Annotated in this window: 106 protein-coding genes and 1 pseudogene (2 of these 107 only partly in view); 59 read left to right on the forward strand and 48 right to left on the reverse strand. The window is 65.1% G+C overall.

Features of this window, described 5'->3' with window-relative positions:
* The 4 genes from AAFG07_RS41370 to AAFG07_RS41385 all read right to left on the reverse strand — a co-directional run.
* Positions 1-16, reverse strand: partial view of a multidrug efflux RND transporter permease subunit gene (locus AAFG07_RS41370; protein ID WP_342725280.1) — the 5' end (the start) only. 3,131 nt of this gene lie to the left of the window's left edge; only the first 16 of its 3,147 coding nucleotides appear in the window; the start codon lies at positions 14-16; the stop codon falls past the left edge of the window.
* A complete protein-coding gene (locus AAFG07_RS41375; protein ID WP_342729397.1) occupies positions 13-1,230 on the reverse strand; it encodes an efflux RND transporter periplasmic adaptor subunit in 1,218 nt (405 codons plus the stop codon). Before AAFG07_RS41375 ends, AAFG07_RS41370 begins: the two co-directional genes overlap by 4 nt.
* Before the next feature lie 380 nt (positions 1,231-1,610).
* On the reverse strand, positions 1,611-2,744 hold the full coding sequence (locus tag AAFG07_RS41380; protein ID WP_342725281.1) for a hypothetical protein: 1,134 nt from the start codon (positions 2,742-2,744) through the stop codon (positions 1,611-1,613).
* Positions 2,745-3,013: 269 nt separating this feature from the next.
* A complete protein-coding gene (locus AAFG07_RS41385; RefSeq protein WP_342725282.1) occupies positions 3,014-3,175 on the reverse strand; it encodes a hypothetical protein in 162 nt (53 codons plus the stop codon).
* A gap of 313 nt (positions 3,176-3,488) precedes the next feature.
* On the opposite strand from AAFG07_RS41385, the gene AAFG07_RS41390 reads away from it, so the two are divergent.
* The 4 genes from AAFG07_RS41390 to AAFG07_RS41405 all read left to right on the forward strand — a co-directional run bounded on the left by AAFG07_RS41390 (position 3,489) and on the right by AAFG07_RS41405 (position 6,342).
* Complete coding sequence (locus AAFG07_RS41390) at positions 3,489-4,601, forward strand: helix-turn-helix transcriptional regulator (protein ID WP_342725283.1); 1,113 nt, start codon at positions 3,489-3,491, stop codon at positions 4,599-4,601.
* 257 nt (positions 4,602-4,858) lie between these two features.
* Positions 4,859-5,164, forward strand: a complete 306-nt coding sequence (locus AAFG07_RS41395) for a hypothetical protein (RefSeq protein ID WP_223971777.1) — start codon at positions 4,859-4,861, stop codon at positions 5,162-5,164.
* Between the two features lie 13 nt (positions 5,165-5,177).
* Positions 5,178-5,819: a glutathione S-transferase gene (locus AAFG07_RS41400; RefSeq protein ID WP_342725284.1), complete on the forward strand. Its 642-nt coding sequence runs from the start codon at positions 5,178-5,180 to the stop codon at positions 5,817-5,819.
* A gap of 7 nt (positions 5,820-5,826) precedes the next feature.
* Positions 5,827-6,342: a DUF1697 domain-containing protein gene (locus tag AAFG07_RS41405; protein WP_342725285.1), complete on the forward strand. Its 516-nt coding sequence runs from the start codon at positions 5,827-5,829 to the stop codon at positions 6,340-6,342.
* A gap of 159 nt (positions 6,343-6,501) precedes the next feature.
* Here the strand turns inward: AAFG07_RS41405 and AAFG07_RS41410 are convergent, their stop codons facing one another.
* The 14 genes and pseudogenes from AAFG07_RS41410 to AAFG07_RS41475 form a co-directional block, all read right to left on the reverse strand.
* Positions 6,502-7,740, reverse strand: coding sequence for a threonine ammonia-lyase (locus AAFG07_RS41410; RefSeq protein WP_342725286.1), 1,239 nt, complete (start codon positions 7,738-7,740; stop codon positions 6,502-6,504).
* 66 nt (positions 7,741-7,806) lie between these two features.
* Positions 7,807-7,956, reverse strand: a complete 150-nt coding sequence (locus AAFG07_RS41415; RefSeq protein WP_176534740.1) for a hypothetical protein — start codon at positions 7,954-7,956, stop codon at positions 7,807-7,809.
* A gap of 89 nt (positions 7,957-8,045) precedes the next feature.
* On the reverse strand, positions 8,046-8,201 hold the full coding sequence (locus AAFG07_RS41420) for a response regulator (protein ID WP_224943765.1): 156 nt from the start codon (positions 8,199-8,201) through the stop codon (positions 8,046-8,048).
* Between the two features lie 54 nt (positions 8,202-8,255).
* Positions 8,256-8,666, reverse strand: a complete 411-nt coding sequence (locus AAFG07_RS41425; RefSeq protein ID WP_342725287.1) for an aminoacyl-tRNA deacylase — start codon at positions 8,664-8,666, stop codon at positions 8,256-8,258.
* 123 nt (positions 8,667-8,789) lie between these two features.
* On the reverse strand, positions 8,790-10,316 hold the full coding sequence (gene bchE, locus AAFG07_RS41430) for a magnesium-protoporphyrin IX monomethyl ester anaerobic oxidative cyclase (RefSeq protein WP_342725288.1): 1,527 nt from the start codon (positions 10,314-10,316) through the stop codon (positions 8,790-8,792).
* 112 nt (positions 10,317-10,428) lie between these two features.
* Positions 10,429-11,169, reverse strand: a complete 741-nt coding sequence (locus tag AAFG07_RS41435; protein ID WP_342725289.1) for a di-trans,poly-cis-decaprenylcistransferase — start codon at positions 11,167-11,169, stop codon at positions 10,429-10,431.
* 29 nt (positions 11,170-11,198) lie between these two features.
* Positions 11,199-11,579, reverse strand: a complete 381-nt coding sequence (locus tag AAFG07_RS41440; RefSeq protein ID WP_342725290.1) for a transcriptional regulator — start codon at positions 11,577-11,579, stop codon at positions 11,199-11,201.
* Positions 11,566-12,183: a hypothetical protein gene (locus AAFG07_RS41445; protein WP_173640000.1), complete on the reverse strand. Its 618-nt coding sequence runs from the start codon at positions 12,181-12,183 to the stop codon at positions 11,566-11,568. The genes AAFG07_RS41440 and AAFG07_RS41445 overlap by 14 nt, the downstream gene beginning before the upstream one ends.
* A gap of 128 nt (positions 12,184-12,311) precedes the next feature.
* A complete protein-coding gene (locus tag AAFG07_RS41450; RefSeq protein WP_342725291.1) occupies positions 12,312-12,671 on the reverse strand; it encodes a DUF1428 domain-containing protein in 360 nt (119 codons plus the stop codon).
* A 172-nt stretch (positions 12,672-12,843) separates the two neighbouring features.
* Positions 12,844-13,581 carry a thioredoxin family protein gene (locus AAFG07_RS41455; RefSeq protein ID WP_092120510.1) on the reverse strand — a complete coding sequence of 246 codons (738 nt, stop codon included), beginning with the start codon at positions 13,579-13,581 and terminating at the stop codon, positions 12,844-12,846.
* An 18-nt stretch (positions 13,582-13,599) separates the two neighbouring features.
* A pseudogene (locus tag AAFG07_RS41460) lies at positions 13,600-13,962 on the reverse strand (SRPBCC domain-containing protein); the annotation flags it as partial.
* Positions 13,947-14,414, reverse strand: coding sequence for a metalloregulator ArsR/SmtB family transcription factor (locus AAFG07_RS41465; protein WP_342725292.1), 468 nt, complete (start codon positions 14,412-14,414; stop codon positions 13,947-13,949). The gene AAFG07_RS41465 and the pseudogene AAFG07_RS41460, both read right to left, overlap by 16 nt.
* Before the next feature lie 134 nt (positions 14,415-14,548).
* Positions 14,549-14,833: a DUF3551 domain-containing protein gene (locus tag AAFG07_RS41470; RefSeq protein ID WP_342725293.1), complete on the reverse strand. Its 285-nt coding sequence runs from the start codon at positions 14,831-14,833 to the stop codon at positions 14,549-14,551.
* A gap of 186 nt (positions 14,834-15,019) precedes the next feature.
* Positions 15,020-15,991: a tripartite tricarboxylate transporter substrate binding protein gene (locus tag AAFG07_RS41475; protein ID WP_097671232.1), complete on the reverse strand. Its 972-nt coding sequence runs from the start codon at positions 15,989-15,991 to the stop codon at positions 15,020-15,022.
* A gap of 200 nt (positions 15,992-16,191) precedes the next feature.
* On the opposite strand from AAFG07_RS41475, the gene AAFG07_RS41480 reads away from it, so the two are divergent.
* Positions 16,192-16,611, forward strand: coding sequence for a VOC family protein (locus AAFG07_RS41480; RefSeq protein WP_342725294.1), 420 nt, complete (start codon positions 16,192-16,194; stop codon positions 16,609-16,611).
* Between the two features lie 195 nt (positions 16,612-16,806).
* Positions 16,807-18,387, forward strand: coding sequence for an AMP-binding protein (locus AAFG07_RS41485; RefSeq protein ID WP_342725295.1), 1,581 nt, complete (start codon positions 16,807-16,809; stop codon positions 18,385-18,387).
* A 126-nt stretch (positions 18,388-18,513) separates the two neighbouring features.
* Here the strand turns inward: AAFG07_RS41485 and AAFG07_RS41490 are convergent, their stop codons facing one another.
* The 4 genes from AAFG07_RS41490 to AAFG07_RS41505 all read right to left on the reverse strand — a co-directional run bounded on the left by AAFG07_RS41490 (position 18,514) and on the right by AAFG07_RS41505 (position 24,174).
* Positions 18,514-19,803 (reverse strand): cytochrome P450, encoded by a 1,290-nt coding sequence (locus tag AAFG07_RS41490; RefSeq protein ID WP_342725296.1) that lies wholly within the window; start codon positions 19,801-19,803, stop codon positions 18,514-18,516.
* A 204-nt stretch (positions 19,804-20,007) separates the two neighbouring features.
* Positions 20,008-21,105 carry an HD domain-containing phosphohydrolase gene (locus tag AAFG07_RS41495; protein WP_342725297.1) on the reverse strand — a complete coding sequence of 366 codons (1,098 nt, stop codon included), beginning with the start codon at positions 21,103-21,105 and terminating at the stop codon, positions 20,008-20,010.
* 295 nt (positions 21,106-21,400) lie between these two features.
* Complete coding sequence (locus AAFG07_RS41500; protein ID WP_342725298.1) at positions 21,401-23,686, reverse strand: molybdopterin cofactor-binding domain-containing protein; 2,286 nt, start codon at positions 23,684-23,686, stop codon at positions 21,401-21,403.
* The gene (locus AAFG07_RS41505) at positions 23,683-24,174 is read right to left on the reverse strand and encodes a (2Fe-2S)-binding protein (RefSeq protein WP_176534725.1); all 492 of its coding nucleotides are present in this window, start codon (positions 24,172-24,174) and stop codon (positions 23,683-23,685) included. The genes AAFG07_RS41500 and AAFG07_RS41505 overlap by 4 nt, the downstream gene beginning before the upstream one ends.
* 287 nt (positions 24,175-24,461) lie before the next feature.
* On the opposite strand from AAFG07_RS41505, the gene AAFG07_RS41510 reads away from it, so the two are divergent.
* The 3 genes from AAFG07_RS41510 to AAFG07_RS41520 are packed head-to-tail and all read left to right on the forward strand — an operon-like array spanning position 24,462 to position 26,308.
* Positions 24,462-25,250, forward strand: a complete 789-nt coding sequence (locus AAFG07_RS41510; protein ID WP_342725299.1) for an alpha/beta fold hydrolase — start codon at positions 24,462-24,464, stop codon at positions 25,248-25,250.
* Positions 25,247-25,588, forward strand: a complete 342-nt coding sequence (locus tag AAFG07_RS41515) for a hypothetical protein (protein ID WP_342725301.1) — start codon at positions 25,247-25,249, stop codon at positions 25,586-25,588. The genes AAFG07_RS41510 and AAFG07_RS41515 overlap by 4 nt, the downstream gene beginning before the upstream one ends.
* Before the next feature lie 48 nt (positions 25,589-25,636).
* On the forward strand, positions 25,637-26,308 hold the full coding sequence (locus tag AAFG07_RS41520) for a dienelactone hydrolase family protein (protein ID WP_342725302.1): 672 nt from the start codon (positions 25,637-25,639) through the stop codon (positions 26,306-26,308).
* Positions 26,309-26,402: 94 nt separating this feature from the next.
* Here the strand turns inward: AAFG07_RS41520 and AAFG07_RS41525 are convergent, their stop codons facing one another.
* From AAFG07_RS41525 to AAFG07_RS41535, 3 genes are all read right to left on the reverse strand, one after another.
* On the reverse strand, positions 26,403-27,152 hold the full coding sequence (locus AAFG07_RS41525) for a polysaccharide biosynthesis/export family protein (RefSeq protein ID WP_342725303.1): 750 nt from the start codon (positions 27,150-27,152) through the stop codon (positions 26,403-26,405).
* Between the two features lie 127 nt (positions 27,153-27,279).
* Complete coding sequence (gene msrA / locus AAFG07_RS41530) at positions 27,280-27,936, reverse strand: peptide-methionine (S)-S-oxide reductase MsrA (protein WP_092120552.1); 657 nt, start codon at positions 27,934-27,936, stop codon at positions 27,280-27,282.
* A 140-nt stretch (positions 27,937-28,076) separates the two neighbouring features.
* Positions 28,077-28,394: a hypothetical protein gene (locus tag AAFG07_RS41535; protein WP_092120555.1), complete on the reverse strand. Its 318-nt coding sequence runs from the start codon at positions 28,392-28,394 to the stop codon at positions 28,077-28,079.
* A 359-nt stretch (positions 28,395-28,753) separates the two neighbouring features.
* On the opposite strand from AAFG07_RS41535, the gene rpsT reads away from it, so the two are divergent.
* The 9 genes from rpsT (at position 28,754) to AAFG07_RS41580 (ending at position 41,069) form a co-directional block, all read left to right on the forward strand.
* The gene (gene rpsT, locus AAFG07_RS41540; RefSeq protein ID WP_212312332.1) at positions 28,754-29,020 is read left to right on the forward strand and encodes a 30S ribosomal protein S20; all 267 of its coding nucleotides are present in this window, start codon (positions 28,754-28,756) and stop codon (positions 29,018-29,020) included.
* Between the two features lie 1,239 nt (positions 29,021-30,259).
* A complete protein-coding gene (gene dnaA, locus AAFG07_RS41545) occupies positions 30,260-31,690 on the forward strand; it encodes a chromosomal replication initiator protein DnaA (protein WP_342725304.1) in 1,431 nt (476 codons plus the stop codon).
* Between the two features lie 280 nt (positions 31,691-31,970).
* A complete protein-coding gene (gene dnaN / locus AAFG07_RS41550) occupies positions 31,971-33,089 on the forward strand; it encodes a DNA polymerase III subunit beta (protein ID WP_074126563.1) in 1,119 nt (372 codons plus the stop codon).
* 50 nt (positions 33,090-33,139) lie between these two features.
* Positions 33,140-33,427 (forward strand): GIY-YIG nuclease family protein, encoded by a 288-nt coding sequence (locus AAFG07_RS41555; protein WP_212057902.1) that lies wholly within the window; start codon positions 33,140-33,142, stop codon positions 33,425-33,427.
* Between the two features lie 47 nt (positions 33,428-33,474).
* Positions 33,475-34,611 carry a DNA replication/repair protein RecF gene (recF, locus tag AAFG07_RS41560; protein WP_342725305.1) on the forward strand — a complete coding sequence of 379 codons (1,137 nt, stop codon included), beginning with the start codon at positions 33,475-33,477 and terminating at the stop codon, positions 34,609-34,611.
* A gap of 229 nt (positions 34,612-34,840) precedes the next feature.
* Positions 34,841-37,276, forward strand: coding sequence for a DNA topoisomerase (ATP-hydrolyzing) subunit B (gene gyrB, locus AAFG07_RS41565; RefSeq protein ID WP_342725306.1), 2,436 nt, complete (start codon positions 34,841-34,843; stop codon positions 37,274-37,276).
* Positions 37,277-37,501: 225 nt separating this feature from the next.
* Positions 37,502-38,794 carry a UDP-N-acetylglucosamine 1-carboxyvinyltransferase gene (murA, locus tag AAFG07_RS41570; RefSeq protein ID WP_342725307.1) on the forward strand — a complete coding sequence of 431 codons (1,293 nt, stop codon included), beginning with the start codon at positions 37,502-37,504 and terminating at the stop codon, positions 38,792-38,794.
* Between the two features lie 150 nt (positions 38,795-38,944).
* Positions 38,945-40,363, forward strand: coding sequence for an MATE family efflux transporter (locus AAFG07_RS41575; RefSeq protein WP_342725308.1), 1,419 nt, complete (start codon positions 38,945-38,947; stop codon positions 40,361-40,363).
* 49 nt (positions 40,364-40,412) lie between these two features.
* Positions 40,413-41,069, forward strand: coding sequence for a DsbA family protein (locus AAFG07_RS41580; RefSeq protein ID WP_342725309.1), 657 nt, complete (start codon positions 40,413-40,415; stop codon positions 41,067-41,069).
* 7 nt (positions 41,070-41,076) lie between these two features.
* Here the strand turns inward: AAFG07_RS41580 and AAFG07_RS41585 are convergent, their stop codons facing one another.
* On the reverse strand, positions 41,077-42,216 hold the full coding sequence (locus AAFG07_RS41585; RefSeq protein ID WP_342725310.1) for an FUSC family protein: 1,140 nt from the start codon (positions 42,214-42,216) through the stop codon (positions 41,077-41,079).
* 147 nt (positions 42,217-42,363) lie between these two features.
* On the opposite strand from AAFG07_RS41585, the gene AAFG07_RS41590 reads away from it, so the two are divergent.
* Positions 42,364-43,734 (forward strand): MmgE/PrpD family protein, encoded by a 1,371-nt coding sequence (locus AAFG07_RS41590; RefSeq protein ID WP_342725311.1) that lies wholly within the window; start codon positions 42,364-42,366, stop codon positions 43,732-43,734.
* Between the two features lie 479 nt (positions 43,735-44,213).
* Here the strand turns inward: AAFG07_RS41590 and AAFG07_RS41595 are convergent, their stop codons facing one another.
* From AAFG07_RS41595 to AAFG07_RS41610, 4 genes are all read right to left on the reverse strand, one after another.
* Positions 44,214-44,504 (reverse strand): DUF1330 domain-containing protein, encoded by a 291-nt coding sequence (locus AAFG07_RS41595; RefSeq protein ID WP_342729398.1) that lies wholly within the window; start codon positions 44,502-44,504, stop codon positions 44,214-44,216.
* Between the two features lie 127 nt (positions 44,505-44,631).
* Complete coding sequence (locus tag AAFG07_RS41600; RefSeq protein WP_342725312.1) at positions 44,632-46,059, reverse strand: serine hydrolase; 1,428 nt, start codon at positions 46,057-46,059, stop codon at positions 44,632-44,634.
* Between the two features lie 322 nt (positions 46,060-46,381).
* A complete protein-coding gene (locus tag AAFG07_RS41605) occupies positions 46,382-47,434 on the reverse strand; it encodes a helix-turn-helix domain-containing protein (RefSeq protein ID WP_342725313.1) in 1,053 nt (350 codons plus the stop codon).
* Between the two features lie 63 nt (positions 47,435-47,497).
* Positions 47,498-48,073, reverse strand: coding sequence for a GNAT family N-acetyltransferase (locus AAFG07_RS41610; protein ID WP_342725314.1), 576 nt, complete (start codon positions 48,071-48,073; stop codon positions 47,498-47,500).
* Positions 48,074-48,324: 251 nt separating this feature from the next.
* Between AAFG07_RS41610 and AAFG07_RS41615 the strand changes: the two genes are divergently transcribed.
* The 6 genes from AAFG07_RS41615 (at position 48,325) to AAFG07_RS41640 (ending at position 55,900) form a co-directional block, all read left to right on the forward strand.
* A complete protein-coding gene (locus AAFG07_RS41615; RefSeq protein WP_342725315.1) occupies positions 48,325-49,242 on the forward strand; it encodes a pirin family protein in 918 nt (305 codons plus the stop codon).
* A gap of 98 nt (positions 49,243-49,340) precedes the next feature.
* The gene (locus AAFG07_RS41620; protein ID WP_342725316.1) at positions 49,341-50,255 is read left to right on the forward strand and encodes a phosphoribosylaminoimidazolesuccinocarboxamide synthase; all 915 of its coding nucleotides are present in this window, start codon (positions 49,341-49,343) and stop codon (positions 50,253-50,255) included.
* Between the two features lie 264 nt (positions 50,256-50,519).
* On the forward strand, positions 50,520-51,560 hold the full coding sequence (locus tag AAFG07_RS41625) for an alcohol dehydrogenase catalytic domain-containing protein (protein WP_342725317.1): 1,041 nt from the start codon (positions 50,520-50,522) through the stop codon (positions 51,558-51,560).
* A gap of 47 nt (positions 51,561-51,607) precedes the next feature.
* Positions 51,608-52,414 carry a crotonase/enoyl-CoA hydratase family protein gene (locus tag AAFG07_RS41630; protein ID WP_342725318.1) on the forward strand — a complete coding sequence of 269 codons (807 nt, stop codon included), beginning with the start codon at positions 51,608-51,610 and terminating at the stop codon, positions 52,412-52,414.
* Between the two features lie 69 nt (positions 52,415-52,483).
* On the forward strand, positions 52,484-53,530 hold the full coding sequence (locus AAFG07_RS41635; protein WP_342725319.1) for an alpha/beta fold hydrolase: 1,047 nt from the start codon (positions 52,484-52,486) through the stop codon (positions 53,528-53,530).
* A gap of 216 nt (positions 53,531-53,746) precedes the next feature.
* On the forward strand, positions 53,747-55,900 hold the full coding sequence (locus tag AAFG07_RS41640; protein ID WP_342725321.1) for a SulP family inorganic anion transporter: 2,154 nt from the start codon (positions 53,747-53,749) through the stop codon (positions 55,898-55,900).
* Positions 55,901-56,088: 188 nt separating this feature from the next.
* Here AAFG07_RS41640 and AAFG07_RS41645 read toward each other — a convergent pair whose 3' ends face one another.
* Both AAFG07_RS41645 and AAFG07_RS41650 read right to left on the reverse strand, forming a co-directional pair.
* On the reverse strand, positions 56,089-57,459 hold the full coding sequence (locus AAFG07_RS41645) for an FAD-dependent oxidoreductase (RefSeq protein ID WP_342725322.1): 1,371 nt from the start codon (positions 57,457-57,459) through the stop codon (positions 56,089-56,091).
* Positions 57,460-57,519: 60 nt separating this feature from the next.
* Positions 57,520-58,221, reverse strand: coding sequence for a GntR family transcriptional regulator (locus AAFG07_RS41650; RefSeq protein ID WP_342725323.1), 702 nt, complete (start codon positions 58,219-58,221; stop codon positions 57,520-57,522).
* Positions 58,222-58,365: 144 nt separating this feature from the next.
* Between AAFG07_RS41650 and AAFG07_RS41655 the strand changes: the two genes are divergently transcribed.
* Positions 58,366-59,265: an amino acid ABC transporter substrate-binding protein gene (locus tag AAFG07_RS41655; RefSeq protein ID WP_342725324.1), complete on the forward strand. Its 900-nt coding sequence runs from the start codon at positions 58,366-58,368 to the stop codon at positions 59,263-59,265.
* 162 nt (positions 59,266-59,427) lie between these two features.
* On the opposite strand, the gene AAFG07_RS41660 is transcribed toward AAFG07_RS41655, so the two are convergent.
* The 3 genes from AAFG07_RS41660 to AAFG07_RS41670 all read right to left on the reverse strand — a co-directional run bounded on the left by AAFG07_RS41660 (position 59,428) and on the right by AAFG07_RS41670 (position 64,164).
* Positions 59,428-61,422: a TonB-dependent siderophore receptor gene (locus AAFG07_RS41660; RefSeq protein ID WP_342729399.1), complete on the reverse strand. Its 1,995-nt coding sequence runs from the start codon at positions 61,420-61,422 to the stop codon at positions 59,428-59,430.
* 687 nt (positions 61,423-62,109) lie between these two features.
* Entirely contained in the window at positions 62,110-63,606 is a 1,497-nt protein-coding gene (locus AAFG07_RS41665; protein WP_342725325.1) for an NAD-dependent succinate-semialdehyde dehydrogenase, read from the reverse strand.
* A gap of 234 nt (positions 63,607-63,840) precedes the next feature.
* Positions 63,841-64,164, reverse strand: coding sequence for a hypothetical protein (locus tag AAFG07_RS41670; RefSeq protein ID WP_342725326.1), 324 nt, complete (start codon positions 64,162-64,164; stop codon positions 63,841-63,843).
* Between the two features lie 347 nt (positions 64,165-64,511).
* On the opposite strand from AAFG07_RS41670, the gene AAFG07_RS41675 reads away from it, so the two are divergent.
* The gene (locus tag AAFG07_RS41675) at positions 64,512-65,705 is read left to right on the forward strand and encodes a serine hydrolase domain-containing protein (RefSeq protein WP_342725327.1); all 1,194 of its coding nucleotides are present in this window, start codon (positions 64,512-64,514) and stop codon (positions 65,703-65,705) included.
* A gap of 266 nt (positions 65,706-65,971) precedes the next feature.
* The gene (locus AAFG07_RS41680; protein ID WP_342725328.1) at positions 65,972-67,672 is read left to right on the forward strand and encodes an AMP-binding protein; all 1,701 of its coding nucleotides are present in this window, start codon (positions 65,972-65,974) and stop codon (positions 67,670-67,672) included.
* Between the two features lie 136 nt (positions 67,673-67,808).
* Here AAFG07_RS41680 and AAFG07_RS41685 read toward each other — a convergent pair whose 3' ends face one another.
* Entirely contained in the window at positions 67,809-68,810 is a 1,002-nt protein-coding gene (locus AAFG07_RS41685) for an adenosine kinase (RefSeq protein ID WP_342725329.1), read from the reverse strand.
* A 234-nt stretch (positions 68,811-69,044) separates the two neighbouring features.
* Here AAFG07_RS41685 and murJ point away from each other — a divergent pair, with 234 nt between their 5' ends.
* The 16 genes from murJ (at position 69,045) to AAFG07_RS41765 (ending at position 84,306) form a co-directional block, all read left to right on the forward strand.
* On the forward strand, positions 69,045-70,583 hold the full coding sequence (murJ, locus tag AAFG07_RS41690) for a murein biosynthesis integral membrane protein MurJ (protein ID WP_342725330.1): 1,539 nt from the start codon (positions 69,045-69,047) through the stop codon (positions 70,581-70,583).
* A gap of 65 nt (positions 70,584-70,648) precedes the next feature.
* The gene (gene trpS / locus AAFG07_RS41695) at positions 70,649-71,701 is read left to right on the forward strand and encodes a tryptophan--tRNA ligase (protein ID WP_342725331.1); all 1,053 of its coding nucleotides are present in this window, start codon (positions 70,649-70,651) and stop codon (positions 71,699-71,701) included.
* 140 nt (positions 71,702-71,841) lie between these two features.
* The gene (locus AAFG07_RS41700) at positions 71,842-72,336 is read left to right on the forward strand and encodes a universal stress protein (RefSeq protein ID WP_342725332.1); all 495 of its coding nucleotides are present in this window, start codon (positions 71,842-71,844) and stop codon (positions 72,334-72,336) included.
* A gap of 144 nt (positions 72,337-72,480) precedes the next feature.
* Complete coding sequence (locus AAFG07_RS41705; protein WP_092120642.1) at positions 72,481-73,050, forward strand: NifU family protein; 570 nt, start codon at positions 72,481-72,483, stop codon at positions 73,048-73,050.
* A gap of 88 nt (positions 73,051-73,138) precedes the next feature.
* The gene (gene tsaB, locus AAFG07_RS41710; RefSeq protein WP_342725333.1) at positions 73,139-73,834 is read left to right on the forward strand and encodes a tRNA (adenosine(37)-N6)-threonylcarbamoyltransferase complex dimerization subunit type 1 TsaB; all 696 of its coding nucleotides are present in this window, start codon (positions 73,139-73,141) and stop codon (positions 73,832-73,834) included.
* On the forward strand, positions 73,831-74,316 hold the full coding sequence (gene rimI, locus AAFG07_RS41715; protein WP_342725334.1) for a ribosomal protein S18-alanine N-acetyltransferase: 486 nt from the start codon (positions 73,831-73,833) through the stop codon (positions 74,314-74,316). The genes tsaB and rimI overlap by 4 nt, the downstream gene beginning before the upstream one ends.
* Positions 74,317-74,381: 65 nt before the next feature.
* Complete coding sequence (locus AAFG07_RS41720) at positions 74,382-74,834, forward strand: Fur family transcriptional regulator (RefSeq protein WP_092120651.1); 453 nt, start codon at positions 74,382-74,384, stop codon at positions 74,832-74,834.
* A gap of 5 nt (positions 74,835-74,839) precedes the next feature.
* The gene (locus AAFG07_RS41725) at positions 74,840-75,520 is read left to right on the forward strand and encodes an HAD family hydrolase (protein ID WP_342725335.1); all 681 of its coding nucleotides are present in this window, start codon (positions 74,840-74,842) and stop codon (positions 75,518-75,520) included.
* Between the two features lie 185 nt (positions 75,521-75,705).
* On the forward strand, positions 75,706-77,094 hold the full coding sequence (miaB, locus tag AAFG07_RS41730) for a tRNA (N6-isopentenyl adenosine(37)-C2)-methylthiotransferase MiaB (RefSeq protein ID WP_342725336.1): 1,389 nt from the start codon (positions 75,706-75,708) through the stop codon (positions 77,092-77,094).
* A gap of 5 nt (positions 77,095-77,099) precedes the next feature.
* Positions 77,100-78,170 carry a PhoH family protein gene (locus tag AAFG07_RS41735; RefSeq protein WP_342725337.1) on the forward strand — a complete coding sequence of 357 codons (1,071 nt, stop codon included), beginning with the start codon at positions 77,100-77,102 and terminating at the stop codon, positions 78,168-78,170.
* A gap of 68 nt (positions 78,171-78,238) precedes the next feature.
* Complete coding sequence (gene ybeY, locus AAFG07_RS41740; protein ID WP_342725338.1) at positions 78,239-78,736, forward strand: rRNA maturation RNase YbeY; 498 nt, start codon at positions 78,239-78,241, stop codon at positions 78,734-78,736.
* Between the two features lies 1 nt (position 78,737).
* Positions 78,738-79,850, forward strand: a complete 1,113-nt coding sequence (locus tag AAFG07_RS41745; protein ID WP_171947917.1) for a hemolysin family protein — start codon at positions 78,738-78,740, stop codon at positions 79,848-79,850.
* A complete protein-coding gene (lnt, locus tag AAFG07_RS41750; protein ID WP_342725339.1) occupies positions 79,847-81,460 on the forward strand; it encodes an apolipoprotein N-acyltransferase in 1,614 nt (537 codons plus the stop codon). The genes AAFG07_RS41745 and lnt overlap by 4 nt, the downstream gene beginning before the upstream one ends.
* Before the next feature lie 262 nt (positions 81,461-81,722).
* Positions 81,723-82,139, forward strand: coding sequence for a helix-turn-helix transcriptional regulator (locus AAFG07_RS41755; protein WP_021082652.1), 417 nt, complete (start codon positions 81,723-81,725; stop codon positions 82,137-82,139).
* Positions 82,140-82,444: 305 nt separating this feature from the next.
* Positions 82,445-83,569: a M20 family metallopeptidase gene (locus AAFG07_RS41760; protein ID WP_342725340.1), complete on the forward strand. Its 1,125-nt coding sequence runs from the start codon at positions 82,445-82,447 to the stop codon at positions 83,567-83,569.
* Positions 83,566-84,306, forward strand: a complete 741-nt coding sequence (locus tag AAFG07_RS41765; protein ID WP_342725341.1) for a tRNA (guanine(46)-N(7))-methyltransferase TrmB — start codon at positions 83,566-83,568, stop codon at positions 84,304-84,306. Before AAFG07_RS41760 ends, AAFG07_RS41765 begins: the two co-directional genes overlap by 4 nt.
* 86 nt (positions 84,307-84,392) lie before the next feature.
* Here AAFG07_RS41765 and AAFG07_RS41770 read toward each other — a convergent pair whose 3' ends face one another.
* Positions 84,393-85,265, reverse strand: a complete 873-nt coding sequence (locus AAFG07_RS41770) for a phytanoyl-CoA dioxygenase family protein (RefSeq protein ID WP_342725342.1) — start codon at positions 85,263-85,265, stop codon at positions 84,393-84,395.
* Between the two features lie 213 nt (positions 85,266-85,478).
* Positions 85,479-86,549 (reverse strand): DUF2336 domain-containing protein, encoded by a 1,071-nt coding sequence (locus tag AAFG07_RS41775; RefSeq protein ID WP_342725343.1) that lies wholly within the window; start codon positions 86,547-86,549, stop codon positions 85,479-85,481.
* 347 nt (positions 86,550-86,896) lie between these two features.
* Between AAFG07_RS41775 and rimP the strand changes: the two genes are divergently transcribed.
* The 11 genes from rimP (at position 86,897) to AAFG07_RS41830 (ending at position 99,369) form a co-directional block, all read left to right on the forward strand.
* Entirely contained in the window at positions 86,897-87,673 is a 777-nt protein-coding gene (rimP, locus tag AAFG07_RS41780) for a ribosome maturation factor RimP (protein ID WP_342725344.1), read from the forward strand.
* 3 nt (positions 87,674-87,676) lie between these two features.
* The gene (gene nusA / locus AAFG07_RS41785; RefSeq protein WP_342725345.1) at positions 87,677-89,290 is read left to right on the forward strand and encodes a transcription termination factor NusA; all 1,614 of its coding nucleotides are present in this window, start codon (positions 87,677-87,679) and stop codon (positions 89,288-89,290) included.
* Positions 89,291-89,305: 15 nt separating this feature from the next.
* A complete protein-coding gene (locus AAFG07_RS41790) occupies positions 89,306-89,992 on the forward strand; it encodes an RNA-binding protein (RefSeq protein WP_342725346.1) in 687 nt (228 codons plus the stop codon).
* A 107-nt stretch (positions 89,993-90,099) separates the two neighbouring features.
* Complete coding sequence (gene infB, locus AAFG07_RS41795; RefSeq protein ID WP_342725347.1) at positions 90,100-92,802, forward strand: translation initiation factor IF-2; 2,703 nt, start codon at positions 90,100-90,102, stop codon at positions 92,800-92,802.
* 160 nt (positions 92,803-92,962) lie between these two features.
* Positions 92,963-93,373 (forward strand): 30S ribosome-binding factor RbfA, encoded by a 411-nt coding sequence (gene rbfA / locus AAFG07_RS41800; RefSeq protein WP_342725348.1) that lies wholly within the window; start codon positions 92,963-92,965, stop codon positions 93,371-93,373.
* Positions 93,373-94,482 carry a tRNA pseudouridine(55) synthase TruB gene (gene truB, locus AAFG07_RS41805; RefSeq protein WP_342725349.1) on the forward strand — a complete coding sequence of 370 codons (1,110 nt, stop codon included), beginning with the start codon at positions 93,373-93,375 and terminating at the stop codon, positions 94,480-94,482. The genes rbfA and truB overlap by 1 nt, the downstream gene beginning before the upstream one ends.
* 2 nt (positions 94,483-94,484) lie before the next feature.
* The gene (rpsO, locus tag AAFG07_RS41810; RefSeq protein WP_016844725.1) at positions 94,485-94,754 is read left to right on the forward strand and encodes a 30S ribosomal protein S15; all 270 of its coding nucleotides are present in this window, start codon (positions 94,485-94,487) and stop codon (positions 94,752-94,754) included.
* A gap of 316 nt (positions 94,755-95,070) precedes the next feature.
* Positions 95,071-97,227, forward strand: a complete 2,157-nt coding sequence (gene pnp / locus AAFG07_RS41815) for a polyribonucleotide nucleotidyltransferase (protein ID WP_342725350.1) — start codon at positions 95,071-95,073, stop codon at positions 97,225-97,227.
* 208 nt (positions 97,228-97,435) lie between these two features.
* Entirely contained in the window at positions 97,436-98,170 is a 735-nt protein-coding gene (locus tag AAFG07_RS41820) for a superoxide dismutase (protein ID WP_342725351.1), read from the forward strand.
* A 129-nt stretch (positions 98,171-98,299) separates the two neighbouring features.
* Positions 98,300-98,776, forward strand: a complete 477-nt coding sequence (locus AAFG07_RS41825) for a GNAT family N-acetyltransferase (RefSeq protein ID WP_342725352.1) — start codon at positions 98,300-98,302, stop codon at positions 98,774-98,776.
* Positions 98,773-99,369 carry a glutathione S-transferase family protein gene (locus tag AAFG07_RS41830; protein WP_342725353.1) on the forward strand — a complete coding sequence of 199 codons (597 nt, stop codon included), beginning with the start codon at positions 98,773-98,775 and terminating at the stop codon, positions 99,367-99,369. The genes AAFG07_RS41825 and AAFG07_RS41830 overlap by 4 nt, the downstream gene beginning before the upstream one ends.
* A 111-nt stretch (positions 99,370-99,480) precedes the next feature.
* On the opposite strand, the gene fabV is transcribed toward AAFG07_RS41830, so the two are convergent.
* The 3 genes from fabV to fabA form a co-directional block, all read right to left on the reverse strand.
* Positions 99,481-100,653: an enoyl-ACP reductase FabV gene (gene fabV / locus AAFG07_RS41835; protein ID WP_342725354.1), complete on the reverse strand. Its 1,173-nt coding sequence runs from the start codon at positions 100,651-100,653 to the stop codon at positions 99,481-99,483.
* Between the two features lie 78 nt (positions 100,654-100,731).
* A complete protein-coding gene (gene fabB, locus AAFG07_RS41840) occupies positions 100,732-101,955 on the reverse strand; it encodes a beta-ketoacyl-ACP synthase I (protein ID WP_342725355.1) in 1,224 nt (407 codons plus the stop codon).
* 43 nt (positions 101,956-101,998) lie between these two features.
* Positions 101,999-102,520, reverse strand: a complete 522-nt coding sequence (gene fabA, locus AAFG07_RS41845; RefSeq protein ID WP_342725356.1) for a bifunctional 3-hydroxydecanoyl-ACP dehydratase/trans-2-decenoyl-ACP isomerase — start codon at positions 102,518-102,520, stop codon at positions 101,999-102,001.
* Positions 102,521-102,849: 329 nt separating this feature from the next.
* Between fabA and irrA the strand changes: the two genes are divergently transcribed.
* The gene (irrA, locus tag AAFG07_RS41850) at positions 102,850-103,341 is read left to right on the forward strand and encodes an iron response transcriptional regulator IrrA (protein ID WP_163156898.1); all 492 of its coding nucleotides are present in this window, start codon (positions 102,850-102,852) and stop codon (positions 103,339-103,341) included.
* Positions 103,342-103,413: 72 nt separating this feature from the next.
* On the opposite strand, the gene AAFG07_RS41855 is transcribed toward irrA, so the two are convergent.
* Positions 103,414-103,941, reverse strand: coding sequence for an SH3 domain-containing protein (locus tag AAFG07_RS41855; protein ID WP_092126361.1), 528 nt, complete (start codon positions 103,939-103,941; stop codon positions 103,414-103,416).
* Between the two features lie 354 nt (positions 103,942-104,295).
* On the opposite strand from AAFG07_RS41855, the gene AAFG07_RS41860 reads away from it, so the two are divergent.
* The gene (locus AAFG07_RS41860) at positions 104,296-105,300 is read left to right on the forward strand and encodes a D-glycerate dehydrogenase (RefSeq protein ID WP_342725357.1); all 1,005 of its coding nucleotides are present in this window, start codon (positions 104,296-104,298) and stop codon (positions 105,298-105,300) included.
* Between the two features lie 372 nt (positions 105,301-105,672).
* Here the strand turns inward: AAFG07_RS41860 and AAFG07_RS41865 are convergent, their stop codons facing one another.
* Complete coding sequence (locus tag AAFG07_RS41865; protein ID WP_342725358.1) at positions 105,673-106,584, reverse strand: LysR family transcriptional regulator; 912 nt, start codon at positions 106,582-106,584, stop codon at positions 105,673-105,675.
* 120 nt (positions 106,585-106,704) lie between these two features.
* Between AAFG07_RS41865 and AAFG07_RS41870 the strand changes: the two genes are divergently transcribed.
* Positions 106,705-107,712: an aldo/keto reductase gene (locus tag AAFG07_RS41870; RefSeq protein WP_342725359.1), complete on the forward strand. Its 1,008-nt coding sequence runs from the start codon at positions 106,705-106,707 to the stop codon at positions 107,710-107,712.
* Between the two features lie 3 nt (positions 107,713-107,715).
* Here AAFG07_RS41870 and moeB read toward each other — a convergent pair whose 3' ends face one another.
* Positions 107,716-108,516 (reverse strand): molybdopterin-synthase adenylyltransferase MoeB, encoded by an 801-nt coding sequence (gene moeB, locus AAFG07_RS41875; protein ID WP_342725360.1) that lies wholly within the window; start codon positions 108,514-108,516, stop codon positions 107,716-107,718.
* Positions 108,517-108,627: 111 nt separating this feature from the next.
* Between moeB and AAFG07_RS41880 the strand changes: the two genes are divergently transcribed.
* Positions 108,628-110,001: a peptidoglycan-binding protein gene (locus AAFG07_RS41880; protein ID WP_342725361.1), complete on the forward strand. Its 1,374-nt coding sequence runs from the start codon at positions 108,628-108,630 to the stop codon at positions 109,999-110,001.
* A gap of 85 nt (positions 110,002-110,086) precedes the next feature.
* Here AAFG07_RS41880 and AAFG07_RS41885 read toward each other — a convergent pair whose 3' ends face one another.
* From AAFG07_RS41885 to mutM, 4 genes are all read right to left on the reverse strand, one after another.
* Entirely contained in the window at positions 110,087-111,028 is a 942-nt protein-coding gene (locus AAFG07_RS41885) for a transposase (RefSeq protein ID WP_342725362.1), read from the reverse strand.
* A gap of 312 nt (positions 111,029-111,340) precedes the next feature.
* Entirely contained in the window at positions 111,341-113,020 is a 1,680-nt protein-coding gene (gene ggt, locus AAFG07_RS41890; RefSeq protein WP_342729400.1) for a gamma-glutamyltransferase, read from the reverse strand.
* 108 nt (positions 113,021-113,128) lie between these two features.
* On the reverse strand, positions 113,129-113,692 hold the full coding sequence (locus AAFG07_RS41895; protein ID WP_342725363.1) for a GNAT family N-acetyltransferase: 564 nt from the start codon (positions 113,690-113,692) through the stop codon (positions 113,129-113,131).
* Position 113,693: 1 nt separating this feature from the next.
* On the reverse strand, positions 113,694-113,735 hold the 3' end of the coding sequence (gene mutM, locus AAFG07_RS41900) for a bifunctional DNA-formamidopyrimidine glycosylase/DNA-(apurinic or apyrimidinic site) lyase (protein WP_342725364.1). The gene runs 840 nt beyond the window's last position; the window shows 42 of its 882 coding nt (coding positions 841-882); its start codon lies beyond the right edge, outside the window; its stop codon occupies positions 113,694-113,696.

Raw genomic sequence — 113,735 nt, forward strand, 5'->3', positions numbered from 1 at the left:
AGACAGCGGAAATCATGGGTTGTTGCCCGTCGCTTTCGGCGTGCTGCCGGCGCCGCCGTCCGCTGAAACCTTCATGCTCGACTGGATCAGCGCGCTGGCGGGCCCCGGCGCAACCACCTCGCCCGGCCTGACCTTCTGCAATCCCTCGACGATCACCTTATCGCCGAGCGCGATGCCGCTCGTCACCGCGGCAATCGTCGATGTCGATTGGCCAAGCTGGATCCGCTTTTGCTCGGCCTTGTTGTCCGCGCCGACGACATAGACATATTCGCCCTGCTGGTCCGACAGCACCGCCGAACGCGGGATCGCCAGCACCTCGACCGGCTGCACGCCTTCCAGCAGCACGGTCACGAATTCATTGTCGGTCAGTTCGCGGACCGAGCCGCCGGCTGCGACGGAGTTGTATGTCGACGGGTTGGGGATGGTGCCGCGCAAGGAGATGGTGTCGGTGTTCTGCGCGATCGTGTTGTTGACGAAATTCAGCTCGCCGGTCTTCTCGTACAGCCTGCCGTCCGGCAGGCGTACGCGGATGACGACGGCCTTGAAGCCGCCGCGCGTCGCATAGCGGTCGCGCAGATTGAGTGCCTCGCGCACCGGCACGGGGAAAGTGACATACATCGGGTCCTGGCTGACGATCGTCGTCAGGGTTCCCGAGCTCGGCGTCACGACGTTGCCTTCGGTGACCGCGGTGCGGCTGATCCTGCCGTCGATCGGGGAATGGATCAGGGTATAATCGAGATTGATCTGCGACAGGTCGACCTGTGCCTGCGCGGCCTGTATCTGCGCCTCGAGGCTCTGCTGGTTGGCGACTGCGGCGTCGACGCTCGATTGCTGGCCAGCCGGCCCGCCGAGCAGCGCCTTGGCGCGATCGGCCGTCAGCTTGGCGTTGACCAGGGTCGCCTGCAGCTGCGCGACCTGCGCCTTCTTCGATGCAAGGTCGGCCTCGAACGGGCCGCGCTCCAGTTGATAGAGCAGGTCACCGGACTTGACCTCGGCGCCCTCGACGAAGTTCCGCTTTTCCAGGAAGGCCGTGACACGCGCCACCACATTGACGCGGTTGGGGGCCTCGATGCGTCCCAGAAACTCACTGGTCTCGGTCACGGGCCGCTTCACCGCGTCGAACACGCCCACGGCAGGAGGCCCGGGCGGACCCGCCTGCGCATGAGCCGCCGAGATCCCGATGGCCGCCAATCCCGCCGATACGAATAGCCCTGCCAATCTACCGAGCATTCGTTCCGTACCACTCATGCTGTCCCACCCTTCGGCTACCAACAAGCTCTACGAGACGGATATGACGTCGAGTTCCCTCAGACCGAGAAGGTCAGGATAGGCAGATGCATCACAGGAGATCATAACGCGGCCAATCCGACAATCCTGTAACGCGCTCGCCCCGTTTCGTTGATCCCGGCAACGGGCCGCTTGGAGAAACGTCGCGACGCCGCGATGCCGTGGCGATCGCGACCAGGGCCTCCGCCCCGCGGCACGTCGCAGACGCCGAAGGCTCTCATGAATGGGATGCGCGAAAGGGTGACCTGATTGAAGTCAGGCGTGGACGCCTGCAAGACGGAGCAGGCCCGGCGGCGTATCGCAGCGAGGATGGCTGCCGCCTCTCACAACGCGATCGCGTTCTTCAAACGCGACGTCTCCTGATAGGCCGGCGACGCCAGATGGCCGTACAGCCATGGCCTTGCGTGCTTGCCGCTGGCCTCGTGCACGCCGTCGAACACGTCCATGTCGATCAGATGCGGATGGGCCGCTGATGTATAGACGGCCTGCATTTCCGCGAACTTCTCATCCCGGCCGAGCTCGATCGCGTTTGCAGCATCGTGGCTGCCAATCTCGACGAACAGCGGACACGGACAGAGCAGATACGCGAGCTCCGCGCCGGTGTATTTGGCGCGGCTGTTCGCGAAATGAATGTAGGCCGCAAGCTCGATGCCGAGGTTCTTGCTGATCGCGGACGACATCAGGAACTTCTTCTCGTCACGCATATATCCGGAGGCGACGGTCGGCCGCATCCGCCCAGTAGCGGCCTCCAGGTGCAGCGCGAGAAATGCGCCCGAGGACACCCCGTAGACGCCGACATTCAGACCGGACGCGCCGGTCAGCTTCCGGCAGACGGTTTCGCCGGCGTCGATCGATGCACACGACACGTTGTGCGCGGAGACGCCGTGGGATGCCAGCATCGCGGCGATGTTGTTCTGGCTTTCCTGATTTCCGATCTGGACGATGTAGGGACACCACACGACATAGCCGTCCTGGCAAAGCTGCTTGCCGAGTGCGTTCATGTAATCCTTGTCGGCATCATCGAAACATCGCTCCGGCGTGCTCGCCATGCCGTGGCCGAGCAGGATCAACCCCTTGAACAGGCTGTCCGGAATCCCGAGACATCCGCGCACCGGCACGCCGCATTCCAGATCGAACTCGACCTTCACGACCGAGAATCCATCCGCCGTGCCGCGCCAGAGAATCCGGATCTCGTCGCGCGATGGCCGATACAGCCGCCGCTCCCGAAACAGCGAGCGCATCTCCCTTCGAATGTCCGGGCCGGTGGCGACGGCGCGGAGCTTTCCTCGCGTCGCGATATCGAAGAATGACCGGCAGAACGTATCGTAGCCGAGCGCCGGCAGATCGACATTCGCGCACGATCCCTGACAATGAGTCAGCGTCAGCGTGTTGCCGGTGACCGATGAGGGCCCGACCAGCGTCATCAACAATCCGGAAAGCGCCCTGCGGCTGATCATCGGCCCCTCCGCGAGCCGGCGATGGCTCGACTGCATGTCACGGATCGCCGCCTAGCAGGCGCGATAAGTCGCGCGGATACAAATTAAAGGATGTTCATGGTCGAAGGATCACGCGCAGCGTTGTAAGTGTGTGACGCTTACAAGCCTCGCGCCACAGCGATTCATGCCGGATACGTTTCGAGACGCTTCGGAAATATGTCTAACTGTCACGCGGATTCAATTTTGCCACACGCGGCGATGATCGTCAGGTCTTGGTCAAATCTTGATCTTCAAGTCTTGGGCTTGACCTCGGTGAGCTTGGCAGCGGCGGCCTTCGGCGCGTCACCAAAATCGAGCTTCTTCTGGAAGCCGATCTGCACGTTCAGCGCCCAGGGCTGGACCTCGTCGGTCCGCCGGACCTGCCGGATGCTACGATTATCTGCGCGGCTCACGCCAAGCAGGGCGCGACCATCGATCTCGCATTCTGGCGGGTGCCGGAACGGCTGTTTGATGAGCCCGACGAACTCGTCGTCTGGGCGCAGGCCGCACAGGCCGCCGCCCGCCGGGTCGCAGCCAAACGAGCACGGCCCTCCCCGCCCGCGCGAAAATCCCGAACGAGCCCGGCGAAACGCCGCAATTCCTCTTGATGCGCGCTGACGCGCACCGGGAAAGCCCGGACTCGTGGCTTGGGTTGAATTGCTCTACGCAATACTTACGCGGTCGAGGGGTTAATCTGTTGGGCAGCAATATTTCCTGGAATGACCGATGGCGAACGACCTGCACGAGCATCTGATCGACCTGGCCTACGAGGCCGCGGTCATCCCCGAGTTGTGGCCGAACGTGCTGCATCAGGTCGGCGGGATCGCGCGGGCGCGCGGTATCGTGCTGCTGACGGCAGCCCCGCACGACGTCCGCTGGGTCGCGTCCCCCGACATGCACGACGACACGGTTGCCTATGTCGAAGGCGGCTGGCACGAGCGCAACGGACGGTTGCCACGCCTGCTCGCGGCCAACCATGCCGGCTTCCTGCGTGACATCGACCTGTTCGATACGCCCGAGGAGGTGCAGCAGGATTTCCAGATCCGCGAGTTCTTCCGTCCGCGCGGGCTCGGATGGGGTGCCGGCACCGCGATCCCGGTGCCGAGTGGCGACGTGCTGATCTACAGCGTCGAGCGCGAATACCAGCACGGACCGATCGAGCGGGAAGCGATCGAGCAGCTCGACGCGCTGCGCCCGCATCTGGCGCGGGCGGCGCTACTGTCGGCCCGGCTTGGGATGGAGCGCGCCAGGGCGGCAACCGAGTCGCTGGCGATGCTTGGACTACCCGCGGCGGTGCTGCGGCGCGGCGGCCGTCTGATGACGGCCAACACGCTGTTCGACCGCCTGGTGCCCGACGTGATGCAGGATCGCACCGATCGCCTGACGCTGGCGGCAGCTACCGCCGACGCGCTGTTCGCGCAGGCAGTGGCGGCGCTCGATCAGGGGCTCATCGGCGTCGAGGTCCGCTCGGTGCCGATCGCGGCACAAGACGATCGCCCGCCGCTGATCGTGCATCTGGTCCCGATCCAGGGCGCCGCGCGCGATCTGTTCGACCGTGCGCTGGCGATCGTGATCGTGACGCCGGTGGTGCCATCGGAGGTGCCGACCGCGGAGGTGCTGCAAGGCCTGTTCGACCTGACGCCGGCCGAGGCGCGGGTTGCGCGCGGCATCGGCGAAGGACGAACCGTCGAGGCCATCGCCGTCGCATTCGGCATCTCCCGCGAAACCGTGCGTAACCAGCTCAAGGCCGTGCTGGCGAAGACCGGGCTCGGCCGACAGGTGGAATTGGCCAGACTGCTCGCCGGCGCCAAGGTGCCGCCGGGTTCGTCTGTGGACTGAGACTCAAGCTGCGTTCAGACGAGCCTGGAAGAAACCGGCAACACGGTTAACCGCATCGGCAGTCATCGGATCATAGTCCGCGAAATCGAAACCGTGCGCCTTGCCTGGATAGAGAGCGCGCAACCATCCGCCGGGCCGCGCCCTCGGGGGCAACGCTAAGGATCGCATGTTCAAACGGCGCGGGTTGCGCTAGTGATAGCTCCCCTCCTCCCACCGTGCGCCCACCCGGCGTACGTCCAGTCAATGAGTGTATCTGAATGGCCGAAGCCGACCTCGACGCCGTCATCCGGCAAACCGCAAGAGCGCAGACCAAGGCCGTGATGGCGGCTGCCAAGAAGCGCCAGGCCGTCTGGGTCGCGCGCGCCGCCAAGGCCAAGGACAAGGAGACCAAGGCGCGCTTCCGCTTCCTGGCCAAGAGCACGATCCTGAACGCGACCGCGACCGCCAAGCGGTTGCAGAATTCCGCGGAGAACGCCGCCGACGCCTATGCCCGCGCCATGAAGAAGGCGATGGAAGAGCCGCCGCCAGCCAAGAAGCCTGCGAAGAAGAAAGAGGACGCTTAGCTAAGGAGCGCGCATGCTCACCGTTCACCATCTCGGCAAGTCGCAATCGGAGCGGATCGTCTGGCTCTGCGAGGAGCTGGAGATTCCGTACGAGCTTAAGTGCACCACGCGCGATCCGGTCACGATGCTGGCGCCGGCCGACTACAAGGCGCTGCATCCGATCGGCGCCGCGCCCGTCATCACCGACGGCGCCCTGGTGCTGGCCGAATCCGGCGCGGTCGTCGAGTATATCGTCGCCAGGTATGGCAATGGACGGCTGACGCTGACGGCCAATCATCCCGACTTCGCGCAATTCCTGTACTGGTTTCACTTCGCCAACGGCACGCTGCAGGCGCAGATGGGCCGCAGCATGATCCTGAACCGCCTCAACCTCGCGACTGACAATCCGATGCTGGTCGCGACAAGGGCGCGGGTCGACCGGTCGTTCGATCTGATCGAGGCACGGGTGCGCGACGCCACATATCTCGCGGGCGAGGCGTTCACGACGGCCGATATCATGATCGGCTTTTCGCTGACGACGATGCGCTATTTCCTGCCCTACGACCTCGGCCGCTGCCCCAACATCAGGAATTATCTCGGCCGCATCGCCGCGCGCCCGGCCTATCAGCGCGCGATGCAGAAGGGCGATCCGGGCATGGCGCTGCTGCTGACGTGAGATCGTGATGCCGCGTTATGTCGCTCCGCTGCGCGCGGTCAATGTCGGCGGTACCGGCAAGCTGCCGATGACCGAGTTGATGGCGATGTGCCTCGACGCGGGATTTGCCGACGTGCAGACCTATATCGCCAGCGGCAATGTCGTGTTCTCCTCGAAGCTCGGCGCGCCCAAGGTCAAGGCCGCGCTGGAGAAGCGGCTGCACGCCTATGCCGGCAAGCCGGTCGGCGTCGCAGTGCGGAGCGCGGACGAGATCGCCGCGGTGCTGAAGGCCAATCCGTTTCCGAAAGCGCCGCCGAACACGACCGTCGCGATCTTCCTCGACGAGCCGCCGCCCAAGGACGCCCTGAAGGACGTCAAGGGCCAGCAGGACGAGCAGATGCGGCTCGGCAAGCGCGAGATCTATGTTGCCTATGGCAGCGGCATGGGCCGCTCGAAGCTGAAGATCCCCGCCGCCGCCAACGGCACCGCGCGCAACATCAACACGATCGCGAAGCTCGCCGAGCTGGCGGCGGGTGGCGACTGAGCCCAGTCCGAGAACCCAACCCCGTCATCCTGAGGTGCGAGCTCTTGCGAGCCTCGAAGGATGCACGGCCCGGCTGGTGGCCGATTCATCCTTCGAGGCTCGCTCCGCTCGCGCCTCAGGATGACGGCTCAGGCACTCGGTGCGCGAGCGATCTGTCGATTAGCTCTCCCGCACCGCAAATCCTTCGGCACCGAGCCTCGCCAACACCTCTTCCAGATGCGCGCGGTCGCGGGTTTCGATTACGAGCTCGAGCAGCGTCGCCTTGGCCGGCAGGTCGGAGAAGGTGCGCTGATGCGAGACCTCGATGATGTTGGCGCCGGCATCCGCAAGCAGGATCGACACTGCGGCGAGCTGGCCGGGCCGGTCGACGATGTCGAGCGCCAGCTGCGTCAGGCGTCCCTCGCGCGCCAGCTCGCGGGTCAAGACCGAAGCGATCAGCCTGGTGTCGATATTGCCGCCGGTGAGCACGAGGCCGACATTGCGGCCGGCAAAGCGGCCGGGTGCCGCAAGCACCGCCGCGAGGCCGGCGGCGCCGGCACCCTCGACCACCGTCTTCTCGATCGAGATCAGGGTCGCGACCGCGCGCTCGATCTGGTCCTCGCTGACCAGCACGATATCGTCGACGAGGTCGCGGACGATTCTGGTGGTGATCTGCCCGGGCGCCTTGACGGCGATGCCCTCGGCAAGCGTGTCGCCGCGCATCGGCAGCTGCGCGCCTTTGACGGCATTGTACATCGACGGATAGAGCTGGGCCTGCACGCCGACGATCTGCACCGACGGCTTGATCGCCTTCGCGGCGGTGGCGATGCCTGAGATCAGCCCGCCGCCGCCGATCGGCACCACCAGGGTATCGAGCTCCGGCACCGCCGCGAGCATTTCGAGTCCGATCGTGCCCTGTCCGGCAATGATCAGCGGATCGTCATAGGGATGGATCAGGATCAGGCCGCGCTCGGCGGCATGCGCGCTGACGAATGCGAAGCATTCTTCCAGCGTCTGCCCGGTGATGATGACCTCGGCGCCGTGCCGCCTGGTGTTCTCGATCTTCACCATCGGCGTGCCTATCGGCATCACGATGGTGGCGGGAATGCCGAGCCGCTTGGCGTGATAGGCCACGCCCTGGGCGTGATTGCCGGCCGACATCGCGATCACCCCGCGCTTGCGCTCTTCAGGGGACAGCGCCTGCAACCGGTTCAGCGCACCGCGCTCCTTGAAGGTCGAGGTGAACTGCAGGTTCTCGAATTTGAGGAACAGGCGGCAGCCGCAGATCTCGCCCAGCGTGCGGCTCTCGTTGCACGCCGTGACCATGACCGAATCCCGGATCACGTCGGCGGCACGGCGCACGTCGGCAAGCGTGACGTCAGCAGGAGTTACGGCGGTAGTATCGGAAGGATGCGGCATCGGGTTTCGCTTTGGACCGTTTCGTCAGACGGAACCTAGCGTGTTTCGGCGCCGAAAACGACCGCGCTATCGCTCGGTCAATGCCTCTTCCTCCGGCTTGGCCGGCCCGGCCAGCTCGATCTCATCGCATTTGGGGCAAACTAGCGCGGTCCGGAAATGCTTGTCGAGCACAATGGTGCGCGTCCTGCCGCACCGGCAGCGCATCGGCTTGTCCATGGAAGATCGACCCGGGTTCGAGATGCAAGGAAAGCGTGCGCTTAGCTATCCCGGTCCGGTTAACCCAATATGACGTGCCGCCGGAAAAATCAGAAGAAGCCCGCACTGAGATCGAGGCCATAGCTCGCCCTGAGCACCGCGACGAACAGGACCGCGAAGCCGAACAGCAGGACATGCCGGGCGATGCTGCTCCGAAGCGAATTGGCCGGAAACACGCGTGCGATCGATTGAGCCAAAGCAGTCATTTGCGACCTCCAGAGCCACGTCCCGAAGTTAGGTCGCGCGCAGGGCTATGAGGTTCAACGCGGCTCGCGGAACGGCCGGCGGCGCACCGATGTGCTCGGCTCCAGGTTACGCTGTGGCCGCGCCCTGTTCCTGAAGCGGTGACCGACCACGATCAGCTTGCCTTCTTCGCGGATTGCGGCCTCGGCCAATGGCTCAGGCGGCAGATTGTCTTGGGTGACGGCCTCCAGCGCGCGCAGGAACTCACGACCGACCGCTGTGATCTCCCAGCCTTCGGCGTCACGCAGCACGTAGCCATTGCTAAAGATGTCGAGTTCGGGAACCCGCGACGCCAGGCGCTTGATCCGCGCATGCCAATCCTCGCCGCTCGACGAGAGGATAGCGAGGTCGTGCTTGAGTGAATCGAGCGTCGCTCTGCCGCTGACGTGACTGGCCAATTTTTTTAAGATCGCAACCTGTATGCTCAACTCGACGCCTCGACCGCCACGGTTCTTTTTGTTCTGCGCAGCCGATCTGGAAATTATCGCGCTGATGACTCAGGCGTCCAGTCATCAGCGCCAGTTATCCAGAGACGGCATGGCGGTATCGATTTACGCTGCGCGCGATGTGCCGACGCGGCGCTCGGGCCGCTGCGACGACATCGATTCCTCTTCCATATCCTGGGGCGCGCCCCAGAATTCCCGCACCGTCGGCCCGTGCTTCAACCTGCGGGCGCGCAGGAAGCCAAGAATCTCGTGCGGCCAGACCCGGCGTCCCATCTGCGTGTACCAGCGCATCGCATGACGAAGTCCGGCGTCGCGATGCAGCAGCACGCGGAGCAAGGCCTTCGGGCGGCACTGCAGCGCCATCTCGGTGAACTTGAACCAGAGCAGCACGCGCCACGGCGGCATGTGCCGTGTCGCCAGCACCTGATGCTTGTAGTCCCAGAGCCGGCGATCGGTCTGGATGACGCGCCGTTCTGCCGCGAGACGGAAATACGGCGTCCAGCGATGCGGCGTGACGTAGAGCATCTGGATCTGATCGGGATCGTAGGACAACAGCTGACGCAAACCGCGCCAGTGATCGCGATCGGTCTCCTCCTCGAAACCGACCACCCAGGTCGCCATCGACAGGATGCCGTTTTGGCGCATCAGGCGAATGGCCTCGCGATCGATCGTGGTGGTCGCGCCCTTGCGGATCAGCTCCAGCGTCTTCTCGTCGGTGTTCTCCATGCCGAGCAGGAAGCGCTGCCAGCCCGCCTTCTTGTAGAGATGCAGGATGTCGGCATCGCGGACGATGTCGTCGGCGCGGGTCGAGCCGACCAGGATCAAATCGACATTCTCCGCGATCAGGGCCTCGAGAAAAGCCCGCCAAACCTTCTTCGAGACGGTCGGATTCTCGTCGGCGAAATTGATCACCTTGACGTCGTGCTCGCGATGGAGTCGTGCCAGCTCCTGGGCGAAACGCACGGGATCGCGGTGCCGCCATCGCGTCCAGAAGCCGCGTTGGCCGCAATAGTTGCAGAGATGCGGACAGCCGCGCGAGAACTGCACCACGACGGCGCGCAGCCCTCCCCAGTAGCTGTAGCGCGCGTGATCGATCAACTCCCAGCCGACGCGATAGGCATCGAGATCGCGGATGACCGGCGCGGGCTGCGTGGCGCGCGGCCCATCATCGTCGCGGAATGCGATGCCGTCGATGCCGGCAAGATCGCCGCCATATTCCAGCGCCCGCATCAGGCGGCGCGCGGTCTCCTCGCCCTCGCCGCGCACGATCGCGGTGACGTAAGGCTCCTCGCGCAGAATCTCGCGCCAGTGGTAGGTCGGGAACACGCCGCCGTAGACGATCAGCGTCCCGGGCACAGCCCTGACGATCGCCTGCGCCACCTCGGCGATGACGGGATGGCCCGAGGTCGAGCCGGAGTGGCCGAAGAGCACCGCATCCGGCGAAAACCGCGATGCCTCCGCCAGGATGGCGGTCAACGGCATCGGCCCGAACTCGGCATCGAGCAGCCGGACTTCATGTCCGTCGTCGATCAGGGGACCGCCGATCGACAGCAGGCCGAGCGGCGGCAAATGGTCGTCTGGGATCCGGCTGCCGATCGCCGGATGCGGCACGTTGATGAGAAGAATGCGCATGGATGATCGCTCCCGCTTTGGTTGGCGTGATCGTTCGTCCCCGCATCTTGTGGAAGAGAGCCCAACCCCCGGCCGGGCTTTGAGAAGAGAGCAGTTGGCGCGGCTTGACGCGCTAGAGGTTCGGCACCTCCGCCGGTGCAATCGCGGTTAGCCCGCCGAAACGGCGTTCGCGGCCATGGAACGAAGCGAGCGCGTCGGCGAGATCGTCGGCATCGAATTCGGGCCACATCCGCTCGGTGAAATGCAGCTCGGCATAGGCGCCTTCCCAGAGCAGGAAGTCCGACAGCCGCTTCTCGCCCGAGGTGCGGATGATCAGGTCGACGTCGCGCAGGCCGGCCTCGCCGGTGATGAGATCGGCAAAGGCCTCGCGGCTCAGCGGGCCTGCACCGGCCACGCGCGCGGCGGCGTTCAGGATGGCGTCGCGCGCCGAATAGTCGATCGCGATGCGCAGATGCAGCGTGGTGCCGTCGGCGGTCTCGGCCTCGGCGCGCGTGATCGCGGCGGCGATGCCGTCGGGCAGCCGGTCGCGGCGGCCGATCACGGTGAGACGAACGCCGTTGCGCACCAGGGCTGCGATCTCGTTGGCGAGATAGAACCGCAGCAGCCCCATCAGCGCCGTGACTTCGGCCTTCGGGCGGCGCCAATTGTCGCTCGAGAACGCGTAGAGCGTCAGCGTGCCGACGCCCTGGTCCGGTGCGGCCTCGACGATGCGGCGGATCGCCTCGACGCCCGCCTCATGTCCGCGCAGGCGCGACAGGCCGCGCCGTGTCGCCCAGCGGCCGTTGCCGTCCATGATGATGCCGACGTGAAGCCGTCCGGCAACCTCCGGCTTGAGCGCGACGTTACTTTGCATCACAAAGTCTCCGGACAAAAATGGGATGATCAAATCGGCTGGATACCAAGGCGGCCAGACCTGCCTTCGTCCTTGCCGGCGGCGCTGGCCGCGTCGCGCACAAGCTGCTCGAGCACGGCGAGATAATCGAGGAAACGGCGGCGGCCGCTCTTGGTCAAACGGCAGGTGGTGTGCGGGCGATTGCCTTCATAGCCCTTGATGACGTCGACGAGGCCGGCCTCCTGCAGCACCTGCAGATGCCGGCTGAGATTGCCGTCGGTCAGGCCGCAGAGCTGCTTGAGATCGGCGAAGGCGAGCCCCTTCGGATGCGCCATCAGCGAGGTCAGCAGGCCGAGCCGCGCCTTCTCGTGGATGACGCGGTCGAGGCCATCATAGGCGAATGGCGCGGTGGTCAGGTCAGTCTTCGGCATCATTGCCTCCGGAAGCGAAATACAACAGTGCGGCGAGCAGCAACTGGCCGATCGCAAATGGCAGGCCCATGGTCCAGGGCGACAATGCGTGGCTCTGGCTTGCGATCAGCAGCACCGTGAAGCCCGACAGGAAATACCAAGCGCCGCCGAGCGCGATCGTGCGCGGCAGCAGGCGGACCGAGGCGAACACGCCGAGGCTGACCAGCACCTGCCACAGGCCGGGCAGCATCCACAGCGTCTCGGGCGCGAATTTCCATTGCAGGATCGCGAGCAGCACGCCGGCGATCACGGCGGGAACGAACTGCTCGATCGCCTGCTGAACCATCGCATCCGCAAGGCCGGAATGATGCCGCCGCGAGCGCGCCTGCATCTCGATCCAGATCAAGACCGCAGAGAGCAACGCGGCTGCGGCCCAGCCCGCGAGGAACACGATCGGATGATGAGTCGGATCATCGAGCCAGAGATATTGCGCAAGCGCCGTGACCAGCGCGATGCCGCTGGTGGCGGCGACCGTCGCCGGACCGTAGCCGCGGAACGCGGTTCCGGCCGCAATCTGGCTGCGGATCGCGAGAATATCGGCCAACGCCTTGTCGAGGTCGCGCATGATTTTCCCGCACTTTGTAATGCAAAGTATACGGGATCGCCAAGTAAACGCAAGCGGCATCGCCCGGCGTGCCGAGCGCGATGTTTAACGACCGGTTACTGCGCGGATTGCGGCGAAACCGTGCCGCCTCAGACCTTCACCAGACTCGCAAAGCCGCCATAGATCATCCGCTTGACGTCGAACGGCGCCGTCTTCGGATCCATCGACGACGCCAGGCGGGGATCGGCCATCACCTTGGCGTTGATCCTGTCGCGCTGAGCGCGCGACTTGTAGGTGATCCAGGCAAACACGACGGTTTCGCCGGCCTTCAGTTTCACGCTCTGCGGAAACGAGGTCAGCTTGCCCGGCTTGACGTCGTCGGCAACCCATTCGCGATAGTCCAGCGCACCGTGCTCGCGCCAGACCTTGCCGGCCATCTTCGAGAGCTGGGCGTAGGCCCTGAGTTTCTTCTTCGGCACGGCGACGACGAAACCATCGACGTAAGGCATGGGCGTTTCCTGCGGTTCTATTGTCATTCCGGGGCGCGCGAAGCGTGAACCTCAGGCGCGCAACTGCGCGCCGGGGAATCTCGAGATCCCCCGATGCGCAGTTGCGCATCTGTGGTTCGATGCTTCGCATCGCCCCGGGATGACGAACGCCAACGCTGCGCGTCAGCGTTCGTCAGCTGTGACAGCAGGATGCCTGAACCGGCGCCGGTTGGTACTGGTCACGTAGCCGCACCCAATCCATCGGATAGGGCAAGCCCTCCTCGTGGCGGCCGAGCGGCGTCAGGTCGAGATAGTGATAGGCAGCATTCATCATATCGAGGCCGCGCGCGAAGGTCGAGTAAGTGTGGAACACGCTCCCGTTCTCGTCGCGGAAGAACACGCTGATGCCGGGCAGCTCGGGACCATAGAGCGGGGTCGTTCCATAATTGTATTTCGCGTCCCCGGCATCGATCTGCCCTTGCGTGAACGACACACCGTAATCGTAGTTGAAGTCATTGGCGCCCGAGGAGACCCAATCGAAGGTCCAGCCCATCCGTTGCTTGAAGGCCTCGAGCTTGGCCAACGGCGCAAGCGAGATCGCCACCATCGTGGTGTCGCGTGCGGCCAGATGCGGCACCATGCGCTCGAAACCGTCGACCCAGAACGAGCAGCTCTTGCAGGCTGCGTCCCACTCCGGCGCGAACATCACATGCTGCACCACGAGCTGCGGCCTGCCCTTGAAGAGATCGCCGAGCGTCACCTTGCCGTCAGGTCCGTCGAACACATAGTCCTTGTCGACCTTCACCCACGGCAGCTCGCGGCGCTGCCGGCTCAGCGCTTCGCGGGCCTGGGTGAGCTCCTTCTCGCCGGCCATCAATGCCTTGCGGGCTGCGATCCATTCTTCGCGCGAGACGATCTTGTGCTGTTGCATGAGATGCTCCTTTGCAGTTCAGGCGTCGACATATTGCGCGAGATTGCCGAGGAATTCGGTCCAGCCGCGCTGGTGGTTGTCGCGCGCGGTCTCGTCGACGAACTGCGCGTGACGGAAGGTGAGCAATGTGCCGCCGGCGTCGGGCTTGATCGACACGGTCACTTCGGATTCGCGTTCCGGCGTCGAGTGCCAGGCCCAGCTGAACACCAGCTTCTGGTTCGGCACCACTTCGCGATAGATGCCGCCGACCTCGTGATACTCGCCGTTCGAACCGGTGAACTTGATCCGGTAGCGGCCGCCGACACGGACGTCGAGCTCGGCCTGCGTCGTGCCGGGCTTGACCTGGCCCGGGCCGAACCACTGCACTAGGCTTTCCGGTTCGGTCCACGCGGCGTAGACTTTTTCCGGCCGGGCGCGGAGGCGCCGCGTGAGGGTGAGGCTTGGGCGCGCGGCGAGGCCGGCGTCGGCTGCGGCTGCGGATTTAGTTGCCGATTTAACTGCCATGGGTCTTCCTCCACAAAAGCGGCAAGGCGGTCGAGATTGTCGGACCAGAATTGCGCATAGCGATTGAGCCAGTTCATCGCCTGCTCCATCGGCCTCGCGGTGAGCCGGCATGCCACCGTGCGGCCGGTCTTTTCGCGCGCGACCAGGCCGGCATCCGTGAGCACGTCGAGATGCTTCATGATCGCCGGCAACGACATCGCGAATGGCTGCGCCAGCTCGCTCACCGACAGGCTTTCCTGCTCGCCGAGCCGCGCGAGCAGCGCGCGGCGGGTGGGGTCGGAAAGCGCCGCAAAAGTGCGGTCCAGCGTCTCGTCCTGATACTTAACCATAAGGTTTAGTATAGGCGCAAACGGCGCGACGTCAAGCGCGGCCTTTCACGATCGCGTCAGGGATCGGCGCGTCGCTACGCCGGATGGTCGGGACTGCTGGAGGCAGCGAGCGGAAGCGCCCTCACGTCAGACGGCTAGTGCCGGTGATGCCGATGCCGATGCCGGTACGGTCGTGGTTCCGGCTGCAACTGCTGACCAAACAGGAAGCGCGGATTTTCGCCGCAGGCGAGATAGCGTCCGGACACGCTCGCAAGGCACTGATCATAGGTCTGGTAGCCGCATTCGCCGGGATAGCCGAGGCTCGGGCCCTGCGCGCACCATGGGTAATCATAGGGATCGGCCGTCGCGCGATCGATGCTGGCCGCACCGGCGAGCGTGATCGTTCCCAACACAAGCACTGCCAATCGCGATGTGCGCATGATCCAACCCGTTCCGACTCTCAAGATACCGCGATCAATCAAGCGCGGCATATCGGGTTAAGTTCCTGAACGCCATCTCATTCGGCGTCCAGGCCGGTCAATTCTTGGAGCCCAGGTCTTGGCGCCCGGGCGCAAGACAAGTCCGCCGCTTGCGGCCGGACCTGTCCCGGACGTGCAGCCCGAAGCCTATTCGACCTTGAGGCCGGCGAACTCGACCACTTTCTTCCACTTGTCGGTCTCGGCCTTGATGTCGTTGCCGAAGGCGTCCGGCGTCTGGATCAGCGAGTCGCCGCCGAGCTCGACCAGGCGCTTCCTCATGTCGGGCTCGGCGAGCACGGCGTTGATCTCGGTGTTGAGCTTGGCGATCAGTTCCTTCGGCGTGTTCTTCGGCGCGCCCATGCCGAACAGTGCGCTCGCCTCATAACCCTTCACGGTCTCGGCGATCGCCGGCACGTCCGGCAATTGCGAGGAGCGTTCCGTCGTGGTCACGCCGAGCGCGCGCAGCGAACCGGAGCGGATGTGCTGGATGATCGAAGGCATGTTGTCGAAGATCACCTGCACCTGGCCACCGAGCATGTCGGTGATCGCAGGCGCGGCGCCGCGATACGGCACGTGCTGCATCTTGCAGCCGGTCATCGACATGAACATTTCGCCGGAGAGGTGCACCGAGGTGCCGTTGCCGGAAGAGGCCATGTTCACCTTGCCGGGATTGGCCTTCACATACTCGATGAACTCGGCGACGTTCTTCGCCGGCACGTCCTTGTTGACGGTCATCACGTTGGGCACGCGGTTGAAGGACGCGACCGGCGCGACGTCGCGTACGAAGTTGAATTTCAGGTTGGCGTAGAGCGAGGCGTTGATGTAGTTCGCCGGATTGACCAGCAGCACGGTGTAGCCGTCCGGCTCGGCATTGATCGCAGCTTCGGTGCCGATATTGTTGCCGGCGCCCGGCTTGTTCTCGATCACGAACTGCTGGCCGAGCTTCTCCGACAGCCGCTGCCCGATCAGGCGCGCGATGATGTCGGTGGCGCCGCCCGGCGGATAGCCCACGATCCAGCGCACCGGCCGCGCCGGATAGTCGGCAGCCGAAGCGCGGCCGATCGCGAATGTCGAAATCCCCGACCCGATCAGGCCCAGCGCGGCGCGGCGTGAAATCATGAAGTCTCTCCCAATCCCGCAGGGTTTGACCCCTGCCCGTTTCTGTTGCGTTGCGTGCGGCGCGGTTTTAACAAACAATGTCTGAAGCGGCCAGTGCGACACGTGCGACACCGACCGCGACGAAAGGCTAAGCCTCGGCTCTGCATCAGACCCGAAGCGTTGAATTCTTGTTTAAGACTCTGGACCGAAGAGGATCGATCATGTCCGTCAAGGTGAATGGGCTCGACCATCTCGTGATCAACGTCACCGATGTGGTGCGCTCGGTTGCCTGGTACAGCAGGATCCTCGGCATGGAGGTGAAGGTGTTCGACCCCGGCAAGGGCAAGACACCGCGCACCTCGCTGGTGTTCGGCAACCAGAAGATCAATGTGCGGCCGCGCGATGCCGACAAGGTGGACTGGTTCACCGCCGATCATGAAGCGGCCGGCAGCGACGATCTCTGCTTCCTCACCTCGAGCACGCCCGAGGCGGTGGTCGCGCATCTGAAGGCCCATGGCGTCAAGATCGAGGAAGGCCCCGTCGCCAAGCAGGGCGCGCGCGGCACGCTGCGTTCGGTCTATTGCCGCGACCCCGACGGCAGCCTGATCGAGATCTCGTCGTATGAGGACGGCGCGAAGTAGCCCCTCCCCGTCATTGCGAGCGAAGCGAAGCAATCCAGATCTTCCACGCGGCGGAATGGATTGCTTCGTCGCTACGCTCCTCGCAATGACGCGGACAGTCCGCGGCAAATCCCGATTTGCTCTCGGCGCACGCCGATGGCAGAACTGCTCCCAACCAAGATCAATGGCGGCCGGCAAGGCTGCGCGGGAGGACATATGACGACTTCACAGCCAGTGCCTGGCATCGTCGGACCGTTTGCGGGGCTCGACGTGCCATGGCTGCTCAGGATGCGCGCCGAGGTGCGCCGCGATCATCCATTCCTGATCTGGGCGCCGTTCGATGCGCCGGCGCGGCGCTGGAACTACGGCGAATTCCATGAGCGCGTCGGCGCGCTCGCGGCGGGCCTCGCCAGGCGCGGCATCAAGCAGGGCGACTATGTCCTGATCCATCTCGACAACTGCGTCGAGGCGATCATGTCGTGGTTCGCCTGCGTCGAGCTCGGCGCCATCGCCGTCACCACCAACACCCGCTCGGCCGCGGCCGAGATCGACTATTTTGCCGGCCATTGCGGCGCGGTCGCCGCGATCACCCAGCCGGCCTATGCCGAGCTGCTATCAGCCAACTGCAAGGGCCTGCGCTGGATCGCGGTGACCTCGCACGACGCGGGGCAGGCGCCGGCACACGCGCCCGTGCACAGCGACAGCTTTGACGCGCTGTTCGCCGACAGCGCCGACCGGCCGAAGCGCCCGATCGATCCGCTCGCACCGTGCAGCGTGCAATACACTTCCGGCACCACGTCGCGGCCGAAGGCGGTGCTATGGACGCATGCCAACGCGCTGTGGGGCGCCAAGATCAACGCCGCCCATCAGGACCTGCACGCAACGGATGTGCACCAGACCTATCTGCCGCTGTTCCACACCAACGCGCTGGCCTATTCGATGCTGGCGAGCCTGTGGGTCGGCTCGACCTGCGTGATCCAGCCGCGCTTCTCGGCGAGCCGCTTCTGGCCGGTGGCGCTCGAGCACGGCTCGACCTGGACCTCGACAATCCCGTTCTGCATGAAGGCGCTGCTCGAGCACGAGGTTCCGAAGAACCACAGGTTCAGGCTCTGGGGCACGGCCGTGAACGAGCCGCCGGCATTCGCCGTGTTCGGCATCAAGATCATCGGTTGGTGGGGCATGACCGAGACCATCACCCACGGCATCATCGGCGAGGTCGACCAACCGAACCCACCGATGTCGATCGGCCGCGCCGCGCCGGAATACGAAATCCGCATCACCAACGATGATGGCGCGCCGACCGGCGTCGGCGAGACCGGCAACCTGCTGATCAAGGGCATCCCCGGCCTGTCGCTGTTCGCCGAATATCTGCATAACGAGAAGGCGACGCGCGAGAGCTTTGACGAGCACGGCTATTTCATCACCGGCGACCGCGTCACGATGCTGGAGCGCGGCTATCTCAAGTTCGGCGATCGCTCCAAGGACATGCTCAAGGTCGGTGGCGAGAACGTCGCGGCCTCCGAGATCGAGCAGGTGATCGCGGTGGTGCCGGGCGTGCGCGAGGCCGCCGTGGTGGCGAAGAAGCACCCGATGCTGGACGAGGTTCCGGTCGTCTTCATCATCCCGCAAACCGGCGTCGCGGCGCTGCCCGCCGATCTCCACGACAAGGTCATGACCGCATGCCGCTCCGCGCTCGCCGACTTCAAGGTGCCGCGGGAAATCCGCTTCGTCGACGAGATGCCGCGCTCGACGCTGGAGAAGGTTGCGAAGGCGGAGTTGAGGAAGATGCTGGAGTGACGCGGCCCTAGCCGCGTCATTCCGGGGCGCGCATCAGCGCGAACCCGGAATCCCGAGATTCCCCGATGCGCAATTGCGCATCTGAGGTTCGATGCTGCGCATCGCCCCGGAATGACGGGTTGCTGACTAATTCACCTCGAACCGGATCGGCAGCTTCTTCGGGCCACTGACAAAATAGGCCTGCGTCATCTTCACCTCGCCGTCGAGCGACAGCGATTTCAGGTGCGGCAGCAGTTCCTCGAACAGGATGCGCATCTCGAGCTTGGCCAGATACTGGCCGAGGCAGAGATGCGCGCCATAGCCGAACGCGACGTGGCGATTGGGCTTGCGGTCGCTGCGGAAGCGATCGGGATCCTCGAACACGTCCTCGTCGCGATTGCCCGAGGCGTAGCACAGCATCAGCCAGTCGCCCTTCGCGATCTTGCGGCCGCCGAGCTCGGTATCCGCGGTGGCCGAGCGCATGAAATGCTTGACCGGCGTCATCCAGCGGATCGCCTCGTCGACCAGGCCCGGGATCAATGCCGGGTTGGCCTTCACCTTGGCGAATTCCGCGGGGTCCCTGGCCAGCGCCCAGATCGCGCCCGCGGTCGAGGATGAGGTGGTGTCGTGGCCCGCGGTCGCGACGATCATGTAATAGCTGGTCTGATCGTGCTCGGGCATGTAGTCGCCGCCGATCTTCGCGTTGGCGATGACGGTGGCGAGATCGTCGCGCGGGCTCTGGCGGCGATTTTCGGTGATTTTGCGGAAGTAGGCGGAGAAGTCGGCGACGATCGCCTGCAACATCGCCGAGACTTGTTCCGCGCTCAGCGCCTCGCGGACGCGCGCGGTGTCGGGATCCTGCGGTCCGAACAGCTCCTGCGTCAGCTTGAGCATGCGCGGCTCGTCCGCCTCGGGCACGCCGAGGATCTCCATGATGACGTGCAGCGGATAGCCGAGCGCGACGTCCTCGACGAAATCGCAGGCGCCGCCGCGGTCGAGCATGCGCTGCACTGTGGCGCGCGCGATCTCGCGGACGCGGCCTTCGAACTTGCCGAGATTGGCCGGCATGAACCAGCCCTGCGTCAGCGCGCGGTATTTCGGATGGTCGGGCGCATCCATCTGCACCAGAGAGCGCACCAGATTGGGCCCGCCGGTGATCTTGCGCACCCGCTCCTCGAGCGCCTGCGTCGTCAGCGTGGTCGGGCGGTCGGCATTGTGGAACAGATCGTTCTGCCGGCTGATCGCCTGGATATGGGCGTGCTTGGTCACCACCCAGAACGGATCGAAGCGGTCGGGCCGCGCGATCCCGAGCGGGTTGTTGGCGCGCAGCCAGCGATAGCTGTCGTGGATGCGGTCGTCGGCATAGGCGACGGGATCGACGAGGGTTTCCGCGATGTTGGCGGGGATATCGAGATCCCCGTTCGTTGTCGTGTCCATGATCGTCCTCAGCTGCCCAAGCACCGGTCGCGCCGATGATCGCCGAAATCTAGGCGGAGGTAAGGAGGACGACTTGCGTTGAGAGGCTGATCCAGCGCCGTCAGCCGTCATTGCGAGCGAAGCGAAGCAATCCATCGCGCCACAAGCGGAAGCATGGATTGCTCGGTCGCTATCGCTCCTCGCAATGACGACGCGGTGAAAGGCTCAATAATGCCCGAACGCCACCGGGCGGAACGCCTGCAGCAATTGCTGGTCGAGCTTGCCGCCCATCTCCTCCATCATGGAGAACGCCTTGGCGTGGGTGAATTGCAGCCGGTAGGCGCGCTTCTCGACCAAGGCGGCATAGACATCGACGATCGTGGTGACGCGGACGATGTCGCTGATCTGGTTGCCGCTGAGGCCGTTCGGATAGCCGGTGCCGTCGAGGAATTCGTGATGATGCAGGATCACGTCGAGCATTTCCGGCGGGAAGCCGCCCTGCGCCGACAGCGCCTCGTAGCCGCGGCGCGGATGTTCGCGCATCTCGGCCATTTCCTCGACCGTGAAAGCGCCGGGCTTGTCGAGCAGCGCGACCGGAACAAACGCCTTGCCGACATCATGCAGCAGCGCGGCACGGGCGAGCCGGCGCTGGTCGTCGTCGCGCATGCCGAGATGCTGCGCGAACGCCACCGCAAAGCCGGTCACGAACAGACAGTGGCGATAGGTCTCCTGGTGATGGCAGCCGACCGTGGTCAGCCATTCACGCAGCGAGTTGTGCTTGATCGCCTTGAGGATCTTGTTTTCGGCGGCAACGATGTCCTCGAACCTGAGCGGCTCGCCGGCGCGCATCCGCTCGAACATCTTGACCATGACGCCGTGCGCGGCTTCGACGCCGCGATTGAGCGCCTTGCCGCGGTCGGTTTCGTCATAGCCGCTGTTGTCGGGAAACGCGGCGCGGATCCGCTGCAGGATGCCGCGCGCATCGAACGGCCGCGAGATCGTGTCGGTGGCGCCGAGCGCCCACGCCTGCATCGAGGCGTGATGCAACGCATCCGCCAGCACGAACAGCCGCGGCATCTCGCGATAGGCGTCGGCCTGCAGCTTGGCGCGAACCATTTGCACGGCTTCGGGCGAGCGCAGATTGATGTCGACCACGATGCCGGAGAGATCGCGGGCCGGCTGCTCGGGAATATCCGAGGTCGGAACGGTATCGACCTCGCCCACCGAGCGCAGGATGCTGGCGAGTTCGTGGCTCTGATCGCTTCGATCTGACGCCAGCAGCAGGCGGCGCTTCGAAGTCTGGTTATTGGCCAAGGCAGTCATGACATCCCCGTCGCGGTAACGACCGACAGTGGACGCTATCTGACGATGCGTTCCCTCCGGCTTAATGGGGATGCTGAACGGCGGTTAAGCGCAATGGATACAATTTGAGGAACCGCCAAATCCGCCAGCAGAATCAGGCCCGCCGAAAATGCATGGGGGCGGCTGCAGCGCCGGCGAGTCGTGAATTTTTGCAGCGTCAAAGGCGTCGACGCCGCCACCATCCGGCGGACGCTTGGGGCAAAGAAAAACGCCGGAGAGCGGTCAAGCTCTCCGGCGTCTTCATTGGTTCAGGCCGTTACGCCTTCATCGCAGCCTTGACGGCCTCCGCGGTGATCGGGAGGCCGCGGACGCGGGCACCGACCGCGTTGAAGACGGCATTACCGATCGCCGGCGCCACCACCGTCACGGCGGGCTCGCCGACGCCGGTCGCCTTCTCGCCATTGGCGATGACGTTGACCGCGACTTCCGGCAGCTGGCTCATCCGAAGCGGCGTGTAGGTGTCGAAATTGGTCTGCTCGATGCCGCCGTCCTTCAACGTCGCCTTCTCGAACAGCGCCAGTGACATGCCCCACAGCGCCGCGCCCTCGACCTGGGCCCGGATGCCGTCGGGATTCACCTGCGTACCAACGTCGGTCGCAACCGTCAGCTTCTTCACCGTCACCTCGCCCGAGGGGGCGACGGCGACGTGGGCGACGCAGGCGGTCCAGCTCGCCGTGGCGCGCTCCTGCGACGACACGCAGGCAACGCCCATGCCTTCGCCCTTGGGCAGCTTCTTGGTGCCGTAGCCGGCGAGACCCATCGCCGCGAGCAAGGTGTTACGGAGACGCTGCGCGCCGCCGTCGTTCTTGCCCTTGCCGTCGAGCAGCTCGACGCGAAGCAGGGCCGGATCCTTGCCGGTCGCATGCGCGATCTCGTCGACCATGCTTTCGACCGCCCAGAACGTCCAGCCCGGCGCCACCGAACGGAGCTGACCCGACGGGGTGGCGTTGTGCGCCATCTCGTTCTTGATCGCCCGCACATAGTGGTTGGGGACGGTGTAGAAGAAGTCCGAACCGTTCACCGTGAAAGCATCGAGCGGTCCCTTCTTGTCGACCGAAGGCGACAGGAAATCGGGGATGCCCCAACGCTGGGTCGGCCAGGCCGAGACGACATCGTGGCTCAATGCGACGAGCTTGCCGTCGCCGTCCACGCCAGCCTTTACTTTTTGGTAGGTCAGCGGACGCGAGAAATCCATCGTCATGTCGTTTTCGCGCGTGTAGATGACCTTGACCGGCTTGCCGACGGCCTTGGCCGCCTGCACCGCGGGCACCATCATGTCGGCGTCGAGACGCCGGCCGAAGCCGCCGCCCAGCCACATCTGATGCATCACCACGAACTTCGGATCGATCCCGGCGGCGCCGGCGGCGATCGCACCGGAGCGCGTCGCGAACTGGTTGCCGGAATAGATGTGCAGGATGTCGCCCTTGAACTCCGCGGTGGCGTTCATCGGCTCCATCGGCGCGTGGATGTTGATGTTGGTGGTGTATTCCGCCTCGAGCACCTTGGCCGCCGTGCCGAAGGCTGCGTTCGGATCGCCATCCTTGACGAAGAACTCGCCGGAATCGCTGAGCCCCTGAAGCCGCTTGGCCTCGGCGAACAGCGATTCGCTCGACAGTTTGGCGTTCGGGCCGCCATCATAGCTGATCTTCAGCGCTTCGGCCGCCTTCTTCGCCTGTGCATAGGTGTTGGCAACCGCGACGACCCAGCCGGTCGTGGTTGTGGTCTTGTCGTCCAGGGTGACGGCCCTGATGAAGCCCGGTACCTTCTTGGCCGCGCTATCGTCCACCGACTTCACGGTGGCGCCGTACCGGACCGGCGGGGTGACCAGCGCGCCGTAGACCATGCCCGGCAGCATCACGTCGATGCCGTACTTGGCCGTGCCGTTGACCTTCAACGGAATGTCGAGCTGCGGCACCGAGACGCCGATCATGGTGTACTGGTCGGCGGACTTCAGCTTGATCGCCTTCAGATCATCCGCCGTGAAGGTCTTGGTCGCCTTGCCGCTCTTGACCACCTCGGCAAACGACATCGACTTCTTCGACTTCGGATGGCTGATCGTCGACGCACGCACCACCAGCTCGCTGGCCGGCACGCCCATCGAGGCCGCCGCCGCCTCGGTCAATGCGATGCGGCCGGCAGCGCCGGCCCGGCTCATGGCGTCGAAGTTCATCATCGTCGACCAGCTGCCGCCGGTGATCTGCGCGCCCAGCACGGGATCGTTGAACTTCGGATCGTTGGAGGCGAGCTGGACCCGCATGTCCTTCCAGTTCGCGCCGAGCTCTTCGGCCACGATCTGCGCCATCGTCGAGGCCACGTGCTGGCCCATGTCGGCCTTGCCGCAGGTCACGGTGACGAGACCATCGGGCGCGATCGAATACCAGACGCTCGGCTCGAAGTTGGCGGGCGCGGGTGCCGCGAGCGCCTCATCGATGCCGGACGCGGCGTAGCCGAGCACGAGACCGGTTGCAGCGGTGCCGACCAGGAAGGAACGGCGGCTGAGATCGGTCGTCTCGGGAGCGAGGTTTTTCACGTGCTTGTTCATGTGGCCCTCCGCTCGGATCCGGTGGCCGATGCGGTGCGCATGTCGGACGCAGCGCGCATGATCGCCTTCTGGATTCGTGAATAGGTCATGCAACGGCAGAGATTGCCGTCCATATGCGCGACCACTTCTTCCTTCGTCGGATTGGTGTTCTTCGACAGCAGCGCGGCTGCCTGCATGATCTGGCCGGACTGGCAGTAGCCGCATTGCGGCACCTGCTCGGCGACCCAGGCCTTCTGCAAGGGATGTTCGCCCTTGGCGGAGAGGCCTTCGATGGTGGTGATCTTCTTGCCGACGGCGTCGGCGAGCGAGGTCTGGCAGGACCGCACCGCTTCGCCGTTGACGTGAACCGTGCAGGCGCCACAGAGGCCGGCGCCGCAACCGAATTTGGTGCCCGTCATCTGCAATTGCTCGCGGATGACCCAAAGCAGCGGCGTGTCATTGGCCGCCTCGACGGACATATTCCGTCCGTTGATATTGAGATTTGGCATCTCTCTCCCCTTCCGGTGTCGGAAGCCGCTTACGGCGGCAACTCACTGTTGGGTCATGGCTGGCGCCCACCGGGTAAGCGACAGTTGCCGAAACAATGATCCGGTTCCCGGCTGGAGGCAATCCAATTTGGAATTGCTCGAAAGGAATAAATTTCGGAGACTGCTCGTTGTGCGATGCGGCAACGGCATGAAGCTTTTGAAATGCCAGTATTGATGCCGTATCGATCACTCCTACCAAGGTCGGGTGCGCTGCCGGACCCGACATCGACAACAGAAGGAGCCCGTCAATGGCCAAGCTCAACCGCAGCGGCATCGATATCTACTATGAGATTCACGGCAACGGGCCGCCCTTGATCCTCACCCACGGCTACTCATCGACGTCTGCGATGTGGCACGGCCAGATCGAGGCGCTGTCGAAGCGGCACAGGCTGATCCTGTGGGACATGCGCGGGCACGGCCAGTCCGACTATCCCGACAATCCGGATGCTTATAGTGAAGCGACGACGGTCGGCGACATCGCCGCCCTGCTCGATGTTGCCGGCGCCGACAAGGCGATCGTCGGCGGCCTGTCGCTCGGCGGCTACATGTCGCTCGCCTTTCATCGCGCCCATCCGGAGCGGGTGCGCGCGCTCTTGATCATCGACACCGGCCCTGGATTCAAGAAGGACGACGCCCGCGAGGTCTGGAACACGCGCGCCCGCGACACCGGCGACCGCTTCGATCGTGAGGGGCTCGAGGTGCTGAAGTCCTTGAGCGCCGAGCGCGCGTCGGTCACGCATCGCGACGCCAAAGGCCTGGCGCTCGCCGCGCGCGGCATGCTGGCGCAACGCGATGCGCGGGTGATCGAGTCGCTGCCCGGGATCAAGGTCCCGGCGCTGGTTGTGGTCGGGGCCGACGACACGCCGTTCCTGGCGGCGTCCGACTACATGGCGGCGAAGATCCCGGGTGCGCAGAAAGCGGTGATTCCGAACGCCGGCCATGCCGTCAACATCGACCAGCCGCAGGCGTTCATCGCCGCCGTGCTGCCGTTCCTCGATAGCCTTGAAGCCGGCGCGCCGGGAAAGGCCGCCTCATGAAGACGATTGTCGTCGCCTTGTTGCTGACGGCGGCCGCGACAGGAGCGAACGCCCAGAAGCTACGGCCGTTCGCCGACCCGGCCACGCCAACCTTCACCGCGACGCTGTCGAACAACACACCGCTGGTGTTCGGCATGGACGTCGCGGAAGCGCAGCGCGCGCTCGGCACCCCCTTCACCCATGTCAGCGGACGGCCCGGCAATGAGATCTTCCTGACCTTCCGCGACCTCGGCGGCAGCGGGCTGTTTCCGCACCATGATCGTCTCTATCTGCAATTCCGCAAAGGCCGGCTCGCCGGCTGGAAGGGCGACTGGGGCGAGAACTGGATGTGGCGCTAAACCTCATCGATGGGCTTCATGCAACCCCCAACATGACAAGGATGGACCATGGGACAAGACATCAAGCTGAAGGCTTCGGATGGATTTGAACTCGGCGCCTATCGCGCCGATCCCGTCGGCGCGCCGAAGGGCGCGATCGTGGTGATCCAGGAGATCTTTGGCGTCAACCACCACATCCGCTCGGTTTGCGACCGGCTGGCGAAGGAAGGCTATGTCGCGGTTGCGCCGTCGATCTTCGACCGCATCACGCCGAACTTCCAGAGCGGCTACTCCCCCGATGAGGTCGCCGAGGCGCGCAAGTTCGTCGCCAATCCGGACTTTGCCGCGATGCTGCGCGACAGCCAGGCAGCGATCGACGCGGTGAAGTCGGCCGGGCCGGTCGGCATCATCGGCTTCTGCCTCGGTGGCAGCATCGCCTACGCGGCCGCGACCAAGCTGACCGGGCTCTCGGCCGCGATCGGCTACTACGGCGGCGCCGTCGTCCGCTTCGCCGACGACAAGCCGGCCGTGCCGACGCAACTGCATTTCGGCGAGAAGGACGCGGGCATTCCCTTGAGCGATGTCGAGACCATCAAGTCGAAGCGGCCCGAGGTCGAGGTCTTCATCTATCCCGGCGCGCAGCACGGCTTCCATTGCGACGAGCGCGCAAGCTACGACAAGGCGAGCGCCGACGTCGCCTGGCCGCGCAGCATGGAATTTTTCGGAAAGCATCTGCGCTGACCGTCATTGCCGGGCTTGACCCGGCAATCCATCATCTTCGGAAGACTCTTCGTAGATGGATGCGCGGGTCAAGCCCGCGCATGACGAGCGGTGGTCAAAACCAGCGCTCACCGACGAACACCGTATCGCCCGGGCTCATCGGCGTGCCCAGCGGCACCACGAAGCGGCCGGAGCCGGATGCATCGGTATGGGTGAGGGTGACCTGGTCGCGCTTGGCGCGCGGCGAGAAGCCGCCGGCGATCGCGACCGCGCTTTCGACGGTCATGTTCGGCACGTAGGGATACTGGCCGGGAGCCTGGACCTCGCCGAGGATGAAGAACGGCCGGTAGGACTCGATCTCGACCGCAACCGAAGGATCGCGGATGAAGCCGTTGCGCAGCCGTGCCGAGATTTCACCAGCGAGCCCGGCCGGCGTGCGGCCGCGCGCCGGCACCGAGCCGATCAGCGGCATGGTGATCGAGCCGGCGGCGTCGATCGCGTAGGAGTTGGTCAGGCCTTCCTGGCCGTAGACCACGACCCGGAGCTTGTCGCCCGGGCCGAGATGATAGGAGTTGTCGTAACCGGCGGGCCCACCCGGTGCGGCGGCATAAACCACCGGGGCGGCATCCGGCGCGGCATAGCCATAACCAGGAGAAGCACTGGCGAAGGCGGAACGCAGTGCGCTGATCGCACCACCGCCGCCGGCATCGGCAACCGGGGCGGATGTGTAAGCCGGTCCATAGGTGACCGAATCGACACCTTGCGGGCCGACGGCAACCGGACCCGACGTGCTCATGCAGCCAGACAGCGCGAGCGCAGCCACAACGGCAGTGATCGGCAATCGTAACGCGCGTGCAACCGGCACCGGACCTATCCCTCAACGGCGAGACAAGCCCAGTCTTGCACCACTTATGGTTAACAAAAGGTTTTCGAGGACCGAGTGGGGAGCCGGAAAGCCCGCCTCCCGCTCGATCTAGCGCATGACAGAGCAATCAGGCGGTGACGCCGACGCCGATCGGGCAGGACACGCCGGTGCCGCCAAGCCCGCAATAGCCCGCCGGATTCTTGGCGAGGTATTGCTGATGGTAGTCCTCGGCGAAGTAGAACTCGCCGGCCGGTGCCACTTCCGTCGTGATCGCGCCGAGGCCCTTGGCGGCGAGCGCCTTCTGATACATCGCCTGCGACGCATCGGCGGCTTTGTGCTGCGCGTCGCTGAACGTGTAGATCGCAGAACGATACTGCGTGCCGATGTCGTTGCCCTGGCGCATGCCCTGCGTCGGGTTGTGGTTCTCCCAGAACGTCTTCAGGAGCTTCTCGTAGGAGATCTTCTTCGGGTCGAACACGACCAGCACGACCTCGGTGTGGCCGGTGCGTCCCGAGCACACCTCTTCATAGGTCGGGTTCGGCGTGTGGCCGCCGGCATAGCCGACCGCGGTGGTATAGATGCCGTCGCCGAGTTCCCAGAACTTCCGCTCGGCGCCCCAGAAGCAGCCGAGGCCGAACACGGCCTGCTCGAGGCCTTGCGGATAGGGCGGCGTCAATTTGCTGCCATTGACGAAATGCGTGGTCGCGGTCGGGATCGGCGTCGCGCGGCCAGGCAGCGCCTCGGCGGCGCTTGGCAACGCGGTGGTCTTGCGCATGAACAACATGGATACCTCCGGGCGGGACATCGGCCGACGCGGCAACGGCCTGCGGGCCGGCTGTCACCTATATATGTCGTTACGCGGATGTTGGCAGCCCCGTTACTGACGGCAGCGGCCAAGAGAAGCTCGAGAGGGCTGCAGCCAACTCAGTCGCGTGCGTAGCCGATCAACGGCTTGCGCGGCCGGAACAGGATCATCAGCAGGATGCCGGCAATGCCGAGCACCGCGAACACCGGCTGCTCCAGAAGCACGCGGATCACGCCGTTCCAGAGCCAGGGCGCGAAGCGATCCACCCAGGCATGGAACGCCTGCTGGCTCGACTGATGGATATCGTTCCAGAACTGGCCGAATTGGGTGAACCGCAGGCTCTGGTCGGCGACGTAGCGGGCCCCGTCATAGACCATGAAGATGAAACTGCCGGCCAGCAGCAAAAGGCCGATCAGGCGGAAAAAGCCGCGGATCATGCGTCACCCTAACTCCCAGTCGCGCCCCACGCGTCGACAGGCCTTACCGGGCGTCCCCCGGAAATTCAACCACTTCAGCGGCTTATCCGGCCCTCGCGAGGCCGATTTCGGGTCCTTTTTCGGTCCCGAAAGCGTTGACGGTTAAGCCTGCGCCATCTATAAGACCGGCCGATGGCGGCGGGCGCAATCCTGCCGCCGCTGTTCTTTGGACAGTGCCGCATGCGGGGGCAGCATTATGCGCCTTGGCATGGCCGCCTCAAGGACACCTTGGACAAATACATCAGAGTTGAGATTTGAACCGGCCGGTGCGCGCAAGCCCGACCACCGAGCGATCACCGCCGAAGGACAGTTAGAGAACCATGGCCAACACCACCTCCGCCAAGAAGGCGACCCGCAAGATTGCCCGCCGCACCATCGTCAACAAGTCGCGCCGCACGCAGATGCGTGGCGCGGTGCGCACCGTCGAGGAAGCAATCAAGAGCGGCGACCGCGAGGCGGCACTCAAGGCGATGAGCAAGGCCGAGCCCGAACTGATGAAGGCAGCGCAGCGCAACATCATTCACAAGAACCTCGCGAGCCGGAAGGTGTCGCGCCTCGCGCAGAGCATCGCCAAGCTCGCCAAGTGAGCTTGCGGAGTACAGCTCGCCGCGTGAGCTGACCGAAGAACACATTTGTCACGAAGCCCGGCTCGCGCCGGGCTTTTTGTTTTGGTCTCGCATTTTGTCGTGGAAGTTTCGTAGCGCGAGAAGAGTCGGCGTTGCCGCGCAACGAACTGCGTGTCATGTTTCGTCGCGTCCGTAGTTCTACCGGCTCAATATGCTTAACGCGCCGCACTCGCGCACAGATTGTTCTGCGCTAAGCTAGATAGATGGAATAGCGCGCGAATATCTCGCGTTGAAAATCGCGCAGCGGGGTTACCCTGCAAAAGTAATCGCGAAAAATGACGTCTCGCGAATTACTTATGCACATAGCGCTGAACAGCGATTGGAAAAATGACCGGCGCGAGACCAAATGTAAATTTTCTATGAAAAATTTTTGGTATTGCACCGTCGTTTGTGACACGCGTGAATCTGTGCGCTGATTCAAAACCTTGCTTTCGCAACTCAGCGTCGGCAACACCGCAACAGTGGCGAAGAGTCTCGACCCCCGTCGAATCCACGGATTGTCAGAAAATGTGCTTGGTGTATTTATTTCTTGTTCGCGACGCCCACGGCTCTCCAGATCAGCGCGGTTTGAGACCCAGGGGCGGACGTGCAAATCGGCGGCGGTGTGCGCGTTAGCGACGCTTTCCAAGCGAAGCTAGATTGACGGCTCATAGCGATATGAGGACGGTCGACCTGTGTCAAAATATCTCCGGCGGTGTCCCCGACAATTTGGGGGATCGAACAAGAGAGACCAGGGCGTCAGTCGGAATCTGGCAACGGGAACGCGGCGCAAGCGAACGGGTTGACGACGACACGCGGCGGCGAAGCGCCGGGCATTTCGGTGTTCGGTAGCGGCAGTTCGATTTTGAAGACACCAGCAAGCTGACAACTTGCCGCGATACGTCGCGGTGGGAGGGGGAGGACTTATGCCTTACGGTATCATCACTGCAGTCGAACCAACGACAGCCCAAGTGCAGATTTCCTGTGGTGCCGTAATCAACCCCTCGGACGCTGACTCTTACCCGCAGAGAGCGTCGAGTACGCGCTGACCTCGCGGGACGCATCTTCTCCAAACAGCTGACCTGTCGCGTGGCGCATGGCCGCCACACGGGAGAGCTTTGTCCGGAGCAGACCGCGCCCGCTAGAGGTCGCGTCGTGGCAGGATCCCTGCACGGCGCTTTCGCAATCATCATCTCTCAGTTTTGGAAAAGCACGAAGGCAATGACGAACACGGAACAGGATCGCTGGTCGCGGGTAAAAGGACGTTTGCGGACGAGCGTTGGCGAGGACGTCTACACGAGCTGGTTTGCGCGGATGGATCTCGAGAGCGTGCACGATGAGAGCGTGCATCTGTCGGTTCCGACCCGGTTCCTCAAGAGCTGGATCCAGGCGCATTACGCCGAACGCGTGCTCTCCTGCTGGCAGGCCGAGATGCCCGAAGTGCATCGCATCGACCTCACCGTGCGCTCGGCGATCCGCGCGATGGCTCCGGTGAAGGAAGCGGCTGCGCCGGTCGAAGCGCGCCGTGTCGAGCGCAATGACGGCCGTCCCGCGCCTGAACTGCGCTCGTTCGCGACGGCGCCGGTGTCCGCCAGCCATGATGCGCTCGGCGGCTCGCCGCTCGATCCGCGCCTGACCTTTGCAAGCTTCGTCGTCGGCCGTTCCAACACGCTGGCCCATGCGGCTGCGCGCCAGGTCGCGGAAGGTCGCCGCGGCGATCCCGTGATGTTCAACCCGCTCTACATCCATGCCGGCGTCGGCCTCGGCAAGACACACCTGCTGCAGGCCGTGACCTGGGCGGGCAATTCCGGCGGCGAGCGCAAGGTGCTGTATCTCACCGCCGAGAAGTTCATGTACGGCTTCGTCGCGGCGCTGAAGACGCAGACGGCGCTGGCGTTCAAGGAGGCGCTGCGCGGCATCGACGTGCTGGTCATCGACGATCTGCAGTTCCTGCAGGGCAAGTCGACGCAGGCCGAGTTCTGCCACACGCTGAACGCGCTGATCGATGCCGGCCGTCAGGTCGTGATCGCCGCCGACCGTCCGCCGTCCGACCTCGAAAGCCTCGACGACCGCGTGCGCTCGCGGCTCGCCGGTGGCCTGGTGGTCGAGATGGGTTCGCTCGGCGAGGAACTGCGGCTCGGCATCCTGAAGTCGCGCGTCGCCGCGGCCCGCGCCCACCATGCGACCTTCGATGTGCCGGAGGAAGTGCTGGACTATCTGGCGCGCACCATCACCCATAACGGCCGCGACCTCGAAGGCGCGATCAACCGCCTCTTGGCGCACTCCAAGCTCAACAACCAGCCGGTGACGCTGGAGATGGCCGAACGCGAGGTGCGCGACCTGATCCGCCCGCAGGAGCCGAAGCGGATCAAGATCGAGGACATCCAGCGCGTGGTCGCCCGGCAGTACAATGTCAGCCGCTCCGACCTCTTGTCGTCCCGCCGCACCGCCAACGTGGTGCGTCCGCGCCAGGTTGCGATGTATCTGGCCAAGACGCTGACCCTGCGTTCGCTGCCGGAGATCGGCCGGCGCTTCGGCGGCCGCGACCACACCACCGTGTTGCACGCGGTGCGCAAGATTGAGGCACTGGTCGCCAAGGACACGGCGCTGTCAGAGGAAGTCGAATCGCTGAAGCGTCAATTGCAGGAATAAGACTGCAGGAATAAGGCCGCCTCATTTGGCCGGCTCGTTCCATAGCCCTCCCCTTTATCAAGAGGGGAGGGCTAAACTTTTTTCCGGCCCAAAACGTGGGGAACGGGGCCCGTTTCGCGCCCGTATCCCTTGCACCGGCCGCCCATCCGCGCCACCTTGCGGTCCCCCCGTGGGTTTGATCAAATCCGGTATTGATCCGGCTTATCGGGTTTCCAATGCCGCGGTGCTGCCCTGAACGGCCGCCCGGCTTTTCCATCTGAGGGATCTGGCGGGTATTGCAATGAAGGTCACCGTCGAGCGCGCGCAACTCCTGAAATCGCTGGGTCACGTTCACCGCGTGGTCGAGCGCCGCAACACCATCCCGATCCTCGGCAACGTGTTGATCCGCGCCGAGGGCGCCAAATTGTCGCTGAAGGCAACCGACCTCGATCTCGAGGTGACGGAGACCTTGGCCGCCGAGACCGGAACCGCCGGCTCGACCACGGTGCCGGCGCACATGTTCTATGACATCGTCCGCAAGCTGCCCGACGGTTCGCAGATCGTGCTGGAGGCCGACGGCGACCGCTCGGTGCTCGCGGTGCGCGCCGGCCGCTCGCGCTTCACGCTGCAGACCCTGCCCGAGAGCGATTTCCCGGGCCTCGCCGCCGGCGACATGACGCATTCGTTCTCGCTGCCGGCGTCCGACATCAAGCGGCTGATCGACCGTACCCAGTTTGCGATCTCGACCGAAGAGACCCGCTATTACCTCAACGGCATCTATCTGCACGCCGCCGGCAGCGCCAAGGCGGCGACCCTGCGCGGGGTTGCGACCGACGGCCATCGCCTGGCGCAGATCGACCTCGCGCTGCCCAAGGGCGCGACCGGCATGCCCGGCGTGATCGTCCCGCGCAAGACGGTCGGCGAGGTGCAGCGGCTGATCGAGGGCGACGACGCCGAGATCTCGATCGAGCTGTCGGATGGCAAGATCCGCTTCACGCTCGGCAATGTGGTGCTGACCTCGAAGCTGATCGACGGCACCTTCCCGGATTATGGCCGTGTCATTCCGCAGAACAACGACAAGGAACTGGTGGTCGACAAGAAGGATTTCGAGGCCGCCGTCGATCGCGTCTCGACCATTTCCAGCGAACGCGGCCGCGCCGTGAAGCTGGCTTTGTCCGCCGGCAAGCTGGTGCTCTCGGTCACCAACCCGGATTCCGGCAGCGCCACCGAAGAGCTCGAGGTCGAGTACGCCTCCGATGCGCTCGATATCGGCTTCAACTCGCGCTATCTGCTCGACATCGCCGCCCAGATCGAGGGCGAGGTCGCGGTGCTGAAGCTCGCCGATCCCGGCTCGCCGACCCTGGTGCAGGACCGCGACAGCAAGGGCGCGCTCTACGTGCTGATGCCGATGCGGGTGTGACGATTTCCTCTTGTCATGGCCGGGCTTGACCCGGCCATCCATCCAATCAAATGACCTACTGGGTATACATCCTCGCGAGCAAGCCCGGTGGAACTCTCTACGTCGGCGTGACCAATAATCTGGTCCGGCGCGTCTACGAACATCGCGAAGGTCTGGCCGAGGGCTTTACCAAGAAGTACGGCATCAAGACGCTCGTCTACTTCGAGGCGCATGAGACAATCGCTGCCGCGCTTCAGCGCGAGAAGAACATCAAGCACTGGTCTCGCGAGTGGAAGATTGATTTGATCGTCGCCGGCAATCCCGACTGGCGCGACCTATATGATGAAATTGTCCGCTAACGCGGACGATGGATTGCCGGGTCAAGCCCGGCAATGACAGAGTAGACATGACCCCGTCCCGCATTCATCGCCTGTCGCTGACGCATTTCCGCAATTACCGGGCGGCGACGCTGCAGGTCGCGGGCGACATGGTGGTGCTGGTCGGGCCCAACGGCGCCGGCAAGACCAATTGCGTGGAGGCGGTCTCGTTCCTGTCGCCGGGCCGCGGACTGCGTCGCGCGACCTTGGAGGACATCGCCGACAATCAGGGCGACGGCTCCTGGGCGGTCTCGGCCGAAGTCGAGGGCGCGCTCGGCCTCGCCACGCTCGGCACCGGCATCGATCCCCCGGCAGGCGAGGCGAGCAACAACCGGCGCTGCCGCATCGATCGCGAACCGGTGGGGTCCGCGACCGCGTTCGGCGATCATTTGCGTATGGTGTGGCTGACGCCAGCGATGGACGGCCTGTTCATGGGCGCAGCGTCCGAGCGGCGGCGCTTCTTCGACCGCCTGGTGCTGGCGATCGATTCCGAGCACTCCAGCCGGGTCTCGGCGCTGGAGCGCTCGCTGCGCTCGCGCAACCGGCTGCTCGAGGTGCGCAACTACGACGACCATTGGTGTGATGCGATCGAGCGCGAGACCGCGGAGCTTGCGGTCGCGGTCGCCGCATCACGCGGCCAGACCGCCGCCAAGCTCGCCGCGATGCTGCACGAGCGCGGGGCCGCCTCGGCCTTCCCGTCCGCCGAAATCATGCTCGACGGCTGGATGGAGAACGCGCTGCTGCAGGAGCCTGCGACCGCGGTGGAGGACCGCTACCGCGAGATCCTGCGCGCCAGCCGTCCGCGCGACGCCGCCGCCGGGCGCACGCTCGACGGACCGCATCTGACCGATCTGCAGGTGATTTACGCGCCGAAGGGCATGCCGGCGCGCGACGCCTCGACCGGCGAGCAGAAGGCGCTGTTGATCGGGCTGGTGCTGGCGCATGCCACGATGGTCGCGGAGATGACCGGCATCGTGCCGCTGCTGCTGCTCGACGAGGTCGTCGCCCATCTCGATCCCAATAGGCGCAAGGCGCTGTTCGAGGAGCTCGCCAAGCTCGGCGCACAGGTCTGGATGACCGGCGCCGACCCTGCTGCCTTCGTCGATATCGGCCCGACGGGAGAGATTTTCGACGTCGAATCCGGCCGCGCCACACGGCGCGGCTAGGCGCGCGGAATCGGCTCCAAAAGGGGTTCGAATCTGCCTTCGAATCGGGCTTTTCAGAGCCTCCGGAATCGGCCTTTGAGAGCCTTGAAACAGGCCGAAAAAATCCTATTTATTCAATAGTTTGTAGACAGAGACTTTGCGCTAGGCGCAACTGCTCTTTCATGGCACAAATAGCGGAATCAGCGCCTCATTTTGTGCAGCTGATTCGGGACATCCTCGAAGGCCTCACATGACTGAACCTGCCCGGCAGACCCCTGCCGAATCTGAGCATCCCATTCCGGCCGAATATGGTGCGGAATCGATCCGGGTGCTGAAGGGCCTCGACGCCGTCCGCAAGCGGCCCGGCATGTATATCGGCGACACCGACGACGGTTCCGGCCTGCACCACATGGTCTACGAGGTCGTCGACAACGCGATCGACGAGGCGCTGGCGGGCCATGCAAGCCGCGTCCTGGTTACCCTCAACGCCGACAATTCCGTCACCGTGTACGACGACGGCCGCGGCATTCCGGTCGGCATCCACAAGGGCGAAGGCGTCTCGGCGGCCGAGGTCATCATGACCCAGCTGCACGCCGGCGGAAAGTTCGACCAGAACTCCTACAAGGTCTCCGGCGGTCTGCACGGCGTCGGCGTCTCCGTCGTCAACGCGCTGTCCAGCAAGCTGGGCTTGCGAATCTGGCGCGACGACAAGGAGCACTACATCGAATTCGCGCACGGCGATGCCGTGGCGCCCCTCAAGGTGGTCGGCGATGCCCCGGGCAAACGCGGCACCGAGGTCACCTTCCTCGCCTCGCCCGAGACCTTCAAGAACATCGAATATGATTTCGCGACGCTCGAGCACCGGCTGCGCGAGCTCGCCTTCCTCAATTCCGGCGTCCACATCGTGCTGTCCGACATGCGCCACGCGGTCGAGAAGCGCGAGGAGATGCACTATTCCGGCGGCGTCGAGGAATTCGTCAAATATCTCGACCGCAACAAGAAGGCGATCGTGCCGGCGCCGATCATGGTGCGCGCGGAAGCCAACGGCATCGGCGTCGAAGCCGCGCTGTGGTGGAACGACAGCTACCACGAGAACGTGCTGTGCTTCACCAACAACATCCCGCAGCGCGACGGCGGCACCCATCTGGCCGGCTTCCGCGGCGCGCTGACGCGCCAGGTCAACGGCTATGCCGAGGCCAATGCGAAGAAGGAAAAGATCGCGCTGACCGGCGACGATTGCCGCGAAGGCCTCACCGCGGTGCTGTCGGTGAAGGTGCCCGATCCGAAATTCTCGTCGCAGACCAAGGACAAGCTGGTGTCCTCGGAGGTTCGACCGGTGGTCGAGAACGTCCTGAACGAGGCACTGGCGGCCTGGTTCGAGGAGAATCCGAAGGAAGCCAAGGAAATCGTCGGCAAGGTGATCCAGGCCGCCGCAGCCCGCGAGGCTGCGCGCAAGGCGCGCGAGCTGACCCGCAAGAATCCGCTCAGCGTCTCCTCGCTGCCCGGCAAGCTCGCCGACTGCCAGGAGAAGGATCCGGCGAAGTCCGAACTGTTCATCGTCGAGGGCGACTCGGCAGGCGGCAGCGCCAAGCAGGGCCGCAACCGCGAATTCCAGGCGGTGCTGCCGCTGCGCGGCAAGATCCTCAATGTCGAGCGCGTGCGCCCCGACAAGATGCTGTCGTCGGAGCAGATCGGCACGCTGATCACCGCGCTCGGCACCGGCATCAGCGACGATTTCTCGGTCGAGAAGCTGCGCTATCACAAGATCATCGTAATGACCGACGCCGACGTCGACGGCGCCCATATCCGGACGCTGCTGCTGACGTTCTTCTACCGCCAGATGCGCTCGATCATCGATGGCGGCTTTCTCTATATCGCCCAGCCGCCGCTCTATAAGGTCTCGCGCGGCAAGTCCGAGCAGTATCTGAAGGACGAGCGCGCGCTCGAGGATTACCTGATCTCGACCGGGCTCGACGAATGCGTCTTCAAGCCGGCTTCCGGCGAAGACCGCTCGGGCCGTGACCTGCTGTCGCTGGTCGAAGACGCCCGGACGATCCGCTCCGTGCTGCGCAACCTGCACAGCCGCTACAATCGCGCGGTGATCGAGCAGGCCGCGATCGCCGGCGTGCTGACCCCGAGAATCACCAGCGATATCGCGACCGCCAACTCCGCGGCTGATTACATCGCCAAGCGGCTGGACGCGGTTGCCGACGAAGTGGAGCGCGGCTGGATCGGCACGTTCACTGAAGGCCAAGGCTTCCAGTTCGAGCGCACCGTGCGCGGCGTCAAGGAAGTGGCCGTGATCGACGACGCGTTTCTCGGCTCGGCCGATGCACGCAAGCTCGACGAGTATGCGACCAGGCTGCAGGAGATCTACGTGCGGGCGGGCAAGCTCCGGCGCAAGGATGCCGAGCAGACCATTCACGGCCCGATCGACCTGTTCGAGGCCGTGACCGATGCCGCCCGCAAGGGCGTCTCGCTGCAGCGCTACAAAGGTCTCGGCGAGATGAACCCGGAGCAGCTGTGGGAGACCACGCTGGACACTGAGGCGCGCTCGCTGCTCCAGGTGAAGATCAAGGAGGTCGACGAGGCCGACGATATCTTCACCAAGCTGATGGGCGACGTGGTCGAACCGCGCCGCGACTTCATCCAGGAAAACTCGCTCAGCGCCAACATCGACATCTAGGGACCTGCTCCCGGCGGCCAGGCGGACATGCGCTTTCCGACGCGACGGCTCGGCCAAGATGACGTGTCCGTGACCGCGCGCGCCGCACCGTTGCGCGGCTACCTTTCGTGTGGAAGCTGCGCCGGGAGTTGTGTTACGGTGCCGGACAGCCATTGATTCCGTTACGGAATTTCGCGTGGGTAAATTCGAATCCAAGTCTGGATGATGCGTTAGGGGACATTCCGCGTGCCGCCGATCCAATACATCGTCGAAGGCGGCCGCCGCCTTTCGGGCACCATCGAGCCGTCGGGCAACAAGAACTCCGCGCTGCCGATCATCGCAGCTGCCCTGCTCACCGAGCATCCGGTCACGCTGACCAACGTGCCGCGCATTCGCGACACCGAAACGCTGGTCGAGCTGTGCCGCTCGGTCGGCGCCAGCGCCGAATGGACCGAGCGCAACACGCTGCAGATCCATGCCAGGGAGATCCGCGCCGCCGATCTCGATCCGGCTCTGTGCGCGCGGATCCGCGCCTCGATCCTGCTGGCAGGTCCGCTGCTCGCCCGCTGCGGCGAGGTCGCGTTGCCGCCGCCCGGCGGCGACGTGATCGGCCGCCGCCGCCTCGACACGCACTTTTTGGCCTTCGAGCAGCTCGGTGCCACGGTCACCGCAACGCACCGGCTGGAATTCCGCGCCGCGCGCCTGAAGGGCGCCGATGTGTTCCTCGACGAGCCCAGCGTTACCGCGACGGAGAACGCGCTGGTCGCCGCCGTCGCCGCCCGCGGCACCACCTATCTGCGCAACGCGGCCTCCGAGCCGCATGTGCAGGACCTCGCCAATTTCCTGGTCGCGCTTGGCGCGAAGATCGAAGGTATCGGTACCAACACCATTACCGTGCATGGCCAGGCGCCGCTCGGCGGCACGAGCTACGCGATCCAGCCCGACCATATCGAGGTCGGATCGCTGATCGGCCTTGCCGCGGTGACCCGCTCGCCGCTGCGCATCGCGCGCGCCGGCGTCGAGCATTTGCGCTCGATCCGGATGGGCTTTGAACGGCTTGGCATCGTCTGCGGCGTCGAGGGCGACGACCTCGTCGTGCCGTCGAACCAGACCATGAAGATCCAGGACGATTTCGGCGGCCATGTGCCGAAGCTCGAGGACCAGCCCTGGCCCGCCTTCCCGGCGGACCTGATGTCGATCGCGATCGTCACCGCGACGCAGTGCGACGGCGTCATCCTGATGCACGAGAAGATGTTCGAGTCGCGGATGTTCTTCGTCGACAATTTGATCGCGATGGGTGGCCGGATCGTGCTGTGCGACCCGCACCGCGCGATCGTGGCCGGTCCGAGCCGGCTGCGCGGCGCGCCGATGAACTCGCCCGACATCCGCGCCGGTATGGCGATGTTGCTGGCCGCGGTGTGCGCCAACGGCACCTCCACCATCAACAATGCCGACCAGATCGAGCGCGGCTATGAGCGGATCGACGAACGGCTCAACGCGCTCGGCGCCAAGATCAAGCGGATACCAGCGCGATCGTGATCCGGGCATGATCCGGAAAAACGTGAAGCGCTCTTCCGGTCGGACCATGCTCAAACGACAATTTGGGAGGCGATGATCTCTGCGTGAGATCGTCGCGTTTGGGCAGTTTGGCCATCCTTCCGGCCGGTTTGCCGTGCTAAGCGTGCCGTCATGACCTGCATCGACAAGATCGACCCGGCCGCGTCGCGCGCGGCCGTCGTCCCCTCCGGGGCGGCGTTTGCCGTCCCCCGCAAGCTGCTCACGGCCGAGCTCGCCGAAACGCTGAAGCTCGCGGTGCCGCTTGCGCTGACGCAGCTCGGGCAGATCGCGATGATGACGACCGATCTCGCCTTCATCGGTCGGCTCGGCAGCGAGAACGTCGCCGCGGCGGCGCTGGCGCATACCGTGTATTTCGTAAGCTTCACCATCGGCATGGGCATGATGTCGGCGGTCTCGCCGCTGGCCGCGCAGGCGTTCGGTGCCCGCAACCCGCGCGTGATGCGGCGCGCGCTCCGCGTCGGCCTGTGGGCCGGGTTCTTCATGGTGCTGCCGCTGATGGCGCTGCCGTTCCATGGCGAGCGCATCCTGCTCACGCTCGGCCAGACCCAGGCCACCGCGCATCTGGCGCAGCAATATCTGTTCGGTCTCGCCTGGGGCATCCTGCCGGCGCTGTGGTTCATCGCGCTCCGCGGCTTCATGAGCGCGGTGAACCGGCCGGAGCCGGTGCTGTGGATCACACTCGCGGCGATCCCGGCCAATGCGCTGATGGTCTGCCTCCTGCTCTACGGCAAATGGGGCATGCCCGAGCTCGGTATGTTCGGCGCTGGACTTGCGACCACGATCGTCAATCTCGGGACCTTCCTCGCCGGCGCGTGGTTCGCGGCGCGGCGCCGCCCGTTCCGCAAGTACCATGTGTTCAGCCGCGTCTGGCGCATCGACTGGCCGTTGATGGGCAAGCTTGTCGCCGTCGGCGCACCGATCGCGATCGCGTTCCTCCTGGAATACGGCCTGTTCGGCGCGGCCGGCCTGCTGATGGGGCTGATCAGCACCACGGCGCTGGCGGCGCACCAGATCGCGCTGCAGATCGCGGCGATCCTGTTCATGGTGCCGTTCGGCGTCAGCATGGCCGCCACCGTGCGGGTCGGCCAGGCTGTCGGCCGCCGCGACACCGATGCGGTGCAGCGGGCCGGCTTTGTCGCGGTCGCGCTCGCCGGTGTGTTCATGAGCGTCATGACGCTCGCGGTGATCCTGGCGCGCTTCGAGATCGCAGCCCTGTTCCTCGGCGAAGCCTCCGACGCCACCGCGCAGCTCACCGCGATGCTGCTCCTGATCGGCGCGACCTTCTTCATCGCCGACGGCGTGCAGACCACCACCGCCGGCGCGCTGCGCGGGATGAACGATACCCAGGTGCCGCTGCTGTTCGCCACCATCAGCTACTGGCTGATCGGGTTCGCGTCCGCCTACGCGCTCGCCTTCTGGGTCGGGCTCCAGGCGCCCGGCGTCTGGATCGGATTGTCGCTCGGGACTGCGGTCTACGCGACCCTCCTGATCTTGCGTTTCCGCCTGCTGGCACGCAGACTGGTAGGATGAAGGTTGCCGCATGAAGGTTGACGAGGTCACACCGAACGGAGCCTAGCGCATGACCTTGTCGGTCGACCTGTTCTTCTCGTTCCGCAGTCCGTACAGCTATCTGGCGTTGCCGAAGACGCTGAAGATGGTCGCAGACTACGATGTCGCGGTGAATTTGCGACCGGTCTATCCGCTCGCGGTCCGCGTGCCCGGCTTCTTCAAGAAGACCAATCCGCAATTCGCCCGCTATGTCGTGCTCGATTCCAGCCGCGTCGCCAAGCACGAGAACATCCCGTTCCGCTTTCCGCGCCCGGACCCGATCGTGCAGGACATGACGACGCTCGACGTCGCCGCACATCAGCCCTACATCCACCGCCTGACCCGGCTCGGCGCTGCCGCGCAGCTCGAGGGACGGTCGCTTGCCTTCACCTCCGCCATCGGCCGCGTGCTGTGGGACGGCTCGGTGAAGGGCTGGAACGAGGGCGATCATCTGGCGCGAGCGGCTGCTGCCGCAGGCTTCGATCTTGCGGCGATGGATGCGGCAATCGCTGCCGATCCCGATCGCTATGAGGCGGTCATCAAGGGCAACGAGGAGGCGCATGCGGCCTCAGGCCATTGGGGCGTGCCGACCTTCGTTTTCGAGAACGAGCCGTTCTTCGGTCAGGACCGTATCGACCTCCTGATCTGGCGCATGGAGGGCAAGGGCCTGACGCGCCGCACGACATAGCCACGGGTCATGCCGCGCTCTTCTCCGAAGTTTCGGCAACGATCTTTTCGGAAGCATCTTCGTTGGTGCACCAATTGCCGTGGCAGCGCTTGAGGTCGCTCAGATTCTGCCGCATCTGGTCGAGCGAAAATCCGAGCGCGAAGAACCGCTCCATGGCATCGACCGGAAGGCCCCGGGTCAGGCCCTCGCTGCGCACCGCGGCAACCTCCTCGCTATAGGCATGCAGCGCGGCATCGACCGGCGCCATGTCGGCCGGGCCGCTGCCGGCGCGCAGGGCTGTCGCGACCGCCACCATATAAGTCACGATGGCATTGCTGACGTCGGCCAATGGCCGCGCCAGCCTGGCCTGGATATCGGCCGGCAGCGGCACGACACAGGCGCGCCCGATCATCACGACGTCGTGCCGCAGCCGCTGGATGGTCCGCAGCAGCGGACCGGTGTCCGGCCCGGATGACAGATGCATGGTGCGTTCACGCTCGGCCTCGAGGCCGGTCGCGTGCAAATTGGTCACCGCGGTACCGATGCCATCCTGGATCCGGTGCAGTGCGTCGTTGTCGAGCCCGCGCGTCAGACCGGCGAGCAATTCGGCGAACGCCGCCGAGAGCAGTTCCAGCAGCTTCGACGCATTGACCCTGATCTGGCTGACCGCGCGCGACGGCAGCACCAGGAACGAGATCACAAGGCCAGTCAGCGCACCGACCGTGACCTCGAGGACGCGGTCGATCGCTGAGTCCAGCGGATTGGAATGATGCATCGTCGGCAGCAGCAGCACGATCACCGCCGTCACCGTCGCCGAGTTCAGGCTCGGATTGAGCGCGGCGATGAACGCCAGCGGCACGATCGCCAGCACCAGCAGCGCCAGCAGGCTGCCCTCGCCGGAATGCGGGATCAGCACCGCGATCGCGCCGCCATAGATGGCGCCGCCGATGGTGCCGAGCATGTAGTCGCGGGTCGCCTTCAGCGAGCGGCCGACGCTCATCTGGGTCACGATCAGCGAGGTCAGCACCGCCCACAGCGGCAGCATGAGGTGCAGTGCGAGCGCGATGGTATAGGCGGCCACGCCGGCGGATGCGATCCGGACCGCCAGCGCCAGCTGCGTCCTGCGTGTCCAGAGCTGGTCGAACATGCGTTTTGCGAAGGTCCTCATGCACCCTGATCCGCAATCAATGGAAAGGCCCGTGTTACACGACTTGACGTCCAGCGACCGGAAGCATGGCTGCTGCCCGCGGCGGCAAGGTGGCTTGAAAGGCCAAACCCGCCCGCCTACCCTGCGCCGCAAAATTGAGGAAACACGATGGCCCACGAAACCGCAACGCTCGCCGCCTATGTCGCCGACCTGAAATATTCCGACATTCCGCCGGAGGTGCTGGAGCGTGCCAAGGTTTTGACGCTGGATTTCCTGGGCAGCACCATCCGCGCCCGCCGCGATGCGGAATCGACCCCCTCGCTGATGAAGATGCTGGAGGCGCTGGCGCTGGACGGCAAGGGCGAGGCCACGGTGTTCGGCGACACCAAGACCTGGACGCCGGCGGTGGCGGCGCTGCTCAACGGCGCGCTCGGCCATTCGCTCGACTTCGACGACACCCATGCCGATTCCTCGCTGCATCCGAGCGCACCCGTGGTGCCTGCTGCGTTCGCGATCGGCGAGATGGTCGGCGCCTCCGGCCGCGACGTGCTGACCGCGATCGTTGCCGGTTATGAAGTGTGCTGCCGGCTCGGCAACGCGCTCGACCCCACCTCGCATTATGCCAAGGGTTTCCACCCGACCGCGACGGCCGGCACCTATGGCGCTGCTGCTGCGGCGGCAAAACTGTTCGGGCTGTCGAAGGAACAGATCGTCTCCGCCTTCGGCGTCTCCGGTAGCCAGGCCGCGGGCTCGCTGCAGTTCCTGGTCAACGGCGCCTGGAACAAGCGCTACCAGGTCGGCGCCGCTGCGATGAACGGCGTGATCGCCGCGACCCTGGCGCGCAACGACTTCATCGGTTCGAGCGAATCGGTCGAGGGCAAGCATGGCCTTTTGGTCGGCTATACCGATGACGCGCATCCGGACAAGGCGGTCGCGGGCTTGGGCCATACTTATGAGACCCTGAAGATCGGCGTGAAGCCGTATCCGAGCTGCCGCTACACCCATGCCGCGATCGACGCGCTGATCGCGATGCGGCGCGAGCACAATCTGACGCCGGACCAGATCAGGAAGGTCGAGATCGGCCTGCACCGCAACGGCATCACGCTGACCGGCGATGCCGCTACCAAGCGTCACCCGACCTCGGTGGTCGGCGGCCAGTTCTCGATGTTCTTCACCGGCGCGATCGCGCTCGACCAGGGCCATTTCGGCTGGGACGATTACGACCGGCTGGGTGATGCGGCGATCGACGCGCTCGCCGACAAGTTCGACGTGGTGCAGGACGACCGCCTCGAGGTCGGCCGCACCCATCCGTTCGGCGCCCGCGTCTCGATCACCACCGATGACGGCACCCATGAGCGCCTCTATGCCGATCCCTCCGGCGAGCCGACCTCGTTCCCCGATGCACAGGCGATGCAACAGAAGTTCCTGACGCTGGCCCGCCCGGTGCTCGACAAGCGCGCCGACCAGCTCGCGGACGCGATCCTGACGCTGGAGCGGTTCGATCGCGTGGAGAAGGCGACGCAGCTGGGGCGGCAGTAGGGGCGGCCGTGGTCGAGCGCAGGCTGCGCACTACACCCGCCGCTGTCGTCCCTGCGAAAGCAGGGACCCATAACCACAGGGTTGCGTTGTGGGAGTGAGCTACGGCCCCAGCCTCGCGCAACAATGCGCATTCGGGGTAATGGGTCCTGGCTTTCGCCAGGACGACGAGGCGCAATTCAAGATCTCAAGCAGCGCGGTGTCATCACCCGCGAAAGCGGGTGATCCAGTATTCCAGAGACAGCGGCGCTTGAACCGAGAGGCCGCGGCGTACTGGATCGCCCGGTCGAGCCGGGCGATGACAGCTGTATTTGACGGCGCAGCTTCGCATTTTCAGGACATGATTCGTCCGAACTTTTGCTTGCTCACCTCACTGTCATTCCGGGGCTCGCGAAGCGAGAGCCCGGAATCCATCAGGCCGCATCACGCGTGGCAAAATGGATTCCGGGCTCATGCTTCGCATGCCGCGGAATGACGGAGACTTACTCCGCTCCATCAATGATCACAAAATCCCCGTCCGAGTATTTCTGCCGGATTGCTTTCGCGGCCTGATAGTCGGGGCAGGTGTAGCATTCCATCGCGGTGGCGCGATCCCTGAACTCGATGACGAAATTGCGCTGGCGCGTCGCGCCTTCCATCACCTCATAGGAGCCGTTGCGCACGATGAAATTGGCGCCGTATCTGGCGAAGACCGGCATCGCGGCGACGAGGTATTCGGGATAACGGGCTTCATCGTGCACCGTGACGTGCACGATCCAGTAGGCTTTCGGCATGATGGTCTCCGGCTGAGGCGATCTTAAAGAACTGTGGCGCATCTCCTGCGAGATGCGCCACGGCATCAGAAAATTCCGGAGGCCAAGATTCAATTCACGATCGCGCGGGCGGTGTGTGACGTGCCAGTCAATTGCCGCCCGCGAGCCGCGCGCCCGTCGACGTCGCCGTGACGACATCACGGACCAGATCGAACACGCCGTCCGCCTCGAGCGGCATGTTCGGCGAGCGGCCGAGCCGCACGATGACGAGGTGCTGTGACGGCACGATCACGACATATTGCCCGATCGTGCCCTTGGCGAAGAAGGCGTCGCGCGGCCAGCCGTGCTTGACACGGAAGTTGGCGCCAAAGCTCTCGCCGAGATTGGTCCAGAAGCCCGCGCCGATGCCGACCCAGGCGTTCGGCGTCGGCGATGCGGAGTACTTGACCCAGCCTTCGGGCAGGATGCGCTTGTCGCCGGCCATCCCGTCATTGAGGTAGAGCTGGCCGAGACGCGCCCAGTCGCGTGCGCTCGCCATCATCGCGCCCGATCCTTCAGGCGTGCCGGCAACATCGAACTGCATGACCACGTTGTACATACCGAGCGGATCGAACAATTCGCGGCGCGCAAACCGCATCACGTCGGCGGCGTGGCCGCCGGCCGCGTTGCGGATCAGATGCGAGAGGATGATGAAATTGCCGTCGTGATAATTCCACGCCTCACCCGGCGCGGTCTCGAGCGGAATGCTCTCGGCGTACGCGGCCATGTCCGGCTCCATGAACTTCATCCGGTTGACTGGCTCGAGCGCGGAGGCAAGCGAAGCCTGCAGCGAGCTACCGAGCGCGAGGCCTGCGGTGTGGCGCAGCAGTTGATCGACCGTGATCGCGTGGCGCGGATCCTTCGGATCCTGCCAGGCGGCGATCGGCACCGGCCGGTCGACCGCAAGCTTGCCGTCACGCACCAGAACGCCGATCAGGGCCGAGATCACCGATTTGGTCGCGGAGAAGCCGAGTAGCGGCGTCTCGATGCCGATGCCGTCGGCGTAACGCTCGGCGACGATGCGGCCATCCTTCATCACGACGACAGCGCGGGTGTGACGGAACGGCGGCTCCGCCGGCTCGGCAAAGGCGCGGTCGAGCGCGGCCCCAAGCTGCGGGCTTTGTGGTGCGACGAGCGCAGGGCCTGCGATCTCGGGCAGCGATGCGGCTTGCGGCCTCGAGGGCGGCAGCGGGCCATCGGCGAGCACCGCGCCGTGGTCGAGCGTGCAGCCGAACCCCTCGCGATAGACGGCGTGGCTGCGGCCAAGCCCGAACAGCGTCACCGTGACATCCTTGCGATCAAGATCGACCTCGGTGTCCATCGCCCAGGTGATCAGGCCGGCCCCCGGCATCGCATCCGTGGTTTCGGTCAGGTTTCGCCTGGGGTCGAGACCGCTGACGAAGGTCTCCGAGCAGACGACATTCGCAACAAAACCGGTCGCGACCTTGGGCACATCGCGGGCCCGGGCGGCGGACAGCGCCAGCGCACCGCAGGCGGTGGTGGCAATGAGAATGAAGGCGAGCTTTCGACGGGTCACGGGATCCTCCGGCATGGCGCATGGGGCGCGTGGCCGGGATCAGGCCGGAGCGGACGCGCAAGCGCTCGCCGGATTTGGAATCGGGCTGGCCGAGAACTCGGGGCCGCTCGCCGAATCTAAAAATGCGCTGTGATTACAATGGCCTACGACCGAGGCAGCTCTTCCCTTCTCCCCTTGTGGGAGAAGGTGGCGCGGACGCAGTCCGCGACGGATGAGGGGTCTGCCTCCGCGGAGCGAGACCCCTCACCCGGCTTCAATGCTTCCGCATTGAAGCCACCCTCTCCCACAAGGGGAGAGGGTACAGCGGCGCATGCGGCACCAATTACACCGCTTTCAGCTTCCGATACTCCGTCGGCGTCACGCCGGTCGTCGCCTTGAAGGCGCGGTTGAAGGGGCCGAGCGACTGGAAGCCGGCGTCCATCGCGATGGTGATGACGGGAACTGCGGACTGCGAGGGATCAGCGAGCGCGGCCTTGGCCTCCTCGATCCGGTGGTTGTTGAGGAAGACGTTGAAATTGCGGTAGCCGAGCCGCTGGTTGATCAGCCGCCGGAGACGATATTCGGGGATCTTCAGCCGGGTTGCCAGCGTGCCGATGGTGACGTTGTCGTGGCGATAGATGCGCTCATCCGCCATCAGCCGCATCAGGGCATCGACCAGTCTCTGGTCCGCCGCCTCCTCGACCGCGGCCGGCTTCGTCAGCACGACGGCCTCCGCCGGCACCGTGAACAGGTCGGCGCCGTCGACGCGCATCATCGCCCAGGTGATTGCGGCCACGACGGCGGTGAGCACGGCCGCGTTCAGCAAATTGGCCCATTCCACAGTCACGCGGCTGCCGGCATAGGCGATCTGAAGCAGCGCGTTCATGCCGCCGTACAGCGCAGATGCGGCGACGATGAAGACGCGGACACGGCGGCGGCGCTCGACCAGATCTGCCGACCACGATCCGATGGTTTGCGCCACCGCGAGCGCAACGAAGACGAGCGTGAGCGAATTGACCATGATGATCGCGATCTGCGCGTGACCACCGGGCGCAATCCACATGCAATTGACGAAGCTGTAGGCCACGACCGCGGCCCAGATCAGGCCGTGCCACCAGCGCAGTTGAAACGCGTCATCGAACAGCGCGCGCGTGAACAGCCAGAACACCACGATGTCGCCGGTCGAGAGCGCGATCAGTGGCGCATGCCAGTCCGAGACCGGCGGGCCGGCACCCATCGACGCGGCCACCGCATGCGCCGCCGAGCCGAGCGCGAAGGCGACCGCAAGGCGCCCGGCCAGCACCGTGCGGAAATCCGCGAACATCGAGGCCGCAAGCACCAGCAGCAGCGTCACGGTGGCGGCGCGCAGGCACAGTTCGGTCGCGGCAAAGGTCATCGGTCGGTTTGCTTCGGGCTCGAAACGGCAACGACTCGAAGATCGACCGTCACGCCGTCTTTTTCAAGAACCATCGCGCGACCAGCGGCTGCGCTGCGTGACCCAGATATCGATGACATCGCCCTCGAGCTTGCCCGGGCCCTCATTGACAGCACCCAGCCGCCGCGCCACGGCCTGCGAGGCGAAATTGGCGGGATCAATGCAATGGATGATGCGGTCGATGGTGAAGTTCGCGAACACAAAGTCGATCGCGGCGCGTGCCGCCTCCACCGCATAGCCCTTGCCGCGATACTCCCTGGCGATGCCCCAGCCGACCTCGAAGTCCGGCCATTCCGGCGGATAATACGGCCCGACGCGGCCGATGTAGCGAGCGGAAGACCTCTCCTCGACCGCGAACATGCCAAAGCCGTGCAGCGCCCAATGGCCGGAGATGACCGCCGCATTGCGCCAGCCCTTCAGCTCCGAGGTGACCGGCTGATGATCCGGCGTGATGAAGCGCGCCGTCTCGGGATCGGACAGCATCTTCGTGTTGTCCGCGATGTCGGACGCGCGCCACGGCCGCAGGATGAGACGCGACGTCTCGATCACGGGCCCGTCGACCTGCAACAGCTTTGCGCCCGGCTTGATCAGAGAAACCATCACACGCTCCAGTTTCCGGAATTATGCTGCTGTTGTCGAACGCACGCCAGAGCCACACTTTCGTCGTCCCTGCGAAAGCAGGGACCCATAACCACAGGGTTGCGTTGTTGAAGCAAGCCGTGGCCCCAGCGAGCGCAACAATAGACATTTGTGGTTATGGGTCCCGGCTCGCCCTGCGCTTGGCCGGGACGACGGATAGAGTATGATCGCGGCAAAAGAGTATGATCCGGCAAAACTGCAAGGAGTCCGACATGAGCTGGCAGCCCTCGACCGATCCCGAACTCGGCGATCCCAAGACCTGCGACGCGCTGGATCTGATCATCGTGCCGCGCACCCGCGATCTCGGTGACGGCTTCGCGGTGCGCCGCGCGCTGCCGCATGGCAAGCGGCAGATGGTCGGGCCCTTCATCTTCTTCGACCATTTCGGCCCGGTGCAATACCTCGCCGGCAAGGGCATGGATGTGCGGCCGCATCCGCATATCGGGCTCGCTACCGTCACCTATCTGTTCGACGGCAGCATCATGCACCGCGACAGCGAGGGCAACATCCAGGAAATCCAGCCCGGCGCGATGAACTTGATGACCGCGGGGCGCGGCATTGCGCATTCCGAGCGCACCCCCGACGTGCAGCGCCGCGACGGCCAGAAGATGCTCGGTCTGCAAAGCTGGATCGCACTGCCGGAGGCTAAGGAGGAGATCGCGCCGTCGTTCCAGCATTACGGCGCGGGCGATCTGCCGATGATCTCGGAGCGCGACTTCACCGCGCGCGTCATCGCCGGCTCGGCGTTCGGCATCAGCTCGCCGGTCAGCATGGTCTCGCCGTGGTTCTACACCGAAGTGACCGCGCAGGCCGGCACCTCGGTGCCGCTCGACCCCGATCACGAGGAGCGCGCGATCTATCTCGTCGACGGCGAGGTCGAGATCGCGGGCGACCGCCACGAGGGACCGCGGCTGCTGATCTTCCGGCCCGGCGACCGCATCACTGTGAAGACGCTGCGACCGACCCGCATGATGTTTTTGGGCGGCGATGCCCTGGAAGGGCCGCGCCACATCTGGTGGAATTTCGTCTCGTCATCCAAGGAGCGGATCGAGCAGGCCAAGCAGGACTGGAAAACCGGGCGTTTCGTACAGGTTCCGCACGAACACGAGTTCATTCCGCTGCCGGAGTGAGCTATTTCCTGTGTTAGTCTTTGGCGCCCGCACGCCTCGTGCGGGCGCACGTCTTTGAACACCGCGTCTTTGAGAAACGAGCCCGGAAAGACCCCGCCATGACCGCGATGCTCTCCAGCGATTTGCCCCTGCCCCGGATCGGCCGCGGCAAGGTGCGCGATATCTACGCCGTCGGCGACGACCGCGTGCTGCTGCTCACCACCGACCGCATCTCGGCATTCGACGTGGTGATGGCGGAGACCATTCCGATGAAGGGCGCGGTGCTAACCCAGATCAGCGCCTGGTGGTTCCGGCAGCTCGAAGGCACCGTGCCGCATCACATGATCAGCGCCGATGCCGACGAGATCATCCGCGCGGCGCCTGAACTCAAGAACCATCACGCCGACATCCTCGGGCGCGCGATGCTGTGCAAGCGCACCACTGTGTTCCCGATCGAGTGCGTGATCCGCGGTTACATTTCCGGCTCGGCCTGGAAGGAATACGCCGCCGAGGGCACGCTCGCCGGGGAGAAGCTGGCGGCGGGCCTGGTCGAAAGCCAGAAGCTCGAGCCCGCGATCTTCAGCCCGGCGACCAAGGCCGAGGCCGGCCATGACGTGAACATCACGGTTAAGCGGGTGCGCGAGATCCTGGGCGCCGACGTTGCCGCGACGCTCGAGAAGATGGCGCGCGATGTCTACGCATACGGCGAACAGACCAGCCGCGCCCGCGGCATCATCATCGCCGACACCAAGTTCGAATTCGGCCGCGACAAAGACGGCCGCATCATCCTGATCGACGAGGTGATGACGCCGGATTCGTCGCGGTTCTGGGCCGTCGATGCCTACAAGCCCGGCCAGCCGCAGCCGAGCTTCGACAAGCAGCCGCTGCGCGACTATCTCGACGTCGAGCGCCACGCCGGCCGCTGGAACGGCGACGCCCCGCCCCCGCCGCTGCCGGCGAGCGTGGTGGATGCGACCAGCAAGCGGTACCTCGAGGCGTACCGCCGCGTGACGGGGACTGAGCTGAAGGTCTGACCGCACAGTCATTGTGTATCACCGTCACCCTGAGGAGGCCGCAACGCGGCCGTCTCGAAGGGTCGACGGCCCGGCTGGTGGCCGTGCATCCTTCGAGGCTCGCTGCGCTCGCACCTCAGGATGACGGGAGAGGGGCGCTGCGCCTGCATCGACTGATCGTGCGATCACGTTAGGCCAGGTGAATCCCATTCACCCCTGTTGAAGACAAACCTTTTGTCGGCACATCCGACACGCTGCACTCTCCGGCTAAACGGAGAGCTCACGATGCGGCAATTGACTTATATCGGCGACAACAAGGTCGAATGGTGGGACGTTCCCCCGCCGAGGCTCCAGGATGACCGCGACGCGCTGGTGCAGCCGCTCGCGGTGACGCGCTGCGATCTCGATCTTGCGATCGTTCACGGCCGATCCGGCCTCGCGGGCCCATTTGCGCTAGGACATGAGACCGCGGGCCGCATCGTCGACATCGGCGGCGCGGTGAGGCATTTCGCGCCCGGCGATCTCGTCATCGTACCGTTCCAGATCAGTTGCGGGGCCTGCGATCGCTGCCGGCGCGGCCACACCAATGCCTGCGCGGCAGTGCCGTTTCGCTCCTCCTACGGCTTGAAGCCGGTCTGCGGCGTGGAATATGGCGGCGGCCTGTCCGACCTGATCCGTGTGCCGTTTGCCGATCACATGCTGGTTCGCCAGCCGAACGGCCATGCCTTGTCGCAAACCGCAGGACTGGCCGACGGCGCGACCGACGGGTTCAGCGCGGTGGCGCGCTGGCTCGCGCAACGGCCCGGTGCCGACGTGCTCGTGATCGGCGGCTTCGCGCAGTCGCTCGCGCTATTCGCGGTGCAGGCGGCGGTGGCGCGCGGTGCGGGCCGCGTCGTCTATCTCGACGACTACGCGCCGCGCCTCGCCAAGGCGAAGTCGCTCGGTGCCGACATCATCGAAGCCCCTAGCGGCCTGTCGATGGAGCCGCCCGGCCTGTTCCCGATCGTGATCGATGCGGCCGCGACCGACGCCAGCACGCTGCTCGCATTCCGCGCGACGGAACCGAACGGCATCTGCCAGCGCATGTATGGCGACTTCGCCGAGACCACGCCGGTGCCGCTGCGGCATATGTATGGCGTCGGGATCACGTTGAAGGTCAGCCGCGTCAATGTTCGCGCCGAGCTGCCCGACTGCGTCGCGCATGTGGCGGCAGGACATTACCACCCGGAGCATGTCATCACCCGCCGCGTCCGTTTCGAGGATGCGCATGAGGCGATCGGGGACCCGACCATCCGCGTCGCCTTCGTTCGTGATGGCATTGCCTGACCGGGACTATTAGGTTGGCTCCAACTAACAAACCCAGGGAGCCACCCATGTCCGATGCCGATACCGTGCTCGTCGAGCGCGACGGTCCCATCACCATCATCTCGATCAACCGCCCGCACAACCGCAATGCCGTCGACGGCGCCACCGCGCGGAAACTGTATGACGCGTTTCTGGCCTTCGACGCCGACGCGAGCGCATCGGTCGCGGTGTTCACCGGCACCGGCGGATATTTCTGCGCCGGCGCCGACCTCAAGGCGGTGGCAGCAGGCGATCCCGAGAAGAAGCGCGAGGTCGGCGGCCACAATACCATCGCGCCGATGGGGCCAAGCCGGCTGCGGCTGTCGAAGCCGGTGATCGCCGCGATCGAGGGCTTTGCGGTCGCCGGCGGCATGGAGCTTGCGCTGTGGGCCGACATGCGCGTCGTCGCCGAGGACGCCACGTTCGGCGTATTCTGCCGTCGCTTCGGCGTGCCGCTGATCGACCTCGGCACCATCCGCCTGCCGCGGCTGATCGGCCATTCGCAGGCGATCGATCTGATCCTCACCGGACGCCCGGTCGCAGGGCCCGAGGCGCTTCGCATGGGGCTCGCAAACCGCTTGGTGCCGAAGGGCGAGACGCGCGCGCACGCCATCGCGCTCGCCAAGGACATCGCGAAATTCCCGCAGAACTGCATGCGCGCCGACCGCCTGTCGGCATTGCGGCAGTGGGACCTCGACGAGGAAGAGGCGATCCGGAACGAGATGCGCGGCGGGCTCGAGGTGATCGCATCGGGCGAAACGCTATCCGGCGCGGCGCGCTTCGCCTCGGGTATCGGCCGCCACGGCGCATTCGGCAATGAGGGCGGGAATGGTTAGTCCCACAGCGCCAGCCTTTGCGTTCCTGCTGCCGACGTGCTGAGCTGTCGCCCATTCCGAAAGCAAACGATGCCCGCACAATCGATCGCAACCGAGCTGAAGACATTCACCACGTCCGATTTCCGCCTGGAGAACGGCAGCGTGCTCGGCGAAGTGACCATCGCCTACCGCACCGTCGGCACGCTGGCGCCCAAGCGCGACAATGTCGTGCTGATCACCCACGGCAACACCAGCGGGCCGCAGATGATCGATCCCGACGGATCGACCGGCGAAGGCAGCTGGAACGAGATCGTCGGCCCCGGCAAGGCTGTCGACACCAACCGCTACTTCGCGATCTGCCCGAACATGCTGGGCTCGTCCTACGGCTCGACCAACGCGGCAAGCATCGACCCGCGGACCGGCCGGCGTTACGGGCCGCGCTTCCCTGATATCACCGTCAGCGACATCGTCGCCACCCAGCGCGCGATGCTCGATGAACTCGGCATCGACAAGCTCGTTGCGATCGTCGGTCCGTCCTATGGCGGCTTCCAGGCGCTGCAATGGGCGGTGAACCATCCCGATGCCATGCGCGGCATCGCTGCCGTCGTCACCGCGCCGCTGGTGCCGCGCGAGCGCGCCGAGGGCAATGTTGCGCGGCTGATGGCGGCGCTGTCGCAGGATCCGAACTGGAACGGCGGCGACTATTACGATCACGGCGGCGTGCTCGAAAGCATGATCCAGATCCGCACCGCGACGCTGAAGAGCTACGGCATCGAGACGCGGCTGCGCGACACGATGGCCGATCCCGCTGACATCGAGGCCGCGATCCGCGCCGAGGCGGCGGAATGGGCCAGGGGGTTCGACGCCAATTCGCTGCTGACTCTGGCCAAGGCGCTGCGCGGCTTCGACGTCACGGCGCAGTTCGGACGGATCAAGGCCAAGGTGCTCTATGTCCTGTCGCGGACCGACAAGCTGTTCCCGCCGGAGCTTGCGCCGCAGGTGATGCCGGCCCTGAAGGCCGCCGGCGTCGACGCGGATTATTTCCTGCTCGACAGCGACTATGGCCATTCGGCATCGGGCCGCGACGCGCACAAATGGGCGCCGCGGTTGCGCGCGTTCATGGACAGCCTCGGCTAGACAATCGGACCGCATCGATCCATCCGATCCGGGAACCCGCACCCGCCGCTCCCCGCAACCGGGAGGGACGAAACTGCGCGCGTTGAGAATAGGCTGTCACAAGAATCCTGTTGTCGTCCTGCACCGGGCCCGTCTACGACTGACGGCGAAAGTTTCAGGACATTTTTCAACGTGATTAGTCGATCGCTTTATTTCGGCTCGCGCGCGCGGCGGGCCATGCACGACGTTATCGGCGGCGGCGCGGCCAGCGTGCTCGGCATCACGTTCGGCCTGTCCTACGCGCTGCTGATCTTCGCCGGGCCATTGTCGCCCTATCTGTCATACGGCGTCGCGGCGACATTCATCTCCTCAGCGGTGCTTGCGACCTTGATTGCGCTCGGCAGCTCGCTGCCCTTCGCGGTCGCCGGCCCTGACAGCTCGACCGCGGCGGTAACGGGGATCCTGATGGCCTCGCTGGTCGAGCGCATCAGCGCCGCCAACCCGGCGGCGCCGCTGCTGACGCCGGTGCTGATCACGCTGGGGCTCTCGACCATCGTCACCGGCATCGTGCTGTGCTGCCTCGGGCTGACGCGGCTCGGCCGCGCCATCCGCTACGTGCCTTATCCCGTGGTCGGCGGATTCCTCGGCGCGACCGGCCTCTTGATCGTGCTGGGCGCAATCAGGGTGATCACCGGTTACCCCGTGCAGCTCAACACGCTCTTCCACTTCACGAATATCATCACGATCTCCGAGCTGAGCGCCGCCTGCGCGATGGCGCTGGTGCTGTATCTGACCTGGCATCGCTCGCGCACCCCGTTTGGCCTGCCGATCATCCTGGTCTCCGGCGTGATCGTGGCGCATCTCGCATTCTGGATCATCGGCATCACGCCGGAGGAAGCCCACCTGACCGGCTGGACCTTCGCGCCGCCGCCGGCATCGACCTTCAGGCTGCCGTGGCACGCGGCCGAGCTTGCGCAGTACCCGTGGTCGGCGGTGCCGGACCTGCTCGGCAACATGGTCGCCGTCGTCTTTGTCACGGCGGCGAGCACGCTGTTCAACACCACCGGCATCGAGGTCGCGGTGCATCGCGAGGCCAACCTCGAGCGCGAGCTCAACATCACCGGCTTCGCCAACATCTTGACCGGCGCGCTGGCCGGCTATGCCGGCTGCACTTCGGTCAGCCGCTCGATTCTGAATTTCTCCAGCGGCGGGCGCGGCCGGCTGTCGGGGTTGACGGTTGCGGCGATCTCGCTGTTGATGCTGGCGGTAGCGCCGCAGTTGCTCGGCTACATGCCGAAATTCGTGCTCGGCGGCCTCCTGATCTATCTCGGCGCCGACCAGCTGCACAAATGGATGATCGAATCGCGCAAGCGGCTGTCGCAAACCGAGTATCTGTCGCTGCTCGCGATCATCGTCATCATCGTAGCCTGGGGCTTCGTGCCCGGCATCCTGATCGGCATCATCATCGGCTGCGCGACCTTTGCGCTCAGCGCGGCGCGGGTCGAGGCGATCAAATACGGCTTTGACGGCTCGGAATACCGCAGCTCGCTGGACCGCTCGCGCGACGACCGGGATGTGCTGCAAGCGCACGGCGGCAAGATCCAGGGGCTGACGCTGCAGAGCTATCTGTTCTTCGGCTCCGCCAACAGGCTCTACCAGCACGTCAAGGCGCTGCTGCGCGAGCACCCGGAGTGCCGCTATTTGCTGTTCGACTTCAAGCTCGTCACCGGCGTCGATTCATCGGCGGTCTACAGCTTTGCGCAGATCAAGCGCAGCGCGCACGAGGTCGGCGTCGAGCTGGTGCTGGTGCACTTGTCCACCAAGGCCGAGCAGGTGCTGCGCGCCAGCGACTTCATCACCGAAGGCGTCACCGTGATTGACGAGCTCGACCATGCACAGGAATGGTGCGAGAACCAGATCATCGCGCAGCACCAAGAACTTGCGCAGGAAGAGGCCGACCTGCGCGGCTGGTTCACGGGACTGCTCGACAGCGAGGGCGACGCCGACGCCCTGATCCGGCGCTGCCAGCGCATCGAGGTCGACGCCGGCGAGGTCATCGTGCGCGCCGGCGACGCCGCCGATTCCATGCACTTTATCCTGGACGGCCGCGTCGGCATCATGGTGCCCGCCGACGACGGCCGCTCTACGCGGGTGCGCAGCCTCGGCCGCTACACCACGATCGGCGAGATGGGCCTCGTCGCGCACACCCCGCGCAGCGCGACCATCCAGGCCGAGACGGCGAGCGTGCTCTATGTGCTGAACACCCACCAGTTCATGGCGATCCGTGACGAGGACCCCGAACTCAGCCACAAGCTGCTGACGTATTTCGTGTCCGTGATGGCGGAGCGGCTGACGTTTGCGAATCGTACCATTGCGGTGCTGCGGCGGTAGCAAGCGACGAGGCGAGTTTCGCCGTCAGCCACGGCGGGATTCGGCTCCCTCTCCCGCTTGCGGGGGAGGGTTGGGGTGGGGGTTTCACCACGAGTCGTCCAGTGGAGAGAGCCCCCACCCGCACCGCGTCTTCGACGCGATGCGACCTCCCCCGCAAGCGGGAGAGGTGGAGCGAGAACGCGGATATACTACAGCAGCCCCCTGCTTTCGCTCGCAGCGAGCTGCTCCATCAGCGCCTTGTCGTCATAGCGCGCGAGCGAGAGGCTGCGGGCGAATTCGGGTGCCGGCGCGCCGACCACGGCGCGGGCGCAGAGATCGCCGGCGGCGCAGGCGCCCATCGTGCCATAGCCCGACAGCGCGGTGGCGAGGAACACGCCTGACGTCTTCGCCGCGCCGATCAACGGCCAGTTTTCCTTCGTCATCGGGTAGTAGCCGCCATAGTGCACGCGGTCGCGCGGCAGCGCGCCGAGATACTGCGTGAGGCGCGGCTGCAGCCGGCTCGCCGCGCGCAGCACGACTTCGGGGAAATACGGATTCAGCTCCGGCTCGCGCACTGGCGCCGTGGTCTGCTCGGCATTGAAGGCCCAGCCGAGCTTGATCCACTCGCCGTGGTCGCCGCCGTCGGGCCGGCAATGGATGCTGCCCGGCATCGGCGCCAGCAGCCGCGCGAATTCCGGCGCCGTTGACAGCGCCTCGCGCTCGTCGTCGGACCACGCCAGCGTCTGGCCGTCGAGATCGATCGCAAACGGCATTTTGCGATCGACCGCGCGGTTGCGATCGGCGAAGGCAATCTTCTGCTGCAGCACATTGACGATCGGAAGCTGCTCGCCATGCATCGCCGCGACATCCGCGGCAAAAGGCCCCGCGGCATTGATAATGATGTCGGCCTTGATGGTCTGTCGCGCGCCATCGGCCAGCACATCGACGGTGAAGCGATCGGTCTTTACGATGCCGACCACCTTCGCTTGCTGAAACTGCGCGCCGAGCGGTCGCATCGTCTCCAGCATGTACTGGCCGAGCTGCTGGCCGCTGATGTCGCCTGCCCTGCGGATATGAAGCGCGGTCGCGACTTCCCGATCGAAGGTCGGGTAATGCTGCTGAATCAGATCGCGGCCGCGCAAGACATCGACACCGTCAGGTGCGCTCTGCCAGTCCGCGGAATGCGGCGGCATGTAGCCGCGGCTCGCTCCTTCATGCAGGCGGATCAGCTTCGCAGCTTGCGCGCCATAGCCGGCGTAGAGCTGCTGCAGCAATTCCTCAGGTTTCTCCTCGCGCGTGACCAGAAGATATCCGCGCCGCGTCATGTGGATGCGGTTGTCGCTGCGGTGCGCGATCTCCTCCATCAGGTCGGTGGAATGATCAGTGAAATCGGCCATCGTCGGGTGCGGCCACCAGTTGCGGTAATTCTCGCCGGACTGCGCCGAGGTCAGCGCCATCGGCTGGCCTTCGTCGACGATCAACAGGCGCGAGCGCTCGTGCTGGACGGCGAGGTAATAGGCCGTGGCGATGCCGACGATGCCGGCACCGATCACCAGGATTTCGACGTCATTGGTCTTCACGCGGTATCTCCCAAGCGCCCGCAGCAGGGCCTGCGATGATTCAATTCGTCCGTGCGGCAATCAGGCGGGGCGTTCGGGGCTCGCATCGCGCACCGCCTGGCGCTGCGCCGAGCGCAGCGTCTTCTGCGTCTCCTCGATGTGATCGCGCAACAGGCGGACGGCCTTCTTGACCTCGCCGTCGCGGCAGAATTCGAGCAGCCGGTAGTGCTCGCGTTGCGGACGCTCCTTGCCGGTCGCCTGCGACACCAGCGCCCGCGTGAAGCGGCCGACGTGGCCGTAATTCGCCTCGATCATGCTGAGCAGGCGCGGTCGGTTGCACGGCGCGTAGAGCGTGGCGTGGAATTTCCAGTTGAAGGCGCCCCATTGCGCCGGATCAGGCTCGGCGTCGTAGGCACGAAGGATTTTCGTCGCCGCCTCGAGATCGATCTCACCCATGGCGGGAATCGCTAATCGCAACGCGTGGCATTCGAGTGCGATGCGGATCTCGAGCAGCTCGATCACCTCATCGATCGACAGGTCGGAGACGACAGCGCCGCGATTGGGCAGGAAGGTCACAAAACCCTCGGCCTCGAGCTGGCGCAGCGCCTCGCGCACCGGGATGCGGCTGGTGCCGAACCGGGCAGCAAGCTCGTCCTGGCGGAGCTGTAGTCCGGGCGCGAGCTCGCCCGAGCTGATCGCGGCCCGCAGCGCCTCGCGCACTGCGTCCGGCGCGGAACCGTGAGGTCCGGCCCCTCGATGGCTGGCGGCGGTCTCTGGTTCCATCCGGCTTCTCTCTTCTCTCGCTGGCATCAAGCCGAGGTATCCGACTTGGCCACGATTGTATAAAATCAGATTGCCGATTATGCAATACTGTGTATAAAATCTTGACCTATTGTATCCAATTCTGCCGACGTCCGCGAGCACCTGATGAACAAAGCATTCAAGCGATTGATCTACCTGGCCTTTCTTGCGACGACGGCATCCGTCCCGGCGCAGGCCCAATCGCCCGGCGGCACGCTGGCCAAGATCCGCGACATCGGCGAGATCCGGCTTGGGCATCGCGACGTCTCGGTCCCGTTCTCCTATCTCGACGACAACCAGAAGCCGGTCGGCTTCGCGATGGACCTCTGCGCGCGGATCGTCGAGGCGGTGAAGAGCGAGCTCAAGCTGCCGGCGCTGCAGACCAAACTGCAGCCGATCCAGCTCTCCACCCAGATACCGCTGATCGAGAACGGCACCATCGACATTGTCTGCGGTCCCGCCACCAACACGCTGGAGCGGCAGAAAGTCGTCGCCTTCAGCACCACGATCTTCGTGTCGAGCATCCGCGCGGTGGTGCAGAAGGACGCGCCGATCAAGTCCTTCGAGGATCTCGGCGGAAGGCCGGTCTCGCTGACCTCGGGATCGACCTCGATCGGCCTATTGAGCGCGCGCGCCCAGGCGAAGAACTTTCAGACCAAGAACATCCTGACCCCGGATCATGCCGCCTCGTTCCTCGCGCTGACCACCGGGCGCAGCGACGCCTTCGTCATGGACGACATCCTGCTCGCCAGCCTGATCGCGGGCAGCCCCAATCCGTCCGACTGGCGCATCATCGACGACAGCCTGCGCACCGAACCGTACGGGCTGATCATCCGCAAGGGCGATCCTGAGTTCAAGGCGCTGGTCGACCGGACGCTGGCTGCCATGATGAAGAACAACGAATTCCAGGAGCTTTACGCAAAATGGTTCACGCGGCCGATTCCGCCGAAGAACGTGAACCTGAATTTCCCGATGACGGCGCCGCTGAAGGACGCCGTCGCCAACCCGAACGACAAGGGCGTGTGACTGGCAGTCGCGGGCGCGCGGCGGATGTTTCGCAGCGGAATCGCGAGAACGGAATGGCCACCGCGGCACCAGCTTGTGACGCGCGACGGCCTTTCGACGCTTCGCCGACTTGTTGGGCATGATCTTTTCGGAAAACCGCTTCGCACTTTTCCGGATCATGCCTTAGAAGTCGACCGTCATCGAGAGCCACAGCGTCCGCGGCATGCCGCTGATCACGTAGCCGGTTGGATTGCCGATCCAGTAGTGCTTGTCGAACAGATTGGTCAGTGACGCCCTGAACGTGGTCGGCCGCCCCGCGAGCCTCGTCGCGTAGCGCGCACCGATATCGAAGGTCGCCCAGGCGGGGACGCTCTGGAAATTATCGGCGCTGACATAGGCCCGGCTGGTGTAGATGGCGCGCGCCGTCGCGGTGAGGCCCGGCACGAAGGGCGTATCCCATTCGACACCCAGATTGCCCTGCAGGTCGGGCGCGCCGATCGCCCGATTGCCGTCGTAGAGGTGGCCTTGCGTCTGGGTGAGCCGGGCATCGAGCCAGGTCACGCCACCGAGGACGCGGACGCCGGGCGCGACCTCGCCAAAGGTATTGAGCTCAACACCGCGGTTTCTCTGTTGGCCATCGAGGCTGTAGATCTTGGTGACGGGATCGATCACACCGCTCGGCAGGCTGATCTGGAATGCCGAAAGGCTCGCGCCGAAGCCCCCAAGATCGAGCTTCGTGCCGACTTCGGCCTGCCGTGTCTTGAAGGGTGCGAACACCGCATTGGTATTCGCCGCGCCCGAAGGCGGCGTCGGCCCCGGCGTCAGGCCTTCGATGTAGTTGGCATAGAGCGAGAGCTGCTTGATCGGCCGCACCACCAGCGCGATCGAAGGCGACGTTGCGCTGTCGTCGTAGTGCGTCGTTTCCAGCCCGCTGACGGGATTGAAGCTGCTCGCGATCACCTGCTGTTGGCGCGCGCCCACGATCACCTGCAACATGCCCCCCATGGTCGTGATGGTATCGGCAACGCCGACACTGCGCAGCCCGAGGAAGTCCGACTTGCCCTCCGGGAAGGTCGATACCGGGGTGCCGGCGGTCGCCAACAAGGTCGGTCGGTAGATATTGGTCAGGTAGGTCGCGTAGTTGGTCTGGCCGAGCCAATCGGTCCGGTCGAGCGCACTGCCGCTGACGACGACCTCGTGGCCGACGGGTCCCGTGTCGAAACGCGCACGGACGCCCGCCTCGCCGGAGACGCCCTCCGACTTGCCGGTCTGGAATCGAGACGTGCCCAGGGCATCGCCCGCGGTGTTGAGAATCGTCGCGCCGGGATCTTCCTGCTTGTCGTAGCGGAACTGGTTGGCGCCGATCGCGCCAAACACGGTGACGCTGTTGCTGAGATCGTATTCGGCCCTGGTCAAGCCGGTCAGGCTCTGCGAGCGCGCACTGTCAAACGGCTGTGCGAGATTGATGCGCGGATCGGGAGCCTTCGGCATGACGATGCCGGGCAGCGGCGTGTAGCCACGCTGGGCGGCCTTCATCCAGTCGTCCTGGGAGATAATGTCCGCGGACCAGCGAAAGCGTTCGCCATGATAGTCGACGCCGAGCGAACCAACGCCGTTGCGCGTGGATTGCCGGTCGATCGAGGTGTTGCCGCCATCGATCCCGCCGTTGAAGCGAACGCCCCACTCCTTCTGTTCGCCATAGCGGCGGGCGAGGTCGAGCTCCGTTCCGAAACGTCCATCCGAAATGTAGCCCGCGGTCAGGCGCGTGAGGTCTTCCGCCGCCCGCTTGGTCACGACATTGACCGTGCCGCCGATGCTGCCTTGCGGGGCCATCCCGTTGAGGAAGGCACCCGGTCCCTTGAGCAGCTCAATACGTTCGATGGGCGCCGGGTTGACGCGATAGGCCGGAACGAGGCCGTAAAGTCCGTTCAAGGCGATTTCGCTGTTCTCGACCCGGAAGCCGCGGATGGTCAGCGCGTCGTAACGGTTGCTGCTGCCGATCGCAGCGCGCACCGACGGATCGGAATTCGTCAGCACTTCCGCAACGCTGGTTGCCTGCTGATCGCGGATCGTCTTCTCCGTGTAGCTCGTCAGGCTGTACGGCGTATCCATATAGTCCTTGTTGCCGAGCAGCCCGAGTTGTCCGCCGCGCGCGACCTGGCCGCCGATATAGGGCACGGGCAACGCCGCCTGCTGCGCGACGGCTGTGGGCGTGGCCGCGGGTGCCTGCGCGTGCTCACGCCTGCTCGCCTGATGCGATGCCGGCGAACGCGCCGACCGTGACGATGACGGCCTCCGAACCGGCGTGGCGCGATGCTGTGGCGCGGCCACGACGACCGGCGGAAGCGGCGCAGCACCGTTTGCAGGTGGTTGCTCCGGCGACTGTGCGAGCGAAGGGACCGTGGTCAGGAGGAGAGACGCGCACACGAGTCGGAATGCGCACGGAACGTTTGAAGTGACGAGCATAAGGTCCCCGGATTCTTCTTGGTTTCGTCTCGAACATCGTCAAAGTTCGAGCGCGACCACCGGGGCATAAGCAGCAGGCGCTGTGACGCCAACTAGAACGCATCTAAGAGAGGGGATGAAGCTTGCTGCGCGAGGCGACATCGATGCGGAAGATTCCGCGTTTCGATTATTCTTCGTTGAGTGGCGTCGCGCGTATACAGCTTGATTCTGACGGCGAACCTCGAGATTAGAACAATTCTTGGCGCAATCGTCGTCGCGATAGGAACGATAGATTCGGCGATCGCGCTGAATTGTCGCAGCCTGATAAATGCCGCCGGGAGCGATCGACAATGACGACTGACGGATTCGCCGGCATGTGTCCCCTCGCCCATGAGAGCGAAGGGACACGGCACTCCGCGATCAGACGCCGGCCATCATCACGTATTTGATCTCGACATATTCATCCATGCCGTGGCGCGAACCTTCGCGGCCGAGGCCCGATTCCTTGACGCCGCCGAACGGTGCGACCTCGGTCGTGATCAGGCCGGAGTTGACGCCGACCATGCCCGACTCCAGCGCCTCGGCGACACGCCAGACGCGGCCGATGTCACGCGAATAGAAGTAGGAGGCGAGGCCGAACGGCGAGGCGTTGCACATCGCGATCACATCGGCTTCGTCCTTGAAGCGGATCACCGGCGCGAGCGGGCCGAAGGTTTCCTCCTGCGCAACGAGCGCGTCGGGTCTCACGTCCGACAGCACGGTCGGCTCGAAGAAGCTGCGGCCTAGCGCCGAGCGCTTGCCGCCGGTCACGACCTTGGCGCCGCCCTTCACCGCATCCGCGATGTGCCGCTCGACCTTTTCGATCGCCTTCATGTTGATCAGCGGTCCCTGAGTCACGCCGGCCTCGGTGCCGTCGCCGATCTTCATCTCGGCGACCTTCTTCGACAACTTCTCGACGAACTGGTCGTAGATCTTGTCCTGCGCGTAGAGACGGTTGGCGCAGACGCAGGTCTGGCCCATGTTGCGATACTTCGAGACCATGGCGCCTTCGACCGCCGCATCGATGTCGGCATCGTCGAACACCACGAAGGGCGCGTTGCCGCCGAGCTCGAGGCCGAGCTTCTTCACGCCAACCGATGCTTGCCGGTACAGGATCTTGCCGACATTGGTCGAACCGGTGAAGCCGACGAACCGCACCGCCGGATGCTCGCACAGCACCTTGCCGATCGGCGGCGCATCGCCGGTGACGATGTTGAGCACACCCTTTGGCACGCCAGCCTTTTCGGCCAGCACCGCGAGCGCGAGTGCCGAGAGCGGCGTCTCGTTGGCGGGCTTCAACACGACGGTGCAGCCGGCGGCCAGCGCAGGCGAGACTTTTCGCGTGATCATCGAGTTCGGGAAATTCCACGGCGTGATGGCGCCGCAGACGCCGATCGGCTGCCGGATCGCGAGCAGGCGGGCATCCGGACGCTGGGTCGGGATCGTCTCGCCATAGACGCGGCGCGCTTCCTCCGCGAAGAATTCGACATAGGCCGCGCCGATATCGACTTCGCCGAGCGCCTCAGCCAGCGGCTTGCCCTGCTCGGAGGTCAGGATCAGCGCGAGGTCCTCGCGATTGGCGATGATCAGGTCGAACCATTTACGCAGGATGTTGGAGCGCTGCTTGGCGGTCAGCTTGGCCCAGGCCGGAAACGCGCGCTGGGCGGCCTCGACGGCCCTGGTGGTATCGTCAGCGCCCAGTTGCGGAATCCTGATCAGCTCGACGCCGGTCGCGGGATTGTTGACGGCAAATTCCGGGGTGCCGACCCAGGCGCCGTCGATGTAGCAGCGGTCGCGCAGCAGCGACGGGTCCTTCAGGCGGCTTTGCAGAGAGGATGCTGCGGCTTGCGTGGCGCGTGCGGCAACGGGCGGGGTCATGGCGTTACTCCTGGAATTTCTTTGGAGGGTATTCGCCGCCTATATAGGCGGAAAGCCGCGGCGATGCACTGGCGGCCAGCGCGACCCTGCTTGGACGCAAACGCGGCTCCGTTGCGGAAGACTGTCGTTCCGGGGCGATGCGTAGCATCGAACCTCAAGTGCGCAATTGCGCACCGGGGAACCTCGAGATTCCGGGTCTGGTCCTTCGGACCATCCCGGAATGACATTCGTTCGTCAGATCGCGCCGCCCGACATGTAGGTTTCGCGGCGCCCGATCATGCGTTCGGCCGCGGCCTTGGCGTCCGCCTTGGTCGTGGTCGCGCAGGTCCGGTATTCGAGGTCGGCTTGTGCCCGCGCGTCGCGGCGGCCGAACCAGGACTTGGCGCTGGTCTGCAGCAGCGCCAGCGCCTGGGCGACATTATCGACCGCCTCAAACGAGTGCAGGGCGCCGGTACCCGCGTAGCGAACCTCGTAGAGACCTGGGCTGATCGGCGCCTCGATATTCTCGCCGCGGCCCGGCCGCGGATAGCGCTTCCATTCACTCCATGTCGAAATCATTGCTGCGTCCCCGCAAGGCGCGAAATGACGAATCTTTTCGTCAAATCCATCCCAATTCGCCGCACCGTTTATGCAGCGATCTGAATGCGTTAATGCAAATAATCAGGTACGAAAATCAATCTGCCGATCACGTTACCGTGGCCGCCTTTCCGGGTCATCGGGACTGGTCCGGAGTCCACCGCTAAATCTGTGCGCGTGGTGAACACCTGTTGAGCGTGGCCGTTCCTAGTGGCCGGCTGTCACGACATCGCGACATCATCGCAGCCGCGCCCGCCTTGCGGGGGCCGAAAAGCGGGAGGATGATCCCCGCACTTCAAAACAATAAACCCCACCGGAGGACGCCCCCAATGCAGAGCAAGGCTCAGATCGATCAGGTATTGCGGCAGAAGAGCGAGGCAAAGGAGATTCCCGGCGTGGTCGCCATCGCGGCCACCGGCAAGGACGTGATCTACGAGGGCGCGTTCGGCAAGCGCGACCTTTCCAAGAGCGATCCGATGACAGCCGACAGCGTGTTCTGGATCGCCTCGATGACCAAGGCGGTGACCTGCGCGGGCGCGATGCAGCTCGTCGAGCAGGGCAAGCTCTCGCTCGATGAGCCGATCGGCAAGCTGCTGCCCGATCTCGCCGCCGTGCAGGTGCTCGACGGCTTCGATGCCAAGGGCGAGCCGAAGCTGCGGCCTGCCAAGGGGCCGATCACACTGCGCAAGCTCATGACCCATACTGCCGGCTTCTGCTACGACCTGTGGAACGCCGACATGGGGAAATATATGGAGAAGACCGGTACGCCCGGGATCATCTCCTGCTCGAATGCCGCACTGAAGACGCCGCTGGCGAGCGATCCCGGCACGCGCTGGGAATACGGTATCAATATCGACTTCGTCGGCAAGGCGGTGGAGGCAGCATCCGGCAAGAAGCTCGACGCCTATCTGCGCGACAACATGTTCGCGCCGCTCGGCATGAGCGACACCGGCTTCAAGATCTCGGACGACATGCGCAAGCGGCTGGTCGGCATGCATGCGCGCGGCGAGGACGGAGCGCTTGCGGCGATCCCGTTCGAGCTCGAGCAGAACCCTGAATTCCACATGGGTGGCGGCGGACTCTATTCGACCGCGGCCGACTACCTCAAGTTCTGCCAGATGATCCTCAACAAAGGCAAAGGCAACGGCAATCAGGTGCTGAAGGCCGAGACCGTCGCGACGATGGGGCAGAACCACATCGGCGATCTCACCGTCGGCAAGATGACATCAGCGGCGCCGCCGTTCACCAACGACGTCGATCTCTGGCCCGACATCGTCAAGAAGTGGGGCCTGAGCTTCCTGATCAACACCGCCAAGACGCCGGAAGGCCGCAGCGCCGGCAGCCTCGCCTGGGCGGGCCTCGCCAACACCTATTACTGGATCGATCCGTCGCGCGACGTCTGCGGCGTGATCCTGACCCAGCTGCTGCCGTTCGCCGACAAGCACAGCCTGGAGGCCTTCGCGGGCTTCGAGAAGGGCATCTATGCCGGGCTCGACGCCGGCAGCGGACAAAGGGCGGCCTGAGGTAACTAGGGTCAAATCGGCGACCCCAAAGACGCTGCGCTCCCTCTCCCGCTTGCGGGGGAGGGCTGGGGTGGGGGTTTCACCGCGAGTCACATCGTGGAGAGAACCCCCACCCGCCGCGCTACGCGCGTCGACCTTCCCCGCAAGCGGGAGAGGTGAACCGAGTCCATACCCGCCATAGGTCGGGCCTGTCCTGCCGGCACCAAACGATTAAGATCGCGCAAAAAAAGCGCGGCGACACGAACACGACCACGAGGAGGACGATCTTGGCACCCGCACCCAAGACAGACAGCTATGTCTGCGGCATTTCCGATACGCCGCTGCTCGGTGAAACCATCGGCCGCAGCCTCGATCGCGCCCGCGCGCGCTGGGGCGATCGCGAGGCGCTGGTCTCGCCGAGCCACAATGTGCGCTGGACCTGGAACGAATTCGCCGCCCGCGTCGAGGCGCTCGCGGCCGGCTTCCTCGCGCTCGGGCTGCAACGCGGCGAGCGGATCGGCATCTGGTCGCTGAACCGGCCGGAATGGACGCTGACGCAATTCGCCGCCGCGAAAGCCGGCCTGATCCTCGTCACCATCAATCCGGCCTACCGGCTCAGCGAACTCGAATTCGCACTCGGCAAGGTCGGCTGCGCCGCGATCGTGACCGCGACCGCGTTCAAGACCTCGGCCTATATGGAGATGCTGAACACGCTGCTGCCCGAGCTTGCGGGCTCCGAGCCCGGCCATCTGCGCTCGGCGCGGCTGCCGCAGCTGCGCGCCGTGATCCAGATCGGCGGACCGGCGGCACCAGGCACGATTCCGTTCGAGCAGGTGTCGAAGATGGGCGGGGAGCGCCATCGCGAGCAGCTTGCGGCGCTCGGCGACAGCCTGCAGTTCGACGATCCGGTCAATATTCAGTTCACCAGCGGCACCACCGGCTCGCCCAAGGGCGTGACGCTGACCCATCACAACATCCTCAACAACGGCTATTTCACCGGCCGCGCCATGCGCCTGACCGAGCAGGACCGCATCTGCATTCCGGTGCCGCTCTATCACTGCTTCGGCATGGTGATGGGCAATCTCGCATCGGTCACGCTCGGCACCACCATGGTGTATCCCGGCGAAGGTTTTGATCCGCTGGCGACGCTTGCGACGATCGCGCAGGAGAAATGCACGACGCTGTACGGCGTGCCGACGATGTTCATCGCCGAGCTCGACCATCCGGAGTTCAAGCGCTTCGATCTGTCGTCGCTGCGCACCGGCATCATGGCCGGCGCGCCCTGCCCGATCGAGGTCATGAAGCGCGTCAACACCGAGATGAACATGCGCGAGGTGACGATCGCCTACGGCATGACCGAAACCAGCCCGGTGAGCTTCCAGAGCGCGACCGACGATCCCCTGGAGCGCCGCGTCTCCACCGTCGGCCGCATCCATCCGCATGTCGAGGTCAAGGTCGTCGATCTCGACGGCAAGGTGGTGCCGCGCGGCGAACGCGGCGAGCTCTGCACCCGCGGCTACAGCGTGATGTCAGGCTATTGGGACGAAAAGGAAAAGACAGGCGAGGTGCTCGACGCCAATGGCTGGATGCACACCGGCGATCTCGCCGTGATCGACGACGAGGGCTACTGCAACATCGTCGGCCGCATCAAGGACCTGGTGATCCGCGGCGGCGAGAACCTCTATCCAAGGGAGATCGAGGAATTCCTCTACCGCCATCCCAAGATCCAGGACGTGCAGATCTTCGGCGTCGCCGACGCGCGCTATGGCGAGGAGCTGTGTGCCTGGGTCAGGGTCCGACAGGGCGAGACATTGACCGCCGACGAGGTCCGCGCCTTCTGCCAGGGCCAGATCGCCCACAACAAGATCCCGCGTTATGTCGAATTCGTCGAGGAATTCCCGATGACGGTGACGGGGAAGATCCAGAAATTCGTGATGCGCGATGCGGTCGAGCAGCGGCTGGGATTGAAGGCTGCGAAGACCGCGTGACTCTTCTCCCTCTCCCGCTTGCGGGGGAGGGTCGGGGTGGGGGCTCTCTCAGCGAGTCACATCGTGGAGAGAGCCCCCACCCGGCGCTACGCGCCGACCTCCCCCGCAAGCGGGAGAGGTGAAGAAGCCGCCGCCCTTAAACCAGCAGCCCCTTCGCCTTCGCCAGATCCTTCAGCGACACCAGCGGCCGGGCGCCGATGTGCTGGATCACTTCGGCGGCGGCGAGCGCGCCGAGGCGGCCGGCGTTCTCATGGCCCACATTGCGCACGAGCCCGACCAGGAAGCCGGCGGCGAACAGGTCGCCGGCGCCTGTCGTGTCGACGAGCTTGTCGATCGGAGAGGCGGGCGCCGATACGACGGCATCGCCTGAGGTCACCACGCAGCCCTTCTCGCTGCGGGTGACGACACCGAGCTTGGTGTCCTTGCCGAACTGCTTCAGCGCGGTGTCGAAATCCGAGGTCTGGTACAGCGAATGCAGTTCGGACTCGTTGGAGAAAACGAAGTCGACCGTGCCCTTGCGCATCAAAGCGAGGAATTCGTCGCGGTAGCGATCGACACAGAACGAATCCGACAGCGTCAGCGCGACCTGGCGGCCCGCGCCATGCGCGATATCGGCCGCCTTCACGAAGGCGTCCTTGGCGTTCTTTGGATCCCAGAGATAGCCCTCGAGATAGATGATGCTCGCCGCTTCGATCTGGGCCGGATCGATGTCGTCGGGCGTCAGGTCCTGCGCGGCGCCGAGATAGGTGTTCATGGTGCGCTCGCCGTCCGGCGTCACCAGGATGTAGCAGCAGCCGGTGGCCGGGCCGGTCTTGGCCGGCGCGGTGTCGAAGGCCACGCCGGCGGCGCGGATGTCGTGGGCGTAGAGCTTGCCGATCTGGTCGTCCTTGACCTTGCCGACATAGGCGGCGCGGGCGCCGAGATTGCCGACGCCGACGATGGTGTTGGCAGCCGAGCCGCCCGACACCTCGGTCGCCACCCCCATGTCGCTGTAGATCGCGGTGGCGCGCGCCTCGTCGATCAGCTGCATCGAGCCCTTGGTCATGCCGTGACGGGCAAGGAATGCCTCGTCGGTCTGCACCAGCATGTCGAAGATCGCGTTGCCGATCCCGAGAACGTCATATTTTGCGTCAGCCATAGACCTGCCCTGTGTAAACGCCACCCAACAAGAGCCGCGACCTATCACGTTAGGCCTCGGGGCAGCAAGCCGCTGTCAGTTCCGTCATCCTGAGGAGCGCGAAGCGCGTCTCGAAGGATGCACGGCCCCACTGTGGCCGATTCATCCTTCGAGGCTCGCTCCGCTCGCGCCTCAGGATGACGGGTTTGGTACAGTGGCGGTGGCGGCGAGACCGGCGGCTGATATAGATGCCTCATGTTCCGCTCCTTCCTCACAGTCTCCACGGGAACGCTGGCTTCGCGACTGCTCGGTTTCGTGCGCGATTCCGTGATCGCGGCGCTGCTGGGCGCGGGGCCGGTGGCGGATGCCTTCCTGGCGGCATTCCAGCTTGTGAACGTGGTGCGACGGCTGCTTGCCGAGGGTGGATTGAATGCCGCCCTGGTGCCGGCATGGCTGAAGGCGCGCGACGCGGAGGGCATGGCCGCGGCGACCGCCTTTGCCGGCCGCGTGCTGGGCACCGTCAGCGCCGCGGTTATTGCAGCGGCGCTCGTGACCGGCGTGCTGATGCCGCTGGTGATCGCGGCGATCGCGCCCGGCTTCGTCGGCCGCGACACGCTGCAATTCGCCGTCGACGACGCGAGGCTGATGCTGCCCTATCTCGCCTTCGCCGGCCCCGTCACTGTGATGATGGCGCTGCTCAACGCGCAGGGACGCTTCGCGCTGACGGCGTTCTCGCCGCTGCTGTTCAACATCGCGCTAATCGCGGTGATGGCCGTGCTGCTGGCGCGGCAGCAGGAGCCGATGCAGGCCGCGCTTGTCATGGCCGCGACGATCGGCGTCGCCGGCTTCCTGCAATTGTCAATGCTGGCGGTGCGCGGGGCAAAGCTCGCCGCGCCGCTCCGCATCTCCTTCGATCCCGAGATGCGCGGCTTTCTCGGCCGCGCGGTCCCCGGCATGGTCGCGAGCAGCGCACCGCAATGGCTCATGGTGGCGGGCGCCGTGATCGCATCGACCTCGCCATCGGCGGTGTCCTGGCTGTATTTCGCCAACCGCCTGCTCGAGCTGCCGCTTGGCATCGTCGGCGTCGCCATGGGCACCGTGCTGATCCCGGAGATGACGCGCGCGGTGCGCAGCGGCGAATCTATCGCGATCGCGCATGCGGAATCGCGCGGGCTCGAACTCGCGGTCGGGCTGGCTCTGCCGGCAACGCTCGGCCTGATGGTGCTGAGCGAGCCGATCGTGCGGATGCTGTTCGAGCATGGCGCGTTCACAGCCCAGGATACCGCGGCCACCGCGCAGGCCCTGATCTGGCTGACGCTCGCGCTCCCCGCGCACGTGCTGGTGAAGGCGCTGTCGCCGGCGTTCTTTGCGCGCGAGGACACGTTGACGCCGCTGTTTGCGACGCTGAAGGCCATCGTGGTCGCGATCGCGGCGGCCTTCCTGCTCGGCCATATCTTCGGCGCGAGCGGAATCGCCGCCGGCATTGCGCTCGGCGCGTGGAGCAATGCGCTGGCGCTGGTCCGCAAGGGCGCTGCGACTTTCGGCTTTTCGATCGATGCCGAGGCGCGCCGCCGGCTGCCGCGCATCCTGGCCGCCGCGCTCGCGATGGGCGGCCTGCTCTGGCTCGCAGAAGGCGCGCTGCCGGCGGCCGGTAGCCACGGTTTCGTGCAGGCGGCCTCCCTCCTCGTGCTGATCACGGCCGGGATCGCCGGTTACGGGCTGTTCTTGCAGCTTTTCGGTGTGACAGGCTGGCGTGAGGCGGTTAACGCCGTCAGGCAAAGACGCCCGGCCTGACTTGCGCACGCGGGGCTTAAGTGGCAAACGACGCCGCCAAAGCCGCAATTTCCGGGAATTAGACCATGGCGTTCGTTGAACGGGTTTTCTCAGGCGTCCAGCCGACGGGCAATCTGCACCTCGGCAACTATCTCGGCGCCATCGTCAACTTCGTGAAGATGCAGCAGACCCATAACTGCATCTATTGCGTCGTCGACATGCACGCGATCACGCAGGGCGTCGAGGTCTGGGGCGGCCCGGCCGAGCTCGCGCGCAACACCCGCGAGGTGACCGCGGCCTTCATCGCCGCCGGCATCGACCCGAAGAAGCACATCGTGTTCAACCAGAGCCAGGTTGCCGGCCATGCCGAGCTGACCTGGATCTTCAACTGCGTTGCCCGTGTCGGCTGGCTCAGCCGGATGACCCAGTTCAAGGAGAAGGCGGGCAAGGACCGCGAGAATGCCTCGGTCGGTCTCTACGACTATCCGGTGCTGATGGCGGCCGACATCCTCTTGTACCGGGCCACCCACGTGCCGGTCGGCGAGGACCAGAAGCAGCATCTCGAACTGTCCCGCGACATCGCGCAGAAATTCAACAACGATTTCGGCGATTCGATCCGCGGCCACGGCTTCAATGAAGGCCTCTATTTTCCAATGCCGGAGCCGTTCATCACGGGGCCCGCGACGCGGGTGATGAGCCTGCGCGACGGCACCAAGAAGATGTCGAAGTCGGATGCGTCGGACAATTCGCGCATCAACCTCACCGACGACGCCGAGACCATTGCGCAGAAGATCCGCAAGGCGAAGACCGACCCGGAACCGCTGCCCTCGGAAGAAAAGGGTCTGGAGCTGCGCCCCGAAGCCGACAATCTCGTCGGCATCTACGCGGCGCTCGCCGAAATCACCAAGCAGGAGGTGCTCAGCCAGTTCGGCGGCGGGCAATTCTCGAGCTTCAAGAACGCGCTGGTCGAACTTTGCGTCGCGAAACTGGCGCCCATCGCCGGTGAGATGAAGCGGCTGGTTGCCGATCCCGGCTATGTCGATTCGATCCTGGCCGACGGGGCCAACCGTGCACGGATCATTGCCGACGAGACCATGCGCACCACGAAGGACATCGTCGGCTTCATCCGCCAGCGCTGACACCACCGGCAGAACTGCGCGCTCCCTCTCCCCAACGGGGAGGGAGTGTGGCAGCATGGGCCTCGTTTGAGCATGATCTTTTCGGAAAACCGCTGCGCACTTTTCCGGATCATGCTTTTTGGTTCAGCACCGGGACATGCATGACCGCCCAGCGACGAAGCTACGAGACAGGTCACAAGCCGAAATGCCTCGTCATCGTTGACGACACCGCGGAATGGGACCGCGCGGTCTATTACGCCAGCCGGTGGGCGATCCGGGTCGGCGGCGGCGTCCTGATGCTGCGGGTGATCGAGACCGAGGACCAGAACCAGCAATGGCTGGGGGTGGCCGACATCATGCGCGCCGAGGCCGAGGAGGCCGCCAATGAGGCGCTCGATCGCGCCGCCGGCCGCGCCAACGGGATCGCCGCGATCACCCCGGAGCGGGTGATTCGCGAAGGCGACCCGACCGAGCAGATCCTCGACGTGATCGACAAGAACGTCGATATCGCGATGCTGGTGCTGGCCGCCAATCCGGGCGCCGAGGGGCCCGGGCCGATCATCACCACCATGGCCAAGACCATGGGGGCGTTCCCGATCCCGGTCACCATCGTGCCCGGCGGCCTGACCGACGCCGAGATCGACGCCTTGTCCTAGCGCTATCGGGCCTCGCAGCCGCTCCAGCGCATGGATTGGAGCCTGGAACCGCGGTTTTGCAGCTTGATCGCAGGCTTTTTAATTGCCATCTGGTAGGGGAACCCCAACGCGCCGGCCTTGAACCGGCGACGCCGGAGACAGCACATGTTCATTCAGACCGAAGCCACGCCAAATCCCGCCACCCTGAAATTCATCCCGGGCCGCACGGTGCTCGACAGCGGGACCATGGAATTCTCCTCGCCCGAATCCGCCGCGCGCTCGCCGCTCGCCGAACGGCTGTTCGCCGTGTCAGGCGTCACCGGCGTGTTCTACGGCGCCGACTTCGTCACCGTGACCAAAGCGGACGGCGACTGGCAGCACCTCAAGCCCGCGATCCTCGGCGCCATCATGGAGCACTACATGTCCGGCGCGCCGCTGCTCGCCGACGGCACCGCTGGCAGCGACGACGCCCGTGATGAGGAAGACGAGTTCTTCGATGAGGCCGACGCCGAGACGGTCGAGCAGATCAAGGACCTGATCGAGACCCGCGTGCGTCCGGCGGTTGCCAATGACGGCGGCGACATCACCTTCCGCGGCTTCAAGGACGGCATCGTCTATCTCAACATGAAGGGCTCCTGCGCCGGCTGCCCGTCATCGACCGCGACCCTGCAACACGGCATCCAGAACCTGCTCCGGCACTTCGTGCCCGACGTGCAGGAAGTCCGGCCGATGTGATGGAGCGGCGAATGGCGCATGGCGAATTGCGAATAGCGTTCTCCTCCACTTCTCTATTCGCCATTCCCTATTCGCTATTCGCCCTCCCATGATGATTCTCGCGATCGATACGGCGCTCGACGCCTGCTCCGCGGCGGTACTCGACACCACGTCCGGCAATACCATCGCCGTCGAATCCCAGGCGATGCAGCGCGGCCATGCCGAGGCGCTGATGCCGCTGATCGCGCGGGTGATGAAAGAGAGCGGCATCGGCTTTGCCGGGCTTGACCGCATCGCCGTCACCACCGGCCCCGGCAGTTTCACTGGCCTGCGCGTCGGCCTCTCGGCGGCGCGCGGCCTCGCACTGTCTGCGGAAAAGCCGGTGGTCGGGCTATCGACGCTCGCCGCCTACGCCGCGCCCGTGGTCGCCGAGAATGGCGCACACGCGATCCTGTCGGCGATCGATGCGCGGCACGATCACGTCTATTTCCAACTCGTCGGCGGTGACGGCAGCTTGATGCTCAAGCCGAAGGTTGCGCCGATCGCAGAAGCGATCGAGGCCGCACAGTTCGGCGCGCTGCATCTGGTCGGCAACGCCGCCAACATCCTTGCCGAGCGCTGGCCTGCGGATGCCGCTCCGCCGGTCAAGGTCGACAGGCAGCCCGCACCCGACATCACTTGGGTCGCCTGGGTCGGCGCCGCGGTGGATCCCGACACTGCGCCGCCGCGTCCGTTCTATCTGCGCGCGCCCGACGCGAAGCCGCCGAAGGATCGCCTGGTCATCAGCGCGCCGCCATCAACATGAGCGGCTGGCTGGCGCGATGGTGGGGCGGCGGTCCGCCCGCGGTCGAGCCCGCATCGCTGCGTGATGCGGCGCGGCTCGCCCAATTGCACGGCGCCTCGTTTCATCGCGGCTGGGGCGAAGGTGAATTCGAGGCGATGCTGACCGAGCGCAACACGCTGGTGCACCGGCTGCGCCAGGGACGCAAGGTGATCGGCTTCGCCGTCTCGCGGATGGCGGCGGACGAAGCGGAAATCCTGTCGATTGCGATCGATTCCAAACAGCGCGGGCGCGGCCTGTCGCGCGACCTGCTGCTGATCCATCTCGGCCACCTTGCCGGCCGTGGCATCCGCACCATCTTTCTCGAAGTGGAAGAGAACAATCAGCCGGCGCGACGGCTCTACGAAAGGGCCGGATTCGGCGTGATCGGCCGCCGCGAGCGCTATTACAAGCAGCCCGGTGGGGAACATTTGAACGCGCTTCTGATGCGGCGCGACTTGTCGTAACATCGGCGCGATGGCAGAACACCCCGCTCTGCCACCCAAGGTTTGAAGGATACGGCCCGAAACCCATGACCACGGTGAAAATCCCGCCTGCGCATAAAAATACCGGCATCGAGGCGCGCTGCGCTGCGACCGGCATGCGCATGACCGAACAGCGCCGCGTGATCGCGCGGGTGCTGGCGGAAGCCATGGATCATCCCGATGTCGAGGAGCTTTATCGCCGCTGCGTGGCGGTCGACGACAAGATCTCGATCTCGACGGTCTATCGCACCGTCAAGCTGTTCGAGGACGCCGGCATCATCGAGCGTCACGACTTCCGCGAGGGCCGCGCGCGCTACGAGCAGATGCCCGAGAGCCATCACGACCATCTGATCAATCTGCGCGACGGCAAGGTGATCGAGTTCACCTCCGAGGAAATCGAGAAGCTGCAGGCCGAGATCGCGCGCAAGCTCGGCTACAAGCTGGTCGATCACCGTCTTGAGCTCTATTGCGTCCCGCTCGACGACGACAGCAAGTCGTAAGCCGGGTGAGCTTCGACCTCGTCATCTTCGATTGCGACGGCGTGCTTGTCGACAGCGAGGTGATCTCCTGTCGCGCCCATGCGGACACGCTGACACGGCACGGCTTTCCGATCACACCCGACGGCGTGCTGAAGCGCTTCCTCGGCGTGTCCGACCGAGAGGCTCGGCGGATCGTTGAAAGCGAGATCGGCCGCGCGCTGCCCGAGAGCTTCGAGGCCGAGGTCAAGCACGCAACGCTCAGTCTCTATGCCGACGATCTCAGCGCGATCGCGCATGTCGGCGAGGCGATTTCAGCGCTGACCTTGCCGAAATGCGTGGCGTCCAGCGGCACGCCGGAAAAGATCCATCACGGCCTGACCTGCGCCGGGCTCTACGTCCAGCTCGCGCCGCATATTTTCTCCGCCACCCAGGTCAGGCGCGGCAAGCCGGCGCCCGATCTCTTCCTGTTCGCGGCCACGCAGATGGGCGCCAGCCCGGCACGCTGTGTCGTGATCGAGGACAGCGTCGCCGGCGTCACCGGCGCCCGCGCCGCCGGGATGACGGTGCTCGGTTTTTACGGCGGCAGCCACTGCACGGCGGAACACGAGGACCTGCTGCACCAGGCCGGCGCGGCCATAACCTTCGCAGATATGCGCCAATTGCCCGATTTGATCGCCCGGGTGGGTGCCGTGGCCCCGGCGACGTGAGCAAACAAACGCTGTCATTCCGGGATGGTCCGAAGGACCAGACCCGGAATCTCGAGATTCCGGGCTCGCTCCCTCCGGTCGCGCCCCCGGAATGACGGTTGAGACGCTGGATTTTCCCCGGTTTAAGCCTTATTTGAGCAACGGCGCCCTGATGGCGCCGTTTCCATTTTCGCATTCAGGGTTCCATGACGCCGCCGCGCAAGCTGCACATCAAGTCCTATGGCTGCCAGATGAACGTCTACGATGCGCAGCGCATGGTGGACACGCTGGCCGGCGAGGGCTTTGTCGAGACCGCGAGCGCCGAAGACGCCGATCTCGTGATCCTCAATACCTGCCACATCCGCGAGAAGGCGTCGGAAAAGGTCTATTCCGAACTCGGACGGCTACGCGTCGCCAAGGATGAGGCGGCGCGCCAGGGCCGCGAGATGAAGATCGCGGTCGCCGGCTGCGTCGCGCAGGCCGAAGGCGCCGAGATCATCCATCGTGCGCCGACCGTCGACATCGTGGTCGGACCGCAGAGCTATCATCATCTGCCTGCGCTGCTGAAGCGCGCCAAGGAAAACGGCCGCGCGCTGGAAACCGAATTCCCGGTCGAGGACAAGTTCGGCTTCCTGCCGCAGCCGAAGCCCGACGCGATCCGCGCCCGCGGCATCTCCGCCTTCGTCACGGTGCAGGAAGGTTGCGACAAGTTCTGCACCTTCTGCGTGGTGCCCTATACGCGCGGCACGGAAGTCTCGCGGCCGGTCGCGAAGATCATCGACGACGTCAAGCAGCTCGCCGACAACGGCGTGCGCGAATTCACGCTGATCGGACAGAACGTCAACGCCTATCATGGCGAAGGCCCCGACGGCCGCGCCTGGCCGCTCGGCCAATTGCTGCGGCGGCTCGCGGAAATTCCCGGCGTCACGCGGCTGCGCTATTCCACCAGCCATCCGCGCGACGTCGACGACGACCTGATCGCGGCGCATCGCGATTTGCCCGAACTGATGCCGTTCGTGCACCTGCCGGTGCAATCGGGGGCGGACCGGATCCTGGCCGCCATGAACCGGAAACATACCGCCGATGACTACCGGCGCGTCATCGACCGGTTCCGGGCCGCGCGGCAAGATATTGCTTTTTCATCAGATTTTATCGTGGGCTTCCCCGGCGAGACCAGGGAAGAATTTTCCGCCACTCTCGCGCTTGTCACGCAAATCGGGTACGCTGCGGCGTATTCATTCAAATATTCGCCTCGGCCAGGCACGCCGGCGGCGGAGATGCGGGAGACGGTGTCAGCAGCCGAGATGGACGAGCGTTTGGGGCGGCTTCAGGAACTGATCGACAGCCAGCAATCGGCCTTCAACCGGGCTGCGATTGGCACAACGGTCGATGTGCTGTTCGAGCGCGCCGCGCGCAATCCGGGCCAGATCGTCGGCCGGACCGCTTATCTGCAGCCCGCCCATGTGATGGCGTCGCCTGACATCATCGGCCAGGTCCTCCCGGTGAGGATCGACAGCCTCGAGCGCTACAGCCTGATCGGCGAGCTCGCGTCCCAATCCGCACCCGGCCTCATTTCGCAGACCATTGGAGCCTGAAATCCTTGCCCAAAAGCGCATCGGATTCGTCTTCGCTCGCTCCCAGCCGCAAACCTGACCGCGACATGCAAATGCCACCTGAGACCCGGCCCCCTGAAACTCAGGTCGTCATCGATTTCGACGACAACCGTGCCGCATCCGCGCTGGTCGGCCCCTACGGACAGAATCTGGCGCTGATCGAGCGGCGGCTTGGCGTCGTGGTCGATTCCCGCGGCAATCATCTCACCATCGCGGGCTCCCGCGACGGCTGCGACGCGGCGCGGCGCGTGCTCGAGACCCTGTATGCGCAGGCCGTCGAAGGGCACGACCTCGATCAGGGCGAAGTCGAAGGCGCGATCCGCGCCGTGATCGCGCAAGGCTCGCTGTTCGAATTCGACAACAAGACCGCCAAGCCGACCTTTGAAACGATCAATCTGCGCAAGCGCCCGGTGCGCGCCCGCACCGCGGCGCAGGATTCCTACATCCGCGCGCTGAAGCGGCACGAGCTGGTGTTCGGCATCGGTCCGGCCGGCACCGGCAAGACCTGGCTCGCGGTCGCCCACGCGGCACAGCTGTTCGAGCGCAAGGAAGTCGATCGCATCATCCTGACGCGGCCCGCGGTCGAGGCCGGCGAGCGGCTCGGCTTCCTGCCCGGCGACCTCAAGGAGAAGGTCGATCCGTATCTGCGCCCGATCTACGATGCGCTGTACGATCTGATGGATGCCCGTGTCGTCGAGCGCGCGCTGCAGGGCAACGAGATCGAGATCGCGCCGCTGGCCTTCATGCGCGGCCGCACCCTGACCAACGCCGCCATCATCCTCGACGAGGCGCAGAACACCACGACGATGCAGATGAAGATGTTTTTGACGCGTCTCGGCGAAAACAGCCGGATGATCGTCACCGGCGACCCGTCGCAGGTCGACCTGCCGCACGGCCAGGCTTCGGGGCTCACGGAAGCCGTGAAGCTGCTCGACGGCGTCGAAGGCATCGCGCAGGTGCGTTTCAAGGCCGAGGACGTCATCCGCCATGAATTGGTGGCGCGCATTGTGGCCGCCTATGAGGGATTGCCGCAAAAGCCGGCAAACGCCAGATCTTGAGACCAATAGCTTCGGCCGCGAGCCCGCGCGATGCGGGTTCCGGCCCTAACGCAGATTTTGAAACCAACGTGTCTGCTTTTCCTGCAACCGAGGTTCTCGTCACCGCCGACTGCTGGCAGGCCGAGCCCGATGCCGACGCGGTGATCCACCGCGCCATCGAGGCCGCCGCCGCAATCGTCGACGCCGATGTCGCGGATGCCGAGCTTGCGGTGATGCTGACCGACGACGCCGGGATCCGCACCCTCAACGCCAACTGGCGCAGCATCGACAAGCCGACCAACGTGCTGTCGTTTCCGGCGCTGCAGCCGGAAGGCGCCGGCGGACCCGACGATGCCCCGCGCATGCTCGGCGATATCGCGATCGCCTATCAGACGACACGGCGGGAAGCCGATGAAGAACAGAAGCCGTTCGACCATCATTTGAGCCATCTCGCGGTGCATGGCTTCCTGCATCTGATCGGTTACGACCACGAGAACGATGACGATGCCGAGGACATGGAGGCGCTCGAGCGCGAGATCCTTGCCTCCCTCGGCATTCCCGACCCCTATGCGGATCGGATCGCCTGACATGCCGGATTCCGACCCGACCCATGACAATCCGCGCAACGTGAGCAACCTGCCCGCCGTGGTGCACGAGGGCGAGGTACAGCGCCCGGCGGCCGAAGGCTGGCTGGTGCGCGCGATCCGCACGCTGTTCGGCTGGAAGGCCGGCTCGGTGCGCGACGATCTGCAGGTGGTGCTCGACGCCTCGACGCCCGACGATGTCGGCTTCTCGGCGATCGAGCGCACCATGCTGCGCAACATCTTGTCGCTGAACGAGCGGCGGATCGCCGACGTCATGATCCATCGCGCCGACATCGTCGCGGTCAAGCGCGATATCCCGCTCGGCGAATTGATGAGCCTGTTCGAGAGCGCCGCGCATTCGCGGCTCGTCGTCTACAACGAAACCCTCGACGACCCCGAGGGCATGGTGCACATCCGCGACCTGCTCGCCTTCATGACCGCGAAGGCGCGCGTCACCGACGCGACCAAGACGAAGCGCAAGAAGCCGTTCCCGGCCGGACTTGATCTGCGCAGCGTCGATCTCGCGCTGCCGCTGGCGGACGCCCACATCATCCGTAAGCTGCTCTACATCCCGCCGTCGATGCGCGCGATCGACCTGCTGGCGCAGATGCAGGCCTCGCGCATCCATCTCGCGCTGGTGGTCGACGAATATGGCGGCACCGATGGGCTGGTGTCGATCGAGGATATTGTCGAGCAGATCGTCGGCGAGATCGACGACGAGCATGATTCCGACGAGCCGCCGTCGATTGTCCGCCAGCCGGACAACTCCTTTATCGCCGACGCGCGCGCCAGCCTCGACGATGTCCGTTCGGTGATCGGCGAGGACTTCGTCACCGGCGAGGCCGGCGAGGAGGTCGAGACGCTGGGCGGCTATCTGGTGTCGTTCGTCGGCCGCCTGCCGGTGCGCGGCGAAGTGATTTCCGGTCCGGGCAATTACGAGGTCGAGGTGCTCGACGCCGATCCGCGGCGGGTCAAGCGCGTGCGGATCACGACGCGCAAGGAACGGCCGGCGCCGCGCAAGGAGCGCGAACGGCGCCGCGAGCAGGCACCGGATTCCGGCAACCCGCAGGCGAATGACAACATGCCGCCGCCCGGCGAGGGAGCCGGTCCGCAGTGAGGCTTTCCGACAAGCTCCGATCGATCGGTCTCGCCGTCATCCTGACCTGGGGATGGAAGCGCGTCGTGCTCGCGCTCGCGGCGGGCGCCTTGTCCTCGCTGGCGATGGCGCCGTTCAACGCCTGGCCGGTGCTGTTCCTGACGTTTTCGATCGCGGTCTGGCTGATCGATGGCAGCGCTGCGGGACGCTGGCGCGGCGTACCCGCCGCAGCGCTGTCCGGCTTCTGGTTCGGCCTCGGCTATTTCGTGCCGGGACTGTACTGGATCGGCTACGCCTTCTTCGTCGATGCTGACACTTTCGCCTGGCTGACGCCGTTCGCGGTGCTCGGCCTGCCCGCCTATCTCGCTTTGTTCACCGCCTTCGGCTTCGCGATGGCACGGCTGATCTGGCCGCGCGACGCTTCGCGCGTGCTGGCGCTGGCGGTTAGCTTGACGATTTCGGAATGGCTGCGCGGCCATCTGCTCAGCGGCTTTCCGTGGAATGCGTTCGGCTACGCACTGACCGAACCCCTGGCGCTGGCCCAGACCGCATCGCTGATCGGGCTGTGGGGCATGACATTCCTGGCAGTCGCGATCTTCGCAAGTCCCGCCGTGCTGATCGACGGCGCCTCACGCGGCCGCAAGCCGTGGCGCGCGCCGGTGGCCGCGGTGCTGGTGCTCGCCGCGATGCTGGCGTTCGGTGCGGTCCGCCTCTCGCAACAGCCGACCAGCATGGTCAGCGGCGTCAAGCTGCGCATCATGCAGCCCGATCTGCAGCAGGACGCCAAGTTCAACTACTCCGCCAAGGCGGCGGTGATGCAGAAATATCTCACCCTGTCGGATCGTGCGTCCGGGCCGCACTCGACCGGCGTGAGCGACTCCACCATCCTGATCTGGCCGGAATCCGCGTTTCCGTTCTTCCTGACCAAGGAAGCCGACGCGATGGCGCAGATCGCCGACTTGCTGCCGAAGGGAACGGTGCTGATCACCGGCTCGGTGCGCGCGCCCGATCTGCCGCCCGGCGTCCGCGTCACGCGCGCATATAATTCAATCTACGTCATCGACCATGACGGCAGCGTGCTTGCGGTCTACGACAAGCTGCACCTTGTCCCATTCGGAGAATATCTGCCGTTCCAGGACTGGATGGAGAAGCTCGGCTTCGTGCAACTCACCAAGGTGCAGGGCGGCTTCATTCCCGGCACGATCCGCCGGACGCTCGATATTCCGAATGCGCCGCGCGCGCTGCCCTTGATCTGCTACGAGGCGATCTTCCCCGGCAATGTCGTGAGCCGCGACGACCGCCCCGGCTGGATCATCAACGTCACCAATGACGGTTGGTTCGGAATCTCGACCGGCCCCTATCAGCATCTGCAGCAGGCCCGGCTGCGCTCGATCGAGGAGGGCCTGCCGATGGTGCGCGCCGCGAATACGGGCATCTCGGCCATCATCGACCCGCTCGGACGGATTGTCGCCCGACTCGGGCTCGGCATCGAAGGCGTGCTCGATGCCGGCCTGCCGGCGGCCATCGCGCCGACGATCTATGCGCGCGTCGGCAACATCCCCGCCGCTGTGATTGTGTTAGTTGCCCTCGCAATCGTATTGCGGAGGCGTTTTGTCAGGCGAAAGGCCTGACGGCGCTTATCGCCGGTTGTCACACGAACCCGAAAAAGTGTCGAAATTTACCTCAGTGTGATTCCACCTGTTGACAGATCGACCGTGCACTTCGCATTGTACGGGTCCACGCGAAATCACAAGCCAAGTCAGCCCCTTTGCGCAAATTGTCCGCATTTCGTCCCGATCCTCCTTGCAGGATTTGACGGCACCGGCGCCTGAGGCATACTCCTCGCCCAACTTGCCTCACCCCCGGGCGCGCAATCCCTTAGGAGAGTTGGAGATGTCCACCAAAGCGCCCAATCCTGTTGACAAATATGTCGGCAGCCGCGTCCGTATGCGACGCATCATGCTCGGCATGAGCCAGGAAAAGCTGGGCGAAGCGTTAGGCCTGACGTTCCAGCAGGTGCAGAAATACGAGAAGGGCACCAACCGTGTCGGCGCCAGCCGGCTGCAGCAGATCTCCGAAATCCTGCAGGTGCCGGTCTCTTTCCTGTTCGATGGCGGTCCGAGCGGCGTCAAGACCGCTGACGGCTTCAGCGAGGGCTCCTCGCCGGCCTATGTGTCCGATTTTCTGGCAACCGCCGAAGGCCTGGCCCTGACCCGTGCGTTCACGCGGATCGCGGACGCCAAGCTTCGCCGCAGCATCGTCGAACTGGTCGAGCAGATCGCGGCGCGCGAGGCGGCCGAGCAGGTCTGATCCGGCCCTATCCGTTTGAGAGATCGTCAAATCTGGAATATGTCATTCCGGCATGCGTTAAGGCGTGATGAGTTCCGATGGAATCTCGTCGCGCTCTAGCTCCTTGATCGAGCATGATCTTTCGGAAAACCGCGTCACACTTTTCCGGATCATGCCCTAAAGCGTTTTCGAGCGAAGTGGACACCGGTTCGCATGAAGAAAACGCGTCAAAACAAGAATCTAGAGCCCCGTTCCGATTCATCGGAACGGAAACGGCTCTAGCGTGCGCTGAATGACAAAGCGAATTCACAGGCGACGACAACAACATGGCCAGCAACCCGTTTGAAACCGCTGATATCCTCGACGGCATTCGCCGCTGGGTCGAGATCGAATCTCCGACGGAGCGGCCGGATCAGGTCAACAAACTGGCTGATCTCGTCGCGTCTGAATATCGCGACCTGCCGGCCACCGTCGACCGCGTTGCGGGACGCGACGGCTGCGGCGATCACCTGCTGACGCGCTCGTCCTGGGGGCAGGACGCGCCGGGCATTCTGGTGTTGAGCCATCTCGACACAGTTCATCCGATGGGGTTCATCGAACGGTTACCATTCAAGATCGAAGGCGACAGTGCGTTCGGCCCGGGCATCTACGACATGAAGGGCGGCGCCTATCTCGCCTATCACGCGTTCCGGCAGATCTGCGCCGCTGACACGCGCCCGCCGCTCGGCATCACCCAGCTCTACGTCTCGGACGAGGAGATCGGCAGCCCGACCTCGCGCGCTTTGATCGAAGCCGAGGGCCGCAAGGCCAAATACGTGCTGGTGACCGAGCCCGCGCGCGACGGCGGCAAGATCGTCACCGGGCGCAAGGGCGTCGCGCGCTTCGATGTGCATATCAAGGGCGCGCCGGCACACGCCGGCACGCGCCCCGAGGATGGCCGCAGCGCGATCCGGGAACTCGGCCATGTGATCCTGGCGCTGGAGGCGATGAACGATCTCAAGCGCGGCGTCACCGTCAATGTCGGCGTGGTCCGCGGCGGCACCAAGCCGAACGTGATCGCAGAAGAAGCCTACGCCGAGGTCGACATGCGCGTGCCGACGATGGCCGACGCCGACGAGCTGGTGCCGAGGATCCTCGGGATCACCTCGCGCACCGACGGCGTCACCGTGAAAGTAACCGGCGAATTGAACCGTCCGCCCTATGAGAAGAGCAATGCCGGCGCCGCGCTCTACGAACACGCCAGGGAGCTTGCAGGCGAACTCGGCTTCGAGCTGATCGATGTGTTCACCGGCGGCGGCTCCGACGGCAATTTCACCGCACCGCATACTGCAACGCTCGACGGCCTCGGCGTCGACGGCAAGGGCGCGCATACCCATTACGAGCAGCTCTACATCTCGTCGATCGAGCCCCGCGCGCGCCTGCTCTACCGTCTCTATCAGACGCTGCGATGACACCGGCTCCGAACGACAGCGGCGATCGCGATTCGTCCGACGATGGCGCGATGGCCCATTCGCGCGGCTCGTTCTTCGGGCGACGCAAAGGCCACAAACTGCGCGCGCACCAGGCCGACCTGATCGACAATCTGCTGCCGCATCTTTCGATCGACATCTCGGCGCCCGCACCCGAGGCGCTGACCGAACTGTTCGATGACGGCATCGCGGATGTCCGGCTCGAGATCGGCTTCGGCGGCGGCGAGCATCTGATCGCGGAAGCGCAGGCCTTTCCGGCGACCGGCTTCATCGGCTGCGAACCCTATGTCAACGGGATGGCCAAGATCCTGACCCAGATCGAGGCGCAGAATATCGGCAACATCCGCCTGTTCGCCGGCGACGCCGCCGAGCTGCTGGCCTGGGCGCCACCGCGCTCGCTGGCGCGCATCGACTTGATTCATCCCGATCCCTGGCCGAAGCGGCGGCACTGGAAGCGGCGCTTCGTGCAGGATGCAACGGTCGCGGCGATGACCCGGCTGCTGCCGCCGGGCGGCGAATTCCGTTTCGTCAGCGATATCGACGACTACTGCGCCTGGACGCTCGCACACCTGATGCGCTCGCCCGACTTCGCCTGGCTCGCCGAGCGCGCGATCGACTGGCAGCAGCCATGGCCGGACTACACCATGACGCGCTACGGCGCCAAGGCCGAGCGCGAAGGGCGCAAGGCGGCGTATCTGAGGTTCAAGCGCTTGCCTTAATGTCGTCATTCCGGGGCGTGCGAAGCACGAGCCCGGAATCCATCGGGCCACATGCGGAAGCGGAGAAATGGATTCCGGGCTCGTCGCTATCGCGCCGCACCGGAATGACGACCAGTCATCCCTGTCCCGCCCATCCGCGCCTTCCTGGCGTCGGTCGCTTCCCAGACCATGCGCTTGCCGCGTTCGCGACCGAGCAGCTCGATCGGATCGTGATTGTCGATGTGGCCGAACTGGCCCTTGTAGACGCTGTAACCGCACAATTCCTGCAGGCGGCGCGGAAAGCGGGCCGCGGTCTCGCGCGGAATGCCGAGCTGCAGATTCTCCTGCTGCCGCATCCAGCCCCAGCAGTAGGCGCAGGAGAAGGCAAAGCGCCTCGTGTCGCTGGTGTTGGCGCCGCCGCCATGCCACAGCGCGCTGTCGAACAGCATCACGCTGCCCGCCGGCATGGTCGCGGTGACAGCGTCATAGTCCTTGCCGTAGTCCGGCGACGAATCGAATTTGTGGCTGCGCGGAATGATCCGCGTCGCGCCGTTGTCGTCGCGGAAATCGGACAGCGCCCAGATCGCATTGATCGTGATCGGAATGTGCGGCCGCGGCAGCGGGATCAACTGGGTGTCTTCGTGGATCGGCTGCGCCTCCTGGCCCGGGCCGAGCACCAGCGAGCAGAACGACGACAGCAGGCATTCCTTGTCCAGCACGCGCTCGACCACCGGCAGCACGTTCTCATGCAGCGGCACCTCCCAGAACAGATCGTCATAGGTCAGGAGGTTGTTGATGCGCAGCGTCTTGAAGCCTTCGAACGACGTCCTGGCGAGGCCGAGATTGTGCTCACTCTCGATTCTTTGCACCGCGTCCTTCAATCCCTCGACCAGGTCCGGCGAGGCGGCGCGCGCGATCACGGTATATCCGTCGTCGCGGATCCGCTCGGCGTGCGATTGGATGTCGGCGTCCGTCAGCATGGCGATCTCCCCGTTGGCGCTGTGTCGCGCCTTGCGGAAAGCATAGCGGAACGACTCTAGTCCGTCACCCTGAGGAGCGCGGAACGCGCGTCTCGAAGGGTCGACGGCCCGACTGTGGCCGTGCATCCTTCGAGACGCGCCTGCGGCGCTCCTCCAGCGACAAAGGCGAAGCCTTTGCGCGGGGATGACGGAGCCAAGAGCTGTTAGCGTGAACTAGCGCGACTTCCAGAAATCCACGACGCGCTGCGCGGTCGACGGCATCAGGCGGACGAAATTCAACCGCGCGCCTTCGATATCGGCCGGCGACGGCACGCGGTTCGGCCCGAGCCGCATCAGGATCAGGGCGCGCACGGTCGGCCATTCGAAACCGATCGTCTTGCTGGCGATCAGGATCGGATCATAACGATCGCCGGAGATCAGGCGATCGAGCGTGACGATCTTCACGCCGGTCAGCGCCGCGAGCGCCGCCACGCATTCCTCGTATTTGAAGGCCTTGGCGAAGCCTGCCACCGCGGCCTCGTTCAATTCGCCGGCGCGATGCAGCGCCAGGATCGTGCGCTGTGCGGCTGCGAAATCGCGACCCTCGACCTGCGCGACGACGCCTTCGATCTCGGTCAGCGCCAGCTTGATCTCGGCCTGCCGTTCCGGCTTGGCGACGACCTGCAAGCGGCGGCGGATCACGTCGATCGAGCCGGCCAGCAGGCTCTTCAGATGCACGGGCGGGAGATCGTCACGGCGGCCGATCCGCAGCGTCAGCACGCCATCCTGACCGGCGCGCCGCACCAGCGTCGTGAAGGACGCGTCCGAGAACGCGGCGCCCGCATTGCCGGCCGCGCATCGGATGACGTCGCGATCGCCGCGACGGACGATGACATCGGTCAGCGCGGTCGAGAGCCTGGACCGCTCGGCCATTGCCAGCAGATGACCCTGGCCCTTGGCATTGGCGATCTCGACCAGCACCTTTTCGTCGATCACCGGCGATTGGCGCAGCACCGGCCCCGCGATCGCGACCTCGTCCTCGCGGGCGAGTTGCCCGACCAGATGCCGCGGCGCGTTGGCGAGCGGCGCAAGCCGTTCGGCGAGATCGATCCGCGCAGCCAGGTCGGCATGCGGGACCAGACTGGTCAGCACCCCGTCGAACAGGTCGATATGGTCGGGGCGGAAGCTCGCGGCACCCTGCAGGAACAGCTCGCCGAGCCGCCGCGCGGCCTCGGCGCGGCGCTTGGGGTCGCCGCGGCGAACGATGTCGTCGAGTTCCGGGATCAGCGCGGGGGCTGTCGTCATGAGCCTTGTCCAACCGGCGACTTCTGCCGATTTTCGGCAATCTATGGCCCCGTTCGTAAACGGAGGGTTAGGTCAAACCTGCACCCCGGAGCCTGCAAAATCGCCCTCCGCCGGGCCTGGAGGCCTTGCCGGACCCCGGCAAAAGGGCTATATCCACCGCAACTTATGGTATCTCATACGATCGCGTAGGAGAGTGGGCCCCCCGGGACCCGCTCTTTTTTATTACCTGACGGGACCCAGCGAGGCCGGGTCCAGTTTAGGTAGCGTTAGCGGCCCCTTAAGGCCACCTGATCAACACAACAGACCTCAGACAACCCATAGACCTTAGACAGCCTTTGACACTGGATATGACCGATCCGACCGCCACGCCCGTGGACACCGAACTGCTCGCCGAGCCGCGGCTTGTCGTCGAGCCCGGGGTCGCGGCGCGCGTCGCCGCGGTCGCGGTCCCGGTGCTGCAGGGCATGGGCTATCGCCTGGTACGCATCAAGGTCTCGGGCGACGCCGGCTGCACCGTGCAGATCATGGCGGAGCGTCCCGACGGCTCGATGCAGCTCGAGGATTGCGAGGCGATCTCGCGCGCGCTGTCGCCGGTGCTCGATGTTGCCGACCCGATCGAGCGCGCCTACCGGCTGGAAATCTCCTCGCCCGGCATCGACCGGCCGCTGGTGCGCCGCTCCGACTTCGAGCGCTATACCGGGCATCTGGTGAAGATCGAGATGGCGGTGGCGCATCAGGGCCGCAAGCGGTTCCGCGGCCTGCTCGCCGGCGTCGAAGGCAATGCGGTGCGCATCAAGCGCGACGATCCGCGTCCCACCGAGGACGCTGAAGTTCTCCTGGTGATGGAGGATATTTCGGACGCGCGGCTGGTGCTGACCGACGAGCTGATCGAGGAATCGATGCGCCGCGGCAAGGCCGCCGAGCGCGAGCTGCGCCGCGAGCTTGGTCTCGCGCCGCCGCAGCCGGCCCACGCCAAGAAGGGCGATCCTGCGAAGAGTCAGAAGCCGAAACCCAAGCCTGCTCAGAAGCCCGGCACCAAGCCGGCCCCGACCAACACCAAAAAGCACCGCCTGGCCGCCGAACGCGCGCGCCGTGGCGAGATCGATCCATTCGAAGGAGACTAAGCCATGGCAGTCAGCGCCAACAAACTCGAACTGCTGCAGATCGCAGACGCAGTTGCGCGCGAAAAGTCGATCGACCGCTCCATCGTGATCGCGGCCATGGAAGACGCCATCGCCAAGGCCGCACGTGCCCGCTACGGCAGCGAGACCGACGTCCATGCCGAAATCGACGCCAAGAAGGGCGAGCTGCGGCTGACCCGCCACATGCTGGTGGTCGAAGTCGTCGAGAACTCGTCGAACCAGATTTCGCTGCATGATGCGCAGCGCGCCAATCCGGGCGCCCAGGTCGGCGACACCATCGCCGACACGCTGCCGCCGCTGGAATATGGCCGTATCGCCGCGCAGTCCGCCAAGCAGGTGATCGTGCAGAAGGTGCGCGAGGCCGAGCGCGATCGGCAGTACCAGGAATTCAAGGACCGCATCGGCGACATCGTCAACGGCATCGTCAAGCGCGTCGAATATGGCAGCGTGATCGTCGATCTCGGCCGTGGCGAAGCGATCGTGCGCCGCGACGAGATGTTGCCGCGCGAAGTGTTCCGCAACGGCGACCGCGTCCGCGCCTATATCTTCGACGTCCGCCGCGAGACCCGCGGTCCGCAGATCTTCCTGTCGCGCACCCATCCGCAGTTCATGGCGAAGCTGTTCGCGCAGGAAGTGCCCGAGATCTACGACGGCATCGTCGAGATCAAGGCGGTCGCCCGCGATCCGGGCTCCCGCGCCAAGATCGGCGTGATCTCACGCGATTCCTCGGTCGATCCGGTCGGCGCCTGCGTCGGCATGCGCGGCTCGCGCGTGCAGGCCGTGGTGAACGAGCTGCAGGGCGAGAAGATCGACATCATCCCGTGGTCGCCCGATATCGCGACCTTCGTCGTCAACGCGCTGGCGCCGGCTGAAGTCGCCAAGGTCGTGATCGATGAGGACCGCGAGCGCATCGAGGTCGTGGTTCCCGACACCAACAACCAGCTGTCGCTGGCGATCGGCCGCCGCGGCCAGAACGTTCGCCTCGCCTCGCAGCTGACCGGCTGGGACATCGACATCCTGACCGAGCAGGAAGAGTCGGAGCGCCGCCAGGCCGACTTCGAGAACTCGACCCGCGTGTTCATGGAAGCGCTCAATGTCGACGAGGTGGTCGGCCAGCTGCTCGCCTCCGAAGGCTTCACCTCGGTCGAGGAACTCGCGCTGGTCGATGTCAAGGAACTCGCCGGTATCGAAGGTTTCGACGAGGAGACCGCCACCGAGCTGCAGACCCGCGCCCGCGAATATCTGGAGCAGCTTGAGGCTGAACTCGAGGCCAAGCGCAAGGAACTCGGCGTCGAGGACGCCATGAAGGACGTGCCCGGCGTCACCGGCAAGATACTGGTGAAGCTCGGCGAGAACGACGTGAAGACCGTCGAGGATCTGGCCGGCTGCGCCACCGACGACCTGGTCGGCTGGACCGAGCGCAAGGAAGGCGGCGAGCCGACCAAGCATGCCGGGTTCCTCGATGGCATCGAGGTCTCGCGCGACGAAGCCGAGGCCATGATCATGCAGGCCCGTCTGAAGGCCGGCTGGATCACCGAGGCCGACCTTGCCAAGCCTGCTGAGGAGGCCGAGGCCGCCGAAGCAGAAACGGCGTCGTAAGGAGATGCCCCACGGATGTTCGCTCAGGCTGACCCCGATCTCGACGATGGGCCGCGGACGCAGAAGTCCGCGACCACGCGGATGTGCGCGGTCAGCCGCGAGGTGCGTCCGATCGACGAACTGATCCGGTTCGTCATCGCGCCCACGGGCGAGGTGATCCCGGATCTCAAGCGCAAGCTGCCGGGCCGCGGACTATGGGTTTCCGCATCGCGGCGCAGCGTTGCGGAAGCAGTCCGTCGTCACCAATTTAGCAAGGGATTCAAGCGCGATGTCCGCGTCGCGCCGACCCTTCCCGCCGACACCGACGCCCTCCTGGTCCGCAGCGTCACCGAGGCCCTGGCGATGGCCGCCAAGGCCGGTCAGGTCGTGGCGGGCTTCGGCAAGGTCGAGGACGCACTCAACCGGAACGAAACTGCAGCCCTGATCCACGCTTCGGACGGCGCAGCGGACGGAATCCGCAAATTGGACGCGATCGTCAGGCAAAGGGGCGAAAAACGTGGTGAATCGCCGGTAATCGCCGTCGTCAATGTTTTGACGTCGGAAGAATTGGATTTGGCACTTGGGCGGTCAAATGTGATACATGCTGCGCTGCTCGCGGGCCCGGCGAGCAAGACGTTCCTGTCGCGCTGCCAGATACTGGTCCGATACCGGATGGCCGACGACGACAAGACCGCCGAAGCGGCCAGAAATTCCAGAGCCTGATCCAGGAGGGCGGATGCCGTCTTTCCGACCGGATCATGCTCAGCAAACGACGACAGTTGAAGGATTTGTGCGGCATACGCACAGCGAAACGAGATTAGGACTGCTGAATGGTTGATACCAAGACCCCTGGCGACAAGACTCTGAGTGTCCCGAGCAAGACGTTGTCGCTGAAGCCGCGCGTCGAGACGGGCACCGTGCGCCAGAGCTTCAGCCACGGCCGGACCAAGCAGGTCGTGGTCGAGAAACGCGGCAAGCGACGCGTCGGTGGCGATGGCCCCGGCGAAGCGCATGCGCCGGAACCCGTGGTTGCAAAGCCGGTGGCGCCCGCCCCGAGGCCGCCGCAGGGCCGCCCCTCGGGCCCGCCTCCCGGCCAGCAACAGCGCAACACCCGCTCCGGCGTGGTGCTGCCGACCCTGACTGAAGACGAGCGTTCCGCACGTGCCAGCGCGCTTGCCGACGCCCGTCAGCGCGACATCGAGGAGCGTCGTCAGGCCGAAGAGGAAGCCAAGCGCCGCGCTGTCCGCGAGGCTGCCGAGAAGGTCGAGCGTGAAGCCGCCGAGGCCCGCCGCAAGGCGGAAGAGGAACGCCACCGCCACGAGGAAGAGGCCAAGCGCAAGGCCGAAGTCGAGGCCAAGCGCCGCTTCGGCGAGGGCGAAGCCAAGCCCGGCGCAGCGCCTGCCGCTGCACCGGCCAGGCCTGCCACAGCCGCACCCGCATCTGCTCCGGCAGCCCGGGCGCCGGCAGCCCGCACCACGACCACGACGCCTGCGCGCACGCCGGTCGTCGCGCCGAGGCCCCCGGGGGTTGCCGCAGAGGCGGCGGACGAAGACGAAGGTCCGCGCCTGGTGCGCCGTCCCGGCGGCGCCGTGCGTCCCGTCGCGGCGCCGAAGACCACCCAGAAGCCCGGCCCGCAGAAGCAGCGCGGACGCCTCACCGTCGTCACGGCGCTCACCGCCGACGACGTACGCGAGCGCTCGATCGCCTCGTTCCGCCGCCGTACCCAGCGTCTGAAGGGTCACGCCGCGAACGAGCAGAAGGAAAAGCTGATTCGCGAGGTCGTCATTCCGGAAGCGATCACGATCCAGGAACTCGCGAACCGCATGTCGGAGCGCGCGGTCGACGTCATCCGCATGCTGATGAAGCAGGGCGCGATGCACAAGATCACCGACGTGATCGATGCCGACACCGCGCAACTGATCGCCGAAGAACTTGGCCATAGCGTCAAGCGCGTCGCCGCGTCCGACGTTGAGGAAGGCCTGTTCGACGTCGTCGACAATTCCACCGACACCGAGCCGCGTTCGCCCGTGGTCACCGTCATGGGTCACGTCGACCACGGCAAGACCTCGCTGCTCGACGCGCTGCGCCACGCCAACGTGGTGTCGGGCGAAGCCGGCGGTATCACCCAGCACATCGGTGCCTATCAGGTGACTTCGCCGGAAAGCGGCAAAAAGATCACCTTCATCGATACGCCCGGCCACGCCGCGTTCACCGCGATGCGCGCCCGCGGCGCCAAGGTCACCGACATCGTGGTGCTGGTGGTCGCGGCCGATGACGGCGTCATGCCGCAGACGATCGAGGCGATCAACCACGCCAAGGCGGCCAAGGTGCCGATGATCGTGGCGATCAACAAGATCGACAAGCCCGATGCGCGGCCGGAGCGCGTGCGCACCGAATTGCTGCAGTACGAGGTGCAGGTCGAATCGCTCGGCGGCGACGTCGTCGACGTCGAGGTCTCGGCCAAGAACAAGACCAATCTCGACCGGCTGCTCGAGATGATCGCGCTGCAGGCCGAAATCCTCGACCTGAAGACCAATTCGCAGCGTCCGGCGGAAGGCACCGTGATCGAAGCCAAGCTCGATCGCGGCCGTGGTCCGGTCGCGACCGTGCTGGTGCAGCGCGGCACGCTGCGGATCGGCGACATCATCGTGGCCGGTGCCGAGATGGGCCGCGTCCGCGCCTTGATCTCCGACCAGGGCGAGAATCTCGACGAGGCCGGCCCGTCCGTGCCGGTCGAGGTGCTCGGCTTCAACGGTCCGCCGGAAGCCGGCGACCGTCTCGCTGTCGTCGAGAACGAAGCCCGCGCCCGCCAGGTCACGAGCTACCGTGCGCACCAGAAGCGCGAGAACGCGGCTGCCTCGATCTCCGGCATGCGCGGCTCGCTCGAGCAGATGATGTCGCAGCTCAAGACCGCGGGCCGCAAGGAGTTCCCGCTGATCGTCAAGGCCGACGTGCAGGGCTCGCTGGAAGCGATCCTGGGTTCGCTCGAGAAGCTCGGCACCGACGAAGTCGCCGCCCGCATCCTGCATGCCGGCGTCGGCGGCATCTCGGAGTCCGACGTCACGCTGGCGGAAGGCTTCAACGCCGCGATCATCGGCTTCTCGGTCCGAGCCAACAAGGAAGCGGCGGCCGCAGCCAAGCGCAACGGCATCGAGATCCGCTACTACAACATCATCTACGACCTCGTGGATGACATCAAAAAGGCGATGTCCGGCCTGCTCGCGCCCACGCTGCGCGAAACCATGCTGGGCAACGCGCAGATCCTGGAAGTGTTCAACATTTCCAAGGTCGGCAAGGTCGCGGGTTGCCGCGTCACCGACGGCACCGTGGAACGCGGCGCCAATGTTCGCCTGATCCGCGACAACGTCGTGGTGCACGAAGGCAAGCTGTCGACGCTGAAGCGCTTCAAGGATGAAGTGAAGGAAGTGGTCGCCGGCCAGGAATGTGGCATGGCATTCGAGAACTACGGCGACATGCGTGTCGGCGACGTGATCGAATGTTACCGCATCGAGACGATCCAGCGCTCTCTGTAAGTCCAAATCTTACGAAGCGGTCTGGGTCCATTTAACTGAAAATGCGACGACGTGGCCGGACTTTTAGTCCGGCCACCGGCGCATCGTCCGATTGAAAGCAAAGCTAGACATTGATGCCCGCGGCCAAGGCCGGCGGGCGCGACGGTTTTGGAAGAAGGTCATGCCCCGTCAAAAGAAGAGTTCCAGCCCCGGCGGATCGCAACGTCAGCTGCGCGTCGGCGAAACGGTTCGCCATGCGGTTGCCGAGATTCTGTCGCAGGGTGAGGTCCACGATCCCGATCTGGAAGGCCACATCATCACCGTTCCCGAGGTGCGCATGTCGCCGGACCTGAAGCTCGCCACGGTCTACGTGATGCCGCTCGGCGGACGCGACACCGACGCGGTGATATCCGCGCTCGAGCGCAACAAGAAGTTCCTTCGCGGCGAGATCGCGCATCGCGTCAACCTGAAATTTGCACCCGACATTCGCTTCCGCGTCGATGAGCGATTCGACGAGGCGGAGCGCATCGAGAAACTACTGCGGACACCTGCGGTGCAGCGAGACCTTGCACCCGATTCGGACGACGAGTGATGACTGTGATGACGACCAACAGCGTGATCGACGCGAAGGATGCCGACGCGCGCGACGCTGAGCGGGATGCTTTTGCCGGGCCGCGCACCGACGATGTGCGCCGCACCAACAACGACCCGCGCCAGAAGCACGGCAAGCAGAACCAGCAGCCGCGCCGCGACAAGCGCGACGTCCATGGCTGGGTGGTGCTCGACAAGCCGATCGGAATGACCTCGACGCAGGCCGTCGCCGTGCTCAAGCGCCTGTTCCAGGCCAAGCGCGCCGGCCATGCCGGCACGCTCGATCCGCTCGCCTCCGGCGGTCTGCCGATCGCGCTGGGCGAGGCCACCAAGACGGTGCCGTTCGTGATGGACGGCCGCAAGCGCTACCGCTTCACGGTCAGCTGGGGCGAGGAGCGCGACACCGACGACACCGAGGGACGGCCGGTCAGGACCAGCGAGAGCCGGCCGACCGCCGATTCGATCAGAGACCTGCTGCCGCGCTTCACTGGGGTGATCGAGCAGATCCCGCCGCAATATTCGGCCATCAAGGTGCAGGGTGAGCGGGCCTATGATCTGGCACGCGACGGCGAGACCGTAGAACTGAAGCCTCGCCCGGTCGAGATTCACGAATTAGCCCTTGTAGAACATGGAGATAATGGACAATCCGTGTTCGAGGCCGAGTGCGGCAAGGGAACCTATGTCCGGGCCCTGGCCCGCGATATGGGCCGGATTCTGGGCTGTTTCGGCCATATCTGCGCCCTGCGGCGGACCCTGGTCGGTCCGTTTACCGAGCGGGACATGATTCCGCTGGAACAGTTGGAGGCTTTATGCAATAGAGCCGCGTCTGGCGAGGGCAGCCTCGCCGACGCGCTTTTGCCCGTTGAGACCGCGCTGGACGACATCCCGGCACTGGCCGTCACACGGGCTGATGCGGCAAGGCTCCATAGGGGCCAGGCCGTTTTGTTGCGCGGACGGGATGCGCCCAATACCAGCGGCACAGTCTATGTCACGGTGGCAGGCCGGCTTCTCGCGCTTGCCGAGATTGGCAATGGCGAACTCATCCCCAAGCGCGTGTTCAACCTGAACGGACTGACTGCCAGTCCGGCTCGCAACAACGAAAGTAACTGACGATGTCGATTACCGCCGAACGCAAAGCGGAAGTCATCAAGACGAATGCCAACAAAGCCGGCGACACCGGCTCGCCCGAGGTTCAGGTCGCGATCCTGTCGGAACGCATCAATAACCTCACCGAGCACTTCAAGAGCCATGTGAAGGACAACCATTCACGCCGCGGCCTCCTGAAGCTGGTGTCGACGCGTCGCTCCCTGCTTGACTACATCAAGCGCAAGGACGAGGCGCGCTACAAGGCGCTGCTCGAGAAGCACAACATCCGTCGTTGATTTGAGAAGCACGCGCGCGAGGTTCGCGCGCGTTTTCGTATGGTCGTCCGTGAACTCGGGCTTTCGAATTGTCGAAAGATGATCATGCGCAACAGCATGGCCATCGCGTCATGCACACTAGCGTCCAGCAGCAATCCGGCCGCTGGACCGGGCAAGATGCCCAGACGACCGAAAGGATGGACGCCATCCGAAATCCAGGGACCATGGCAGGATCGCCGGATGCTGACCGCAGCAGCGCATCAGTGTCTCGCCGTCTTGGCATGGTCTTTGTGTTTCAGGGCGCCGTGCTTTCGTGAAACCATGAAAGAAAACCGAAATGTTCAATTCGCATTCCGTCGAGATCGACTGGGGTGGACGTCCCCTCAAACTTGAAACCGGCAAGATCGCCCGCCAGGCCGACGGCGCCGTGATGGCCACCTATGGCGAGACCGTGGTGCTCGCCACCGTCGTCGCGGCGAAGACGCCGCGCGAAGGCGTCGACTTCCTGCCGCTCACGGTCGACTACCAGGAGAAGACCTACGCCGCGGGCCGCATTCCCGGCGGCTATTTCAAGCGCGAAGGCCGCCCGACCGAGAAGGAGACGCTGGTCTCCCGCCTGATCGACCGCCCGATCCGTCCGCTGTTCGTCGACGGCTGGCGCAACGAGACCCAGGTGATCGTCACCGTCCTGTCGCACGACATGGAGAACGATCCGGACATCGTGTCGCTGGTCGCCGCCTCCGCCGCCCTGACGCTGTCGGGCGCACCGTTCAAGGGCCCGATCGGAGCCGCGCGCGTCGGCTTCGCCAATGACGAGTTCATCCTCAACCCGACGCTCGACGAGATGACCGAGACCCAGCTCGACCTCGTCGTCGCCGGCACCGCCGACGCCGTGCTGATGGTGGAATCGGAAGCCAAGGAGCTCAACGAAGACGTGATGCTCGGCGCGGTCATGTTCGGCCACCGCCACTTCCAGCCGGTCATCAACGCGATCATCGAGCTCGCCGAGAAGGCCGCCAAGGAGCCGCGCGAAGTCACCACGATCGACAATTCGGAGATCGAGAAGGAAATGCTTGGCATTGCCGAGCAGGAGCTGCGCAAGGCCTACGCGATCCCGGTCAAGCAGGAACGCTATGCCGCGGTCGGCGCCGTCAAGGAGAAGGTGCTCGCGCACTTCTTCCCGGAAGGCCAGGAGCCGAAATACGACAAGCTCCGCGTCGCCGGCGTGTTCAAGGAACTGGAAGCCAAGATCGTTCGCTGGAACATCCTCGACACCGGCAAGCGCATCGACGGCCGTGACGCCAAGACCGTGCGCAACATCATCGCCGAAGCCGGCGTGCTGCCGCGCGCCCACGGCTCGGCGCTGTTCACCCGCGGTGAGACCCAGGCGATGGTGGTGACCACGCTCGGCACCGGCGAGGACGAGCAGTACATCGACGCGCTGTCGGGGACGTACAAGGAAACGTTCCTGCTGCACTACAACTTCCCGCCCTACTCGGTCGGTGAAACCGGTCGCCTCGGCGGCACCAAGCGCCGCGAGATCGGCCACGGCAAGCTCGCCTGGCGCGCGATCCACCCGGTGCTGCCGCCGCACCACGAGTTCCCGTACACGATCCGCGTGGTCTCAGAGATCACCGAGTCGAACGGCTCGTCCTCGATGGCCTCGGTCTGCGGCGCCTCGTTGTCGCTGATGGACGCCGGCGTGCCGCTGAAGCGGCCGACCGCCGGTATCGCCATGGGCCTGATCCTCGAAGGTCAGCGCTTCGCGGTGCTGTCGGACATCCTCGGCGACGAGGATCATCTCGGCGACATGGACTTCAAGGTCGCCGGCACCGACCAGGGCATCACCTCGCTCCAGATGGACATCAAGATCGAGGGCATCACCGAGGAGATCATGAAGGTGGCGCTCGGCCAGGCCAAGGAAGGACGCATCCACATCCTGGGTGAAATGTCCAAGGCCCTGACCGCTGCGCGTGCCGAGCTCGGCGAATACGCGCCTCGTATCGAGACCTTCAAGATCGCCACCGACAAGATCCGCGAAGTGATCGGCACCGGCGGCAAGGTGATCCGCGAGATCGTCGAGAAGACCGGCGCCAAGGTCAATATCGAGGACGACGGCACCGTGAAGGTCGCCTCCAACGATGGCGAGGCGATGAAGGCTGCAATCAAGTGGATCAAGTCGATCGCCTCCGATCCGGAGATCGGCCAGATCTACGAGGGCACCGTCGTCAAGGTGATGGAGTTTGGCGCGTTCGTGAACTTCTTCGGCGCCAAGGACGGCCTGGTCCACATCAGCCAGCTCGCGGCCAGCCGCGTGCAGAAGACCTCCGATGTCGTCAAGGAAGGCGACAAGGTCAAGGTCAAGCTGCTCGGCTTCGACGATCGCGGCAAGACCCGCCTGTCGATGAAGGCGGTCGACCAGGAGACCGGCGAGGACCTCGAGGCCAAGCAGAAGACCGACGCCCCGGCCCCGCGCGAAGCTGCCGGCGAGTAAGCCTGTTTGAAATGAAACGACGAAGGGCGGCCGAAAGGCCGCCCTTTTTGTTTGATGCGATGCTTGCGCGCGAGACGCCCTGCCGCAGCAATGCGGGATTCCGACGCAGCGTCACAATGACCGTGTTCGAAACGGCATAGGGTGGCTTGCACGTATCTCGCTATGCTCTGTCGAAAGCGACACCAGAGTTTCAGGTCAGGAGGAATCGATGTCACCCATATCCCGACGCCATCTCGTGCTTGCGGCAACCACGGCTGCCGCGGTTGCAGCAGCGCCACGCCTCGTGCTCGGCCAGGCCGCGGCGCAGGCCCCAGCCGGACCATTCAAGATCGACCCGCTGACCTATCCCACCAATGCACTGGAGCCGCATATCGACGCCAAGACGATGGAGATCCATCACGACCGGCATCACCAAGCCTATGTCACCAACCTCAACACATTCGCCAAGGACAATCCGCAAATCGCGGAGAGGCCGGTCACCGAGGTGCTCACCAATCTCGGCGACGTGCCGGACGCGATCCGCACCGGCGTGCGCAACAACATGGGTGGCCACGCCAACCACACGATGTTCTGGCAGATCATGGGACCGAACGGCGGCACGCCCGACGGCGAAGTGCTCGCCGCGATCGACCGCGACCTCGGCGGCCTGGAGAAATTGCAGACCGACTTCAACGCCGCCGGCGGACGCGTGTTCGGCTCCGGCTGGGTGTTCGTCACCGTGACCAGGGACGGCACGCTCGCGATCGAGACGCGACCGAACCAGGACAATCCGATCATGGACGGCAAGCGCGCGCTGCTCGGCAACGACGTCTGGGAGCACGCCTACTACCTGACCTATCAGAACCGACGGCCCGATTATCTCAAGGCGTGGTGGAATACGGTGAACTGGAAGGCCGTGGCCGAGCGTTATGCCGCCGCCAAGGCCGGCACGCTCGGCGTGTGAGCCGGCGGAGGGCTCGCTCGTTACGAACGGCTGCGCTAGAGTTGAAGGCCCCGCGAACCCATCGCGGGGCTTTCTGCTTTGTACGCCCGGAGCCTCGCCCTCCCGGTGACGAGCGCCAAGGAAACAGTGATGACACGGCCGATCATCCGCCCTGCCCGTCCCGACGAACTTGACGAGATCGCACGCGCCTGGATGGACAGCTGGGTTTCGACCGGGCTCTCGCAGGCGAGCGAAAGCCTGTTGAACGATCTGCGCGCCCGTCTGCCGCGCGAGATCGCAGGCGGCTGGAGCCTGTTTGTCGCCGACGATCACGGCACCATCGCCGCCATGCTGGCGCTGCACTTGCCGACCTTTTTGCTCGACCAGCTGATGGTCGTGCCCACCCACCAGGGCCAGAGCCTCGGACGCGAGTTGCTCGCCTTCACGCGCCGGCAAATGCCCGACGAGATCTGGCTGAAATGCGTCCGCGAGAACGAAAAGGCCTGGCGCTGGTACGAGCGCGAGGGTTTTGTGTTCGAGAAGGAGGCGATCAATCCGGTTACCGGCTTCATGATGAAGCACTACCGGTGGAAGAGAACAAACCGCACATCGGAGGCTAACCCATGATCAAGCTGTACTGGTCGCCGCGCTCGCGCTCGTTCTCAGCCATCTGGCTCCTGGAAGAATCCGGCCTGGCTTACGAACGGGTGCTGACCGATATCAGCACCGGCGCACAGAAGTCGCCGGACTTCCTCAAGATCAACCCGATGGGCAAGGTGCCGGCGTTGACCGACGGCGATGCCCGGCTCGCCGAGGCCGCCGCGATCTGCGCCTATATCGCCGACCGCTACCCCGAGACCAAGCTCGCGCCGGCCACCAACGATCCGAAGCGCGCACGCTATCTGCAATGGCTGTTCTTCTCGCCGAGCTGCATCGAGCCGGCGCTGATCCAGCTCTTCACCAAGCTCGAGGTACCGACCAGCACCGCGGCGTGGGGCAGCGCGGCACAGGTGTTCGACGTGCTCGATGCCGAGTTGCAGAAGGGGCCGTGGATCCTCGGCGATCAGTTCTCCGCCGCCGACATCGCGATCGGCGCGGGACTGAACTTTGCGGTGCGCGTGTTCAAGATGGTGCCGCCGCGGCCGTCATTCGAGGCCTATATCGACCGCTGCGTGGCGCGGCCCGCGTTCCAGCGCGCGGAGAAGATCGCGGCGGGATAACGCGATGTAGCCCGGATGCAGCGAAGCGAAATCCGGGAAACTATCTCCACGTCAACGTCTGTCCCGGATTGCGCTCCGCTCCATCCGGGCTACGGAGCGGTGGTCCCGGCCCTAGTCCGGGACGACGCGCGGATCGACGTCCTGCGTGTAGTCGACGCCGTCGATGCCGAAGCCGAACAGGCGGAGGAACTGGCTCTTGTATTCGCCGAGGTCCGCCAATTCGCCGAGCGTCTCGGTGGTGAGCAGCGGCCAGCGCCGCGACACTTCCGTCTGCACTTCGGGCGACAGCTCCCAGTCGTCGACCCGGATGCGCTGCGCGTCGTCGAGCGCGACGCCCTTGCCGAGCTTCGTCCGGAACAGGCGGTCGATCTGCTCGATGCAGCCCTCATGGAGCCCGAGCTGCTTCATCACCTTGAACAGCACCGTGCCATAGAGCGGCACCACCGGAATGGCCGAGCTCGCCTGGGTGACCACGGCCTTCAGCGCGACGACGCGGGCGGCGTCCGCACCGAGCCGGCCCCGGATCGCTTCCGCCTTGCTGTCGAGATCGACCTTGGCGCGGCCGAGCGTGCCGTTCCAGTAGATCGGCCAGGTCAGTTCGCTGCCGATATAGGTGTAGTTGAGCGTCCGGAAGCCGGGCGCCAGCACGCCGGCATCGGCGAGCTGGTCGATCCAGCGCTTCCAATCATCGCCGCCCATCACCGCGACCGTGGCCGCGGTTTGCTCCTCGTTCGCCGGCTCGAGGGTGGTCTGGAACACCTCGCCGGTCTCGGTGTCGAGCGTCTTGATCTCGACCGGGGCACCGAGCGGCTTGATGACCGAGCGATAGGTCTTGCCGGTGTCGGGGTCAGTGCGGACCGGCGCCGCCATGCTGTAGACCAGCATGTCGAGCTGTCCGAACTTCTCACGCACACGCGCGATGAAGTCTTTCTTCATCTCGTCGGAGAAGGCATCGCCCTCCAGCGTAAGCGGCGAGCGCCCGATCTTCTGGGCCTCGATCTCGAAGGCACGGTTGTTGTACCAGCCGGCGCTGGCGCTTCTCTTTTCCGACGGCTCGCGCTCCAGCGACACGCCGATCGTGTCCGCGCCGCCGGCGAAGGTCGCGACGATGCGGCTCGCGAGGCCGTAGCCCGTCGAGCAGCCCAGCACGGCAACGCGTTTCGGGCAGTCCGCGACCGGGCCCTGCTTGAGAACGTAAGCGATCTGTTCGCGGACATTCGTGGCGCAGCCGACGGGATGTGCCGTCGTGCAGATGAAGCCTCGCACGCGCGGTTCAATAATCATTCCCACCCCATTCCGGATCGTTGCAATATCCCCATTCGCTGCCTGCGGACCTCCCTCAGCAAGCGAGGAGAGGCGAAATCAGGCATCAAGCCGCCTGAATACCAGCGTGGCGTTGGTGCCGCCGAAGCCGAACGAGTTCGACAGCACGGTCGTGAGCTTGACGTTGTCGATGCGCTTGCGCACGATCGGCATGTCGGCAAACACCGGATCGAGCTCGGTGATATGCGCGCTTTCGCAGATGAAGCCGTTGTTCAGCATCAGCAGCGAGTAGATCGCTTCCTGCACGCCGGTAGCGCCGAGCGAATGGCCGGTCAGCGCCTTGGTCGCCGAGATCGGCGGGCACTTGTCGCCGGTGCCGAACACCTTGCGGATCGCCTCGATCTCCGGCGGATCGCCGGCCGGCGTCGAGGTGGCGTGCGGATTGATGTAGTCGACCGGCGTGTCCACCGTCGACATCGCCATGCGCATGCAGCGCTCGGCGCCTTCGCCCGACGGCGCCACCATGTCGTATCCGTCGGAGGTCGCGCCGTAGCCGACGACCTCACCGTAGATCCGCGCGCCGCGCGCCCTGGCATGCTCGAGCTCTTCGAGCACCACGACCCCTGCGCCACCGGCGATCACGAAACCGTCGCGGCTGATGTCGTAGGGACGCGAGGCGGTCGCCGGCGTGTCGTTGTACTTCGACGACATGGCGCCCATGGCGTCGAACAGCACCGATAGCGTCCAGTCGAGTTCCTCGCAGCCGCCGGCGAAGATGATGTCCTGCTTGCCGATCTGGATCGTCTCGTAGGCATTGCCGATGCAATGGTTCGACGTCGCGCAGGCCGAGGAGATCGAGTAGTTCACGCCCTTGATCTTGAACCAGGTCGCGAGCGTCGCCGACGCGGTCGAGGACATTCCCTTCGGCACGGCGAACGGACCAACGCGCTTCGGGCCCTTGGCGCGCGCGATGTCGGCGGCCTCCACCAGCGTGCGCGTCGACGGTCCGCCGGATCCCATGATGATGCCGGTGCGGATGTTGGAGACCTCGTTCTCCTCGAGGCCGGAGTCGCGGATCGCCTGCTCCATGGCGACGTGATTCCACGCAGCACCTTCGGCGAGGAACCGCATCGCGCGGCGATCGATCACCTCGGCGGGATTGAGTGTCGGCGCACCGTGCACCTGCGAACGGAAGCCGAGCTCAGCAGCCTTCTCCGCACGCGAAATGCCCGACTTTGCCTCGTAGAGGCTCGCAAGCACTTCCTGGGTGTTGTTACCGATGGACGAGACAATCCCCATCCCCGTGATGACAACCCGCCTCATGTTCGCCTCGCCCTGCCTTTGTGTTGCCGCATGATGATCCTGCTCAAGATGGCGCCGTGCCCTGCTTGAACAATCCGACCTTCAAGTCCTTGGCGCGATAAATAATCTCGTCGTCCATGGAAAGCCACCCGTCGGCAATTCCAAGCACGAGCTTTGACCGCATCACGCGCTTGATATCGATGTTGTACACAACCTTGCGCGCCTGCGGCAGCACCTGTCCGGAGAACTTCAGCTCGCCGAGGCCGAGCGCGCGGCCACGACCTTCGCCACCGATCCAGCCAAGGTAGAAGCCGACCATTTGCCACATGGCATCGAGGCCGAGGCAGCCCGGCATCACCGGATCGTTCTTGAAATGGCAGCCGAAGAACCAGAGATCCGGTTTCACTTCGAGCTCGGCGCGCACCAGCCCCTTGCCGTACTCGCCGCCGGTTTGCGAGATCTCACTGATGCGATCGAACATCAGCATCGGTGGCAGCGGCAACTGGGCGTTGCCGGGACCGAACAGCTCGCCCCGCCCGCAAGCCAGCAAATCCTCGTATTCGTAACCGCCGCGCCGATCCAGCATCCTCTTTACACCTCTGATGTCCCGATGAAGCGCTTTGCTTGGTCGGACCTTAATCTACCCACGGGAACCGGAATATCCCGTCCCGCATCTTGGCGCTACCTGGGTACGCTACCGGCCTGTTATCTCTGCCGAAAGCGCATATGTGGTCCGCGCGCTCTCTAACATAGGGCCAACTGGGCGGCAAAGCGGCATTCCGATGATAAATTGCCGTTTCTCCTTAGGTTTCTACCGCAGCTTGGATTCGTTCTAGTTGCGAAAAACTTGCATCTGATGGGCATCCTTTTTATATTTAAGAGGAATATTGCCTGAGTTGGGTGCATAGAGTGGATATGAACGACGAAGTACCGGCTGTGAACGATGATGCCGTGCACCCGGCTGCCCGGGGCGCTGGGCACCACCCTGCGCTGACCGGTTGTCCGTGGCATGACGTCAACGAGATGCTGCAGTCTGCCGGCCTCCGGCCGACCCGTCAGCGCATGGCGCTGGGTTGGCTGCTGTTCGGCAAGGGTGCCCGCCACCTGACCGCTGAAATGCTGTACGAGGAAGCCACGCTGGCCAAGGTTCCGGTGTCGCTGGCGACCGTCTACAACACCCTCAACCAGCTGACCGATGCCGGCCTGCTGCGCCAGGTCAGCGTCGACGGCACCAAGACCTATTTCGACACCAACGTGTCGACGCATCACCACTTCTATCTCGAGCACAATCACGAGCTGGTCGACATTCCCGACCCGAACCTCGTGCTGTCGAAGATGCCCAACGTGCCTGATGGCTACGAGATTTCCCGTGTCGACATGGTCGTGCGGCTGCGCAAGAAGCGCTGATCCGGCCTTGGCGTCGATTTGAGTTGTGATGGCCGGGCTCGTCCCGGCCATTGTCGTTTGCGACGAAGAAGTTCAGTCCACCTTCTCGTCGGCGTAGACGCCCCACAGGCGTTGCTGCTCGATCCAGCCGTCGAACCCGTTGCCGGTGACCCGGCACCAGTTATTGGCGCATTTCTTGACCTGCGCGACGACGCCGGCCTGCAGGCGCGCCGCGATGGCGCTGGTGGCGTCGGGACGATCGTACAGCGAGGCCAGATCGTCCTTGTTCTTCATCGTGACGACCGCGGTGCGGCGGCCGGACAGCAGAGAGTGATAGACCCAGCCTTCGGCGCCCTCGGAATCGCGCACCCGGCGCCAGTTCTCGAACTCGGCGGTGATTTCGACCGGCAGCCCCGACCGCGTGTAGACCCAGGCGACGTCATTGTCCTTGGTCGGGCCGGCCCGGACGTTCACATGATCGGATTTCAGGCTGACATAGCGCGGAATCGGCAGGCCGCTGGTGGTGGGGCTCAAATCCTTGGCGGAATGTCCGGGGATGACCGACGCGCTCAGCATGCTCCCGACCAGAGCCACCAATGAACCGAAACGCCAGACCATCAACTCGTCTCCTGCCGAGATGCCCAACCCGCATTCGGCGAGCTGCAACCCAAACCCAAATTCAAACCCGTGCCCGAAGGCCCCTGCGCCGGCGCTGTTCGTTCCCTGCCCGCATCGATCCGAGGGGTTCTTGTCTTGGCCCGGCCTTCTGCTAGAGAGGACGGAACGCCTGAGAGCCAGAACACCCGAATTTCCCGTTGTCTCCCCTTGGCGACAGCCGGGGCAAGTATCGGGGAACCCTAGGAAACGCGAAGGAAACGCCGGGACAGCGCGGCTATCAGCAGTGTCGAACAACCGGGTTAATGAGGCCTCAACGGCTCGGTTTTTGGCGGGCCGCGCGCCTCATGAAAGCAGGACATGTCGGTGAAGAAAAAGCCTCTCGTCGTCGTCACCCGCAAGCTGCCGGACTCGATCGAGACCCGGATGCGCGAGCTGTTCGATGCCAGACTGAATCTCGACGACACGCCGATGACACCGGAACAGATCGCCGAGGCGGCGAGGACCGCCGACGTGCTGGTGCCGACCGTGACCGACATGATCCGCGAGGACGTGATCAATCAGCCCGACTGCAAGCTGAAGATGATCGCCAATTTCGGCAACGGCGTCGACAATATCGACGTCACCGCCGCGCATGCCCGCGGCATCACGGTGACCAACACCCCGAAGGTGCTGACCGAGGACACCGCCGACATGACCATGGCGCTGATCCTGGCGGTGCCACGGCGCCTGATCGAGGGCGCCTCGATTCTGACCGAAGGCAAGCAGCACTGGGCGGGCTGGTCGCCGACCTGGATGCTCGGCCACCGCATCGGCGGCAAGAGGCTCGGCATCGTCGGCATGGGCCGCATCGGCCAGGCCGTGGCGCGCCGTGCCCGCGCCTTCGGCCTGCAGATCCACTATCACAACCGCCGCCCGGTGGCGCCCATGATCGCCGAAGAGCTCGGGGCGACCTATTGGGAAAGCCTCGACCAGATGCTGGCGCGGATGGACATCATCTCGGTGAACTGCCCGCACACGCCGGCGACCTATCATCTGCTCTCGGCGCGGCGGCTCAAGCTGATCCGCAAAGAGGCCTATGTCGTCAACACCGCGCGCGGCGAGGTGATCGACGAGGACACCCTGATCAAGCTGATTGAAGCCGGCGACATCGGCGGCGCAGCCCTCGACGTCTATGAGCACGAGCCCGCGGTGAACCCGAAGCTGGTGCGGCTCGCCCGGGCCGGCAAGGTGACGCTGCTGCCGCACATGGGCTCGGCCACGATCGAAGGCCGCGTCGAGATGGGCGAGAAGGTCATCATCAACATCCGAACCTTCCTCGACGCCCACAAGCCGCCGGATCGCGTGCTGCCGAGCATGCTGTAAGTCGGACAATCGGTGTCGTCCCTGCGAAAGCAGGGACCCATACGCCGCGGCGGTTGTTGTTGAAGGGATTCGCCGTTCCGACATTGCGCACAACAGACACTCGTGGTTATGGGTCCCGGCCTTCGCCGGGACGACGATGTGGCTCTAGCCGCGAAAATATCGAAAACAACCCCATGCACAGTAGCCGGTGCGGCCGGCGCTCGACCACGCAACTTGAAACCAACACTCGCTGTCGTCCCGGCGCAGGCCGGGACCCATAACCACCGATAGTCATTGCTCCACCGTGCTGGAACGACGAGTCTCGCTCCCAACTTCCGCTGCGGAGTATGGGTCCCGGCTTTCGCCGGGACGACGGTGTGGCAAGGGTTTGCCTTACTTCTTCCGCCGCGCCTGCTTGCGCCAGTCGGCGACGAACGACACGAACGCGGCGAGCGCTGGGGGCGGCTGGCGGCGGCTCGGGTAGTACAAAAACGGCCCGTCGAACGGCGGACACCAATCGTCGAGCACGCTGACCAGCGCGCCGGATTTGACGCCGTAGCGGACATAACCCTCGAACGTCGCCCAATAGCCAACGCCGTCATGGACCGCACGCAACGCGAGGCCGAGGTAGGTCGCGATCAGCCGGGCCGGCGGCGAAACCTTCACGACGCGACCGTTCTTCTCGAACTCCCAATCGAAGATCGCACCGCTGCCGAAGCGGGTGCGGATGCAGGCGTGCTTCAGGAGATCCTTCGGGTGCATTGGCCGGCCGTGCTTTGCGACATGATCGCTCGACGCCACCACCGCGTAGCGCTGTTGCGCGCCGAGCGGAACCGCCACCATGTCCTGCGCCAGATGCTCGCCATAGCGCACGCCGGCGTCGAAGCCTTGCGCGACGATATCCACGAAAGCACTTTCGGCGACGATATCGAGATCTACTTTCGGATATTTGGCGAGGAACGGCGCGACCATCGGCGCCAGCACGAGATCGACCGCGGGCGGCGGCGCGTTGATGCGCAGCCGCCCCGACGGCTCGGCGCGCAGGCCGCGCACCTCGGTGATCGCGTCGGCGACGTTGACCATTGCCGGCGCAACGCGGGCGAGCAGCAACTCGCCGGCTTCGGTCAGCGCAACGCTGCGGGTGGTGCGGTTCATCAGGCGGACGCCGAGCCGCTCCTCCATGTCGCGCAGGCGCTGGCTGAGGCTTGAGACCGAGACACGCTGCTCGAGGGCCGCACGCCGGAAGTTGCGCGTGCGCGCCACCGCCACGAAGGCATCGAGGTCGCGAAGGTCGAAATCCTGCATTGTTCGATATAGTGAACAACCCATTCGGGATTGTCCAGCTTATCCCAAAAACCGAACCGGCCCATATCAGCCGCGTCATTGGCGGCGGATCATCCGCTGCAACGTTTTGGGAACACCACCATGGACACACGCAAACTCGGTTCCGCCGGCCCAATGGTCTCGCTGATCGGCCTCGGCTGCATGGGCATGTCCGACTTCTACGGTCCGACCGACCGCAGCGAGAGCATCGCCACCATCCATGCCGCGCTCGATGCCGGCATCACGCTGCTCGATACCGGCGACTTCTACGGCATGGGCCACAACGAGATGCTGATCGGCGAGGCGATGGAGAGCCGCAGCCGCGACAATCTCGTGATCAGCGTCAAGTTCGGCGCGCTGCGCGATCGCAGCTACGGCTTTCTCGGCTATGACTGCCGGCCCGTTGCCGTGAAGAACTTCGCCGCCTATTCGCTGCAGCGGCTCGGCGTCGATCACATCGACATCTACCGCCCGGCGCGGCTCGATCCCAATGTGCCGATCGAGGACACGGTCGGCGCGATGGCCGACATGGTCAAGGCCGGCTGGATCAGGCATATCGGCCTCTCCGAAGTGGGTTCCGACACCATCCGCCGCGCCCACAAGGTACATCCGATCGCCGATTTGCAGATCGAGTATTCGCTCATCTCGCGCGGCATCGAGACCGACATTTTGAAGACCTGCCGCGAGCTCGGCATCGGCATATCAGCCTATGGCGTCTTGGCGCGCGGGCTGATCAGCGGGCACTGGTCGAAGGACCACGGCGGCGCGAAGGATTTCCGCCTGATGAGCCCGCGCTTCCAGGCCGGCAACATCGACACCAACCTTGCGCTCGCCGATCGGCTGCGCGGCATCGCCGGCGAGATCGGCGCCTCTCCGGCGCAGGTTGCAATTGCCTGGGTCGCAGCGCAAGGCAACGACATCGTGCCGCTGGTCGGCGCGCGGCGGCGCGAACGGCTGACCGAGGCGCTCGGCGCACTCGACGTGAAATTGACCGCGACGCATCTCGCCACACTCGCCGAAGCATTTCCGCCGGGCGCGGCTGCCGGCGGACGCTACCCGGAGGAGCACCTCCGGCACATGGACAGCGAGAAGCCCGCGACTGCGTCCTGACCTCTACAGATGCCCGCTCAGATCGGTGATGGCAGGCGCATCACCATTGAGCGGGTTCTGCGGATCGCGCGCGTAGCGCAAGGTTTCGAACCGCATCGCGCGCGCATCCACCATCAACAGACGGCCGACCAGGCCCTCGCCGAAGCCGACGATCTCGCGGATCGCCTCCAGTGCCATCATCGATCCCAGCACGCCGGCGAGCGCGCCCATTACGCCGGCCTCGGCGCAGGCCGGCACCGTACCCGGCGGCGGCGCCTCCGGAAACAGGCAGCGATAGGTCGGGTTGAACACGCCGTCCGCATTCTTCTCGTGCGCGCGGATCGTGGTCAGCGAACCGTCGAACTGGCCCAGCGCGGCGGTGATCAGCGGCCGCTTCGCGAGGAAGCAGGCATCGGCGACGAGGTAGCGGGTCTCGAAATTGTCGGAGCCGTCGAGCACGAGATCGTAACTTCCGATCAGCGCCATCGCATTGTCGGCCGTGAGCCGCGTTGGATGCGCCTCGAACGCCACATGCGGGTTGAGCGCATGGATCTGCGCCGCCGCGCTGTCGACCTTGCGCTTGCCGATATCAGACGTCGTGTGGATGATCTGGCGCTGCAAATTGGAGAGCGAGACGATGTCGTCATCGATCACGCCGAGCCGGCCGACGCCGGCGGCAGCCAGATACATCAGCACCGGCGCGCCGAGACCGCCGGCGCCGATCACCAGCACGGATGCCTTCTTCAGCGCATTCTGGCCGGGGCCGCCCACCTCGCGCAGCACGATGTGGCGGGCATAGCGTTCAAGTTCGTCGGCACTCAGCATCTTGATGTCCTGCGCGCGCTTCCCTGAACCGGAGCGCGGTTGTTGCCGACCAAGCAGATGTGCTTAATTGCGTGGACGTCAATGGTATCAGTCATTTCTCCCGGATTTGTCATGAGATTGATGCTTTCGGCAACATTGATGGTCGCGGCCGTGATGGTCGCAGGCATGGGCGCCGCAAACGCCCAGTTGACGCCGCCGACGACGGCCGGGGCCAAGCCGAAGACGGTGACGACGGTGCCGGCTCGCCCCGCGCTGCAGAAGCCCGAGGATACCGCCAATGCGATGGCGCAGGCCGAGCGGCTGGCGCTGCAATCGGACCTCGCCTGGGTCGGCGAATATAACGGCGCGATATCAGGCGACGTCAGCGAGCGCATGGTCAATGCGATCAAGGAATTCCAGAAGAACCGCGGCGGCAAGCCGACCGGCGTGCTGAACCCGCAGGAGCGCGGCGTGCTCGCCGACACCGCGCGGCGGAAGCAGGAGAGCGTCGGCTGGCGGGTCGTCACCGAGCCCGCCACCGGAGCACGGCTCGGCATTCCCACAAAACTGGTGCCGCAGCTGACCAGCGACGCCTCCGGCGCCAGATGGACCTCGCCGACCGGCACCGTCCAGGTGCAGCTCGCCCGGCGCAAGGAAGCCAGCCTGACCACCGCCAAGCTCGCCGAGCAGGAGAAGAAGGAGCCGGCCGGCCGCACCATCGACTACACCGTGGTAAAGCCGGACTTCTTCGTGCTGTCGGGCATGCAGGGGCTGAAGAAATTCTATCTGCGCGGCACCTTAAGGGGTGACGAGGTGCGCATCCTCACCATTCTCTATGATCAGGCGATGCAGACCACCGTCGAGCCGGTGGTGATCGCGATGTCGAGCGCCTTCAACGCATTTCCGTCCGGCGTGCAGGCCGGGCCGCCGCCGCGCAAGACCGTCGAATATGCCACCGGCGTCGTGGTCAGCGACGATGGCGCTGTCATCACCGACCGCGTGGCGACCGACGACTGCATCGCGCTGACGATCCCGGGCTACGGCAACGCCGACCGGGTCGCCGCGGACAAGGAGCACGATCTCGCACTGCTGCGCATCTATGGCGCGCGCGGGCTGAAGCCGCTCAACGTCGCAGGCCAGGCGACGCAGACCGCGCTCGACATCACCGGCATCGCCGATCCGCAGAGCCAGGGCGGCGGCGCGGCCGCGAGCAGCGTCAAGGCCGCGGTTGCGCAACTCGGTGGCGGCGATCAGGCGCTGTCACCGCCGCCGGCGATCGGGTTCTCCGGCGCGGCGGCACTCGACGGCGGCGGCAAATTTGCCGGCATCGCAGTGCTGAAGCCTGTCATCGTTGCAGGGCCTGCGAACGCCGCACCGCCGGCACAGGCCGCTTTGGTGCCGGCCGAGACGGTGCGGAGCTTCCTGAAAGAGCACGGCGTCAACGCAGCGGGCGAGTCGGCGGACGCCAAGGCCGCCGTGGTCCGCGTGATCTGCGTCAGGAAGTGAATTTCACCTCGCCCCGCTTGCGGGTGATCCCGCAGAGCAGACCGGGTTCTGTCCATCTCGTCGTCCCGGCGCAGGCCGGCAACTGTTATGTTGGTTTGGTTTGCAGGTAGGGCTTTCGGTCTCGCATGATGGCATTGAGGACCGTCAGCAGCTTCCTGGCGACGGCGATGAGGGCGAGTTTGGCTGGTTTTCCGGCTTGTCGCAGTCGTGCATAGAAGGCCTTGAACGGATCAGCTCTGCGAACTGCGTTGAGGGCCGCCATATAAAGGGCGTCACGAACGCGCTTTCGGCCGCCCGCAATCTTGCGCTTGCCGCGGAAGGTGCCGCTGTCGACGTTGAAGGGAGCAAGACCAGCGAGCGCTGCGAGTTGCTTCGGTCCGACCCGCCCGAGTTCCGGCATCTGCGCGATGAGCTGCATGCAGGCCACGGGACCCACGCCGGGCAGCGAACGCATTAACTTCGCATCGTCCGCGATCTCCGCTTCGGCTTTAATCAATGCGCTGATGTCGGCCTCGATCTCGGCGATCTCGCGGTCGAGGACCTCGATGAGGCGGCCAATGCGTTCGGCCATGGCGCGATCGTCGGCCTCGCTGCGCCGGTTCTTCTCCTGGGCGCGCATGAGGACCAGCTGATCCCGCCGTTTTGCAAGCCTCGCCAGGGCGTTGCGTGCAGGATCGGCGACCTGCTCGGGGGCGGGCTGCATGGCCCGCGCAAAGGCTGCCAGCATCCGCGCATCGATCGGATCGGTCTTGGCGAGTAGGCCGCTCGCCCGCGCAAAGTCGCGGGCACGGGCCGGGTTGATCCGTGCGAAGCGGATGCCGGCCTGACGCAGCGCCTCGCGAAGCGCGAGGTCATAGATACCCGTCGCCTCGAAGACGACCAGCGCATCGCATTGCCAACGCGCCACCTGCTGTGTGATGGCCTGTGTCGCGTTGGCAATGCGCCTCGGCACGCCGTCAGCCTCATCAAAGATATCGAGGTATTTTTTGGAGATGTCGATTCCGACGTAACGAAGAGCTATGGTCACGGTGCCTGTCCCTGTGATGCGAGGTCTGTTGGCGCAGCCTCGTGCAACTGTTCAGGTTGATAGATGGAACGGGCGGGAGACCGAGCCGGCTCACGGCGTCAAGCGCCAAGGACCCAACGGCTTCCCGCCCACCCCATCATGACAGACTTCCAAGACACAGGGACCCATACGCCGCAGCAGGCGTTGTAGGCGGGACTCGTCGTTTCAGCAGCGCGTAACAATGACGGGCTGTGGTTATGGGTCCCGGCCTTCGCCGGGACGACGTTGAAGATGGTAGTGCTCGATTCAACCTGTCAAACAGCGTCGTCGGCGTCACCTCAACGCGAACCGCACCCCGGCGCGGGCGAGACCGCCGGCGATGCCGACCGGCGTGCCGTCGGCGCGCCAGCAGGCGGCGCCCGACATCGTGCCGTCGGCGTGGAACTGGATCGCATTCATGCCGCCGGCGACCGTCGGCACGACCTGCACCTTGTGGCCTTTCGCTGACAGCGCGGCGCGGATGCTCTCCGGTATCGCCTGCTCGACCTCCAGCGCATTGCCCTCGGTCCACACCCGTGGCGCCTCGACCGCCTCCTGCAGGTCCATGCCGTGATCGATCAAATTGATCAGCGCCTGCATCGCGCTCGGGAAGATGCGCTTTCCGCCGGGCAGGCCGAGCGCGTAAGCCAGTTTACCGTCGCGCAGCGCCATCATCGGCGACATCGAGGTGGTGACGCGCTTGCCTGCGGCGAGCGACAGCGCGTGCCCCGGCCGCGGATCGAACAGGTTCATGTAGTTGTTGGGCACAGTGCCGAGGCCCGGGATCAGGATCTTGGCCCCGAACAGATTGTTGATGGTCTGGGTGGTCGCGACCACATTGCCCATCGCATCCGCTGCGGTCATGTGTGTTGTGTGCGCGCTTTCGAGCTGGGTGACGCCGGCGCTCCAGGCCTGTGCGCGATCGGGATCGATCGCGCGGCGGCGCTCCTCGGCATAGGCCTTCGAGGTCAGCCGCTCCACCGGGGCATTGATATACGCGGGATCGCCGCTCGCGGCCGCGCGATCGGCAAAGGCGATCTTCAGCACCTCGGCAAGGTAATGGATCGTCTCCACCGTGCCGAAGCCGAGGCCCGCGATATCGTAGCCTTCGAGGATGTTGAGCATCTGCGTGACATGCACGCCCGACGCTGCCGGCGGCGGGGGCCCGAGGATTTCCCAGCCGCGGTAGTCGCAGCGGATCGGCTGCCGCTCGACGGTTTTATAGGTCGCGAGATCCTCTTGCGCGACGAAGCCGCCGTTGTTCTTCATGTAGTCGACCAGGATGTCGCCGAGCGGTCCCTGATAAAGCGCGTTGTCGCCATGATCGGCGATGTGTTTCAGCGTCTCGGCATATTCGGCCTGCACCACCCGCTCGCCCGGCTTCAGCGGGGTGCCGCGAGGCAGATAGATCGCCGAGATCGGCTTGTCCTTCAGCATCTCCTCGGCGCCGTCGGTGATGCATTCGTGTAAGTAAGGCGTCGCCGCATAGCCGCGCGCGGCATGCTTGATCGCGGGCTGCATCACGTCGGCGAGGCTCATGGTGCCGAATCGGCGCAGCGTCTCGCACCAGGCTTTCAGCGAGCCCGGCACCGCGACCGCCTTCGGCCCGTTCAAATTCTCGTTGCCGACAGTGTCGAACACGTCATGCGCCGAACCGGGCTTCGAGGTGTAGGTATCCGGCCGCACCGCTTTCGGCACCGTGCTCTGGCCGTCGATGAAGCGATGGCTGCCGTCGGCGAGGCGGATATGCGCCATGCCGCCGCCGATGATGCCGACCATCATCGGCTCGACCACGGTCAGCGTGAACAAGGTCGCAATCGCCGCATCGATCGCATTGCCGCCGGCCGCCAGCATCTCGGCGCCTGCGCTCGATGCCAATGGGTGATTGCTCACCACCATGCCGCGGCTGCTGGTCGCCGGTTGCTTCTCGCACTGAAAACTTGTCGCGGCGCGATCGCGCCAATTGCCGTTCATCGCCATTGTGTTCTCGTTTTTGAAGGAGCGATGGGCGCCATGTTCTGCGGCCTCGCAGGCGCGGTCAAGCCGTCGCGAATTCCCTCACGACGGCATTCGCAACTGGGGTCACGTCGCCGGGCGATCGCGCAGCCAGGCCTCGCGCGTGACCTTCCACTTCTCCGCTCTGGACTCGCCATTGTGGTGCGGAAGTTCGACGAAGCCGACGAATTCGGCGCCGGTCTTCTGCTTGACCCGGCGCGAGGCGACGTTGGACTGCGCGTTGCAGACATGGAAGTGATCGAGGCCGAGCGTCAGGAAGGCGAGGTCATTCACCGCGGCGATCGCCTCGGTCATCAGCCCTTGATTCCAGTAAGGCTCGGCAAGCCAGAATCCGCGATTGCCCTTGCGGCCGTCGGCGCGCGGCCGGAAATTGATGTTGCCGATCGCCTCGCCGTCACCGGAGCGCAACACCAGCACCCATTGATAGCTTTCCTCGCCGGCCGCGATCTTGTCCAGCTCTCGCTTGATGAAACTTTCCGCGCCGTCGTCGGGATACGGCCACGGCACCACCGTGGCGAGGGTCTTAATCACGTTCCAATTGTTGAAGTGTCGCTGGATGGCAGCGGCATCCGACAGCGCAAGCGGCCGCAGGATCAGGCGTCGCGTCTCGATGCGCGGCGTCGCGAACATGTTACTTCTGGCACTTCGGGCACCAGAACGTGGAGCGCCCGTT

Source organism: Bradyrhizobium sp. B097, assembly GCF_038957035.1.
Taxonomy (GTDB): domain Bacteria; phylum Pseudomonadota; class Alphaproteobacteria; order Rhizobiales; family Xanthobacteraceae; genus Bradyrhizobium.

Bases quoted from the DNA above. Each gene is read 5' to 3' on its own strand.
- AAFG07_RS41490 (WP_342725296.1), bottom strand. From the start codon at position 19,803: ATGGACACGACAACGAACGGGGATCTCGATATCCCCGCCAACATCGCG.
- fabA (WP_342725356.1), bottom strand. From the start codon at position 102,520: ATGCTGGATCGGCGCGGCGGTTACGAATACGAGGATTTGCTGGCTTGC.
- recF (WP_342725305.1), top strand. From the start codon at position 33,475: ATGACCCCGTCCCGCATTCATCGCCTGTCGCTGACGCATTTCCGCAAT.
- AAFG07_RS41895 (WP_342725363.1), bottom strand. From the start codon at position 113,692: ATGTTCGCGACGCCGCGCATCGAGACGCGACGCCTGATCCTGCGGCCG.
- rbfA (WP_342725348.1), top strand. From the start codon at position 92,963: ATGCCCCGTCAAAAGAAGAGTTCCAGCCCCGGCGGATCGCAACGTCAG.
- rpsO (WP_016844725.1), top strand. From the start codon at position 94,485: ATGTCGATTACCGCCGAACGCAAAGCGGAAGTCATCAAGACGAATGCC.
- AAFG07_RS41615 (WP_342725315.1), top strand. From the start codon at position 48,325: ATGAGCTGGCAGCCCTCGACCGATCCCGAACTCGGCGATCCCAAGACC.
- irrA (WP_163156898.1), top strand. From the start codon at position 102,850: ATGAACGACGAAGTACCGGCTGTGAACGATGATGCCGTGCACCCGGCT.
- AAFG07_RS41705 (WP_092120642.1), top strand. From the start codon at position 72,481: ATGTTCATTCAGACCGAAGCCACGCCAAATCCCGCCACCCTGAAATTC.
- AAFG07_RS41700 (WP_342725332.1), top strand. From the start codon at position 71,842: ATGACCGCCCAGCGACGAAGCTACGAGACAGGTCACAAGCCGAAATGC.
- murJ (WP_342725330.1), top strand. From the start codon at position 69,045: ATGTTCCGCTCCTTCCTCACAGTCTCCACGGGAACGCTGGCTTCGCGA.
- AAFG07_RS41830 (WP_342725353.1), top strand. From the start codon at position 98,773: ATGATCAAGCTGTACTGGTCGCCGCGCTCGCGCTCGTTCTCAGCCATC.
- AAFG07_RS41775 (WP_342725343.1), bottom strand. From the start codon at position 86,549: ATGACGACAGCCCCCGCGCTGATCCCGGAACTCGACGACATCGTTCGC.
- AAFG07_RS41590 (WP_342725311.1), top strand. From the start codon at position 42,364: ATGGCCCACGAAACCGCAACGCTCGCCGCCTATGTCGCCGACCTGAAA.
- AAFG07_RS41455 (WP_092120510.1), bottom strand. From the start codon at position 13,581: ATGCAACAGCACAAGATCGTCTCGCGCGAAGAATGGATCGCAGCCCGC.
- rimP (WP_342725344.1), top strand. From the start codon at position 86,897: ATGACCGATCCGACCGCCACGCCCGTGGACACCGAACTGCTCGCCGAG.
- AAFG07_RS41480 (WP_342725294.1), top strand. From the start codon at position 16,192: ATGTCCGTCAAGGTGAATGGGCTCGACCATCTCGTGATCAACGTCACC.
- pnp (WP_342725350.1), top strand. From the start codon at position 95,071: ATGTTCAATTCGCATTCCGTCGAGATCGACTGGGGTGGACGTCCCCTC.
- AAFG07_RS41765 (WP_342725341.1), top strand. From the start codon at position 83,566: ATGACACCGGCTCCGAACGACAGCGGCGATCGCGATTCGTCCGACGAT.
- AAFG07_RS41685 (WP_342725329.1), bottom strand. From the start codon at position 68,810: ATGGCTGACGCAAAATATGACGTTCTCGGGATCGGCAACGCGATCTTC.
- gyrB (WP_342725306.1), top strand. From the start codon at position 34,841: ATGACTGAACCTGCCCGGCAGACCCCTGCCGAATCTGAGCATCCCATT.
- truB (WP_342725349.1), top strand. From the start codon at position 93,373: ATGACTGTGATGACGACCAACAGCGTGATCGACGCGAAGGATGCCGAC.
- AAFG07_RS41585 (WP_342725310.1), bottom strand. From the start codon at position 42,216: ATGAGGACCTTCGCAAAACGCATGTTCGACCAGCTCTGGACACGCAGG.
- dnaN (WP_074126563.1), top strand. From the start codon at position 31,971: ATGAAGGTCACCGTCGAGCGCGCGCAACTCCTGAAATCGCTGGGTCAC.
- AAFG07_RS41510 (WP_342725299.1), top strand. From the start codon at position 24,462: ATGGCCAAGCTCAACCGCAGCGGCATCGATATCTACTATGAGATTCAC.
- AAFG07_RS41880 (WP_342725361.1), top strand. From the start codon at position 108,628: ATGAGATTGATGCTTTCGGCAACATTGATGGTCGCGGCCGTGATGGTC.
- AAFG07_RS41745 (WP_171947917.1), top strand. From the start codon at position 78,738: ATGCCGGATTCCGACCCGACCCATGACAATCCGCGCAACGTGAGCAAC.
- AAFG07_RS41555 (WP_212057902.1), top strand. From the start codon at position 33,140: ATGACCTACTGGGTATACATCCTCGCGAGCAAGCCCGGTGGAACTCTC.
- AAFG07_RS41640 (WP_342725321.1), top strand. From the start codon at position 53,747: ATGCACGACGTTATCGGCGGCGGCGCGGCCAGCGTGCTCGGCATCACG.
- AAFG07_RS41720 (WP_092120651.1), top strand. From the start codon at position 74,382: ATGACCACGGTGAAAATCCCGCCTGCGCATAAAAATACCGGCATCGAG.
- AAFG07_RS41395 (WP_223971777.1), top strand. From the start codon at position 4,859: ATGGCCGAAGCCGACCTCGACGCCGTCATCCGGCAAACCGCAAGAGCG.
- AAFG07_RS41675 (WP_342725327.1), top strand. From the start codon at position 64,512: ATGCAGAGCAAGGCTCAGATCGATCAGGTATTGCGGCAGAAGAGCGAG.
- AAFG07_RS41760 (WP_342725340.1), top strand. From the start codon at position 82,445: ATGGCCAGCAACCCGTTTGAAACCGCTGATATCCTCGACGGCATTCGC.
- AAFG07_RS41445 (WP_173640000.1), bottom strand. From the start codon at position 12,183: ATGCGCGACCTCGACAAGGCGTTGGCCGATATTCTCGCGATCCGCAGC.
- AAFG07_RS41635 (WP_342725319.1), top strand. From the start codon at position 52,484: ATGCCCGCACAATCGATCGCAACCGAGCTGAAGACATTCACCACGTCC.
- fabV (WP_342725354.1), bottom strand. From the start codon at position 100,653: ATGATTATTGAACCGCGCGTGCGAGGCTTCATCTGCACGACGGCACAT.
- AAFG07_RS41475 (WP_097671232.1), bottom strand. From the start codon at position 15,991: ATGATTTCACGCCGCGCCGCGCTGGGCCTGATCGGGTCGGGGATTTCG.
- AAFG07_RS41580 (WP_342725309.1), top strand. From the start codon at position 40,413: ATGACCTTGTCGGTCGACCTGTTCTTCTCGTTCCGCAGTCCGTACAGC.
- AAFG07_RS41505 (WP_176534725.1), bottom strand. From the start codon at position 24,174: ATGCCAAATCTCAATATCAACGGACGGAATATGTCCGTCGAGGCGGCC.
- bchE (WP_342725288.1), bottom strand. From the start codon at position 10,316: ATGCGCATTCTTCTCATCAACGTGCCGCATCCGGCGATCGGCAGCCGG.
- AAFG07_RS41390 (WP_342725283.1), top strand. From the start codon at position 3,489: ATGGCGAACGACCTGCACGAGCATCTGATCGACCTGGCCTACGAGGCC.
- ggt (WP_342729400.1), bottom strand. From the start codon at position 113,020: ATGAACGGCAATTGGCGCGATCGCGCCGCGACAAGTTTTCAGTGCGAG.
- AAFG07_RS41625 (WP_342725317.1), top strand. From the start codon at position 50,520: ATGCGGCAATTGACTTATATCGGCGACAACAAGGTCGAATGGTGGGAC.
- AAFG07_RS41755 (WP_021082652.1), top strand. From the start codon at position 81,723: ATGTCCACCAAAGCGCCCAATCCTGTTGACAAATATGTCGGCAGCCGC.
- AAFG07_RS41655 (WP_342725324.1), top strand. From the start codon at position 58,366: ATGAACAAAGCATTCAAGCGATTGATCTACCTGGCCTTTCTTGCGACG.
- AAFG07_RS41470 (WP_342725293.1), bottom strand. From the start codon at position 14,833: ATGCGCACATCGCGATTGGCAGTGCTTGTGTTGGGAACGATCACGCTC.
- AAFG07_RS41405 (WP_342725285.1), top strand. From the start codon at position 5,827: ATGCCGCGTTATGTCGCTCCGCTGCGCGCGGTCAATGTCGGCGGTACC.
- AAFG07_RS41575 (WP_342725308.1), top strand. From the start codon at position 38,945: ATGACCTGCATCGACAAGATCGACCCGGCCGCGTCGCGCGCGGCCGTC.
- AAFG07_RS41595 (WP_342729398.1), bottom strand. From the start codon at position 44,504: ATGCCGAAAGCCTACTGGATCGTGCACGTCACGGTGCACGATGAAGCC.
- AAFG07_RS41870 (WP_342725359.1), top strand. From the start codon at position 106,705: ATGGACACACGCAAACTCGGTTCCGCCGGCCCAATGGTCTCGCTGATC.
- moeB (WP_342725360.1), bottom strand. From the start codon at position 108,516: ATGCTGAGTGCCGACGAACTTGAACGCTATGCCCGCCACATCGTGCTG.
- AAFG07_RS41605 (WP_342725313.1), bottom strand. From the start codon at position 47,434: ATGACCTTTGCCGCGACCGAACTGTGCCTGCGCGCCGCCACCGTGACG.
- AAFG07_RS41435 (WP_342725289.1), bottom strand. From the start codon at position 11,169: ATGCAAAGTAACGTCGCGCTCAAGCCGGAGGTTGCCGGACGGCTTCAC.
- AAFG07_RS41465 (WP_342725292.1), bottom strand. From the start codon at position 14,414: ATGGTTAAGTATCAGGACGAGACGCTGGACCGCACTTTTGCGGCGCTT.
- AAFG07_RS41375 (WP_342729397.1), bottom strand. From the start codon at position 1,230: ATGCTCGGTAGATTGGCAGGGCTATTCGTATCGGCGGGATTGGCGGCC.
- dnaA (WP_342725304.1), top strand. From the start codon at position 30,260: ATGACGAACACGGAACAGGATCGCTGGTCGCGGGTAAAAGGACGTTTG.
- AAFG07_RS41400 (WP_342725284.1), top strand. From the start codon at position 5,178: ATGCTCACCGTTCACCATCTCGGCAAGTCGCAATCGGAGCGGATCGTC.
- AAFG07_RS41665 (WP_342725325.1), bottom strand. From the start codon at position 63,606: ATGACCCCGCCCGTTGCCGCACGCGCCACGCAAGCCGCAGCATCCTCT.
- AAFG07_RS41420 (WP_224943765.1), bottom strand. From the start codon at position 8,201: ATGACTGCTTTGGCTCAATCGATCGCACGCGTGTTTCCGGCCAATTCG.
- AAFG07_RS41520 (WP_342725302.1), top strand. From the start codon at position 25,637: ATGGGACAAGACATCAAGCTGAAGGCTTCGGATGGATTTGAACTCGGC.
- AAFG07_RS41410 (WP_342725286.1), bottom strand. From the start codon at position 7,740: ATGCCGCATCCTTCCGATACTACCGCCGTAACTCCTGCTGACGTCACG.
- AAFG07_RS41770 (WP_342725342.1), bottom strand. From the start codon at position 85,265: ATGCTGACGGACGCCGACATCCAATCGCACGCCGAGCGGATCCGCGAC.
- AAFG07_RS41450 (WP_342725291.1), bottom strand. From the start codon at position 12,671: ATGCCTTACGTCGATGGTTTCGTCGTCGCCGTGCCGAAGAAGAAACTC.
- AAFG07_RS41485 (WP_342725295.1), top strand. From the start codon at position 16,807: ATGACGACTTCACAGCCAGTGCCTGGCATCGTCGGACCGTTTGCGGGG.
- fabB (WP_342725355.1), bottom strand. From the start codon at position 101,955: ATGAGGCGGGTTGTCATCACGGGGATGGGGATTGTCTCGTCCATCGGT.
- tsaB (WP_342725333.1), top strand. From the start codon at position 73,139: ATGATGATTCTCGCGATCGATACGGCGCTCGACGCCTGCTCCGCGGCG.
- AAFG07_RS41500 (WP_342725298.1), bottom strand. From the start codon at position 23,686: ATGAACAAGCACGTGAAAAACCTCGCTCCCGAGACGACCGATCTCAGC.
- rpsT (WP_212312332.1), top strand. From the start codon at position 28,754: ATGGCCAACACCACCTCCGCCAAGAAGGCGACCCGCAAGATTGCCCGC.
- AAFG07_RS41415 (WP_176534740.1), bottom strand. From the start codon at position 7,956: ATGGACAAGCCGATGCGCTGCCGGTGCGGCAGGACGCGCACCATTGTG.
- AAFG07_RS41865 (WP_342725358.1), bottom strand. From the start codon at position 106,584: ATGCAGGATTTCGACCTTCGCGACCTCGATGCCTTCGTGGCGGTGGCG.
- AAFG07_RS41440 (WP_342725290.1), bottom strand. From the start codon at position 11,579: ATGCCGAAGACTGACCTGACCACCGCGCCATTCGCCTATGATGGCCTC.
- rimI (WP_342725334.1), top strand. From the start codon at position 73,831: ATGAGCGGCTGGCTGGCGCGATGGTGGGGCGGCGGTCCGCCCGCGGTC.
- AAFG07_RS41515 (WP_342725301.1), top strand. From the start codon at position 25,247: ATGAAGACGATTGTCGTCGCCTTGTTGCTGACGGCGGCCGCGACAGGA.
- trpS (WP_342725331.1), top strand. From the start codon at position 70,649: ATGGCGTTCGTTGAACGGGTTTTCTCAGGCGTCCAGCCGACGGGCAAT.
- AAFG07_RS41610 (WP_342725314.1), bottom strand. From the start codon at position 48,073: ATGGTTTCTCTGATCAAGCCGGGCGCAAAGCTGTTGCAGGTCGACGGG.
- AAFG07_RS41860 (WP_342725357.1), top strand. From the start codon at position 104,296: ATGTCGGTGAAGAAAAAGCCTCTCGTCGTCGTCACCCGCAAGCTGCCG.
- AAFG07_RS41790 (WP_342725346.1), top strand. From the start codon at position 89,306: ATGTTCGCTCAGGCTGACCCCGATCTCGACGATGGGCCGCGGACGCAG.
- infB (WP_342725347.1), top strand. From the start codon at position 90,100: ATGGTTGATACCAAGACCCCTGGCGACAAGACTCTGAGTGTCCCGAGC.
- nusA (WP_342725345.1), top strand. From the start codon at position 87,677: ATGGCAGTCAGCGCCAACAAACTCGAACTGCTGCAGATCGCAGACGCA.
- AAFG07_RS41495 (WP_342725297.1), bottom strand. From the start codon at position 21,105: ATGACTGCCTTGGCCAATAACCAGACTTCGAAGCGCCGCCTGCTGCTG.
- AAFG07_RS41825 (WP_342725352.1), top strand. From the start codon at position 98,300: ATGACACGGCCGATCATCCGCCCTGCCCGTCCCGACGAACTTGACGAG.
- msrA (WP_092120552.1), bottom strand. From the start codon at position 27,936: ATGTTGTTCATGCGCAAGACCACCGCGTTGCCAAGCGCCGCCGAGGCG.
- AAFG07_RS41670 (WP_342725326.1), bottom strand. From the start codon at position 64,164: ATGATTTCGACATGGAGTGAATGGAAGCGCTATCCGCGGCCGGGCCGC.
- AAFG07_RS41380 (WP_342725281.1), bottom strand. From the start codon at position 2,744: ATGATCAGCCGCAGGGCGCTTTCCGGATTGTTGATGACGCTGGTCGGG.
- AAFG07_RS41535 (WP_092120555.1), bottom strand. From the start codon at position 28,394: ATGATCCGCGGCTTTTTCCGCCTGATCGGCCTTTTGCTGCTGGCCGGC.
- miaB (WP_342725336.1), top strand. From the start codon at position 75,706: ATGACGCCGCCGCGCAAGCTGCACATCAAGTCCTATGGCTGCCAGATG.
- AAFG07_RS41820 (WP_342725351.1), top strand. From the start codon at position 97,436: ATGTCACCCATATCCCGACGCCATCTCGTGCTTGCGGCAACCACGGCT.
- AAFG07_RS41620 (WP_342725316.1), top strand. From the start codon at position 49,341: ATGACCGCGATGCTCTCCAGCGATTTGCCCCTGCCCCGGATCGGCCGC.
- AAFG07_RS41630 (WP_342725318.1), top strand. From the start codon at position 51,608: ATGTCCGATGCCGATACCGTGCTCGTCGAGCGCGACGGTCCCATCACC.
- AAFG07_RS41650 (WP_342725323.1), bottom strand. From the start codon at position 58,221: ATGGAACCAGAGACCGCCGCCAGCCATCGAGGGGCCGGACCTCACGGT.